121 protein-coding genes, 1 other RNA gene, 1 pseudogene and 1 riboswitch (1 of these 124 running past the window's edge) are annotated in these 115,343 nt (G+C 36.3%); of the genes and pseudogenes, 105 read left to right on the top strand and 18 right to left on the bottom strand.

The features are described 5' to 3' along the window. Positions 1-418: 418 nt before the first annotated feature. The 6 genes from BLR36_RS05850 to BLR36_RS05875 all read left to right on the top strand — a co-directional run bounded on the left by BLR36_RS05850 (position 419) and on the right by BLR36_RS05875 (position 5,399). Complete coding sequence (locus tag BLR36_RS05850) at positions 419-775, top strand: STAS domain-containing protein (RefSeq protein WP_093060804.1); 357 nt, start codon at positions 419-421, stop codon at positions 773-775. Continuing rightward, positions 765-1,211: an anti-sigma F factor gene (spoIIAB, locus tag BLR36_RS05855; RefSeq protein ID WP_093060805.1), complete on the top strand. Its 447-nt coding sequence runs from the start codon at positions 765-767 to the stop codon at positions 1,209-1,211. The genes BLR36_RS05850 and spoIIAB overlap by 11 nt, the downstream gene beginning before the upstream one ends. Then, positions 1,211-1,993, top strand: coding sequence for a SigF/SigG family RNA polymerase sporulation sigma factor (locus tag BLR36_RS05860; protein ID WP_093060806.1), 783 nt, complete (start codon positions 1,211-1,213; stop codon positions 1,991-1,993). Before spoIIAB ends, BLR36_RS05860 begins: the two co-directional genes overlap by 1 nt. Positions 1,994-2,019: 26 nt before the next feature. Beyond that, positions 2,020-3,438 carry a spore germination protein gene (locus tag BLR36_RS05865; RefSeq protein WP_093060807.1) on the top strand — a complete coding sequence of 473 codons (1,419 nt, stop codon included), beginning with the start codon at positions 2,020-2,022 and terminating at the stop codon, positions 3,436-3,438. 68 nt (positions 3,439-3,506) lie between these two features. Continuing rightward, complete coding sequence (gene lysA, locus BLR36_RS05870) at positions 3,507-4,823, top strand: diaminopimelate decarboxylase (RefSeq protein ID WP_093060808.1); 1,317 nt, start codon at positions 3,507-3,509, stop codon at positions 4,821-4,823. A gap of 216 nt (positions 4,824-5,039) precedes the next feature. Continuing rightward, positions 5,040-5,399, top strand: a complete 360-nt coding sequence (locus BLR36_RS05875; RefSeq protein WP_093060809.1) for a GNAT family N-acetyltransferase — start codon at positions 5,040-5,042, stop codon at positions 5,397-5,399. 2 nt (positions 5,400-5,401) lie between these two features. Here BLR36_RS05875 and BLR36_RS05880 read toward each other — a convergent pair whose 3' ends face one another. Further along, complete coding sequence (locus tag BLR36_RS05880) at positions 5,402-5,911, bottom strand: DUF309 domain-containing protein (protein WP_093061241.1); 510 nt, start codon at positions 5,909-5,911, stop codon at positions 5,402-5,404. 54 nt (positions 5,912-5,965) lie between these two features. On the opposite strand from BLR36_RS05880, the gene BLR36_RS05885 reads away from it, so the two are divergent. From BLR36_RS05885 to BLR36_RS05935, 11 genes are all read left to right on the top strand, one after another. Then, positions 5,966-6,745: a segregation/condensation protein A gene (locus BLR36_RS05885; protein WP_093060810.1), complete on the top strand. Its 780-nt coding sequence runs from the start codon at positions 5,966-5,968 to the stop codon at positions 6,743-6,745. Then, positions 6,738-7,304, top strand: a complete 567-nt coding sequence (gene scpB, locus BLR36_RS05890) for an SMC-Scp complex subunit ScpB (RefSeq protein ID WP_093060811.1) — start codon at positions 6,738-6,740, stop codon at positions 7,302-7,304. The genes BLR36_RS05885 and scpB overlap by 8 nt, the downstream gene beginning before the upstream one ends. A 65-nt stretch (positions 7,305-7,369) precedes the next feature. Continuing rightward, entirely contained in the window at positions 7,370-8,317 is a 948-nt protein-coding gene (locus BLR36_RS05895) for a D-alanyl-D-alanine carboxypeptidase family protein (protein ID WP_175453985.1), read from the top strand. 107 nt (positions 8,318-8,424) lie between these two features. Then, positions 8,425-9,159: a pseudouridine synthase gene (locus BLR36_RS05900; protein WP_093061242.1), complete on the top strand. Its 735-nt coding sequence runs from the start codon at positions 8,425-8,427 to the stop codon at positions 9,157-9,159. Between the two features lie 83 nt (positions 9,160-9,242). After that, positions 9,243-9,794, top strand: a complete 552-nt coding sequence (resA, locus tag BLR36_RS05905) for a thiol-disulfide oxidoreductase ResA (protein ID WP_175454009.1) — start codon at positions 9,243-9,245, stop codon at positions 9,792-9,794. Between the two features lie 13 nt (positions 9,795-9,807). Beyond that, positions 9,808-11,466, top strand: a complete 1,659-nt coding sequence (locus BLR36_RS05910; RefSeq protein WP_093060814.1) for a cytochrome c biogenesis protein ResB — start codon at positions 9,808-9,810, stop codon at positions 11,464-11,466. 4 nt (positions 11,467-11,470) lie between these two features. Further along, complete coding sequence (ccsB, locus tag BLR36_RS05915; RefSeq protein WP_093060815.1) at positions 11,471-12,655, top strand: c-type cytochrome biogenesis protein CcsB; 1,185 nt, start codon at positions 11,471-11,473, stop codon at positions 12,653-12,655. Between the two features lie 130 nt (positions 12,656-12,785). Further along, positions 12,786-13,502 carry a response regulator transcription factor gene (locus BLR36_RS05920; protein WP_093060816.1) on the top strand — a complete coding sequence of 239 codons (717 nt, stop codon included), beginning with the start codon at positions 12,786-12,788 and terminating at the stop codon, positions 13,500-13,502. Next, entirely contained in the window at positions 13,495-15,279 is a 1,785-nt protein-coding gene (locus BLR36_RS05925; protein WP_093060817.1) for an ATP-binding protein, read from the top strand. Before BLR36_RS05920 ends, BLR36_RS05925 begins: the two co-directional genes overlap by 8 nt. 45 nt (positions 15,280-15,324) lie before the next feature. Further along, on the top strand, positions 15,325-15,861 hold the full coding sequence (gene sigX, locus BLR36_RS05930; protein WP_093060818.1) for an RNA polymerase sigma factor SigX: 537 nt from the start codon (positions 15,325-15,327) through the stop codon (positions 15,859-15,861). Next, positions 15,854-17,098 (top strand): hypothetical protein, encoded by a 1,245-nt coding sequence (locus BLR36_RS05935; protein ID WP_093060819.1) that lies wholly within the window; start codon positions 15,854-15,856, stop codon positions 17,096-17,098. The genes sigX and BLR36_RS05935 overlap by 8 nt, the downstream gene beginning before the upstream one ends. Before the next feature lie 44 nt (positions 17,099-17,142). Here the strand turns inward: BLR36_RS05935 and BLR36_RS18750 are convergent, their stop codons facing one another. Further along, positions 17,143-17,307 carry a hypothetical protein gene (locus BLR36_RS18750; RefSeq protein ID WP_175453986.1) on the bottom strand — a complete coding sequence of 55 codons (165 nt, stop codon included), beginning with the start codon at positions 17,305-17,307 and terminating at the stop codon, positions 17,143-17,145. A gap of 94 nt (positions 17,308-17,401) precedes the next feature. Further along, a riboswitch (FMN riboswitch) is annotated at positions 17,402-17,534 on the top strand. A 154-nt stretch (positions 17,535-17,688) separates the two neighbouring features. On the opposite strand from BLR36_RS18750, the gene BLR36_RS05940 reads away from it, so the two are divergent. Continuing rightward, positions 17,689-18,282 carry an ECF transporter S component gene (locus tag BLR36_RS05940; RefSeq protein WP_093060820.1) on the top strand — a complete coding sequence of 198 codons (594 nt, stop codon included), beginning with the start codon at positions 17,689-17,691 and terminating at the stop codon, positions 18,280-18,282. Between the two features lie 713 nt (positions 18,283-18,995). On the opposite strand, the gene BLR36_RS05945 is transcribed toward BLR36_RS05940, so the two are convergent. Beyond that, positions 18,996-19,244, bottom strand: a complete 249-nt coding sequence (locus BLR36_RS05945; RefSeq protein WP_093060821.1) for a ferredoxin — start codon at positions 19,242-19,244, stop codon at positions 18,996-18,998. A gap of 110 nt (positions 19,245-19,354) precedes the next feature. Between BLR36_RS05945 and BLR36_RS05950 the strand changes: the two genes are divergently transcribed. The 6 genes from BLR36_RS05950 (at position 19,355) to BLR36_RS05975 (ending at position 25,036) form a co-directional block, all read left to right on the top strand. After that, positions 19,355-20,389: a YpbB family protein gene (locus tag BLR36_RS05950; protein ID WP_175453987.1), complete on the top strand. Its 1,035-nt coding sequence runs from the start codon at positions 19,355-19,357 to the stop codon at positions 20,387-20,389. After that, entirely contained in the window at positions 20,382-21,797 is a 1,416-nt protein-coding gene (locus tag BLR36_RS05955) for a RecQ family ATP-dependent DNA helicase (RefSeq protein WP_093060823.1), read from the top strand. The genes BLR36_RS05950 and BLR36_RS05955 overlap by 8 nt, the downstream gene beginning before the upstream one ends. Before the next feature lie 80 nt (positions 21,798-21,877). Continuing rightward, on the top strand, positions 21,878-22,489 hold the full coding sequence (locus BLR36_RS05960; protein WP_093060824.1) for a LysM peptidoglycan-binding domain-containing protein: 612 nt from the start codon (positions 21,878-21,880) through the stop codon (positions 22,487-22,489). A gap of 69 nt (positions 22,490-22,558) precedes the next feature. Continuing rightward, entirely contained in the window at positions 22,559-23,191 is a 633-nt protein-coding gene (locus BLR36_RS05965; protein ID WP_093060825.1) for a CBS domain-containing protein, read from the top strand. 76 nt (positions 23,192-23,267) lie between these two features. Next, positions 23,268-24,035, top strand: coding sequence for a metallophosphoesterase (locus BLR36_RS05970; RefSeq protein WP_093060826.1), 768 nt, complete (start codon positions 23,268-23,270; stop codon positions 24,033-24,035). Positions 24,036-24,058: 23 nt separating this feature from the next. Then, positions 24,059-25,036, top strand: a complete 978-nt coding sequence (locus BLR36_RS05975; RefSeq protein ID WP_093060827.1) for a YpdA family putative bacillithiol disulfide reductase — start codon at positions 24,059-24,061, stop codon at positions 25,034-25,036. Between the two features lie 186 nt (positions 25,037-25,222). On the opposite strand, the gene BLR36_RS05980 is transcribed toward BLR36_RS05975, so the two are convergent. Continuing rightward, positions 25,223-26,188 (bottom strand): asparaginase, encoded by a 966-nt coding sequence (locus BLR36_RS05980; RefSeq protein WP_093060828.1) that lies wholly within the window; start codon positions 26,186-26,188, stop codon positions 25,223-25,225. Positions 26,189-26,256: 68 nt separating this feature from the next. On the opposite strand from BLR36_RS05980, the gene prsW reads away from it, so the two are divergent. The 34 genes from prsW (at position 26,257) to BLR36_RS06150 (ending at position 56,137) form a co-directional block, all read left to right on the top strand. Beyond that, positions 26,257-26,949: a glutamic-type intramembrane protease PrsW gene (gene prsW, locus BLR36_RS05985; RefSeq protein ID WP_093060829.1), complete on the top strand. Its 693-nt coding sequence runs from the start codon at positions 26,257-26,259 to the stop codon at positions 26,947-26,949. A 44-nt stretch (positions 26,950-26,993) separates the two neighbouring features. Then, positions 26,994-27,809 carry a spore cortex-lytic enzyme gene (sleB, locus tag BLR36_RS05990; protein ID WP_093060830.1) on the top strand — a complete coding sequence of 272 codons (816 nt, stop codon included), beginning with the start codon at positions 26,994-26,996 and terminating at the stop codon, positions 27,807-27,809. 9 nt (positions 27,810-27,818) lie between these two features. Continuing rightward, on the top strand, positions 27,819-29,102 hold the full coding sequence (locus BLR36_RS05995) for a PepSY1/2 domain-containing protein (protein ID WP_093060831.1): 1,284 nt from the start codon (positions 27,819-27,821) through the stop codon (positions 29,100-29,102). A gap of 75 nt (positions 29,103-29,177) precedes the next feature. Continuing rightward, positions 29,178-29,825 (top strand): flagellar brake protein, encoded by a 648-nt coding sequence (locus BLR36_RS06000; RefSeq protein WP_093060832.1) that lies wholly within the window; start codon positions 29,178-29,180, stop codon positions 29,823-29,825. Positions 29,826-30,136: 311 nt separating this feature from the next. Next, on the top strand, positions 30,137-30,811 hold the full coding sequence (cmk, locus tag BLR36_RS06005; RefSeq protein WP_093060833.1) for a (d)CMP kinase: 675 nt from the start codon (positions 30,137-30,139) through the stop codon (positions 30,809-30,811). Position 30,812: 1 nt separating this feature from the next. Continuing rightward, the gene (locus BLR36_RS06010) at positions 30,813-31,400 is read left to right on the top strand and encodes a lysophospholipid acyltransferase family protein (RefSeq protein WP_093060834.1); all 588 of its coding nucleotides are present in this window, start codon (positions 30,813-30,815) and stop codon (positions 31,398-31,400) included. Positions 31,401-31,493: 93 nt separating this feature from the next. Next, a complete protein-coding gene (rpsA, locus tag BLR36_RS06015) occupies positions 31,494-32,642 on the top strand; it encodes a 30S ribosomal protein S1 (protein ID WP_093060835.1) in 1,149 nt (382 codons plus the stop codon). 102 nt (positions 32,643-32,744) lie between these two features. After that, positions 32,745-34,055 (top strand): ribosome biogenesis GTPase Der, encoded by a 1,311-nt coding sequence (gene der, locus BLR36_RS06020; protein ID WP_093060836.1) that lies wholly within the window; start codon positions 32,745-32,747, stop codon positions 34,053-34,055. A gap of 30 nt (positions 34,056-34,085) precedes the next feature. Then, positions 34,086-35,105, top strand: a complete 1,020-nt coding sequence (locus BLR36_RS06025) for an NAD(P)H-dependent glycerol-3-phosphate dehydrogenase (RefSeq protein WP_093060837.1) — start codon at positions 34,086-34,088, stop codon at positions 35,103-35,105. Between the two features lie 259 nt (positions 35,106-35,364). Beyond that, entirely contained in the window at positions 35,365-35,571 is a 207-nt protein-coding gene (locus BLR36_RS06030) for a DUF2768 domain-containing protein (RefSeq protein WP_254771340.1), read from the top strand. Between the two features lie 13 nt (positions 35,572-35,584). Beyond that, a complete protein-coding gene (locus BLR36_RS06035) occupies positions 35,585-36,295 on the top strand; it encodes an LptM family lipoprotein (RefSeq protein WP_093060838.1) in 711 nt (236 codons plus the stop codon). Positions 36,296-36,370: 75 nt separating this feature from the next. Next, positions 36,371-37,849, top strand: coding sequence for a stage IV sporulation protein A (spoIVA, locus tag BLR36_RS06040; protein ID WP_093060839.1), 1,479 nt, complete (start codon positions 36,371-36,373; stop codon positions 37,847-37,849). Positions 37,850-38,021: 172 nt separating this feature from the next. Continuing rightward, positions 38,022-38,294, top strand: coding sequence for an HU family DNA-binding protein (locus BLR36_RS06045; protein ID WP_093060840.1), 273 nt, complete (start codon positions 38,022-38,024; stop codon positions 38,292-38,294). A 164-nt stretch (positions 38,295-38,458) separates the two neighbouring features. Beyond that, positions 38,459-39,028, top strand: a complete 570-nt coding sequence (gene folE / locus BLR36_RS06050; protein WP_093060841.1) for a GTP cyclohydrolase I FolE — start codon at positions 38,459-38,461, stop codon at positions 39,026-39,028. Positions 39,029-39,095: 67 nt separating this feature from the next. Then, complete coding sequence (mtrB, locus tag BLR36_RS06055; RefSeq protein WP_093060842.1) at positions 39,096-39,317, top strand: trp RNA-binding attenuation protein MtrB; 222 nt, start codon at positions 39,096-39,098, stop codon at positions 39,315-39,317. Between the two features lie 55 nt (positions 39,318-39,372). After that, entirely contained in the window at positions 39,373-40,134 is a 762-nt protein-coding gene (locus BLR36_RS06060; RefSeq protein WP_093060843.1) for a heptaprenyl diphosphate synthase component 1, read from the top strand. Positions 40,135-40,137: 3 nt separating this feature from the next. Beyond that, the gene (locus BLR36_RS06065) at positions 40,138-40,842 is read left to right on the top strand and encodes a demethylmenaquinone methyltransferase (RefSeq protein WP_093060844.1); all 705 of its coding nucleotides are present in this window, start codon (positions 40,138-40,140) and stop codon (positions 40,840-40,842) included. A gap of 18 nt (positions 40,843-40,860) precedes the next feature. Then, a complete protein-coding gene (hepT, locus tag BLR36_RS06070) occupies positions 40,861-41,835 on the top strand; it encodes a heptaprenyl diphosphate synthase component II (protein WP_175453988.1) in 975 nt (324 codons plus the stop codon). Positions 41,836-41,969: 134 nt separating this feature from the next. Then, positions 41,970-42,416, top strand: a complete 447-nt coding sequence (gene ndk, locus BLR36_RS06075) for a nucleoside-diphosphate kinase (protein WP_093060845.1) — start codon at positions 41,970-41,972, stop codon at positions 42,414-42,416. A gap of 306 nt (positions 42,417-42,722) precedes the next feature. Then, the gene (locus tag BLR36_RS06080; RefSeq protein ID WP_093060846.1) at positions 42,723-43,493 is read left to right on the top strand and encodes a CheR family methyltransferase; all 771 of its coding nucleotides are present in this window, start codon (positions 42,723-42,725) and stop codon (positions 43,491-43,493) included. A 105-nt stretch (positions 43,494-43,598) separates the two neighbouring features. Next, positions 43,599-44,780, top strand: a complete 1,182-nt coding sequence (gene aroC / locus BLR36_RS06085; RefSeq protein ID WP_093060847.1) for a chorismate synthase — start codon at positions 43,599-43,601, stop codon at positions 44,778-44,780. Between the two features lie 2 nt (positions 44,781-44,782). Beyond that, positions 44,783-45,871, top strand: a complete 1,089-nt coding sequence (gene aroB, locus BLR36_RS06090) for a 3-dehydroquinate synthase (RefSeq protein ID WP_093060848.1) — start codon at positions 44,783-44,785, stop codon at positions 45,869-45,871. Then, the gene (gene aroH, locus BLR36_RS06095) at positions 45,872-46,234 is read left to right on the top strand and encodes a chorismate mutase (RefSeq protein ID WP_093060849.1); all 363 of its coding nucleotides are present in this window, start codon (positions 45,872-45,874) and stop codon (positions 46,232-46,234) included. A gap of 22 nt (positions 46,235-46,256) precedes the next feature. Continuing rightward, positions 46,257-47,357 carry a histidinol-phosphate transaminase gene (hisC, locus tag BLR36_RS06100; RefSeq protein WP_093060850.1) on the top strand — a complete coding sequence of 367 codons (1,101 nt, stop codon included), beginning with the start codon at positions 46,257-46,259 and terminating at the stop codon, positions 47,355-47,357. After that, entirely contained in the window at positions 47,357-48,457 is a 1,101-nt protein-coding gene (locus BLR36_RS06105; protein WP_093060851.1) for a prephenate dehydrogenase, read from the top strand. The genes hisC and BLR36_RS06105 overlap by 1 nt, the downstream gene beginning before the upstream one ends. 12 nt (positions 48,458-48,469) lie before the next feature. Beyond that, positions 48,470-49,762, top strand: coding sequence for a 3-phosphoshikimate 1-carboxyvinyltransferase (gene aroA / locus BLR36_RS06110; RefSeq protein ID WP_254771341.1), 1,293 nt, complete (start codon positions 48,470-48,472; stop codon positions 49,760-49,762). Positions 49,763-50,282: 520 nt separating this feature from the next. After that, positions 50,283-51,527, top strand: a complete 1,245-nt coding sequence (locus tag BLR36_RS06115) for a tetratricopeptide repeat protein (RefSeq protein WP_093060853.1) — start codon at positions 50,283-50,285, stop codon at positions 51,525-51,527. Positions 51,528-51,547: 20 nt separating this feature from the next. Further along, on the top strand, positions 51,548-52,099 hold the full coding sequence (locus tag BLR36_RS06120) for a ReoY family proteolytic degradation factor (RefSeq protein WP_093060854.1): 552 nt from the start codon (positions 51,548-51,550) through the stop codon (positions 52,097-52,099). A gap of 12 nt (positions 52,100-52,111) precedes the next feature. Further along, complete coding sequence (locus BLR36_RS06125) at positions 52,112-52,558, top strand: YpiF family protein (RefSeq protein WP_093060855.1); 447 nt, start codon at positions 52,112-52,114, stop codon at positions 52,556-52,558. A 157-nt stretch (positions 52,559-52,715) separates the two neighbouring features. Next, on the top strand, positions 52,716-53,219 hold the full coding sequence (locus BLR36_RS06130; protein WP_093060856.1) for a QcrA and Rieske domain-containing protein: 504 nt from the start codon (positions 52,716-52,718) through the stop codon (positions 53,217-53,219). A gap of 20 nt (positions 53,220-53,239) precedes the next feature. Next, positions 53,240-53,914, top strand: coding sequence for a menaquinol-cytochrome c reductase cytochrome b subunit (gene qcrB, locus BLR36_RS06135; protein ID WP_093060857.1), 675 nt, complete (start codon positions 53,240-53,242; stop codon positions 53,912-53,914). 41 nt (positions 53,915-53,955) lie between these two features. Beyond that, on the top strand, positions 53,956-54,738 hold the full coding sequence (locus tag BLR36_RS06140) for a menaquinol-cytochrome c reductase cytochrome b/c subunit (protein WP_093060858.1): 783 nt from the start codon (positions 53,956-53,958) through the stop codon (positions 54,736-54,738). Positions 54,739-54,802: 64 nt separating this feature from the next. Further along, positions 54,803-55,399, top strand: a complete 597-nt coding sequence (locus BLR36_RS06145; protein ID WP_371326702.1) for a lipoprotein heptaprenylglyceryl N-acetyltransferase LhaT — start codon at positions 54,803-54,805, stop codon at positions 55,397-55,399. 57 nt (positions 55,400-55,456) lie between these two features. Beyond that, complete coding sequence (locus BLR36_RS06150) at positions 55,457-56,137, top strand: zinc metallopeptidase (RefSeq protein WP_093060859.1); 681 nt, start codon at positions 55,457-55,459, stop codon at positions 56,135-56,137. A 296-nt stretch (positions 56,138-56,433) separates the two neighbouring features. Here BLR36_RS06150 and BLR36_RS06155 read toward each other — a convergent pair whose 3' ends face one another. Continuing rightward, positions 56,434-57,303 (bottom strand): YitT family protein, encoded by an 870-nt coding sequence (locus tag BLR36_RS06155; protein WP_093060860.1) that lies wholly within the window; start codon positions 57,301-57,303, stop codon positions 56,434-56,436. A 103-nt stretch (positions 57,304-57,406) separates the two neighbouring features. On the opposite strand from BLR36_RS06155, the gene BLR36_RS06160 reads away from it, so the two are divergent. The 9 genes from BLR36_RS06160 to panD all read left to right on the top strand — a co-directional run bounded on the left by BLR36_RS06160 (position 57,407) and on the right by panD (position 64,526). Beyond that, the gene (locus tag BLR36_RS06160) at positions 57,407-57,742 is read left to right on the top strand and encodes a nucleotide pyrophosphohydrolase (RefSeq protein ID WP_093060861.1); all 336 of its coding nucleotides are present in this window, start codon (positions 57,407-57,409) and stop codon (positions 57,740-57,742) included. Between the two features lie 2 nt (positions 57,743-57,744). Continuing rightward, complete coding sequence (gene dapB, locus BLR36_RS06165; RefSeq protein WP_093060862.1) at positions 57,745-58,521, top strand: 4-hydroxy-tetrahydrodipicolinate reductase; 777 nt, start codon at positions 57,745-57,747, stop codon at positions 58,519-58,521. 10 nt (positions 58,522-58,531) lie between these two features. Next, a complete protein-coding gene (gene mgsA / locus BLR36_RS06170; RefSeq protein ID WP_093060863.1) occupies positions 58,532-58,939 on the top strand; it encodes a methylglyoxal synthase in 408 nt (135 codons plus the stop codon). Positions 58,940-58,950: 11 nt separating this feature from the next. Continuing rightward, positions 58,951-60,081: an N-acetyl-alpha-D-glucosaminyl L-malate synthase BshA gene (bshA, locus tag BLR36_RS06175; RefSeq protein ID WP_093060864.1), complete on the top strand. Its 1,131-nt coding sequence runs from the start codon at positions 58,951-58,953 to the stop codon at positions 60,079-60,081. Then, complete coding sequence (locus BLR36_RS06180; protein WP_175453990.1) at positions 60,059-61,267, top strand: CCA tRNA nucleotidyltransferase; 1,209 nt, start codon at positions 60,059-60,061, stop codon at positions 61,265-61,267. Before bshA ends, BLR36_RS06180 begins: the two co-directional genes overlap by 23 nt. Continuing rightward, a complete protein-coding gene (locus BLR36_RS06185) occupies positions 61,251-62,240 on the top strand; it encodes a biotin--[acetyl-CoA-carboxylase] ligase (RefSeq protein WP_093060866.1) in 990 nt (329 codons plus the stop codon). The genes BLR36_RS06180 and BLR36_RS06185 overlap by 17 nt, the downstream gene beginning before the upstream one ends. A 221-nt stretch (positions 62,241-62,461) precedes the next feature. Then, positions 62,462-63,319 (top strand): 3-methyl-2-oxobutanoate hydroxymethyltransferase, encoded by an 858-nt coding sequence (gene panB, locus BLR36_RS06190; RefSeq protein WP_093060867.1) that lies wholly within the window; start codon positions 62,462-62,464, stop codon positions 63,317-63,319. After that, positions 63,294-64,139: a pantoate--beta-alanine ligase gene (panC, locus tag BLR36_RS06195; protein ID WP_093060868.1), complete on the top strand. Its 846-nt coding sequence runs from the start codon at positions 63,294-63,296 to the stop codon at positions 64,137-64,139. Before panB ends, panC begins: the two co-directional genes overlap by 26 nt. Positions 64,140-64,142: 3 nt before the next feature. Beyond that, positions 64,143-64,526 carry an aspartate 1-decarboxylase gene (panD, locus tag BLR36_RS06200; protein WP_093060869.1) on the top strand — a complete coding sequence of 128 codons (384 nt, stop codon included), beginning with the start codon at positions 64,143-64,145 and terminating at the stop codon, positions 64,524-64,526. Between the two features lie 126 nt (positions 64,527-64,652). Here the strand turns inward: panD and BLR36_RS06205 are convergent, their stop codons facing one another. Then, a complete protein-coding gene (locus BLR36_RS06205; protein WP_093060870.1) occupies positions 64,653-65,657 on the bottom strand; it encodes a nucleoid-associated protein in 1,005 nt (334 codons plus the stop codon). A 264-nt stretch (positions 65,658-65,921) separates the two neighbouring features. On the opposite strand from BLR36_RS06205, the gene BLR36_RS06210 reads away from it, so the two are divergent. Continuing rightward, positions 65,922-66,110, top strand: coding sequence for a hypothetical protein (locus BLR36_RS06210; protein ID WP_093060871.1), 189 nt, complete (start codon positions 65,922-65,924; stop codon positions 66,108-66,110). 239 nt (positions 66,111-66,349) lie between these two features. Here the strand turns inward: BLR36_RS06210 and BLR36_RS06215 are convergent, their stop codons facing one another. The 3 genes from BLR36_RS06215 to BLR36_RS06225 all read right to left on the bottom strand — a co-directional run bounded on the left by BLR36_RS06215 (position 66,350) and on the right by BLR36_RS06225 (position 69,593). Then, positions 66,350-67,564, bottom strand: coding sequence for an MFS transporter (locus tag BLR36_RS06215; protein ID WP_093060872.1), 1,215 nt, complete (start codon positions 67,562-67,564; stop codon positions 66,350-66,352). Between the two features lie 533 nt (positions 67,565-68,097). Further along, positions 68,098-68,559, bottom strand: a complete 462-nt coding sequence (locus tag BLR36_RS06220; RefSeq protein WP_093060873.1) for a hypothetical protein — start codon at positions 68,557-68,559, stop codon at positions 68,098-68,100. A 104-nt stretch (positions 68,560-68,663) separates the two neighbouring features. Continuing rightward, on the bottom strand, positions 68,664-69,593 hold the full coding sequence (locus BLR36_RS06225) for an urea transporter (RefSeq protein WP_175453991.1): 930 nt from the start codon (positions 69,591-69,593) through the stop codon (positions 68,664-68,666). 517 nt (positions 69,594-70,110) lie between these two features. Here BLR36_RS06225 and BLR36_RS06230 point away from each other — a divergent pair. The 17 genes and pseudogenes from BLR36_RS06230 to BLR36_RS06310 all read left to right on the top strand — a co-directional run bounded on the left by BLR36_RS06230 (position 70,111) and on the right by BLR36_RS06310 (position 82,271). Next, positions 70,111-70,413: an urease subunit gamma gene (locus BLR36_RS06230; protein ID WP_093060875.1), complete on the top strand. Its 303-nt coding sequence runs from the start codon at positions 70,111-70,113 to the stop codon at positions 70,411-70,413. A gap of 14 nt (positions 70,414-70,427) precedes the next feature. Continuing rightward, on the top strand, positions 70,428-70,745 hold the full coding sequence (locus BLR36_RS06235) for an urease subunit beta (RefSeq protein ID WP_093060876.1): 318 nt from the start codon (positions 70,428-70,430) through the stop codon (positions 70,743-70,745). Positions 70,746-70,748: 3 nt separating this feature from the next. Continuing rightward, a complete protein-coding gene (gene ureC / locus BLR36_RS06240) occupies positions 70,749-72,461 on the top strand; it encodes an urease subunit alpha (RefSeq protein ID WP_093060877.1) in 1,713 nt (570 codons plus the stop codon). Positions 72,462-72,470: 9 nt separating this feature from the next. Beyond that, entirely contained in the window at positions 72,471-72,926 is a 456-nt protein-coding gene (gene ureE / locus BLR36_RS06245) for an urease accessory protein UreE (RefSeq protein ID WP_093060878.1), read from the top strand. Then, positions 72,919-73,605, top strand: coding sequence for an urease accessory protein UreF (locus tag BLR36_RS06250; RefSeq protein WP_093060879.1), 687 nt, complete (start codon positions 72,919-72,921; stop codon positions 73,603-73,605). The genes ureE and BLR36_RS06250 overlap by 8 nt, the downstream gene beginning before the upstream one ends. A 21-nt stretch (positions 73,606-73,626) precedes the next feature. Next, entirely contained in the window at positions 73,627-74,238 is a 612-nt protein-coding gene (gene ureG / locus BLR36_RS06255; RefSeq protein ID WP_093060880.1) for an urease accessory protein UreG, read from the top strand. Between the two features lies 1 nt (position 74,239). Next, positions 74,240-75,064 (top strand): urease accessory protein UreD, encoded by an 825-nt coding sequence (locus BLR36_RS06260; RefSeq protein WP_093060881.1) that lies wholly within the window; start codon positions 74,240-74,242, stop codon positions 75,062-75,064. A 737-nt stretch (positions 75,065-75,801) separates the two neighbouring features. Further along, positions 75,802-76,158 carry a cupin domain-containing protein gene (locus tag BLR36_RS06265; protein WP_093060882.1) on the top strand — a complete coding sequence of 119 codons (357 nt, stop codon included), beginning with the start codon at positions 75,802-75,804 and terminating at the stop codon, positions 76,156-76,158. A 129-nt stretch (positions 76,159-76,287) separates the two neighbouring features. Continuing rightward, positions 76,288-76,767: pseudogene (locus tag BLR36_RS06270) on the top strand (GyrI-like domain-containing protein); the annotation flags it as partial. A 219-nt stretch (positions 76,768-76,986) separates the two neighbouring features. Then, positions 76,987-77,802, top strand: coding sequence for a class I SAM-dependent methyltransferase (locus BLR36_RS06275; RefSeq protein WP_093060884.1), 816 nt, complete (start codon positions 76,987-76,989; stop codon positions 77,800-77,802). A gap of 439 nt (positions 77,803-78,241) precedes the next feature. Continuing rightward, positions 78,242-78,592, top strand: coding sequence for a DUF1428 family protein (locus tag BLR36_RS06280; RefSeq protein ID WP_093060885.1), 351 nt, complete (start codon positions 78,242-78,244; stop codon positions 78,590-78,592). Between the two features lie 313 nt (positions 78,593-78,905). Further along, the gene (locus BLR36_RS19225) at positions 78,906-79,373 is read left to right on the top strand and encodes a CPBP family intramembrane glutamic endopeptidase (RefSeq protein WP_371326705.1); all 468 of its coding nucleotides are present in this window, start codon (positions 78,906-78,908) and stop codon (positions 79,371-79,373) included. Between the two features lie 144 nt (positions 79,374-79,517). Continuing rightward, complete coding sequence (locus BLR36_RS06290) at positions 79,518-79,853, top strand: hypothetical protein (protein ID WP_254771342.1); 336 nt, start codon at positions 79,518-79,520, stop codon at positions 79,851-79,853. A gap of 147 nt (positions 79,854-80,000) precedes the next feature. Next, positions 80,001-80,273, top strand: coding sequence for a hypothetical protein (locus BLR36_RS06295; RefSeq protein WP_093060887.1), 273 nt, complete (start codon positions 80,001-80,003; stop codon positions 80,271-80,273). A gap of 138 nt (positions 80,274-80,411) precedes the next feature. After that, complete coding sequence (locus BLR36_RS06300) at positions 80,412-80,963, top strand: GNAT family N-acetyltransferase (protein WP_371326706.1); 552 nt, start codon at positions 80,412-80,414, stop codon at positions 80,961-80,963. Positions 80,964-81,151: 188 nt separating this feature from the next. Next, on the top strand, positions 81,152-81,616 hold the full coding sequence (locus BLR36_RS06305; RefSeq protein ID WP_093060889.1) for a VOC family protein: 465 nt from the start codon (positions 81,152-81,154) through the stop codon (positions 81,614-81,616). A gap of 211 nt (positions 81,617-81,827) precedes the next feature. Beyond that, the gene (locus BLR36_RS06310; protein ID WP_093060890.1) at positions 81,828-82,271 is read left to right on the top strand and encodes a GNAT family N-acetyltransferase; all 444 of its coding nucleotides are present in this window, start codon (positions 81,828-81,830) and stop codon (positions 82,269-82,271) included. Between the two features lie 476 nt (positions 82,272-82,747). Here the strand turns inward: BLR36_RS06310 and BLR36_RS06315 are convergent, their stop codons facing one another. Continuing rightward, complete coding sequence (locus BLR36_RS06315) at positions 82,748-82,936, bottom strand: hypothetical protein (protein ID WP_093060891.1); 189 nt, start codon at positions 82,934-82,936, stop codon at positions 82,748-82,750. A gap of 277 nt (positions 82,937-83,213) precedes the next feature. After that, positions 83,214-83,555: an ATPase gene (locus tag BLR36_RS06320; RefSeq protein WP_093060892.1), complete on the bottom strand. Its 342-nt coding sequence runs from the start codon at positions 83,553-83,555 to the stop codon at positions 83,214-83,216. A gap of 470 nt (positions 83,556-84,025) precedes the next feature. On the opposite strand from BLR36_RS06320, the gene dinG reads away from it, so the two are divergent. From dinG to BLR36_RS06355, 7 genes are read left to right on the top strand one after another with little or no spacing between them, the layout of a single operon-like run. Continuing rightward, positions 84,026-86,782: an ATP-dependent DNA helicase DinG gene (gene dinG, locus BLR36_RS06325; protein WP_371326703.1), complete on the top strand. Its 2,757-nt coding sequence runs from the start codon at positions 84,026-84,028 to the stop codon at positions 86,780-86,782. Between the two features lie 24 nt (positions 86,783-86,806). Next, complete coding sequence (locus BLR36_RS06330; RefSeq protein WP_093060894.1) at positions 86,807-86,977, top strand: YpmA family protein; 171 nt, start codon at positions 86,807-86,809, stop codon at positions 86,975-86,977. 3 nt (positions 86,978-86,980) lie between these two features. After that, positions 86,981-87,469: a cell wall elongation regulator TseB-like domain-containing protein gene (locus tag BLR36_RS06335; protein WP_093060895.1), complete on the top strand. Its 489-nt coding sequence runs from the start codon at positions 86,981-86,983 to the stop codon at positions 87,467-87,469. A gap of 21 nt (positions 87,470-87,490) precedes the next feature. Further along, positions 87,491-88,786, top strand: coding sequence for an asparagine--tRNA ligase (asnS, locus tag BLR36_RS06340; RefSeq protein WP_093060896.1), 1,296 nt, complete (start codon positions 87,491-87,493; stop codon positions 88,784-88,786). Between the two features lie 40 nt (positions 88,787-88,826). Continuing rightward, on the top strand, positions 88,827-89,537 hold the full coding sequence (locus BLR36_RS06345) for a DnaD domain-containing protein (protein WP_093060897.1): 711 nt from the start codon (positions 88,827-88,829) through the stop codon (positions 89,535-89,537). Positions 89,538-89,545: 8 nt separating this feature from the next. Beyond that, positions 89,546-90,202, top strand: a complete 657-nt coding sequence (gene nth / locus BLR36_RS06350) for an endonuclease III (RefSeq protein ID WP_093060898.1) — start codon at positions 89,546-89,548, stop codon at positions 90,200-90,202. Beyond that, on the top strand, positions 90,189-90,482 hold the full coding sequence (locus BLR36_RS06355) for a YpoC family protein (RefSeq protein ID WP_093060899.1): 294 nt from the start codon (positions 90,189-90,191) through the stop codon (positions 90,480-90,482). The genes nth and BLR36_RS06355 overlap by 14 nt, the downstream gene beginning before the upstream one ends. A 197-nt stretch (positions 90,483-90,679) precedes the next feature. Here BLR36_RS06355 and BLR36_RS06360 read toward each other — a convergent pair whose 3' ends face one another. Both BLR36_RS06360 and recU read right to left on the bottom strand, forming a co-directional pair. Then, positions 90,680-93,409 carry a PBP1A family penicillin-binding protein gene (locus BLR36_RS06360; protein WP_093060900.1) on the bottom strand — a complete coding sequence of 910 codons (2,730 nt, stop codon included), beginning with the start codon at positions 93,407-93,409 and terminating at the stop codon, positions 90,680-90,682. Between the two features lie 21 nt (positions 93,410-93,430). Next, positions 93,431-94,030, bottom strand: a complete 600-nt coding sequence (gene recU / locus BLR36_RS06365) for a Holliday junction resolvase RecU (protein WP_093060901.1) — start codon at positions 94,028-94,030, stop codon at positions 93,431-93,433. Between the two features lie 183 nt (positions 94,031-94,213). Here recU and BLR36_RS18755 point away from each other — a divergent pair, with 183 nt between their 5' ends. From BLR36_RS18755 to BLR36_RS06410, 10 genes are all read left to right on the top strand, one after another. After that, entirely contained in the window at positions 94,214-94,369 is a 156-nt protein-coding gene (locus BLR36_RS18755) for a hypothetical protein (protein WP_175453992.1), read from the top strand. A 75-nt stretch (positions 94,370-94,444) separates the two neighbouring features. Beyond that, the gene (locus tag BLR36_RS06370) at positions 94,445-94,813 is read left to right on the top strand and encodes a YppE family protein (protein ID WP_093060902.1); all 369 of its coding nucleotides are present in this window, start codon (positions 94,445-94,447) and stop codon (positions 94,811-94,813) included. After that, entirely contained in the window at positions 94,806-97,085 is a 2,280-nt protein-coding gene (locus BLR36_RS06375; protein ID WP_093061247.1) for a DEAD/DEAH box helicase, read from the top strand. The genes BLR36_RS06370 and BLR36_RS06375 overlap by 8 nt, the downstream gene beginning before the upstream one ends. Beyond that, positions 97,075-98,349, top strand: a complete 1,275-nt coding sequence (locus tag BLR36_RS06380) for a ribonuclease H-like domain-containing protein (RefSeq protein ID WP_093060903.1) — start codon at positions 97,075-97,077, stop codon at positions 98,347-98,349. The genes BLR36_RS06375 and BLR36_RS06380 overlap by 11 nt, the downstream gene beginning before the upstream one ends. Positions 98,350-98,428: 79 nt before the next feature. After that, positions 98,429-98,725, top strand: a complete 297-nt coding sequence (gene gpsB, locus BLR36_RS06385; RefSeq protein WP_093060904.1) for a cell division regulator GpsB — start codon at positions 98,429-98,431, stop codon at positions 98,723-98,725. 63 nt (positions 98,726-98,788) lie between these two features. After that, an RNA gene (gene rnpB, locus BLR36_RS06390) (RNase P RNA component class B) lies at positions 98,789-99,172 on the top strand. A 103-nt stretch (positions 99,173-99,275) separates the two neighbouring features. Next, positions 99,276-100,997 carry a putative bifunctional diguanylate cyclase/phosphodiesterase gene (locus BLR36_RS06395; protein ID WP_254771343.1) on the top strand — a complete coding sequence of 574 codons (1,722 nt, stop codon included), beginning with the start codon at positions 99,276-99,278 and terminating at the stop codon, positions 100,995-100,997. Beyond that, entirely contained in the window at positions 100,997-102,124 is a 1,128-nt protein-coding gene (locus BLR36_RS06400) for a THUMP domain-containing class I SAM-dependent RNA methyltransferase (protein WP_093060905.1), read from the top strand. The genes BLR36_RS06395 and BLR36_RS06400 overlap by 1 nt, the downstream gene beginning before the upstream one ends. Positions 102,125-102,182: 58 nt before the next feature. Continuing rightward, positions 102,183-104,084, top strand: coding sequence for an ATP-dependent DNA helicase (locus BLR36_RS06405; protein ID WP_093060906.1), 1,902 nt, complete (start codon positions 102,183-102,185; stop codon positions 104,082-104,084). 17 nt (positions 104,085-104,101) lie between these two features. Next, positions 104,102-105,601 (top strand): carboxypeptidase M32, encoded by a 1,500-nt coding sequence (locus tag BLR36_RS06410; protein WP_093060907.1) that lies wholly within the window; start codon positions 104,102-104,104, stop codon positions 105,599-105,601. 55 nt (positions 105,602-105,656) lie between these two features. Here the strand turns inward: BLR36_RS06410 and BLR36_RS06415 are convergent, their stop codons facing one another. From BLR36_RS06415 to BLR36_RS06430, 4 genes are all read right to left on the bottom strand, one after another. Continuing rightward, entirely contained in the window at positions 105,657-107,324 is a 1,668-nt protein-coding gene (locus tag BLR36_RS06415) for a b(o/a)3-type cytochrome-c oxidase subunit 1 (RefSeq protein ID WP_093060908.1), read from the bottom strand. Further along, entirely contained in the window at positions 107,325-107,801 is a 477-nt protein-coding gene (locus BLR36_RS06420; RefSeq protein WP_093060909.1) for a cupredoxin domain-containing protein, read from the bottom strand. A gap of 22 nt (positions 107,802-107,823) precedes the next feature. After that, positions 107,824-107,946, bottom strand: a complete 123-nt coding sequence (locus BLR36_RS06425; protein WP_093060910.1) for a cytochrome c oxidase subunit 2A — start codon at positions 107,944-107,946, stop codon at positions 107,824-107,826. Positions 107,947-108,146: 200 nt separating this feature from the next. Then, positions 108,147-108,599, bottom strand: coding sequence for a chemotaxis protein CheX (locus tag BLR36_RS06430; RefSeq protein WP_093060911.1), 453 nt, complete (start codon positions 108,597-108,599; stop codon positions 108,147-108,149). 790 nt (positions 108,600-109,389) lie between these two features. Between BLR36_RS06430 and BLR36_RS06440 the strand changes: the two genes are divergently transcribed. From BLR36_RS06440 to rlmN, 3 genes are all read left to right on the top strand, one after another. Then, complete coding sequence (locus tag BLR36_RS06440; RefSeq protein WP_093060913.1) at positions 109,390-112,980, top strand: dynamin family protein; 3,591 nt, start codon at positions 109,390-109,392, stop codon at positions 112,978-112,980. Positions 112,981-112,993: 13 nt separating this feature from the next. After that, positions 112,994-113,818: a sulfurtransferase gene (locus BLR36_RS06445; protein WP_093060914.1), complete on the top strand. Its 825-nt coding sequence runs from the start codon at positions 112,994-112,996 to the stop codon at positions 113,816-113,818. Positions 113,819-113,916: 98 nt separating this feature from the next. Then, the gene (gene rlmN / locus BLR36_RS06450) at positions 113,917-114,990 is read left to right on the top strand and encodes a dual-specificity RNA methyltransferase RlmN (protein ID WP_093060915.1); all 1,074 of its coding nucleotides are present in this window, start codon (positions 113,917-113,919) and stop codon (positions 114,988-114,990) included. Between the two features lie 89 nt (positions 114,991-115,079). On the opposite strand, the gene arr is transcribed toward rlmN, so the two are convergent. After that, a protein-coding gene (gene arr / locus BLR36_RS06455; protein ID WP_093060916.1) for an NAD(+)--rifampin ADP-ribosyltransferase crosses the window boundary here: on the bottom strand, positions 115,080-115,343 show its 3' portion. Its footprint extends 153 nt past the window's final position; 264 of the gene's 417 nt are visible here — the last part of the coding sequence; its start codon lies off the right edge, out of view; the stop codon is at positions 115,080-115,082.

Below are 115,343 nucleotides of genomic sequence, written 5' to 3' on the forward strand. Positions count from 1 at the left end.
CTTATCAAGATTATCCTATCACGCCCACCTCTCCATATAAAGTGGACAGAGAACAAGTTCTCTTTAGTTCGCAGTAATTAAATTCCACTCAATAAATCTAGGTACTTTGTTTACACATAATTCTTGACACTACCAACTTACTCGCGTTTATCCCACATTAACTCTCGTTTAAGATTCATTTACTCTCGAAACGGATTATTCTTCCAAATATTTAGCTATTAAATAGAGCTCACACAAAAGTTTAAAAAACTTTTGTGTGAGGTCTATTTTTTGATTAAAAAAAAGAATATGTTCCCATACTTAAAGAGACCACCCTCTGTCGAAAATCGACTAATAAACGATGATTTCTTCTACTTTTGTCAAGCGCAAGGAATTTTTAAAGAACATGTGGAATAGCGCTATCTAAGGAGGCGATTTTATGATTCATGAAGTTGAAAAAGTTGGAGACGAAATTATTATTATTCGATTAAAAGGTGAATTAGATCATCACAGCACAAATGATATTAGAAATGAGATAGTTCCAATGATAAAAAACGGGTCTATTAAAGTACTAGTTTGGAATTTGAAAGATTTGCATTTTATGGATAGCTCGGGGATCGGGTTAATACTAGGAAGAATGAGAGAGCTTGCTCCAATAGATGGACAAACAATAATTGTAAATCCATCGCCAACAATGCGAAAAATTTTTCAGTTTGCAGGTTTAAGCCCTTATATTTATAGCGAATCCGAAATTGAAATAATTTCTAAGTTAGGGGGAATAGTTTATGGACAATGAGATCACATTATCTTTTATCGCTAAAAGTGAGAATGAGGCATTAGCCAGAATGGTTATGTCTAGTTTTATCGCAACAATCGACCCGACTATAGAAGAGCTGTCTGAATTTAAGACCGTCATTTCTGAGGCGGTAACAAATGCAATCGTCCATGGATATGAAGAAGACGGAGTAGGGAAAATTGAATTGCATGCACAACGAGTAGATAGAGAAATTGTCGTTTCTATTGTAGATTATGGTCGTGGAATACGCGATGTCAATCAAGCACGTGAGCCACTCTTTACGACAAAACCTGAGCAAGAACGTTCGGGAATGGGCTTTACAATTATGGAAAGCTTTAGTGATGGTGTTGAGATTTACTCCATTCCTGACAGGGGGACGACAGTAACAATAACGAAGCAATTTGTACCAATTCAAGAATCTTGTAGGATCGTCTAATGATAAATAAAAAACCGTCTACTTTACTAACTCAAGAGAAAATGAGAGAGCTCATAGCACTATCACAGACTGGTGATAAACTAGCAAGGCAGCAAATGATTGAGGGTAATACGAGGCTTGTATGGTCTATTGTTCAGCGATTTGCTTCTAGGGGAGCAGATTTAGAGGATTTGTTTCAAATCGGCTGTATTGGCTTGATGAAATCGGTGGATAAATTTGATTTGTCCTACGAAGTTAAGTTTTCGACGTATGCGGTTCCTATGATTATAGGGGAGATTCAGCGGTTTTTAAGAGATGACGGAATGGTAAAAATTAGTCGTTCGATCCGAGAATTAAATTTTAAAATTAGGCATGCTACCGATGACTTTTTGAAAACGTTCGAGCGCCAACCTACTATTTTGGAGCTTGCACATATTTTAGAGGTGTCCAGAGAAGAAATAGTAATGGCTACCGATGCTCTTCGTGATCCGGCATCATTGCAAGAGCAGCTTTATGAAAATGATAGTGGGGACGCTCTAACGTTAATGGATCAAATGAAGGATGAGCGGTCTGAGAAGCCGTTTGAGCATATTCCACTACGAGAGCTGGTAGAAAAGCTAGATAAACGGGAACAGATGATTATTTATTTACGATATTATCTTGATTGTACGCAGAGTGATATTGCGGAACGATTAGGAATTTCTCAAGTGCAAGTATCGAGACTTGAGAAGAAAATATTATCCCAACTAAAAACTTGGCTAGTACCAGTGGGCCATACGAATTCAAATGCAAAAGATAGGTGATTGAAACGAAACCGTTGTTTAAAAGTATGGATGAAGCAGAAATGTATTTAAAAGAAAAGTTCGGAGTAAATGAGTCCTATGATGTGGGAATATTACATACCCATTTATATGAATTTCCAGTATTACTCGTCTATATTAATGGATTAATTGATGGAATGTTAATTACTCAATTACTGACGAACACCCAATTGAAAATTGCAGATAAAACAATAAGTGAAAATGAAATTATAGAACATTATTTTCCTTACTATTCTATAACGCAATATGATTCCAAGGAAAAATGGATAGCTGCACTTCTGAGTGGACAAGTAACGTTCATATTATCGAATGGTTTCGTGTACACCATTGATGTACGCTCGTATCCTGGAAGATCCCCTGAAGAACCAGATAATGAGAAGGTTGTAAGAGGTTCTAGGGATGGATTTACAGAAAATATTGTTCAAAACACAGCGCTAATTAGAAGAAGGATTCGAGATACCGATCTACGTTTTGAACTACATCAAATTACCGAGTTAGGTCAAACTGATATTGCCATATCTTATATTAAGAATATTGCCAATGAAGATAATCTAACGCTAATTCGTGATCGCATAAAAAAGATAAAGCATGATGGAATTACGATGACAGACAAAGCTTTGGAAGAATGGCTTTTTAAACAAGGATTCCATCCTTTACCTTTTGTTCGATTTACAGAGAGACCAGATATAGCTGCAGCACATTTACTTGAAGGGCATATTTTGATAGTTGTGGATACATCTCCATCGGTTGTAATAGTTCCCACGACCCTTTTTCACCATTTACAACATGCGGAGGAATTTAGGCAGGCACCTGCAATCGGAACTATTGTCAGGTGGATTCGTTTTTCAGGTGTTCTGCTTAGTCTATTTCTATTGCCATTTTGGTACTTATTATCTGTTCATCCTGAATTTTTACCAAAAGCACTCAAATTTGTCGGTCCAAAGGAAACAACAGATATCCCACTTTTGTTACAAATTTTGTTTGCAGATATAGGGATAGAATTTCTTAGACTCGCTGCTATACATACACCTACGCCGCTATCAACAGCAATGGGTATTATAGCTGCATTAGTCATTGGGCAAATGGCTGTTGATGTAGGACTTTTTGTTCCAGAGGTTATTTTATTCACAGCAATAACAGCGATTTTCACTTTTTCTATCCCTTCCTATGAACTAAGTATCACCACTAAAATATTCAGGACTATTATCCTGTTAAGTACAGCGATGTTTGGACCAAGTGGATTTTTTGTAGCTGCGTTAGCTCTACTTTGGTATGTGGGCTCTGTAAAGCCTTTAAATGTACCTTATTTATGGCCGCTCCAGCCTTTTTTTCCAAAGGCGTTTTTGAGAACGATCATTCGTTATCCCATGCCCATTGATGCTAAAAGACCATTTATAACAAGAGCACTTAATCGAAAACGATCTTAAAGTGCATTGCCATTTCCTTATCTAATGTGATAAAGTTCTAATAGATATAGGGAAAAGAGGCGAACTTAATGGTGCTAGTTTCAAAGCATGCTGTAAACGAAAAAGGTCACTTAATGATTGGTGGAATAGATAGCTTAGAGCTTGCAAAAACATATGGAACACCATTGTTTGTGTACGATTTATCTTTAATAAGAGAACGAGCGCAAGCATTCATCCAAACATTCCAAGATCAACAAATTCCGGCTCAAGTTGCTTATGCAAGCAAGGCCTTTTCTAGTGTTGCAATGTACCAAGTGATGAAACAAGAAAACCTATCTTTAGATGTGGTATCTGCTGGGGAGTTATATACGGCGATTAAAGCCGGATATCCAGTTGATCGAATTCACTTTCATGGTAACAATAAAAGTAAAGAAGAATTATTATTAGCTCTTGAGCATAAGATTGGTTGTATAGTTGTTGATAATTTTTATGAAATAGAATTATTAAAGACATTAACTGCTAAAACCAAACAAAAAGTAAATATATTATTAAGGGTTACGCCTGGAGTCGAAGCCCATACGCATGATTATATAACGACTGGTCAGCAGGATTCAAAATTTGGATTTGATTTGCTAAATGGACAAGCAGACCAAGCATTTCTGGATGTTTATGAAGATAAATATATTCAGTTGCTTGGTTTGCATTGTCATATTGGATCTCAAATATTCGAAACAACTGGCTTTAAAGTGGCGGCGGAAAAGCTTATCACTAAAATGATAGGCTGGCATACAGACTATAACTTCCAATGCAGCGTTTTAAATCTAGGTGGAGGCTTCGGTATAAAATATACAGATGAAGATGCACCCCTGGAACCAGCTGTATACGTAAAAGAAATGATACAAATAGTAAAAGAGCTCGTGCATAATTCTTCTTTTAAAATGCCAGAGATTTGGATTGAACCGGGTAGATCATTAGTTGGGGATGCAGGTACTACGTTATATACAGTAGGATCTGAAAAAGTTGTACCTGATATTCGGAACTATTTAGCGGTAGACGGTGGGATGTCTGACAATATTAGACCTGCCTTATACGGCGCAGAATATGAGGCAGTTATTGCCAACAAAATGGGGAATCAGTTAACGAATAACTATACCATCGCCGGTAAATGTTGTGAGTCTGGAGACAAATTAATCGAAGATATTCAATTACCTGCAGCTGAACCTGGAGATATCCTTGCTATGTTCTGCACAGGTGCCTATGGATACTCGATGGCAAGTAATTATAATCGCTTAACGAAACCAGCCGTAGTGTTTGTAGAAAATGGAAAACACCAATTAGCTGTAAGAAGAGAAACGTTGGAAGACCTCATACATCTTGACCTTCCTTTAACAATGGAAAAGGAGTGAGCAAGATGAAAAAGGGAAATGTAATACTCTTTCTAATGATTTTTATCGTAGGAATTGTTTGGGGTGTCTTATACTGGTTATTTATAGCACCAAATGCCAATTTGTAAAATCGGTAAATTTCATGTACGATAATACAGATATTTTTAAGAAATTGGACTTCGTTTATTAGTTTTTAGAAAAATAACAAAGCCAAGAAATTAAAAGAGGGTTTAAATCATGCTACTTCGCTATAAAAAGTCATTTGAAAAGATTTCAATGGGGCTGCTTTCTTTTATGCCTCATGAAAAAGATGTGAAAAAGTTATTAGAAACAATTCATGAGTATGAAACTAATCCAGATTGGCATTTATTTCTTTGGAAAAAAGAAGACGATTTTGTTGGATTGATAGGAGTTCGTATGGAAGGTACCGAAGCAGTAATTCAACATCTTTCCGTCAATCCGTCACACCGTGGCGAAGGACTTGGACAGGAAATGCTACAAAAACTTCCATCAGTTCTACCAACAACCTCACTTAAGCCATCCAAGGATGTTGAATCATTTTATGCGAAATGCCAAACAAAAAAAGAAGAGGAATGACTTTAGTTTAACAAGTCATCTCTCTTTTTTTTCTCTCTATTTCGTTCCTCTAGTATTTCTGAACGATCTCTTAGCATATGTTTATGAATAAGAAAATGTAAGCTCTCATTGGTTTCTAGCTGAAGCTCTTTAACTCGTGATTGTAAAGCAGGATTCGTTATTTCAATTGAAAATGCTTGAAACTTTTGACTACTAGTTATTAATTGGAGTGCGACATTCATATTTTCTATTAAACGCTGGTAATTTAAGTCATTGAAGAAAGGAGAATCCTTTGTTAGCTCCATTCTTTTTATACTTGTTTTCATCGTTTTAGTAGCTCCAGTTAAATTCCCACGTCTCCAGTGATACATAGAAGTTGCTAATAGGATGAAAGCAGTTAATGCATGGTTTTTATGCCTTGGGGAAAATTCTTTCCAATAGTCTTCCAATACCTCGTGACACTCAAAATAATCGAAGGTTTCATTGAAATGTTTTAAAAATGCCACAAAACTAGTATGAAATGTAGGGTGCAATACAATCACCTTTCCTCTATAATTATGTTAAAAACCGATAATAGGTGGAGTTTTATGAGTTATGAAGTAAAAACAGAAGCGTTTGAAGGCCCACTAGATTTATTATTACATTTAATAAATCGTTTGGAAATAGATATATACGATATCAAAATGGCAGAAATCACAGAACAATACATGGAGCATGTACACGCAATGCGTGTTTTAGAACTCAATGAAGCTAGTGAATACTTAGTGATGGCCGCAACTTTACTTTCAATTAAAAGTAAAATGTTATTGCCGATTCATCAAGACGACGATATAGACGATGATTTCGATATGGATTTACAAGATCCAAGGGATGAACTTGTACTTAGATTAATAGAATATAAGAAGTATAAAGAAGCTGCAGAAAACTTGCATGAGATGGAAGAGACTCGTTCACTCTATTATTCTAGACCGCCAACAGATTTAAGTGAATATCAATCTAGTAAACAATTAGAATTACTTGAATTGGATGCGAATGTATATGATATGCTTGGTGCGTTCCAAAAAATGTTGCGAAGAAAACAGTTAAATGCGCCTCTTCATACGCGAGTAAGTAAACAAGAGATATCGATCAAGGCTCAGATGAAAAATGTTATAGAGGTGTTAAAAAAAGGTGGAGGAAAATTATCGTTTTACGAACTTTTCCCAATGAGAGATAAGAATACTATCGTTACTACTTTTTTATCACTGCTAGAATTGATGAAACGTCAAATTATACAAGTAGAGCAAAAAAGTAATTTTGAAGATTTGTTTGTGCATTTGCGAAAGGAAGATATAGAAAGTGAATTCGAAGATGAGATTGATGAGTAACATAGAAAGCCTTTTATTTGTAAGTGGGGAGGATGGCTTAACAAAAAAACAATTAGCCTTTCTAACTAGCGGGGCAGAAGAGGAAATAGAAGTGATTCTTCAGGAAATGATAGAGGTGTATCAGACGAATCAATCAAGAGGAATAGAAATAAAACAATTAGCAGGAACCTATCAATTAGTAACAAAACAGGAAAATATAGAGTGCATTCAAAAATTAGTAGAGAACCCAACAAATCAGTCCTTATCACAAGCATCTCTTGAAGTACTAGCAATTGTTGCCTATAAGCAACCAATTACGAGAGTAGAGATAGAAGAAATTCGTGGAGTTAAATCCGAACGTCCAATTCATACACTTTCCGCGAAAGGACTTGTGCAAGAAGTTGGCCGTGCGGAAGGGACAGGTCGAGCTATTTTATACGGCACGACAAATGAGTTTCTCCAGTACTTTGGATTAAAGGATATACATGCCCTTCCACCACTCCCAGAAGATCAGTCTGGGGATGATATGGAAGACACAGATTTATTTATGACGAAATTTCAAGAAACGTTTGAAGGATAGAAATAATTGAATGAGGAGCATGATTCATTTTAAAAAAAACGGCCATATTTCTGTTGCTTTTTCTTTTGTGGAATATAACTGAGGCGGATGCTTCATCGTCTTATGTTGTAATTGATGCAAATACAGGAAGATTACTAGAAGGTAGCGACCCAAATGCTGCACTACCAATTGCAAGCTTAACAAAAGTGTGGACTGCAATTACGGTTTTGGATAACGTTTCGCTAGATGAAGAAATAACCATTTCTAATGCTGCTGCATCGCAGGAAGGATCATCGCTGTACTTAAAAGCGGGTGAGGTTTGGACGGTCGAATCATTATTGTATGGTTTACTGTTACATTCAGGCAATGATGCAGCCTATGCACTTGCTGAGTATACTGGTGGCTCAATAGAGGGCTTTACTAAATTGATGAATGAGAAAATAGAGCTCGCTGGGTTAAAAAACTCCCACTTTACTAATCCCTCTGGGCTTCATCATGAGGATCATTTTGCTTCTGCAATAGATTTAGCCAATATGTTCCGTTTGGCGATGCAGAACGAAGCATTTGCGAAAATCGCCTCAGCGAAATCTTATTCTCCAAAAGAAAGATCTGTCACATGGAAAAATAAACACAAATTATTACACTATAATGAATCTGCTATTGCTGGAAAAACAGGATATACGAAGGCTGCAGGAAGAACTTTAGTAACTTTTTTTGAAGAAGATGGTAAAAAAGTTATTGTAGTAACATTAAATCAATCCAATGACTGGAACACACACTCCTCTCTAGCTGCAAATATATTTAAAACATACGACAATGTGAAGGTTGTAGAAAAAGGAAAATATCGACTGTTGGATAAACAGGTTATCGAAGTGAAAAAAGATTATTTCCTTTTACTAAATAAAGAAGAACGAGACGCAACGAAAAATATATTGATCATCCCTCGTAAATCATCGGCGAAAAAACCGTATTTTTGGAATGTGACAATAAACAATGAGGTTGCTTTAAAATTTAATGTAAAGAAAATTGACTAAAAATATCGAGAAGACAGTTATTATAAAAGACTGTCTTCTTTTAATTTGGCCAAAAGTATGACATAATTCACTCATGTGAGTTGGATAGAATGGACGAGGTGAATGTGTTGGAAAGATTACAAAAAGTGCTTGCACATGCAGGTGTGGCATCGAGAAGAAAAGCAGAAGAAATGATTGCGGAAGGTAAAGTGAAAGTAAATGGCAAAGTAGTAACGGAACAAGGGATTAAAGTGTCCGACAATGATGTAGTAGAAGTGGAAGGGGTAAAATTAGAAAAAGAGCAAAAAGTATACTATTTATTATATAAACCACGTGGTGTGATCTCCGCTGTAACGGATGATAAAGGCAGAAAAACAGTAACGGATTTACTTCCCCATGTGAAAGAACGTTTATATCCTGTTGGAAGACTAGATTATGAAACCTCAGGTTTGTTATTACTTACAAATGATGGTGATTTTTCTTATGCACTAACACATCCAAAATATAAAGTAGATAAAACGTATGTTGCACGTGTAAAAGGAATTCCATTAAAGGAGCAGTTGCGCCCACTCGAGCGAGGAATTGTTTTAGAGGATGGCAAAACAGCACCTGCGAGAGTAAAGCTATTATCTTCTGAGCGGAAAGCAGATAAATCGATTATTGAGATTACCATTCATGAGGGGAAAAATCGACAAGTGCGTAGAATGTTTGATGCAATTGGATTCCCAGTTCAAAAGCTAAAAAGAGAACAATTCGGATTCTTAACGCTTCACGGCTTAAATGCTGGAGAATGGAGAGAGCTAACTACACACGAAGTAAAACAAATGAGAGTGTTAGCAGAGACTGGTAAAATAGGTAAATAAACCTGTGAGTTCACAAAGCCTTCATAAGTAAGGCTCTTTTAAATTGTAAATTTTGTTATAATAATTGATGATTATAAGTGGAAATGGAGGGGGCCAAGTTGGCACTATCTAAAAAAAGTCGATTTTATATGAGAACTGCTATATTAGGAGTGCTTGTAGTGGCAATTATTTTTACAGTTTATTCAAACTTAAACAAAGAGAAAAATGCTGTATTACAAGTAGGAGATAAGGCTCCGGACTTTGTATTAGTGGATATGGATGGTACAGAAAGACGTTTATCTGATTATAAAGGGCAAGGGGTATTTCTAAACTTCTGGGGTACATGGTGTAAACCTTGTGCAAAAGAAATGCCAGCTATGGACAGACAATTCAGTGAGTTCACTGATAAAGGTGTACAAACACTTGCTATTAATATTGCAGAATCAGATCTTAAAGTAAATAGTTTTGCAAATCGATATGGTTTAACTTTCCCAATCGCAATCGATCGCAACAAAAGTGTGATGGAATCATATAATATTGATCCGCTGCCAACAACTTTCTTGATCAATCCAGAAGGTAAGATTGAGAAAATTATTAAAGGTGAAATGACAGAAGAAGATATTGCGAATTTTATGGATCAAATTAAACCTTCGTGAAGGAGTCTTAAAAATGGACAAGATAGTTTGTGCATGTGGAAATGTCAATCCAGCTGGAACAGCATTGTGTGAAAGCTGTGGTCGTCCATTAAATGAAGAGACAAAAGAGAAAAAAATTGTAGATATGCGCTATGAAGGATCTGCAAGACGGTCTCAAACGTATAATAAGACGATTATTGATAAAGTATGGAATTTCTTTTCCAGTGTAAAAGTAGGCATGTGGATAATTGTTTCAATTTTAGTTGCAGCTGCAATCGGTACTATACTTCCACAGGTATTTTATGTACCAGCAACAAATGAATCGGATATTGCAGCATATTATGAAAGAATTTATGGTTGGTTTGGTACGCTCTATTATGAGCTTGGTTTATCAGACTTATATAGTTCTTGGTGGTTTCAGGGATTAGTTGGGATGTTAGGTATTTCTTTAGTGATTGCAAGTTTAGACAGAGTCATACCACTTTATAAATCTTTGAAAAAACAGAAGACGAAAAGACATATTAGTTTCTTAAAGCGTCAACGAGTTTATGGTATTGGTAAAGCAGAGGTTACAGAGGATTCTTTACTAAAAGCTGAAGAAAAGCTTAAGTCGCTTAAATATAATGTAAAACGTGAAGGGAATGCTATTTTAGCTGAACGAGGACGTTTTTCCCGCTGGGGTCCATACGTTAATCATTTAGGTCTCATAATATTTCTTTTTGGTGTAATGCTCCGCGCTCTTCCAGGTTTTTACGTCGATGAAACGATGTGGTTACGAGAAGGGGAGACTCTTTATGTACCTGGAACAAATGGTTATTTCTTGGAAAGTAAAGGTTTCATCTATGAGACTTACTCAAAAGAAGAGTCAAATGAAGTTTTTGGCGATGCAATTGATCGAGTAGGTACAATTGCAAAGAACTATCAAACAGATGTTGCCTTATATAAAGGTCCAGAAAATTCTGTAGCTGGACATGCTGAAGATTTAACATTTGAAAAAAATGCATCTATTCAAGTAAATAAACCGATAAAATTTGATAACTTTTCTGTGTTCCAAATGGACTTCCGATTGGATGAATTAGCAAAGATGAAATTCCAATTACAAGATAAACAAACACAGCAATCATTTGGAGAATTTACAATAGACTTAGCAAATCCTCAGCCTCTTTATGAATTGAATGAAGGGTATAAAGTAGAGGTATTGGATTATTATGCAGATTTTACTGGATTTGAAGAAGGGGTTCCACAATCTCAATCACCACTTCCTAACAATCCTGCATTTTTAATTAAAATGTATAGTCCAGAATTTCCTAAAGGGGAAACTAGTTTTGTTATGATCAAAGAAACGGTTGAACCACTAGGGGAAAACAAACATAAGATTGCTTTCCAAAGTGTAGAAACAAGAGATGTATCTGGACTAACAGTTCGTAAGGATTTAACTCTTCCTCTTCTTGCTCTTGGCGGTCTAATCTTTATGATTGGTGTAGCGCAAGGGTCCTACTGGAATCACCGTCGAATCTGGATTCAATTATTAGAAGATGGACAAACCGTTGTTGCAGCGCATACAAACAAAAACTGGTTAAGTGTGAAGAGAGATTTGGATGAAGTTTCAAAAATAGCTCATCTTCCTGAATATTTAGATCAAGATGATCTAGATTCTTTAGATGAAAAAGTGGATAAAGAGGAAGGGGTTTAACAGAATGGATATGGCATCTCTAAGTAGTAACTTATTATTTATAGCGTTTGTAGCATATCTAGTTGCTACGTTTTTGTTTGGAGGAGCAGTCAAATCCTCCAATGCTCAATCTACCAAGTCCTTTGATAGGTGGGGGAAGTTAGCGATTACCGTTACGATTATCGGGTTTATAGCTAATCTTGGATACTTTATCACTAGATGGGTCGCTGCAGGACATGCTCCTGTAAGTAATCTATTTGAATTTACTACAGCTTTTGGGATGATGATTGTAGGAGCTTTTATACTTATTTACTATATCTATAAAGCACCTGCACTTGGACTGTTTGCTTTGCCGATAGCGGTATTAATCATTGCTTATGCAAGTATGTTTCCAAAAGAAATTTCACCGTTAATACCAGCTTTAAAAAGCTACTGGCTTACTATCCATGTAATTACTGCTGCCATGGGTGAAGCTATTTTAGCGATTAGCGCTGTAGCTGGACTTATTTATTTGTTGAAAAATATTGACTTGACGAAAAAAACCAAAGAACGTTTTTGGATTGAAGCTGTCATGTACGTATTATTTATAGTTGTTGGATTTGTCGTGTCAACGGTGTCGTTTTCTGTTGCTAACTACAGTGCTGAGTACACATATATAAGCAAAGACGAAACTCAACATACAATCGAATATACAATGCCAGCGCTATTTGGTATGAATGAATCTGTGGCAATTACAGATAATGCATTTGAACCACTTGTAGAAATGCCACCATTAGTTAATGCAAAAAAATTAACTTCAGTAGTTTGGTCTATTCTATTCGGTACAGTAATCTATCTATTACTTCGATTAATATTACGAAAACGTATTTCTTCTATACTACAGCCGCTTACGAAAAAGTCTAATTCACAATTGATGGATGAGATAGGGTATCGCGCTGTATTAATTGGTTTCCCGGTATTTACGCTTGGAGCCTTAATATTCGCGATGATTTGGGCACATGAAGCGTGGTCTCGTTTTTGGGGCTGGGACCCGAAAGAGGTATGGGCACTTATCACTTGGTTATTCTATGCTGTATTCCTACACCTTCGCTTGACTAAGGGCTGGCATGGTAAAAAATCTGCATGGTTGGCAGTAATCGGTTTCATCATTATTATGTTTAACTTGATCGCAGTAAATCTAATTATCGCTGGGTTACACTCCTATGCATAATAAAAATTAGAATTAGTGTACTTGGAAAGCTCTTTACTCTTTATACTACAGGGGGAAGAGCTTTTCTTTCATTTTAGTAGCAGTAATTGTACAATATAAGTAGATGTTGATAGAAAGGTTTGATAAAACTATGTCGGACACAATTAAACTTTTAGTAGTTGAGGATGAGGAACGCATTCGTCGTCTACTGAAAATGTATTTAGAAAGAGAAGGCTATGAAGTGGAAGAAGCGGAAAATGGAGAAGTTGCTTTACAGCTCGCTTTGGAATTTGATTATAATTGCATCCTTTTAGATATAATGATGCCAGAAAAAGATGGCATAGAAGTGATGACAGAACTGCGCGTACACAAAGAAACTCCAATCATATTATTGACGGCTAAAGGGGAAGAAGCTAACCGCGTAGAAGGTTTTGAACTGGGAGCAGACGATTATATTGTAAAACCGTTTAGTCCACGAGAAGTAGTGTTACGTGTGAAGGCACTTTTGAAACGTACCTCAGTTGGTGCACCTATACAGGGTACGTCTATTTCTAAAGAAATCGTAGTTTTCCCACATTTAACAATAGATCACGATGCGCATAGAGTTACTGCAGATGGCGTTGAAGTAGGTTTAACTCCAAAAGAATATGAATTACTATACTTTTTAGCGAAATCACCAGACAAAGTATTCGATCGTGAGCAGTTATTAAAAGAAGTATGGCATTATGATTTTTTTGGTGATTTAAGAACAGTTGACACTCACGTCAAACGGTTGCGTGAAAAGCTAAATAGAGTTTCCGAAAAGTCTGCTAAAATGATTGTAACTGTATGGGGTGTCGGGTATAAATTTGAGGTTATCAATGAATAGAATTTGGAATAGTGTTGTCGGGAAGCTTTGGGGAACCATATTGCTTCTCGTTTTATTTGTGTTATTTATTGTAACCGTTTTACTGCTTGAATTTTTAGGAGATTTCCACACAGAGCAGGCGGAGGAATCTCTTCGTAAAGAGGCAGAAACTATTGGTAAAATTGTCGAGCAGCATGACAAGGTGGAAGATTCTATCGAAATTATACAAGATATTTTAGGTACAGAAACAAACACGTTAATTGTACGAAATTCAGGATCTGTATTTTTATCTATTCATGAAGGACTTAACAAAAAAGTAGTACAGGAAAAGATATTAGGTGATAAGCAGTTATCTAAAATATATACATCGGATGAACCAATCGTGAAGAAAATGCTAATGCCGGCTATGCACAGTGAGGATCGGATGGAAGATTATATTATTCTAGCCACCCCTTTAGAATCCAATAAAAATATCCATGGTGCTGTATTTATTTATCAAAGCTTGGAAGTTGTTAGTAAAACGACAAATAGTACAACAAAAATTGTATTCTTATCTGGATTTATCGCATTGCTTCTAACTACGATGTTCACTTTTTTCTTAACCTCGCGGATTACTTTACCGCTAAGATCTATGCGAGAAGCAGCGATTCAATTAGCTAAAGGTAATTTTGAAACGAAAGTTCCGTATCTCCAAAAGGATGAAATTGGAGAGCTAGGAATCGCTTTTAACCAAATGGGGAAACAATTGAAGCACCATGTGGAAGTCATTAACCAAGAAAAAGAGCAATTGGCGAGTATTCTCACTTCAATGACGGATGCGGTTATTACATTTGATACTAAATTTAATGTTCAAGTTAGTAACCCCCAGGCAGATCTGTTATTTAAAAAATGGTATGAGAATACTGGAGCAACAAATGAATCAAAGCTACCAGCTGAAATACACCATCTTTTAGAATACGTATATGATGTAAATGAAGAGTTTGACGAAGAGTTAGAGATCCAGGGATCCTATTTTGCAGCATCTATTAGTCTTTTGTACACAAGTGGTAATACAGTACGTGGCGCAGTAATCGTGCTTCGTGATATGACCGAGCAGCATCGTTTAGATAAAATGAGATCAGATTTTATCGCAAACGTGTCGCACGAGCTTAGAACTCCTATTTCGATGCTTCAAGGCTATTCTGAAGCAATAATAGATGATGTCGTTACAACCGAAGACGATAAAAATGAAATGATTCGTATTATATATGATGAGTCTAAGCGAATGGGAAGACTAGTAACCGAACTATTAGACTTGGCACGTCTAGAATCAGGTCATCTTAGTATATATAAAGAAAAGGTTAATGTAGTCCCAACAATTGAACGTATTACACAAAAGTTTGACCAGGTGGCCAAAGAAAAAAATATTAAATTATCATTGGAACATAGTTTAACAGAAAGTTTATCGATGGAACTTGATGAAGACCGTATGGAACAAGTGTTAACCAATTTAATAGATAATGCGTTAAGGCATACAAAAGAGAATGGCTCTGTTACTGTCCAATTAAGTAAGACAGCTACTCAATTAGTTTTAAAAGTAATGGACACCGGATATGGTATACCAAAAGAAGATCTTCCTTATGTTTTCGAACGTTTCTACAAAGCTGATAAGGCGAGAACTAGAGGGAAAAGTGGAACTGGCTTAGGATTAGCAATCGCAAAAAATATTGTAGAAAGACATGATGGTGTCTTAACTGCAGAGAGCGAGCTAGGGGTAGGTACCAACTTTATTATTCATTTACCGCTTAAAGATGTGTAACAAAAATGTACTTGAAACGACTAATTGAAAGAACGGGGGGAGCCTATGAATGACTCCGTTTTCCACCGCTTGTATGATTCGTATCATCAAGATGTTTTTCAGTTTCTCATCTATTTAGTGAAAAATAGACAAACTGCGGAAGACTTGGTCCAGGAAGTATATGTACGGGTACTCAGAGCTTATAGCAGCTTTGAAGGAAAAAGTTCAGAAAAGACTTGGTTATTTTCGATTGCCAAAAACATAGCTATTGACCATTTTAGAAAACAAGCCGTCCGAAAGAAGAGGCTGTTTGAATCTTTTGATTGGGAAACAATGCAGCTTGCATCTTCCGATATGCTGCCAGAGGATTTAGTGCAGTTGAGTGATGAGATGAAAACATTATTAACAGCTTTAGATGATTGTACCGGAGACCAGAAAATGGTCATTATCATGCGCTATTTCCAGGAACTTTCGATTGCAGAAACGGCAGAAATTTTAAATTGGTCTGAAGGGAAAGTGAAGACAACGCAACATCGTGCGATCAAAGCACTTCGCATGCGGTTATCTGATAAACAAAAGGAGGCAGATGTTCATCATGAGTGAGAAAAAAACAGAAGATCATGTACTAGATGAGCTTTTAAATAGTATGCCTCAGTTTACAGATAAACGCTCGAAGGATGAAATATACCAAAAAGTAAAGTCGGAAATCGAAACTCAGGAGAAATTGGAAAAGAGAAACCGTGTTGGAGCAGCTGTAAACAAGTGGTTGCCATTTATCATCTCTGTAGCTTCCGTATTAATATTAACAGTACTAGTTTCTTCTTATATTAGTGATAATTCAAATTCAACTGCGGATAAGGCAATCGAGTCTTCAATGGCTGAAGATAGAATGACATCTACGGAAGAAACGGAAGAAGCCTCTATGAAAGTAGTAGAAGAGGAAAAGTCTAACGATATGACGATTTTTTCTTCACCAGAAAATGCTACTTTTGAATTGGTTCCATTCGATAGCTCTTTTACATCCGTTTACGACAGTGATATAAACGGCGGGACAGTATTTCATTTCTCTATGATAGAAAATGCTCTTTCTGTACCAATCACAATTGTAATTCCTAAAGAACAAATTGACTTGGATTTTCCTGACGGTGCACCAAATAGCTTGGAGCTGTATGAAAGGTATGCATTTAAAATTGATGAAACTGCTCTTGGATTCCAAGAATACCATCCATACAAAGGCTACTTTTTAGCAGAAGGTAACATGTTAAAGCATTACCTACCAGCAGATCATGGTTACGATACGGCTCCTGGTACAGCAGCACCTTATATTTCTTCTATCAATGAAACCTTTACTGATTTTGATTCTTTAGCAAGAGTAAATGAAGATGGGTCACCGATTGAATGGGATCAGGTAGGAACATTGACAGAACCTTTAGCACTTCAAGGTATAGAAAATAACGCAAATTATTTTGCATATAAGGCTTTTAATGAAGAAACCTATTTAACTCCTAATTTCAATAAAACATTCGATACACTTGAAGCAGCTTTGTTGGATATGAAAAATCCTGAAAACGATATTTATACTTCTGTTATCCCCAATGGTATGAACTTTACTGTACGGGACGATAAAGGTTTTATAGTACACTTCGATGAACCATTAAACTTGGAATCATTAGGAGCGAGTGAGGCATCTCGATTGATAGAAGGCTTTTCATTAACAGCTGCTAGCTTCAATCAATCCATCAAATTAGAGAACGTCGTACAGGAAAAGTGGCAGGGGATCGATTTGACGAAATCACTCCCTATACCAATCGGACCGAATGGTTTTAATATGATGAAATAACGAAAAAACCAAGCTTACGGAGTTAAGCTTGGTTTTTTCGTGCTCTAGTAACGGGATAGCCCATAAAATGGTGGAAATAGCGCATAAACGCCATATGCAGCTTTAAAATCTGTAGGATAGCCCATAAAGGATTCAAAACAGCCCATAACCACAACAAAACAGCCCATAACCACAACAAAACAGCCCATAAATATTTGTTTATAGCCCATAACCTATTTGCAAACAGTTCTATTGCATATATTGTTATTGTTTGATAAGATATTATTAATTCAAGATAATATCTTGAAGGACAATAAAATATTGATTCATCTTCGGGGCAGGGTGTAATTCCCGACCGGCGGTATTAGAAATTTATTTCTTCAGCCCGCGAACCTTAACAGGTTGATTTGGTTAAATTCCAAAGCCGACAGTATAGTCTGGATGGGAGAAGGTGAAGGTGCAGTCGTTTTTCGTATACCTATACGGATACGCTTATTTAAGTGTACCTTGTTTCTCCCTTGAACTTTTGTTAGTTCAGGGGATTTTTTAAGTATACAAACGGTCTGAACCTTTCTTCTTGTGGAGTGAATCGCAAAAGGAGAGAGGATTTTATGTTAAAAGGCAAAACGCGAATGCTTATTGCAGTCGCAATGCTTAGTAGTATTTCTTTTGTTTTGATGCTACTTGCATTTCCATTACCGGCATTGCCGGCTTATTTGAAGGTGGACTTTAGTGATATACCAGCTCTAATTGCTGCAATCACGATGGGACCAATGGCAGGAATTCTAGTTGCATTTTTAAAAAATGTGTTAGATTGGTTATTTGCAGGAAGCCCGACCGGTGTACCAGTAGGTCATATGGCTAACTTTGTAACTAGCATCTTGTTTTTAACACCTGTGTATTTGATTTATCGTAAAGTTACTACATCAAAAGGAATAATGGTTGGACTGGGAGCAGGAACGGTTTCGATGGCGATTGGTATGAGTCTATTAAATTACTATGTATTTTTACCAATGTACTCTTACTTCTTAAACTTCCCAATGGAAACAGGTTCAGCATTGTTTAATACAATCATTTTTGGTATTTTACCGTTTAACTTGATTAAAGGTATATTAGTAACAATAGTGATGATTGTATTATTTAAACGAATGAAACCATTGCTTGATAAAGTAACTAATTCATATATGAAGCCTAATATCAATTAACAAAAAGTTGTTTCTCCACTTGGAGGAACAACTTTTTTTAAAAGAATGTGTAAAATATTGTCCCGTGAGCACTGGGATTAAGTAATCTTTGAATGAATAATACTACTGATTTTCGTTACAGGTGGGGAACAAAGGCTAAAAGCGCCACCTCGAGTGGCAACGCCTTTGTGACCAACATCCTGCTGGCCTCCGCGGGCGTTGACTCTGCCTCCTCGCTACGCTACGGGGTCTTCGCCTAATGCTTTTCCCGCTGGAGTCGCCACCTTTCACTACAATCAATATAAAGTATAGTACTCAACTATATAATTAAGCACAGCTTATCGCTAAGATAGAAGGATGGGACAAGTTTTTAGTAATTAACTCAAATTACTTGAATCTTTTTCTTAGAAATGCTATCCAAAGAAAGATGAATAAAGCAGAATTTTAATTTATATTATTAGGTTAGAAAAAGACAGACTGCTTATTTATGCTATATTTAATCAACTTTCTTATAAAGCGGTTTTTGTTGATTGTAGCGTAGGTCGGCGACTCCAGTGGGACAGCACGAGGGAGAGACTACAGGCTCGAGCCGTGCTCACGTAAAGCGTCCGACAAGAGCGGAAATCAATTGCATATCTAGTTATTTGTTCTTATAGGACCTGACATGTCTTTAGCTTGGTTTTTCATAAATAAAAAACGGTGATTATGACTAAGTCACAACCACCATTGTAAAACTATTCAAATTTCAGTGCGTCGCCTTCGAAAGACTCCTCTGCTACTTTAATAGAATCAGTAGGGCAGCCTTCGAATGCATCTTCCATGTCTTCCATTAGTTCTTCTGGAACTTCTGTTGTACCCATGTTATCATCTAAAATAACGAAGGCAATACCTTCATCATCATAATCATAAATATCTGGGGCAGCGGCTCCACAAGCTCCGCATGCTATACATGTATCTTTATCTACAATTGTATATTTTGCCATTATTATATTCTCTCCTTTATCACTACTAAAACGAATATGCTATCGTATTCATTCTAAAGATGTTTTCCATACATTTCAACCAAAATACTTCAGAAAAGAGAGGTATTCCTATGCATTTTCATCAAATATTACTATTTATTATACATAAAATAAGCGGACAGCGATCTGAGAATGCGCCATTCTATTTATTAAAAGGCAAAAAATCAGGTCAAACCATTCAAGATGTGACATATTTTCAACTTCATGCTTTTTTCTCTATTCTTCCCCAATTATCGAAGGAGGATTATGATACAGCGATCACTGAATTGTATAAAGAACAATTTATCGAGTTAAAAGAATCGACTGTACATATTACCGATAAAGGTATTAGCGCAATAACGCAACAGAAGAACGTCCTACTCAACGGGTGGCAATATAGGGGAAAGGAACATGTTTTTTGGAAAAGGTTAGATTTAGCTGTTCAAACATTATCACAGTTCCATGCAAATGATAAGAAATTTGTTCCAAACCAAAAGGATATTGACACGCAGCAGTTCGTTAAAGACTATTTAATCCAGCATAATTTTCGCCAATTCAATTTGAGTAAAGAGATGAAGCATGAATTACACCTACTGCTTGAAAATCCTTCGTTAGATGATTTACATAGAACATTTTTTGTTTATCGACTAAGCGGCTTTAATACAATAGGTTTAACGTGGGAGCAGCTAGCGCGCTATCATAAGTTGTCTGAACTAGACGCAAAAATAATCTTTTTAGAGTGTTTACACACTATGTTAGACAATATTTCAAGGGAGGCTAGTCCTCTTTTATATTCTTTGGCAAAAAATATACGTATCGAAACTCCTCTAACAGACTCTGCTTTCAAAACGAATAGCCTATTGGAAAAAGGATATTCTTTGGAACAAATTGCGGATTTAAGAAAGTTGAAGATTAATACAATTGAGGATCATGTTATTGAAATAGTCTCAGCCAATAAAAGTTTTCCTATTTCTACTTTTATCTCGAAAGAGCAGGTCTATGAAATACTCCATTTATCAAGCGAGCTGCAAACTAAAAAGCTCACAGAAATAAAAAATAGGTTACCGGAAGTTAGTTACTTTCAAGTTCGTTTAGCCTTAACGAGGAGTGAACAACTGCATGAGTAAATTAAATGAAATTCTCCAGAAGAAGTTTGGTCACATAAGCTTCCGGGAGGGTCAAAAAGAAATAATTGAACAAATAATAAACGGAAAAGATGTGATTGCGATTCTTCCAACAGGTATGGGGAAATCGCTTCTCTATCAGCTGCCTGCTTATATGAAAGAAGGAACGGTGATTATCGTTTCGCCACTATTATCACTTATGCAGGATCAAGTGGAGCAACTGAAAATATTAGGGGAAAAAAGAGTTGTGGCGATTAATTCATTTTTACCATTCCAGGAAAGAGAATTGGCTTTTCGCCACCTAGCTGACTTTAAATTCATTTTTACTTCACCAGAAATGCTGCAAAATGAACAATTTAACCGTGCACTAAAAAAACTTTCTATTGCTTATGTTGTGGCGGATGAAGCGCATTGTATTTCCCAATGGGGATTTGATTTTCGACCTGATTATTTAAGGATATCCAATTGGTTGCAGTCACTCAACAAAGTGAATGTCGTTGCTTTAACTGCAACTGCTACAAAGGATGTTGTAGAGGATATAAAAAAAACGTTACGGATGAATAATCCGTTTGAATTCATACATTCACTGGATCGCCCTGCCATTGCATATGAAGTGGTGGAGGTAGATAACCAACAAGAAAAATTGAGTTGGATTTTAGGCAGAGTCACTTCGACAGAAGGACCTGGGATAATTTATACCCAGTCACGCAAAAAGACCGAAGTTTATGCTGCATTTCTACGGGAAAAAGGGATTTCTGTTGCATATTATCATGCGAAAATGGAGCAAAGTGACCGTATATTGATCCAACAGCAATTTCAACAAGGACATTTAGAGTGGATTTGTGCAACTAATGCTTTTGGAATGGGTATTCACAAAGATAATATCCGACAAATTATTCATGATCATATCCCTACATCTGTCGCAGGCTATATGCAGGAGGTGGGGAGGGCCGCACGAGATGGCGACCAAGCTATTGCTTCCCTTTTATATACTTCTACAGATGTTGAACAAACTTTTTACGTATCCATGCAGGACTTCCCAGAAGAACAAGACATTCAAATTGCATTTAAGCCTGAATATGCTGAAGTTGAGCAGGCAGAGACAACAACTCGTATTCTAAAGTATTGGAAAGAGCGGTTAAATGAACAGGATACCATCCAATTATTTAAACAGATAAAGCAAAAAAAATGGCAGGATATACAAAAATTTTATTCTATGATTCAAAATGATATTTGTTTACGTCAACAGCTTCTACATTATTTTGACCAACCATTGTTAGAAAAACCTATACATTGTTGCTCCAAATGTAAATTGGACGTTCCAAGCATTTTGGGAAAGAGAATGAAAAACAGGAATGATCAGGTTGAGATGAATTGGAAAAAAAGACTTCATACTCTACTTCCATTATAAAGCATTTGTTAAGTTTACTTTTTCTACAATATTCGTCATAATAGAAGTAGATAAGAAGGTAGAAATGGAGTAGGAATAAAATGAACCAAGATGATTATCAAAAAAAAATCGACGAACATCGACAATCCATTGGACAAGATGATGATACTAATCAAACAAGAAGAAGACGAAGTGCCAATATGAAACCTAAGAAAAAATCTAGGAACCTATTGATCCCAACCGTCTTTTGTATTTTCATATTAATACCAGTGAGCATATTCATATATGTACAGTTTTTTTATGCAGCTGATCCAAATAAAGCAGAAGTTGTAAAAAATGATACGATACATGTGGAAACACAAACGATCAATAATGGCACAAAAAAAGACGAAAATAAAGAGGAAAAAGTAGAAACTCCAGAAGTAACCACTCCTGAAGAAACAGAGCAGTCAGTTGAAGAGCCAAAAGAAGAAGTTAAAGAAGAACCAAAAGTGGAAGTGACAGAACAACCAAAACAAGAACCTGCTAAAGAAGAGAAAAATGAGGCAACAGAAACTTCAAGCTCTAAATCGCATATAGTGAAGGAAAATGAAACACTGTATCGTATAGCTGTAAATTATTATAATGACCCTTCTGCAGTCGAAAAAATAAAATCTGCAAATGGTCTTACATCAAATGAAATTTCTGTTGGACAAAAACTAGTACTACCATAAACGTAAGAAGGATATTTATATAAAATGTTGAATATATAAAGTATATCCTAAGTTGGAAGAGGTGCTAATATGTTTGTAAAAAGTGTGATGATACCAAAAGAAAAATGCGTAACAGTTCAAGTGGATGCTATGGTTTCTACGGCTTTGCGTGTTTTAGAGGAAAAAGAAATGGATGCTTTACCGGTATTAGATAATGGGAAATATGTTGGTATGTTCAACAAATACCTTTTGTATAAAGCTTTTTTCTATAGCTCTCTTGATAAAGAAGCTTTCATGGAGCAAACAAAAGTGACAGATGTTATGACAAACGAAGATATATTTGTTGGTTATGAAGATGTTTTTGAAAATGCAATGATCAAACTTCATGATTTCCCGATCCTAGCAGTTGTAAAGGATGGAAAATTTCTTGGATTAGTTACACGTTATGATGCAGTTGAACAATTTAAGAGTGCATTTGGTATGAATAGTAAAGGAACGCGCATTACCTTTACATCTGTAGAATCGGAAGGACGTATTCAAAAAATGACGGATGTGCTCCATAAATATCATGCCTCTGTCATTTCAATTGTTACTTTTGATGAGACCGATAAACTATTCAGACGTATCGTATTGAAGATTGAAAATGATTCGAAAATTGATCGAATTCTAGCTGATTTAGAAAAATCAGGGTTCCGAGTTTTACATATTGATAAAGAGGAGTAGAATGATCAATAGTAAACACGAGTGAGAGGGCAGGGGAAATTCCCTGTCCTTTTACGTGTTGTAAGGGGGTATATATTTGATAGGATGGACATTAGGTTGTGTATTGGTTATAATTTTGTTGTTTTTTTTATATATGTTATTTTTAGCTTTTCAAACAAATGTGCGCACTCATTCTCTACTTATTGAGGAATGGACGGAGGAGAAGCAATTTCATGTTTTTTTCATTTCCGACATCCATCGAAGAAAAGTATCTGATAAATTAATTCAACGTCTCCTTGGAAAAGTAGATGTAGTTATTATTGGTGGAGATATAACGGAAAAAGGCGTCCCGTTAAACCGAACAAATGATAATATTAAACAACTTACTAGGTTGGGAAGTACTTGTTATGTGTTCGGTAACAATGATCGCGAAGTGGGGGAACAAAACCTACGAAATATCCTAGACTCAAATGGAGTTCATATATTAGAAAATAGCTCTCTTCATTTTGAAAAAAGTAATTTTTCTGTGCGCATCGTTGGGATTAATGATGGATTTGCTGGGAATGTAAAGATATTTGAGGCTTTTAAAGAGGTTAAAGAAACGGATGTCCTTATATTCACTACTCATGCTCCTACATACTTCAATAATGCCAAAAAGATTAGTAAGCCACATCTTTTGTTAGCTGGTCATCTTCACGGGGGGCAAATACGCCTTGGCCCGTTTGGGATATATGAAAAGGGAAGCTATCGTGAAAAAGAAAATAGCGCAGAGCTCATTAGTAATGGATACGGAACAACCGCAATTCCACTGAGATTAGGAGCAAAATCTGAATGTCATCTAATAACTATTAGAGGAAGACGTTAAGTGAAAGAAAGGAAGTATTTTTTGTGAATCAACAGGTAGATGTATTAATAGTCGGAGGAGGACCATGCGGGCTGGCAGCAGCTATTTCTACGCAAAATATAGGATTAAAAACGGTTGTAATTGAGAAAGGGAATGTAGTGGAGGCTATTTACAATTATCCTACACATCAGACTTTTTTTAGCACTAGTGAAAAATTAGCCATAGGCAATGTTCCTTTCATAGTCGAGGAGAGAAAGCCCAAAAGAAATCAAGCTCTAGTTTACTATAGAGAAGTGGTAAAACTAAATAATATTGATGTGCGGAAATATGAACAGGTGCAAAAAGTAGAAAAACAAGCTCATCATTTCAACGTGCATACATCTAAAGCAAGTTATATGGCAAAGTATGTTGTTATTGCAACTGGTTATTACGATCATCCTAACTATATGGATATTCCAGGAGAAGAATTAGCAAAGGTCCATCATTATTTTAAAGAGGGTCATCCGTATTTTGGTTTAGATGTATTGGTCATTGGAGGGAAAAATTCAGCTATTGATGCTGCTCTAGAACTTAACAAAGCTGGAGCATATGTAACGGTAGCTTACCGTGGTAGTGAGTATTCGCCTAGCATTAAACCATGGGTATTACCTGAGTTTGATGGACTAGTAAGAAATAATGAAGTACAAATGCATTTTGATACAGAAGTAATAGAAATAGGTGTATCTAACGTCACTTTAAAAAATACTCAAAATGGAGAATTCCAACTACCTAATGATTATGTATTTGCAATGACAGGCTATCATCCAGATCATGCTTTTTTAAAACAAATGGGTATTGAAATCGATAGTGCGACAGGGAGACCTGCTTTTAATACAGAAACGATGGAAACAAATGTAGAAGGAATTTTCATCGCTGGTGTAATTGCTGCAGGAAATAATGCAAACGAAATTTTCATCGAGAATGGACGATTCCATGGTGATCAAATTGCCAACGAAATAAAAAGAAAACTCGTCATTGAATAATGAATATCTTTTTTAAAAATCATCCCTAAATTTTTGGTATTAGGGGTGATTTTTTTGCATATTTTTAAATTTGTAGGAAATGCAAAAATTTACCTTTGCACAAGTAAATCACTTTATGAACACAATCGAAAAAAGAGTGGCATACCGTAAACTCAGTTACGACAGCTACTCTTTTGCAATATATACTTAAAATATATACTCCATCGCTTTTTCTGGTTCGGGATGATTCAATGCAATCAGTAAAGCTAGACGTGCTTTTTGACCATTTAAGCCTTGTGCAAATATAACACCTGCATCTTTAAGTCCTTTTCCTCCACCTTTGTAGCCATACACGTCTTGTGCAATTCCATTAAAACATCTAGATACTAAAACGATAGGAATACCTTTGTTTAATATTTCTTCAATGACAGAAACAAGGCTAGGGGGCACATTTCCCTGACCTAAGCCCTCCAATACTATTCCATCGTACCCTAAATCGATTGACGCTTTGAGCAAGTCTGGCTCCATGCCTGCATATACTTTAAACATTGCGACTTTTTTCTCGATATGCTCAATTGGAAAAACGATGCGTTGATTGGGTGAGTGATGAAAATGTACGATTGACTTGGATATAAAGCCAATAGGTCCATATTGAGGACTCTGAAATGTACTCACATTGCTTGCGTGAGTCTTTGTTACGTTTTCCGCAGTATGTATTTCATCGTTTAATACAACAAGCACACCTTTCATTTTTGCATCATCGGAGGCAGCGACTTGGATAGCTGACATTAGATTATATAGCCCGTCTGACCCTATTTCATTGGAAGAGCGCATTGCTCCAGTGAGAACTATCGGAATTTCTGAATCAACGGTGAGATCCAAAAAGTATGCAGTTTCTTCTAATGTGTCTGTGCCATGAGTAATAACAACTCCGTCTATATCATCAGTTAAGATATAGTGATCGATAAGCTTTTTTAGCTCCATCATTTCGACAGGTGTAATATGAGGTGAAGGGAGATTAAAAGCCTCTATTTCTACTATTTTGGCTAATGACCTAAGTTTTTCCGCCTCGACTAAAAGTGGATTTTGATCAGTTGGAACAACAGCCCCTGTTTCAGCATGCACCTGCATGGAAATAGTTCCACCTGTGTGAATTAGTAAAATAGTTTTCATTGTAAGTACCTCCCATAATTTGCGAATATAAGGTATAATAGTATTAATGAAATGGAAGGAGTAAGTTTATGTTCATACTACTTTCCGTTGCAATAGCCCCTGCTTTAGCACTATTAAGTTATTTTTACTTGCGTAAAGAAATCTCTGCAGAACCCTCCAGATTATTGTTACATACATTTATATATGGCGCTATATTAACATTTCCAATTTTATTTATCCAACATGTTTTTCAAGAGGAACAGATTTTTTCTTCTTTATTTTTACATCAAGCTATTGTAACGAGTGCACTAGAAGAGTTTTTCAAATGGCTAGTTCTTATTGTTGCTATCTACAAACATGTGGAATTCGATGACCCATATGACGGCATTTTATACGGAGCAAGTGTCGCGTTAGGTTTTGCGACCGTTGAAAATATTTTGTACTTAGTGAATTTTGGTATGGAGGCAGCTTTTTTACGGGCCATTCTACCAGTATCCAGTCATGCCCTTTTTGGTGTTTTGATGGGGTATTATATCGGAAGAGCAAAGTTTGCAACCTTATCGAAATCTCGCTATGAAATATTTTATGCATTAATCGCACCACTAGCGTTGCATACTATTTATAATAGTATTCTAGGCATTTCAGGCTTGGAGCTTTTGTTAATGGTACCGTTTATGCTGTTTTTGTGGCTATTAAGTTTATCCAAAGTGAAGAAAGCACATGTTTTGTCTCGCAGAAAACGATACGCGGATCATGAATATTTTGTAGAAGAAAAAGTCTAGCCAATTGCTAGATTTTTTTTGTATATTTTAACACATCTTACTCCATGCTAGATAAAAAGGAGAGATGTCGTTTGAAACAAATAAAATACATCCTGATTAGTTTGCTATTTTGTACAGTTAGTTATTCTTTAATCTATGAGCAACCAACTACCCAGGCTTTCTCTGCTCAAGTATTAGAACGAGGCGCTTTTGGAGACGACGTTATCGAACTCCAAGCTAGACTACAGTATATTGGATTTTATAAGAGTGAGATAGATGGCAAATTTGGCTATAGCACCTACTGGGCACTGAGGAATTTCCAGGAAAAGTATGGTCTGCCAATAGACGGTTTGCTAGGTGAAAACACGAAGAAGAAATTAGTGAGTGTCTCTGAATTTGATAAAAAATTTGTTCACGAGCAGATTAATAAAGGAAATAGCTTTACGTATTATGGTGGAGTCGATTTAGAGAAACAAGTTAAAAACAAAAAAGAAGAGAGCACAAATATGCAGCTACCACCACAATATTCGGAAAAAGATTTGAAATTGATTGCGAATGCCGTATATGGTGAAGCACGTGGTGAGCCTTATGAAGGGCAAGTTGCTGTAGCAGCGGTAATTTTAAACCGTATTGAACATGCAGATTTTCCAAATACCGTTTCTGAAGTAATTTTTCAGCCTTTAGCTTTTACAGCAGTCGCAGATGGACAAATTTGGCTAGAACCAAATGAACGTGCAAAGGAAGCAGTGTTAGACGCCCTGAATGGTTGGGATCCAACAGAAAATGCCATTTATTACTTCAATCCAGATACTGCGACAAGCAAATGGATTTGGTCAAGACCACAAATTAAAAAAATCGGACAGCATATTTTCTGTGCATAAGGAGATAAAATGAAAAAAATTATATGGGTAATCGTATCTTCCGTTGCAGTTATTTTCCTTATGTATCATTTCTCTGTTCAGTCCCAAAACAAAAGGTTAGAAAATGCTTTAGCTGTGCAATACTCCAATCAATTGACTTCGGCTTCAGAAAAGCTAACAAAGTTATCAGAGTCCGTTGATCAGACCATGCTATTTACCGATAAGAAAGCGTTAGAACAGCCATTAGATGATGTATGGAGAATTTCTTCGGATATTAGAAATTCTATCAGTTCACTACCAATTAGTAATGAAACTTCCGCAGTATGGATGAATTACTTAAACAGACTAGGCAATGGTGCTGTACAAGTGAAAAATGGCAAGGTTCCAATTGAGGAATGGCAAAAGAACATGGCAGGTGCAAGAGAAAATTTACTAGCACTATCAGACCAGTGGGCATTTACGAACAGAGATGGTGGAAGTAAAGATTACATCGTCAAAACCTTTGTTCAAAATAAGTTAGATCAAAGCGGTGAAAAAAATTGGAAATCACTAGGTAACTCTGCAAAGGCATATACGGAGAGCGACTTTCCGATGACTGCTAGTGAAACCGATCAGCAAAAGAAGAAAGACCTTCAGCATATTAAAGATGCTGAGATAACGGTAAATGAAGCTAAACAACGATTTGTTGAAATGTTTCCCGAATTTAAAGATGCTAAGATTCACATAACCGAAAGCTCACAAGATGCACCTTATCCTTTTTATCATATTGAATTCCATAAAGGTATTCGAATAGGGTACGCAGATTTAACTAAAAAAGGTGGACATATCCTCTCTTTTCTAATGGAGAGACCATTTGAAAAGACGACTATAAATGTCCAGCAAATGAAAGACAAATCCGCTGAGTATATAAAAACATTAGGTTTTACAGATACGGAAATGGTAGAATTTCGAGAAAACTCAATCGCTTGGCATTTAGCTTTTGCTAGAAAAGACAAAAATAACGATGCATTGATCTATGCGGACGGAATCCAATTAAAAATTGCAAAAGATAATGGGGAACTGCTCGGTTTAAATGCAATGGAATACATTCAGAAAGAAAAAATTGATAAGCAAGAACTAGTGCCAATAAATAAAGAGGAGCTTTTTTCAAGCAATTTCTCTATTGAGGAAGAGCGTTTAGCATACGTAGAAAATAAACAGCTGCAACAACGTTTGGCCTATCAAATTTTAGCGAGAAATGATTCGATTGGCACATATAAAATTTATATCGATACCGAAAACCACGAAATTTTACATGCAGAAAAGCTTCCATAAAACTTTTTTCTGTAGAAAAATAATCCATTCAGTGTCATAATAATATCTATATTATGACATTGAAGAGGGTTGCATATGAAAATCAAACTTGGTACTCAATTAACGTTAGAGCCAACGTTTACGGATAAAACAGAAAAGTATCGATGTAAAGTGGTGGATTTAGACAATCAATTTATTTATATCGATTATCCCATGGATACACTCTCTAACCGAACCGTATTTTTAATGGACGGTATGCAGCTAAGAGCTACGTTTGTGGAAGAATCAAAGGCTGTTTATGCCTTTCAGACAGAGGTATTAGGAAAAATATCAAAACAAATACCGGTTGTTAAACTTGCACTTCCAGCGGCATCTGAATTTTTGCGTATTCAGCGGAGAGATTTTGTTCGGGTTAGTACTTCTGTAGATATTTCGGTTCAATTTGAGGAAGAAAGATATCAATTTGTGACGGATGATATTAGTGCCGGTGGAACAGCAGTTATTTTAAATAAGGAAGTTAACTTTAAAGCTGGAGACGAAGTAACATTATTAATCCCATTATTATTTAATAATGGGGATATTAAATATGTAACGACGCTTGCACAAGTAATTAGAATTTTTGAAAAAGGATCTCTGACTATTGCTTCTTTACAATTTACCGATACCGATGACTTAGATAAGCAGCAAATAGTTCGATTTTGTTTTGAACGTCAGCTATTAATTCGTAAAAAAACATTGAGTTAATTTAATTTTATCATTACTTTCACAAATTTTTTGTTCGTTTATAAAACACGAGCGAGAGACTACTGCTTCGAGTCGTGCCCGCAGAAAGCGTCCGCCTAGAGTGCAAGTCAGCGTTATCAGGAATTCAATATGTACTTGTTATATGAAATGGATTGAGTTAATTAAAATGAGGCTGCTCAAAGTATAACTTTGGGTAGCCTCTTCAAATTGAAAGCAACTTTTCGAAAAGTTATCATTTTGAAAACTGACTTTTTTCCTCATAGTAAAGGTTCTATGATAAAATATTTAGGAATAGAGTGGAGGCAAATAAATTGAAAAAACAAATACAAATAGCTATTGATGGCCCAGCAGCAGCAGGGAAAAGTACGATTGCCAAAAAGACCGCAGAGTTATTAGGGTTTACATATGTTGATACAGGTGCGATGTATCGAGCAATTACGTATAAAGCACTGCAACAAAACATAGATTTGCAAGATGAACATAAATTAACGAACTTATTAAAGGAAACCTCTATTGAGTTAAAACCATCTCCAGATGGTCAGTTAGTATTTCTCGATAATGTGGCTGTAACTGAAGAAATTCGTTCAAAAGAAGTGACCGCATCAGTTTCAGCGGTATCTGCACATGCCACCTTACGAGAAGAGATGGTTAACAGACAAATGGAAATGGGTAAAAACGGAAGTGTCGTTATGGATGGTAGAGATATTGGTACGCATGTATTAAAAAATGCTGAATTGAAAATTTTTATGAGTGCAAGTGTGGAAGAAAGAGCAAATAGAAGATATTTAGATAACCAAAAAAGAGGAATCGAAACGAATCTAGAGGAATTAAAGCAAGAGATTGCTCTTAGAGACAAACTAGATAGTGAACGAGAAGCTTCTCCATTAATACAAGCAGAAGATGCAATTTATATTGATACGACATACTTAACGGTTGAAGAAGTATCCGAAAAAATTATGCAGCTTGCTAAAGAAAGGATGTCTTAAGTTGAATTTATATTCCTTTGCAAAAACCGTTGTATTCTCAGCGTTAAAACCAATTTATCGGTTTGAAGTGATTGGAACTGAAAATTTCCCGAAAGATGGCGGAATTTTATTATGCGCTAATCATATTAATGCGTTAGATCCACCTGTTGTTGGAATTCTTGCGCCAAGACCTGTACATTTTATGGCAAAAGCAGAATTATTTAATATACCTCTATTAAAAGGTATTTTACCTGGTGTGAATGCCTTTCCAGTGAAAAGAGGGCTAAGTGATCGTGATGCTCTTCGAACTGCTATTAAGCTTCTAAAAGATGGCGAGGTAGTCGGGTTATTTCCTGAAGGGACAAGAAGTAAGGATGGCAAGCTCGGGAAAGGATTTAGTGGTGCAGGATTTTTTGCGTTACGTGGAGAAGCAAATGTGGTCCCATGCGCTATTATTGGTCCATACAAACCTTTTAAAAAGTTAAAAGTAGTTTATGGCCAACCAATTGATATTAGTCCATATCGTGAGCGAAAGGCTTCAGCAGACGAAGTTACAGACGTAATCATGGAGAAAATTGGGCAATTATTGGAGCAGCACAAATCGCAATAGTTAGAATCTTTTCATTTTCAAAGGGCTTCCTTTTGTAATTCTGTGCCAATTCGCATAAAATAGAATAGAGACGCTGTGAAGGAGGAATATCATATGTCAGAAGAAATGAACTTAAACGACACGAATGAGTTTAAAGAGGGTGAACTAGTAAAAGCAACGGTTGCACAAGTAGATGAAAAATCTATAATCGTATCAATTGATGGAGCACCTTTTGATGGAATAGTTCCTATAAGTGAACTATCTAGCTTGCATATTGAAAAAGCATCCGACTCCGTTTCCATCGGTGACGAATTAGAATTAATGATTACAAAAGTAGAAGAAGAAAACTATGTCCTCTCTAAAAGAAGAGTAGATGCAGAAAAGGCTTGGGAGAAGCTTGAAAAGCAATTCCAATCTGGTGAAATAATTGAAACAGAAGTGAAAGAAGTGGTAAAAGGTGGCCTAGTAGTAGATCTAGGTGTCCGTGGTTTCATTCCTGCTTCGTTAATAGAGGATCATTTTGTGGAATCCTTTGAAGATTATAAAGGGAGAGTTATGACCTTTAAAATTGTAGAGTTCGAAAAAGATAAAAATAGACTAATTCTATCTCATAAAGCTGTAGTAGAAGATGAAAAGTCTGTTACTAAGCAACAAACATTTGACTCTATTAAAAGTGGGGACATCCTTACAGGAACAGTGCAACGTCTGGCTTCTTTCGGCGCGTTCGTGGATATTGGTGGAGTTGATGGGCTTGTTCATATTTCACAAATTTCGTACGAGCATTTAGACAATGTTGCAGATGTTTTATCTGAAGGGCAAGAAGTAACAGTAAAAGTTTTATCTATTGATCGTGATGCAGAAAGAATTTCTTTATCTATTAAAGATACGCTTCCTGGACCTTGGGCTGAGATTGAAGAAAAGGCTTCAAAAGGAGCGGTGCTTACTGGGAAGGTTAAACGCCTTGTTTCTTACGGTGCGTTTGTTGAAGTATTCCCTGGGGTAGAAGGACTTGTGCATATTTCTCAAATTGCACATAAGCATATTAGTAATCCACAAGAGGTGTTAAAAGAAGGCGAAGAAGTACAAGTTAAAGTAATTGAAGTTAACAGTGCGGAAAAACGTCTTTCTTTAAGTATTAAAGAATTAGTGGAAAATGAAGATCAATACAATATGGAAGATTATCAAATGCCTGAAGAATCACGAGGATTCTCTATTAGCGATGTCCTTGGAGACAAGCTGAAGGGCTTCACTAACAATAACTAAAACTATACCCTACTAAAAACAGGCGACTTCAATAAAGTCGCCTGTTTTTGTCTTTTTGTTGTATAATACAACTTAGACGAAAGTTGGAAGGATGAAAAAGTAATGACTAAACCAGTAGTAGCAATCGTTGGTAGGCCAAATGTTGGCAAATCGACTATATTTAATCGAATCGTTGGAGAACGTGTTTCTATCGTGGAGGATATTCCAGGTATTACACGTGATCGTATATATAGTTCTGCCGATTGGTTAACACATGAATTCAATATTATTGATACAGGAGGTATCGAACTAAGCGACGAACCATTTTTAGAACAAATTAAGCAACAAGCAGAAATCGCGATGGACGAAGCAGATGTAATTATTTTCTTGACGAATGGTCGTGAAGGAATAACAGCTGCAGATGAGTATGTTGCTAAAATTTTGTATAAAACAAAAAAACCAATTGTATTGGCTGTTAACAAAATAGATAATCCTGATATGCGTGATATGCTTTATGACTTCTACGCATTAGGATTAGGCGAGCCTTTCCCTATCTCCGGATCACATGGGCTTGGATTAGGGGATTTACTAGATGAAGTTGCGAAGAATTTCCCAGACGTAGAAGATTTAGAATATGGCGAAGAGGTTATTAAATTTTCTCTAATCGGACGTCCAAATGTAGGGAAATCTTCTTTGATCAACGCATTTTTGGGACATGAACGTGTAATCGTTAGTGATATCGCTGGAACAACAAGAGATGCGATTGATACGGAATACTCGTTCGATGGTCAAGATTACGTAATGATTGATACAGCAGGTATGCGTAAAAAAGGGAAAGTATATGAAACTACGGAGAAATACAGCGTTTTACGTGCATTGAAAGCGATTGAACGTTCGGACGTTGTTTTAGTCGTTCTGAATGCAGAAGAAGGTATTCAAGAACAAGATAAAAAAATTGCTGGCTACGCGCATGAGGCTGGTAAAGCAGTAATTATTGTTATGAACAAATGGGACGCAATTGAAAAAGACGATAAAACGATGAATGTGATGACAAGGAAAATTAGAGATCACTTCCAATTTTTAGATTATGCACCAATCGTTTTCGTATCTGCTAAAACTAAACAGCGTGTTCATGCACTTTTACCAATCATTAACCAAGTAAGTGAAAATCATGCAATGCGTGTTCAGTCTTCCGTATTGAATGAGGTAATCGAAGACTCAGTAGCAAGAAACCCAGCTCCAACTGATAAAGGGAAAAGACTGCGTATTTACTATGCGACTCAAGTGGCTATTAAACCACCGACTTTTGTTGTATTTGTTAATGAGCCAGAGATGATGCATTTCTCTTATGAAAGATTTTTAGAAAATCGTATTAGAGAGTCCTTTGACTTCGAAGGAACTCCAATCCGTATTATCACGCGCGCAAGAACTTAATCCTATTAGTTTTAAAGGAGCGAAATAGCGATGGAAAAAGTAACTGTACTAGGTGCAGGAAGCTGGGGAACAGCCTTAGCAATGGTCCTTGCAACCAATGATCGTGACTGTCTACTTTGGTCACATAGAGATGAACAAGCTACAGAAATAAATACAAAGCATACCAACAGAAAGTATTTACCAGATACAATCTTACCAGCTAATTTAAGTGCTACTAGTGACTTTCAAACAGCTATCAAACATGCCGATGTTATAGTGATTGCTGTTCCAACTAAAGCGATTAGAGAAGTTTGTGAAAACATGCTACCTTTCTTAGATGAAAAGAAGCTATTTGTACATGTTTCCAAAGGAATTGAACCTGATTCGCTAAAAAGAATTTCTGAAATGATTGAGGATGAACTAACGAAGGATGTCATGGAAGCAATAGTCGTCTTATCTGGTCCTAGTCATGCAGAAGAGGTTGTCTTAAAGCATCCAACAACAATTACAGTTGCAAGTGAGAATATGATTGCTGCTGAAAAGGTTCAAGATTTGTTTATGAACAATTATTTTAGGGTCTATACAAACGATGACGTTATTGGTGTAGAAATTGGAGCAGCGCTCAAAAATGTAATAGCTTTAGCTGCTGGAATTGTTGATGGCTTAGGATATGGTGACAATGCAAAAGCTGCACTGATCACTAGAGGATTAGCAGAAATCTCTCGTCTAGGGATTAGCCTAGGTGCCCAAGCGCACACATTCTCTGGCTTAACGGGAATGGGAGACTTGATCGTAACATGTACAAGTGTGCATTCTCGCAATTGGCGTGCCGGTAATATGTTAGGTAAGGGAGCTACACTTGAAAAGGTATTAGATGAGATGGGCATGGTTGTGGAAGGTGTTCGGACGACAAAAGCAGCATATCAACTTGCTACTAAACAACAAGTTGATATGCCGATTACAGCAGCATTGTATTCTGTTTTATTTGAACAGGTTAATCCAAAAGAAGCTGTAGACATTCTTATGCATCGTACTAAAAAACACGAATTAGAAGATTATAAAACGTTCTAAATTTGTCACAAATGGAAAGAGTTGTTGTAAAAAACAACTCTTTTTTGACGAATAATATTTAGTTATACAGAGAATAGAAATGCTGGTTGTGAAGTCATTCACGACCAGTATTTCATTAAATTAACCAATAATATTATTTCAATAAGTATGTCCAATGCCCTTCAAAAATGATAGAAACAGGTTTTGACCTTAAAGGGGGTACAGTGCTTTTATTTTGTGGTATACTTTTTTATTGTAGAAAGGTGTGGAAGTTGTTGTGGTGTTACTAGTATCATCAATGGATAAAATGTGGATATCATTTGGGTCTATGGGCTGTATGTTTTTAGCGATGGCTCTTATGTTTTTAGTAAAAAACAAATTGAATAACAAACTCATAAAGTTTATTTTAGGTCTAATTGCATACATATTATTGTTTATAGGTTTCATCACGATGATCTATATAATTGCTAACCCAACTAGGGCTTAATAAGGAGATTCCTATGAAAAACGTTAAACTTATTGCTGTTGTCATTATGCTAACAGCTTTTTTAGCAGGCTGTGGTTATAAGAGTGGTTATGAGCCTGAAAATTTATTGCCATATGAAGATCAATTAAATTCAGTTCAAAATGCTGTGGATAGTTTTCGCGAGGATTCAGGTGGACTATTACCGATTAAAACTCGCGATCAAGAAACGGATCAATACATAAAATACCCGATTGACTTTAGTAAAATCGTTCCATCTAAACTTGGAGAGGCTCCCGCTAATTCGTTTGAAGCTGGAGGTATTTATCAATATGTATTGATGGATGTAGAAAACAATCCGACTGTAAAATTAGTGGATTTACGCATTGCTGATACACTACGAGATATTAACTATCGAAAAGGTATAAATGGATACGGACCTGTAGCAGAAACGATTGCAGAAGGTGTTTTTAAACTTGACTTTAAAAAAATGGGATATAACAAAGAATTATCTGTACAGAGCCCTTATTCTGATATCCAATTACCGATAATAGCTACTGGTGACGGGAAGATCTATGTAGATTACTCTATAGAATTGAATAGAATGCTTCAGGAAACCGAAGAAGAGATAAACCCTGGAGATGATATTCGCTTTTTGTTAACTGATAATTTTGCCATAGTACCAGCTTATTCTCTTCCATATACAGTAAATGAAAAGAATGAACCAGTGTTTATGTTAAACAAATAAAAAGGACGTTTCGTGCTATATGCATGAAACGTTTTTTTTGTGCATATATTAAATTGCTAAGAAAGGAGAGTATCCATGTCGAGTAAACTGTATGAACAGATAGCAGAAAGAACGAATGGTGATGTGTATATTGGTGTAGTTGGCCCTGTGCGAGTCGGTAAATCTACTTTTGTCAAACGTGTAATGGAGTTAGTTGTCATTCCGAACATTCAAGAAGAGGCTGAACGTTTACGTGCACAAGATGAATTGCCACAAAGTTCTCCTGGTAATGTAATTATGACGGCTGAGCCTAAATTTGTGCCTGCACACGGGACAAATATTCATTTAGGGGAAGACCAGCTTCGATTACAGATTAGATTAGTAGATTGTGTGGGGTACATGATTGATGGCATTAAAACGCATTCTGGTGAGGAAGGTCAAAAGCTTGTGCATACCCCGTGGCATAGCGAAGCAATACCTTTCGAAGAAGCAGCTAGAATCGGCACAGACAAAGTAATTAGAGATCATTCTACAATCGGAATTGTGGTCACAACAGATGGAACAGTAAATAATATCCCGCGCCTAGCAGCTGAAGCTGCAGAGCAACAAATTATCACTCAACTGAAAGAGATTGGAAAGCCGTTTGTTATCGTTTTAAATAGTAAAAATCCCGGTCATTTAGAAACGATCCAATTAAGTGAAGAGTTACAAAGACAACATGAAGTTCCAGTAATTGCAACTGCCGTTGACCGTATGACTGCTGAGGAAATTCAATACATACTCCAACAAGCACTCTATGAATTTCCGATCACGGATATTGAATTAGTTAAGCCAGATTGGACGGATGTATTAGAACCGGATCATTTTGTTAACAACGCCATTACTTCCTCTTTACAAGAATGGTTGCAAATCGTTTCTAAAATGAAAGACGTGAAGGAATTAGCTTCTAGATTTAAGCAGGTTCCTTTTATACAGTCTGCAGAAGTAGTCGAGGCAAACCCAGGCAGAGGATCTGCATGCATACAAATCGGCTTGAAGCCTGAAGTATTTCAAGAAGTTTGTGATGAATGGCTAGAGGAGCCGATCGAATCGAAAAAGGATTGGCTGCTATTTGTTAAAGAGGCTTCAACAGCTAAAAAGGCATACAATAAATTTTCCGAAGCATTAGAAGCAGCTAAAAAACATGGCTACGGCGTATCATTACCGACTATTCAAGATTTTCAACCGACAGCACCAGAAATTATTAAACAAAATAATTTCTACGGTGTCAGCTTAAAAGCTAAAGCCGCTTCACTTCATATCATTCGAGTAGATATGGAGGCTGAATTCGCCCCATTAATCGGTTCTGAATTTCATAGTCAGCAACTATTAAAGGATTTAAAACATGGATATTTACACGACCGAGACGCATTATGGCAAACACAGGTTTTCGGAACTTCACTAGTGGAGGTACTAAAAGAAAGTTTGCGATATAAAACAGAAAGTGTATCCGATGTTGCGAAGAAAAGAATGCGCGAAACGATTGAAAGAATGGTTAACGAAGGTGATCGAGGGATGGTCACATTTATATTGTAAATCCAATACAGGACTTTTTGCGACTATGCAAAAAGTCCTGTTATTGCGTTAAAATGCCCTTTTTTTGAGGAAACTTAGTGAAATACGTGTAAATTGTGTTGCGAAGGTTTTTTTGTTGTGATACTCTTTTTACAGGATTGAAGCTATCTTCCTTTGAGAGGAGGTGAATGGTATGAATAAAACAGAACTAGTTAACTCTGTTGCTGAAGCTACAGAACTTTCTAAAAAAGATGCTACTAAAGCTGTTGAGGCTGTATTTGAATCAATTCAAACTGCTCTTGCAGATGGTGAAAAAGTTCAATTGATCGGTTTTGGAAACTTTGAAGTTCGTGAACGTGCTGCTCGTAAGGGACGTAACCCACAAACAGGTAAAGAAATCGACATCGCTGCTAGCAAAGTACCTGCGTTTAAACCAGGTAAAGCACTTAAAGACGCAGTTAAATAACTGATGTTGTAGTACATAGAACGGTTATTGTGGAGCTTGCTTCACGGTAGCCGTTCTTTTCAATTAGAAACTAAAAATGCTGCTATATGATAAATTTATTTTAAATAAGTATTTCATATGCTAAGATGCAATTTATATAATACATAGTTTTAGGGGGTCCACAGATGACAAATGTCGATCTGAACAAGATAGAAGAAGCTGTTAAAATGATTTTAGAGGCAGTCGGAGAAGATCCAACTAGAGAAGGACTTTTAGAAACTCCTAAAAGAGTATCTAAAATGTACGCAGAAATGTTCGAAGGCTTGCATCAGGATCCTAAGGAATATTTTAAAACCGTCTTTAACGAAGAGCATGAAGAGTTAGTATTAGTAAAGGACATCCCTTTTTACTCTATGTGTGAGCATCATTTAGTACCTTTTTATGGTAAAGCACATGTTGCATATATTCCACGTAATGGCGTGGTTACTGGTTTAAGCAAACTTGCTAGAGCGGTAGAGACAACTGCTAGAAGACCTCAGCTGCAAGAAAGAATCACTTCAAGTGTTGCAGATGATATTATGCAAATGCTTAATCCGCACGGTGTTTACGTAGTTGTGGAAGCTGAGCATATGTGTATGACGATGCGAGGTATTAAAAAACCTGGTGCAAAAACGATCACTGCTGTAGCACGCGGAATTTTAGAAACGGACGATGTAAAGCGTTCGGAAATACTTTCCTTCATAAAGATGAAGTAACACCTTTGGATGTCGGCTTTAGAATATGGTATGATGGAAAAAGACTGTGAACAAAGGAGACTATATTATGTCTGGTTCAGATTATATTTTGATAAAAGCAGAAGAAGATGGAGTTCATGTAATTGGCCTTACTAGAGGAACAGATACAAAATTTCATCATTCTGAAAAACTAGATATGGGTGAAGTAATGATTGCCCAGTTTACCGAGCATACGTCAGCCATGAAAATCAGAGGAAAAGCATCTATCCATTCTGCAAATGGTATTATTCAATCCGATGCGAAAAAATAATTTTTATATAGCCTGATAAACAGATTAAGCGCGGTTGGGAAATGGAGTAAAGTGTATGAACGAAGCATTGATCAAACAACATATAAAACAGTATAAAGATGGTATTCTCAAACAAGTTCAGCAAAAAACGTTGTTGAAATATACCGGGGCTCCTGTCATTGATGAAGAGCGTTTGTTTTTTACACTTTTGCCACTTTTGAATGGGGAAGAATGGGAAGATTCTCAAAGTAAGTCCGCCATTGCAGTGACGCTTATTTTTTCTGCATTAGCTGCCCACGACTTAGTAAAAGAGTCGAGTGCAACAACGAAAGCACAGCAGCTACAAGTATTAGCTGGGGATTATTATAGTGGGAAATATTATCAGTTACTTGCAAGCGACAAACAATTAGATTTAATCCAGCAATTGTCTGAAGGTATCGCTGCTATATCTGAGAACAAAACTAGATTTTATGATCGACAATTATATAGCTTTGATGAACTAATTCAATCGATCCAACTAATAGAATCTAAATCTATCGAACAATTTTTGGAATATTATTCTTATCACGACTATGTATTTTTTATGAAGGAATCTCTGCTACTTATCACATTAAAAAAAGAGCTAGCTGCCTATGAACAAGGGGAGCAACCTTTTTATATTAGTAAATCTAGTCAATTACAAGCTAATCTCAATTTGCTACAAACTGAGATAAAAAAAGTGGAATCGTTACTCATAAATGAGATTAAAAACTCCGAGCTATTACAAGACCAGCTAAAAAGTATTATTTTAAGCAAATTAAAAATATGCACCTTAGAAAAGCAGTTGAGAGAAGGTTAATCCATGGGAAAAACAAAAGAACAACATGTGCATGAAGTTTTTGAAAAGATATCCGATAATTATGATTCGATGAACTCGGTTATTAGTTTTCAACAGCATAAAGCATGGCGTAAAGATACGATGAATGCCATGCAAGTAAAACCCGGAAGCAAAGCACTGGACGTATGCTGTGGAACAGCAGATTGGACAATTGCACTTGCTGAGGCAACTGGACCAACTGGTGAGGTTCGTGGATTAGATTTTAGTCAAAATATGTTGAATGTTGGCTTAGAAAAAGTAAAACATATATCACAGATAGAGTTAATACAAGGAAATGCAATGGAATTACCTTTTGAAGATAATTCTTTTGATTATGTTACGATTGGTTTCGGCTTACGCAATGTACCAGATTATACACAAGTACTAAGTGAGATGAATCGTGTGGCTAAACCAGGCGGAATGGTTGTTTGTTTAGAAACTTCTCAACCAGATTCAAAATTATTCAATGGTTTATTCCGATTTTATTTCCGCTACATCATGCCGATATTTGGGAAGCTTTTCGCGAAAAGTTATAAAGAATATTCGTGGTTACAGGAATCTGCTAAAGAGTTTCCAAATAGAGCACAGTTATCTAAGTTGTTTGAAAAAGTGGGCTTAGTAAATGTAACGAGTAAACCTTACAGTGGTGGAGCGGCTGCTAGACATATAGGGTACAAAAAAGATATTTAAGTGAGTGAGGTTGTAACCGTGGATAAGATGAAGTTAAAGTTACTCTATTCCGATTTAAAATCGGATCTTGATATCATCGAAAAAGAATTAGCTATAGCGGTGAATTCATCATCTCACTTACTGAATGAGGCGTCTCTCCACTTACTTCTAGCTGGTGGTAAACGAATTAGACCTGTTTTCGTGCTACTTGCAGCGAAATTTGGAAATTATTCAATAGACTCTATTAAAAATGTAGCTGTTACTGTTGAACTCATTCATATGGCTTCTCTTGTCCATGATGATGTAATTGACGACGCAGAAACAAGACGTGGTAGAGAAACGGTGAAGGCACAATGGAATAATCGGGTAGCGATGTATACAGGGGATTTTCTTTTTGCAAACGCAATTGAATACATAACAGATTTACAAAATACATATGCACATGAAGTATTATCACAAACAATGGTGGAACTTTGTATCGGGGAAATTATCCAAATCGAGGATAAGCACTATCTCGAACAAACAGTTCGTGACTATTTACGTCGGATTAAACGCAAAACAGCCATTTTAATATCTGCAAGTTGTGAATTGGGAGCTATTGCTTCCGGAGCAGATGAGAAAACAGTTAGGCATTTGAAGCTATTTGGCTATTATGTCGGTATGTCTTTCCAAATTATTGATGATATCTTAGACCTTACTTCAACCGACGAACAATTAGGAAAACCAGCTGGATCTGATCTTGTCCAGGGAAATATAACTTTGCCTGTTCTTTATGTTAAAAACGACCCTATTATCCAACCGTTGTTGAGAGAAGTATTAGAAGGGTCGATTAGTCACGAAAATAGACAACTACTATTGGCGAAAATTCGCGAATCCAACGGTATTGATCGTGCCAAACGTATAAGTAATAATTATTTGGAAAAAGCGCTAAATGAAGTGAAGCAGTTGCCTGCAAATTCTGCTAAGAAATCGTTACAAAATATTGCGTTGTTTATGAGTAAAAGAAAATTTTAATTAGGCATTATTTAAAATAGACACTCGAAGTGTTGAACCTTCTGATAATTTAATTTGAAAAGAATGGCGTATAATGATAATATTTGTAACGGTGGAGTATAAAGTCCATTATATATATTCGAGGAGTGTTAACTATGGAAAAAACATTTTTAATGGTAAAACCTGATGGCGTACAACGTAACTTAATCGGTGAAATCGTAGGTCGTTTTGAAGCAAAAGGATTCCAACTAGTTGGAGCAAAATTAATGCAAATCCCAACTGAACTTGCTGAGCAACATTACGGTGAGCACAAAGAACGCCCATTCTTCGGTGAATTAGTAGATTTCATCACTTCTGGACCAGTTTTCGCAATGGTTTGGGAAGGTGAAAATGTTATCTCAACTGCTCGTTTATTAGTAGGTGCTACAAACCCTAAAGAATCAGCTCCTGGAACTATCCGCGGAGATTTCGCAGTAACTGTAGGGAAAAACATTATCCATGGTTCTGACGCTCCAGAAAGCGCTGAACGCGAAATCGGATTATTCTTCAAACAAGAAGAGTTAGTATCTTACAAAAAAGATGCTAACAACTGGATTAACTAATAACAAATTGGTTGTTTATGGCTTCGGTCATAAACAACCTTTTTTTGTGGGATTTTTTTACTATTCCAACTTGGAAGCCGATTTTTCCAACTAAATCATTCAAATTTCCAACTAAACTACTCCAAATTCCAACTAACGAACTTACCTCTATGAAAAAGGACAACACCCAGCTAGAATTCCTCTCTTTTTATAAGATTACTACCATTTTTACGGTTCTTTGAGCAATTTGTCTGTGTTTTTTGTATGTTCGAAAAGCTATGTTTAAGATATACTAAATATAGGGTTTTAGAAAGGGGCGAAATCATTTTGCCGGACTATATTAAATTTGTGGATTCCATAAAGATAAAAACAGGCATTGACCTCGCAGCGTATAAAGAGGCTCAGATGCGACGTAGACTTACTTCTTTGTATGAAAAAAAGGGGTATAAAAATTTTGTCGAATTTTATCAAGCACTTGACTCGAATCGGGATCTATTAAATGAGTTTCTCGATCGTATGACTATCAATGTATCAGAGTTTTATCGGAATGCAAAACGCTGGGATATACTTGAAAATAAAATCTTTCCAAAACTATTAGCATCAAATAAACGCTTGAAAATTTGGAGTGCCGCATGCTCCACCGGAGAAGAACCTTATACAATTGCAATGGTCCTGTCCAATCATGTCCCTTTATCCCAAGTTGCTATTCATGCAACGGACTTAGATGAAAATGCAATACAGCGTGCGAAAGTTGGCATTTATCCTGAACGTTCATTAGCCGAAGTACCAACAGAGATGAAAGCTAAGTACTTTGAGAACCAAAGTCCTTTTTATAAAATAAATGATTCGGTTAAAAAGACGGTAACATTTAAAAAACATAATCTATTGAAAGATACATATGATAAAAATTATGATTTAATCGTTTGTCGAAATGTTATGATTTATTTTACAGAAGAAGCAAAGAATCAAATATATCAAAACTTTAGTGATTCGCTTCGAACTGGAGGAATACTCTTTGTTGGAAGTACCGAACAGATATTCAATCCAGGCAAGTATGGATTTGAAACCGAGGACACTTTTTTTTATCGGAAATTATAAATGGAACTGTCCGAGGTTTTTCGGGCAGTTTTCTTCTATACTTTGTTTGGAAATTTTGTTATAGTAATAAACAAATACTTTAGCGAGTTGAAGGAGGAAAGTGTTATGAGATATTTAACTGCAGGTGAGTCACATGGACCACAACTAACAGCAATTATTGAAGGGTTACCAGCACAATTAGAAATTACAGCTGAAATGATAAATAAAGAATTAAAACGACGTCAAGGTGGTCATGGTCGTGGGAGACGTATGCAAATTGAAAAAGATACAGTTGCAATTACGTCAGGTGTACGTCACGGAAAAACGTTGGGATCTCCAGTTTGTCTAGTTGTGAACAATGATGATTGGAAGCACTGGACAAATATAATGGGTATTGAGCCTCTGGGTGAGGAAATCGATCCCGAGGATATTAAAAGACAAATTACGAGACCACGCCCTGGACATGCAGATTTAGTTGGTGGCATGAAATATGGTCATCGAGATTTACGTAATGTTCTTGAGCGCTCTTCTGCACGAGAAACTACGGTAAGAGTTGCGGTAGGTGCAGTTGCAAAAGAATTGCTTCGCAAACTCGGCATCTCCATTGTGGCTCACGTAACAAAAATTGGTGGGATAGAAGCTAACTTGGATTTAACTAATGGAAAGACTATAGAGGAAATTCGTGACATTGTGGAGGCAGACCCGGTTTATTGTGTTGATCCGGAAGCATCTGAGAAAATGGTAGAAGCGATCGACAATGCAAAAAAGGCTGGAGATACGATTGGTGGAGTAGTAGAGGTTATCGTTTCTGGCATGCCAGCAGGAGTTGGCAGTTATGTTCATTATGATCGTAAGTTAGACGGTAAACTAGCAATGGCTATGATGAGTATTAATGCCTTTAAAGGTGTAGAAGTAGGATTAGGTTTTGAAATGGCGAATCTTTTTGGAAGCCAAGTTCATGATCAGATCTCTTGGAGCGAAACAGGAGGTTATACACGTGATACAAACCGTCTAGGTGGTCTAGAGGGTGGTATGTCTACTGGCATGCCTATAGTAGTTCGTGGAGTGATGAAGCCGATTCCTACTCTTTACAAGCCACTTCAAAGTGTAGATATCGATACGAAGGAGCCGTTCAAGGCAAGTATTGAAAGATCAGATAGCTGTGCCGTGCCTGCAGCTTCTGTAGTTGCTGAAGCAGTTATTGCATGGGAGATTGCACAAGCTGTATTAGAAACCTTCCATGGCGATAAAATAGACACATTACTTGCAGATATAGAAAGTCATCGAGCATATACAAAGGGGTTTTAATAATGTCGATCCAAGTTAAAACGAAAGACTCCATATATGAAGTTTATTTGGGAGAGAATATTTTAGAATCCTTTTGCAAAAGACATACAGATACTCTTGGTAGATATGATCATTTAGTGTTGATTACGGATGAACATGTGTGGAGTTTACATGAGGACTATGTTCGCTCTAATTTTAAGATACCATTCAAAGTTTATATCGTACCGAACGGTGAGGCATGCAAAACGTTTGAATCGTATTATGAGGTCCAAACGTATTTACTAGAAGAAAACTGCTCTAGAAATTCTGCTTTACTTGCACTAGGTGGAGGAGCGGTAGGAGACTTAACCGGATTTGTTGCTGCAACATTTATGCGAGGAATTCCTTTTTACCAAATTCCAACGACTATATTAGCGCATGATAGTGCTGTTGGAGGTAAAACGGCGATCAATCACCCAAAAGGAAAGAATATGATTGGGGCTTTCTATCAACCGATGGAAGTAATATATGACTTTCATTTTTTAAAAACGTTACCAGAAGAAGAAGTTCGCTCAGGCTTAGCTGAAGTGGTTAAGCATGCGATTATTAGTGATGCTAACTGGATGGATGAATTTCTTGCTCTCCCAAACTTAAAGGCTATTGAAACTCAAGAATTAGTCCAATGGATTGAAAAAGGAATTCGAGTAAAAGCACATATTGTTGAATTAGACGAAAAAGAACAGTCCTATCGCAAATTTTTAAATTTTGGTCATACATATGGACATGCGATTGAGGCATCTGTAGGCTATGGGAAAATTACGCATGGTGAAGCAGTGATGATCGGTATGATTCCAGCTTTAATGCTCAGTGAGCTTCATGGCAACGTAGCAGCTGGATATGCTCACAGCGTGTATCAATTAGCGAATAGACTAGGCTATAATTTTGAACATATTTTACATTGTCCATTTGAACAACTATCAAAATTTATGCTAAAAGATAAAAAAACAACAAACGGAGTGCTTCATTTTGCTTTACTAAGGGATATTGGAGATCCATTTGTCCAAATAATTTCAATGGAAGACGTTAAAAAATGCGACAACCAGCTGCGACAATGGGTTAAGGAGGGTAACTGAATGATTAGAGGTGTTAGAGGAGCAACAACAGTAACAGAGGATTCTAATGACTTAGTACTACAGGAAACTAAACGTCTAGTTGAAGAAATGGCAAAATCAAACAGTATTTTGCCTGAAGATATTGCTTCTGTTATCATATCGACTACAACAGATATTACATCTGCATTTCCAGCAAGGGCCGTTAGAGGCTTAGAAGGATGGGCATATGTTCCGGTCATGTGCACCCATGAAATGGACGTACCAAATGCGTTAGAGAAGTGTATTCGATTACTCATGCATGTAAATACTGAAAAAACACAAGAAGAAGTGCAGCATATCTATTTAAATAACGCAGTTCACTTAAGACCAGATTTACTTAAATAATTCATAGAATAGAGGGTTTAATATGAAATTCAAACAACAGATAAATGGTTTACATGCATATCAGCCTGGCAAAACAACGGATGAAGTGAAGAAAATGTTTAACTTAGAATCAGTGACAAAACTTGCATCCAATGAAAATCCATACGGTGCGTCGCCAAAAGTAAATGAATACTTTAAAAATGCGAATTTAGATTTTGCCATTTACCCAGATGGATATGCGTCGAATTTAAGAACAGCTGTAGCGAATCATTTAAACGTCTCTGAAAAACAATTATTATTTGGTAATGGATCTGACGAGAATATTTTAATCGTATCAAGAGCTATCTTACGACCTGGATTGAACACGATTATGGCCGATTTAACATTTGGTCAATATAAGCATAATGCAATTGTTGAAGGAGCAGAAGTACGTGAAATCCCTTTAACTACTAATGGAGAGCATGATTTAGATAATATGCTTGCAGCTGTCGATGAAAACACTGCCATCATTTGGGTATGTAATCCAAACAACCCAACAGGTACATTAACACCTAGTGATAAACTGAAAGACTTTATAGAGAATGTACCACAAGATGTCTTAATCGTTTTAGATGAAGCGTACACAGAATACATAACTGACAATGACTACAAAGATTCTATCAAATTATTAGAGAATCATCCAAATGTATTGATCATGCGCACATTCTCTAAAGCCTATGGTCTTGCAAGCTTCCGTGTTGGATATGCGATCGGATCAGAGGAAGTTATAGCTCAGCTTGAACCTACACGTGAGCCGTTTAATAATACCGTACTAAGTCAGCAAGTAGCGCTAATCGGTTTAAAGGACCAAGCATTCATCGAACAATGTAAAGCAAAAAATAACGCAGGAAAAGCTCAATTCGTGGCATATTGCGAAGAAAGAAAACTAGATTACTTCCCATCTCAAACGAATTTCATCTTAATGGAAGTGAAAGCAGATAGTGATGTAGTATTCCAAGGTTTGATGAAACGAGGATTCATAGTTCGAAGCGGGAATGCACTAGGGAAACCAGGATACCTTCGTATAACAATTGGAACTGAACAGCAAAATAGCGAGTTATTAGAAAAGTTGGATGAGGTTCTAAAAGAGGAAGGCGTTTTATAATGCAACAAACCATTTTTATTATAGGTCTTGGACTAATAGGTGGTTCCCTGGCACTTGGTTTAAAACGCAATAAAGACGTAAAAATAATTGGATATGATGCGAATGGTCATACGCTTCGGACAGCGAAACGAATAAGTGTCATTGATGAGATGGCTATCAATATTGAAGAAAGCACTGCGTCTGCTGACGTAATTGTTTTTGCTACTCCTGTAAGTGAAACAATTCGCTTGATGCAAGAAATGCCGAAATGGCAACTAAAAAAACAAGTAATTGTAACGGATACTGGAAGCACAAAAAAAGAGATTATGAAAGCTGCCATATCTTTAAAAGAACAAGGGATAACGTTTATAGGTGGACATCCAATGGCAGGTTCTCACAAGAGTGGTGTAGAGGCTGCTAGAGCCATCTTGTTTGAAAACGCCTATTATTTACTTACACCTTTCGAAGATGAACCAAAAGAGCGTATTCAAGCGCTAATAAATCTATTACAGGTTACGAAAGCAAAACTTGTTCAAGTGGAAGCGGAAGAGCATGATCATATGACCGCTGTGGTTAGTCATTTCCCGCATTTAGTTGCCGCTTCTCTTGTTCATCAACTATCTTTTGAAAACGAACAATACCCCTTTACGAAGCAACTTGCGGCCGGCGGATTTCGAGACTTAACTAGAATTGCTTCTGCCAATCCTGTTGTTTGGAGAGATATAACACTTCAAAATCGTAAAGAACTAAGCGCCCAATTACAAACGTGGACCGATGAAATGACAAAATTACAGAACCTACTTTCCTACGCCGATTCTAGTGAGATAGAGGATTATTTCTCGACCGCTAAAAGAATTCGAGACGATCTTCCTATAAACACACAAGGAGCAATGTTTAGCGTATTTGACCTTTATGTCGATGTACCAGATTATCCAGGTGTAATTTCTGAGATCACCGGTTATTTAGCTCAAGATAATATAAGTATTACAAACATACGAATTGTTGAAACTCGTGAAGATGTATTCGGAATACTTGTCATTAGCTTTCAATCGACAGATGATCGTGCAAAAGCTGTAGCGTGTATTGCGAATAACACCACATTTGAAACGTATATTTCATAAGGAGGGATGACCTTGCAAGCTATCAAAAAATTAGATTATGCACAGCCTTCGTTAGAGGGGGCTATTCGAATACCTGGAGATAAATCTGTCTCTCATCGGTCGATTATGTTTGGTGCGATTGCAGAAGGGACTACAACAGTCGAAGGGTTTTTACAAAGCGATGATTGCCTCAGTACAATTGACTGCTTTCAAAAGCTTGGAGTGGAGATTGCCATTGATGGCGATAAAGTGAAGATCTCTAGCAATGGAATATCGAATTGGAAAGAACCCAATGAAGTTCTTTATACGGGGAATTCTGGGACAACTACCCGCTTAATGCTCGGTATTTTAGCTGGTTCATCCGGTTCATCGGTTTTAATAGGGGACGAATCTATTCAAAATCGTCCAATGAGAAGAGTTACGGAACCTTTAAAGCAAATGGGTGCTAAGCTAATTGGGAGAGAGAATGGTCAATTTACTCCTATTGCAGTTGAGGGTACTAATTTACAAGCTATTCACTATAAGATGCCTGTAGCAAGTGCGCAAGTGAAGTCTGCCATTTTACTAGCAGCTTTAAATGCTAACGGAGAAACTGTTGTTGAGGAAATCGAGACCTCTAGAGATCATACGGAGAAAATGCTCCAACACTTCGGTGCGTCCATTGCTGTAAATGATAAAACGATTCGTTTACAAGGTGGCCAAAAGCTAAAGGCTACTCATGTTGTTATACCTGGTGATATTTCCTCTGCAGCGTTCTTTTTAGTTGCTGGAGCAATTGTACCGAATAGCAACCTAACTTTAACCAATGTAGGTTTGAATCCAACTAGAACTGGGATTATGGACGTGCTACAAGCAATGGGTGCATCTTTTACAGTAAATGATTCAGAAAACAGTAGCCATGAAGAAATGGGTACGATTGAAATCCAGTCCTCTGCCTTAATTGGAACGGAAATCGGTGGGGAGCTTATCCCAAGACTAATTGATGAAATACCTATTATTGCCTTACTAGCAACACAAGCTAAAGGGAAAACAATTATTAAAAATGCAGAAGAGCTAAAAGTGAAAGAAACGAACCGAATTGATGCAGTAGTGAATGAATTAAAAAAACTAGGAGCTAATATTACTGCCACGGATGACGGGATGATCATCGAAGGACCGACGACACTTCATGGCGGAGATTTACTCACATATGGAGATCATCGTATTGGTATGATGGCAGCTATGGCATCACTTATAACTACAGAAGCTGTCACAATTGACAATCCAGGATGCATCGCAGTGTCCTATCCGACATTTTTTGAAGATATTTCTAGTGTTATAAAGTAAGCGTAGTCTTTGCAGCTTTGGTTTAGGTGTAAAGAACATATTATCTTTATCGTTGGATTTTCCGGGTGAACATATTAAGACACCTTGGGAGACAGTCTTACAATTGCTAAACTGCAAGAAAAGCGGTTGATCCAGTTTTACGTTGAAGTAACCGTTAAACCTTTGTCAGAGGGCGGTTACTTTTTTTCGTTAAAAAAAGATGATGGTCAAAAGAATATACTTTTTTGTACCTTTTTAAAAAGTTGTTTCCGTTAATTGGAGCGACAGGCGACGACTTCAGCGGGAACAGCACGAGCGATAGAATATAGGCTCAAAAAGTACCTGCGAATAGTGTCCGCCTAAAGCGGAAAAATCGGTGTTGTTCGGAAAATTTCACTGCTAATTTGAAATTAATTCATTCGAGTGTCTAAAGTTGAATTGAAAGACATTATAAGACCCTCCACCAAATCGGAGGTTTTTTTTCTTGTTCAAAAACAATTGTTCTTGTACGATAAAGGTATAATGAAAGAATGGTGATAACATGGACAACTTGACACCTTTTATCCAGGCAATGGAAGAAGGAAACATAGAGAAACTTGGAACGATGATCGACCAGTTTTTATTGAATGGCGATCCAGATGAGCAATATCAGCTTGCAGATTTGCTGACCCAGTTCGGCTTTTTACAGGAAGCCATCACAGTGCTTGCGCATCTTGAATTTTTATTTCCTGAAGAAAATCAGCTGAAAATAGACCAAGCTCAACTTTATTTGGAAATGGATAAAGAGGATGAAGCACTAGAAATGCTTACGACAATCGAAAAAACGAGTGATGCTTATCCTCAAGCACTGCTCACGTTAGCTGACTATTATCAAATGATTGGGTTATATGAGGTCGCAGAGCAAAAAATAAACGAAGCAATTACGTTATTACCAAAAGAACCTTTACTGATGTATGCAAAAGGTGAATTATTGTTTGAAACCGGCAGATACCTAGAAGCAGCACGTATAATGGAGGATTTACTACCGCATCAGGACGCTATTCAAGCGGTAGATTTATCACTTAAATTAGCGGAAATCTATAGTGCGGGAGCAGCTTATGAAGAAGCAATCCCATATTACACCGAAGCCTTGAAAAAAGAAGTTGCACCAGACGTGTTATTTCATGCAGCTTATGCTTCCTTCCAAGTCCAACATTTTGAAACAGCTGCGAGCCAGTTAGAGAGTCTCCTTCAAATCGATCCAGACTACTTCTCAGGCTATATGCTACTTGCTGAGACCTATGCGATGCTAGAAAAAAATGAAGATGCTTTAAAAGCAATTACGGACGGTATTGCTCGTGATGAATATGAAAAAGAATATTATTTATTTGCAGGTAAAATTTCCTTGAAATTGGGTAAAGTGAAAGAAGCAGAAACTTTTTTAAGAGAAGCAATTGCACTTGACCCAGAATATATGGATGCTATTTTCATTTTGTCTTCTTTATTTTCTACGGAAGAGAAGGATGAGGAGCTTGTGGAACTCTTTGAAACGCTGAAACAGGAGCATTTTGAGTGGTCTGCTATGTACCCATTTTTAGCAGTAGCATATGAAAGATTAGAATCCTATGAAAAAGCATACGAATTTTATCAGCTTGCATATACTGAACATAAAGAGGATGTTCCTTTTTTAGAGAAATTTGTTTATTTCCTTTTAGAAGATGGGAAAAGGGCAGAGGCAAAAGAAGTTGTGCTGATTTTGCAGAAACTTCAACCGGAAAATAGTGAATGGTTTGAAATGTTCGAATAAATGAAGGAAGGAGAGGTTACGTGACTGCTTCTGTTTCAGTTGGTGAGAAAAAAGAATTTGTTCGGTGGTTTTTAAAAAAGTATCAGATGAAAAGAAGAGAGTGCGTGTGGATCTTGAATTACTTGATAAGCCACGAGACATTGTTGAATAACGTACATTTTGTGGAGGAGGCACATTACTGTCCTCGAGCGATGATTATGTCAGTTACGACGTCCTCAGGTATCCCTTTTCGCTTTTACAAAGGGAGCATAATGACTGCCGATGCTGAAAAGTCCTTCCATGATTTAAGGTTGCATCCGGAAGAGGATATGTACATCCAGTTGAATTTTCAGATGATGCCACCTAGTCCAGAATATTTGGCTGTTTTAGAAGAAAATCCTTATATGCCAAAATACTTGCAGATTAGTGAAAAGGATAAATTGATAGCCGAGGATATAGTTAGTGAAAGCTTGTATTCATTTCAAGTAGAACAATTAAAAAAGCAGATTGACCAGGCAATCGATGAAAAAAACAAAGAAAAGTTTATGGAGCTTTCTGAGTTGTGGAAACAAATACAACAAAAAGAGGTTTAGGAGAGGTTATACATGCATTGGAACGGAAAAGATAGTAAAGTATTTCAAGCACAAAAAGAATTTATAGATACAGCAGTTATTCCACTAATACAAATAGATGGTTCTGATGAAGGCTTCCAATTTGCAGCATCTGCGGCTGACTTTACATTGTCCCTTGCTAATGTAATTGAAAATCAGTTTAAAGGAAGGATTGTTTTATTTCCTTCCTTCTCTTATACAAGAAGTCAGGACAAGCAGTCTGTATTTGAAGCGTGGCAAGAGGAGCTTAATAATGCATCTTTCAAGCACGTCTTTTACGTTACTTCTGATAGAGAGTGGAGTACAATAGGGGAGGAACAAAATATTATTTGGACTCCGTCTGTTCCACTGGATTCCATGGACCAAAAAATGAGAAATTCAGTACTAGAAGATCAATTACGACAACTAATTCCGATTTTTGCGAAAAAATGGGCGAATTAGTGACAATTTTTTTCAATAATTGTCGATAAAGTTAAAGATTCGATGTAATCGAATATTGACCTTCCTTTTTTATTGATATATCATGGATATGTCCTAGTATTATTATTCAAGCAAGTATGTCCATTGGACTGACCTTTAAGTAAGAGGGGGGAAAAGGATGAGTAACAATAAAGTATCAAGACGTCAATTTTTAAGTTATACCTTAACAGGTGTTGGCGGATTTATGGCAGCAGGAATGCTTATGCCAATGGTACGTTTTGCAGTTGATCCTGTATTGCAGAAAAAAGAAGGCGGAGATTTCGTACTGACGGAGAAGAAAATTGCCGACATAACGGATGTTCCAGAACGTGTTGATTTCACTTTTGAACAAGTGGACGCATGGTACAAGTCTGATATTACCAATGCAGCTTGGGTATACAAAGAAGGCGATAAAATTATCGCACTATCTCCTGTATGTAAGCATTTGGGATGTACTGTAAACTGGGAAGGTGACCCAGCGCACAAAAATCAATTCTTCTGCCCATGTCACGCAGGTCGTTATGAGAAAAACGGTAGTAATGTTCCAAAAACGCCACCTCTAGGTCCGTTGGATCAATATGAAGTTCGTGAAAATGACGGTTTCTTAGAAATTGGGAAAGCTATTCCTAACACATTAGTTTAAAGTAAGGGGGTACGACATCAGTGCTTAATAAAATCTATGATTGGGTGGATGAACGTCTAGATATTACTCCGATATGGCGTGATATCGCTGACCATGAAGTACCAGAACACGTAAACCCTGCACATCATTTCTCAGCATTTGTATATTGTTTCGGAGGACTAACATTCTTCATCACAGTAATTCAAATTCTTTCAGGTATGTTCTTAACTATGTATTATGTACCGGATATTGAAAATGCATGGGAATCTGTTTACTATCTTCAAAATGAAGTAGCATTCGGTGAAATCGTGCGTGGGATGCATCACTGGGGAGCATCACTTGTTATTGTTATGATGTTCTTACATACATTACGTGTATTCTTTACTGGTTCTTATAAAAAACCTCGTGAACTAAACTGGATGGTCGGAGTACTAATCTTCGCTGTTATGTTAGGTTTAGGATTCACAGGTTACTTACTTCCTTGGGACATGAAAGCATTGTTCGCAACGAAAGTAGGTATTGAAATTGCAGCATCCGTGCCATTTATCGGTGGGATGATCAAAACACTTTTAGCAGGTGATGAAACAATCATCGGTGCTCAAACATTAACAAGATTCTTTGCGATTCATGTATTCTTCTTGCCAGCTGCTCTTTTTGGATTACTTGCAGCTCACTTTATCATGATTCGTCGTCAAGGTATTTCTGGACCACTTTAATCGGTAAAGGGAACAGATAATTGTAACAAGGAGGGGACAATATGCATCGCGGAAAAGGCATGAAATTCGTTGGAGACTCACGTGTACCAGATCTATCAGCCCGTAAGAAAAACACTCCAAAAGACTATTCTGAGTATCCAGGTAAAACAGAAGCTTTCTGGCCTGACTTCTTACTGAAAGAATGGTTAGTCGGTGCGGTTTTCTTAGTTGGTTATTTAGTATTAACTGTTGCACATCCATCGCCACTTGAACGTCCAGCTGATCCAGCTGACACAGGTTATATTCCAGTACCAGACTGGTATTTCTTGTTTTTATATCAATTACTAAAATATGAATTTGCTTCTGGACCATATAATGTTATTGGAGCAATCATTATGCCAGGATTGGCATTTGGAGCGCTATTATTAGTACCGTTTTTAGATACAAGTAAAGAAAGAAATCCATGGAAACGTCCATTACCGACTGGCTTCATGCTTCTAGCTATTGCTGCAATGATTTTCTTAACATGGGAATCTGTTGTAAACCATGACTGGGAAAAAGCAAAAGCATATGGTGAAATTAGAGAAGAAGTTGCAATCGAAATTGACGAATCTTCTGAAGGCTATCAATTATATCAAGGTTCATCTTGTATAACCTGTCATGGTAATGCTTTTGAAGGTGGTCTCGGACCAACTTTAATCGGTTTAGATTACACTGCAGATGAGATTGTTAAAATTGCTCATGAAGGATTACCAGGTGGAATGCCTGCCGGTAGTTATCAAGGAACAGATGAAGAGCTTCAAAAACTTGCAGAGTATATAACGACTCTTCAACCAGAAGAATAATTTAAATGCAAAAGAGTCAGGAAACTGGCTCTTTTTTTTCTACCTATAAGTAAGGGGTGTTCATGTGAAAGAACTTGCGACATTATTAAAACTAACCTTGTATAACAAAACGTTTATGTGGCTGTTGTTCATAGTAAATCTTCTTGGCACCATCTACGGATACTATTGGTATAAGGGACAGTTATCACAAACAGACACAAAGTTCCTTCTTTTCGTACCTGACAGCCCTACAGCAAGTTTGTTTTTTACAATTGCATTATTTGCTTGGTTGTTAAAGAAAAATTGGAAGTTAATCGAAGCCCTAGCGTTAATCACCCTTGTAAAATACGGATTATGGGCAGTTGTAATGAATATATGGACATACGTGGAAAATGATTATCTAGGTTGGATGGGGTGGATGTTGGTAGCATCGCATTTTGCAATGGCTGTCCAGGCCATATTATACATACCTTATTACCGATTTACTTGGATTCATATCCTTATTGCTGCCATATGGACACTACATAATGATGTGATAGATTATGTATTTGATCAAATGCCAACGTATAGAAGTTTATACAAATATGCAGATCAAATTGGTTACTTTACATTTTGGCTATCCATTGCTTGTATTTTACTTGCTATCTTTATTTATCAAAAAAGGTCAAAGCTTATCAGTTGAATGTATCCACTATTCCCATTAAAATAAATAGTATAGATTAGAGAGGGGGAAAAGAATTTGGCTTCTTATCTCGTGTACTTCGCGATAATTTTGTTATTGCCTTTGTATGCTCAAATGAAAGTGAAAAGAACATATAAAAAGTATTCAAAAGTTCGTTCGACTTCTGGTATGACAGGTGCTCAAGTAGCAAGAACTATTTTAGATGCAAATGGATTAACTGATGTCCAGGTTGTGGAAAGTAGAGGGTTTTTAAGTGATCACTACAATCCGATGACTAAAATAGTTGCTTTGTCCTCACACAATTTTCATGAAGCTTCCGTTGCAGGATCTGCGATTGCAGCACATGAAGTAGGACACGCTATTCAACACAAAGAATCGTATTCATTTTTAACATTACGACATAAACTAGTGCCAGTGGCTAATATTTCATCTAATGCTTCTTGGATTTTCATCATGATCGGATTGCTAGCTAGCTTTTCTAATCTGTTGTTAATAGGAATAGTTTTGTTGGCTGCTGGAGTTGTATTCCAAATTGTTACACTACCTGTTGAATTTAACGCTTCAAATCGAGCGATGAACCAAATGGTATCGCTTGGTGTAATTCGCAATGAGGAAGAACGTCACGCGAAAAAAGTATTAAGTGCAGCCGCTTTAACTTATGTTGCTGCAGCAGCAGTAGCGGTATTAGAGCTATTACGTTTGGTATTAATCTACACTGGAATGACTCGCAACGATTAAATAAATTAATAAATGGAGAGCGACGACCACAAGTCATTGCTCTCCATTTTTGTTTGAGATTATTGGATAAATTTTCTGTTTAGTAAGTAAAACACTGAATTGTGAGAGTTAGTGAATTGTGAGAGTTAGAGTAACACTCAGTAACCCGCAAGAAAACGCTAATATGAACCAAATGAACGCTAGTAAATGATTTGGGATTGAATTCTCCTTTGCTATTAATGTCTAATCTCTTAATGATTGGAGTGACAAAATTAAAAAGGATTGTACAAGTAGCGTCCTTGTACAATCCCATCTAACTATTCTATCGGGTTTTTCTCATCATCTAAAGTAAAACCTTCGCCCATTACATCCTTTACCTCTGTAATAGATACAAATGCATGCGGATCAACGGAGCTAATAACCGTTTTTAAAGCGCTGAGCTGATTTTTTGCTACTACACAATAGATTACTTCCCGACTATTTTTTGTAAAATGTCCATGTCCATTTAAAATAGTCACACCGCGCGATAGTTTATTGGTAATTATATCTGCGATTTCATTTTGTTTTTCGGAAATGATAAATGCGCCTCTGGCAGAATAAGCACCTTCTTGTACAAAATCGATTACCCTTGCGCCCACATATACCGCTACGAGCGTATACATCATAGAACGTTCGTTTAGGAAGGTTGTCCATGATAATAATATGACGAATGCATCAAAGATAAACATTGTTTTCCCCATGCTCCAGCCCTTGTATTTAAATACAAGACGGGCAATGATATCTACGCCGCCAGTAGTGCCGCCATACTTGAAAATAATTCCTAAGCCTAAACCTACGAAAACACCTGCAAATAGGGATACTAGAAACAGGTCGTCTTCTAACCCTAACTGAAATTCGTAAATATCAAACACCTTTAGAAATACAGATACAGCTACCGTACCGATCAGTGTATAGGCAAACATTTTTCGACCAAGTAGTTTCCACCCAATGATGAACATTGGTATATTTAACAAAAGATTCATCAAGGCTACATCCCAATTAAATACAAAATATAAAACGAGGGTTATACCAGAAAATCCACCTTCTCCAAGTTCATTTTGCATATTAAAATGAACAAAGCCAAAACTATAAATGGCTGCACCGAATATTATCATGATAATATTTTTAAATTTAAGTCCAAGTCCCATTGTTCCACCCCACTTATTAGTTCATACTTAAGTTATTATCAATTATTTTAATGGCTTTGACAACTAGAGGATAAATTTATTACGATGGAAAAGGAGAGATTATATGTTGACAGATAAAAAAAGTTTATTTGAACTACAACAAAAAGTAGATTTATACATAAATCAATATAGAGAAGGTTACTTTCCTCCACTAGAGCTATTAGCAAGACTAACAGAAGAATTGGGAGAGCTTTCTAGAGAGATTCAACATAAGTATGGTACAAAGAAGAAAAAAGATACAGAAGTAGAAAAAGAGATAGCTGATGAAGTTGGAGATTTCTTTTTCGTTTTAATCTGCTTAGCAAATGCGGAGGGTATTGATCTGCAAAAGTCACTGGAACAAGTTTTGGATAAATACAATACACGAGACAAAGATAGATGGACAAAGAAGGAGGAATAATAATGGTTATAAAAGTAGCGGTTGCTGGCCCAAGAGGTAAAATGGGAAGAGAAGCAGTAGCGACGGTCATTAACAACAAAGATTTTTTATTGGTAGCAGTTTTGGATTCAAAGAAAGAAATGGAGTGTCTAGGTGATAAAATTCCGATCTTCACTTCTTTAAACTTATTAATAGAGCAAACCGAACCTGATGTATTAGTTGATCTAACAGTACCTTCAGCAGTATTCGAGCATGCAATGACTGCATTGGAATTTGGGGTAAGACCTGTGATTGGAACTACAGGCTTTACTGATTTACAATTAGATACATTACGTAACAAAGTAGAAGAAAAACAAGTAGGCTGTATTATCGCGCCCAATTTTTCCATTGGTGCGGTCCTTATGATGAAGTTTGCACAAACAGCTGCAAAATATTTACCAAATGTGGAGATTATAGAAATGCATCATGATCAAAAGGTAGATGCACCTTCAGGTACAGCTATTAAGACGGCTCAAATGATTCAACAAACACGTGATTCGATGAAACAAGGTCATCCGAGTGAGGAAGAAACTATTCAAGGAGCAAGAGGAGCAAATATGGATGGCATGCATATTCATAGTGTCCGTTTACCTGGGTTAGTTGCTCATCAGCAGGTAATGCTAGGTGGAGAAGGACAATTGCTTACGCTTCGTCATGACTCCTTTGATCGATCTTCCTTTATGTCTGGAATTGTACTGTCTATTGAGGAAGTTATGAAACGTAATGTACTGACTTACGGTTTAGAGGATATTATATTATAGGAGGTAAAAAATGAGAATTGCATTAGTTGCACATGATCAGAAAAAAGAAGATTTAATACAGTTCGTAACTGCCTTTAAATCAATATTAGAGGACCACGAATTATTTGCTACAGGAACAACAGGAACTAGAATTATCGATGAAGTCGGCTTAGATGTATTTAGATATAAGTCCGGGCCACTAGGTGGAGACCAACAAATAGGTTCTGCAATTGCCAATAATGAAATGGATATGGTTATATTTTTCCGTGATCCACTTACTGCACAGCCACATGAGCCGGATGTAACTGCGCTCATTCGACTTTGTGATGTATATCAAATTCCGCTTGCAACTAATATGGGAACAGCTGAAATTTTGTTAAAAGGTATTGAAGAAGGATTTTTAGATTGGCGTTTATTGGAAGAGAGACGTTCACGTTAGGAAGTGCTTAAATGCGTAAATTGAAAATAGGTATTACTTGCTATCCAACAGTTGGAGGATCAGGAGTAATTGCTACAGAACTTGGGAAGATGCTTGCAGCTAAAGGGCATGAAATACATTTCATCACGTCAGGAATCCCTTTTAGGTTAAATAAAATAGATCCAACGATAACATTTCACCAAGTGGAAGTGAATAGTTACTCTGTTTTTCAATATGCTCCATATGACATCGCACTTGCCAATAAAATGGCTGAGGTAATTATAGACCAACAATTAGATGTATTGCATGTCCATTATGCAATACCCCATGCTGTGTGTGCCATTTTAGCTAAAGATATGGCTAATTCAGATATTGGTATTGTGACAACCTTACATGGAACAGATATTACAGTATTAGGCTATGACTCTTCCCTAAAAGGTGCTATCAAATACGGAATAGAGAAATCAGATATCGTTACTGCGGTATCTAACTCTCTTGCCCAAGAAACGATGGATTTAATAGCCCCGGATAAAGATATTGAGACGATATATAATTTTATAGATGAACGAGAATACACCAAAAAGGACTCAGGAAATCTAAAAGAATTATTAGGGATAAAACCACATGAAAAAGTAGTTATTCATGTTTCAAACTTTAGAAAAGTGAAGCATGTACCGGATATAGTAAACAGCTTTAAACTAATTCATGATGAAGTTCCCTCCAAGCTGCTGTTGGTCGGGGATGGCCCTGAAAAACATCCTGTGATGGAATCTATTAAAGGCACCTCCATCGAAAATGATGTGTTGTTTTTAGGGAAACAGGAAAGTTTATCGGAGCTTTATGCAATAGCAGATCTTATGTTGTTACTTTCTGAAAAAGAGTCTTTTGGACTTGTGTTATTGGAAGCAATGGCTTGCGGAGTACCATGCATCGGGACGAATGTTGGAGGAATTCCCGAAGTTATTACCAATGGTGAAAACGGCTATATCGTTGAATTAGGCGATTTTGAGAAAGTAGCGGAATATGGTTTGAAAATTTTACAAAACCCGACATTACATAAACAAATAGTAGATAGATCGATTGAGATTATACATGATCGATTTAATTCAAAAAGCATTGTGGAGCAATATGAAGCGATGTATGAAAGAGTGGCGAGAAAATAGCGTTATGAAAAATCGGTGGCCGGCAGCTTATAAAATAATAGATGAACTGGAACGTGCAGGTTTCGAGGCATTTGTAGTCGGAGGGGCTGTCCGAGACTTTGTACGTAACGCACCTGTAAACGATGTGGATATCACCACGAATGCTACGCCAAAAGAAGTCAAAGCGATATTTCCTCATACGATTGATGTAGGGATAGAACATGGTACTGTATTAGTTGTCTTGGACGAGTCTATCGAAGTAACTACGTATCGTTCGGAATCGACCTACTCAGATTTTAGAAGACCCGATGAGGTTACATTCGTGCGTACTTTAAAAGAAGACTTACAAAGACGAGACTTTACGATAAATGCAATGGCATTAACAAAAGAGGATGTGCTGGTAGATTATTTCGGAGGAAGACTAGCTATCAAAGAAGGGATTATTCAAGCTGTAGGAAATCCTCAGCTAAGATTCTCAGAAGATGCACTACGAATGTTGCGAGCAATTCGTTTTTCGGCGCAGTTGAATTTCTCCCTTGAGTCTAATACATTGAATGCAATTCGTTCGTTGCATCCACATATTGCACATGTATCCATTGAAAGAGTGAAAGTTGAATTGGAGAAAATATGGTTAAGTGATTTCCCATTCAAAGGAATACAACTTTTTGTAGACAGTGGGTTATCGAACATATTCCCTGGAAACTGGGAAAGAAGTCTACAAAATTGGAATGACTTCTCTAGTTTTGATGTTAAAGCAAATGGATGGGCATTCTTTGCACTAATGCAGTCAAAAGAGGATGTTAATGATTTATTAAATTATTATAAATGCTCAAATGAAGAGAAAAGACATGTGAAAAACGTTTTAGAAGCAGTGCATGGTTTAGCAAAAGGCGCATGGACAACTGATGAATTATTTCAATTTAGTGAAGATGTATTATCGGTTGCATACTATTTTGGGAATTCGGTTCTTTCTAAGGAAATAACTGAACCACTTGAGCTATTCTTAAGAAGAAAACGTTCCATTCCAATTGCCACCAAAAAAGATATTGTAGTTAATGGAAATGACCTCCTGGAATGGGCAAACGATAAACGAGGCCCGTGGATAAAAGAAGTGTTAGATAGATTAACGAGCATGATTGTAAATGGTCATATTAAAAATGACAGAAATGAAATAAAGGGATGGTTTTCGCATGAATATCTCCATTAAAGAAAAAATTCTTTCTACTCTAATAAATGCAAACGGGGAACCTGTTTCGGGACAGAAGCTTGCAGATGAATTGCAAATTTCACGAACAATGATCTGGAAGCATTTGAAAAGTATCGAAGAGGATGGTTATGTAATTGAAGCCATCAAAAAGAAAGGCTATATTTTACGGTCTATACCTGATTTAGTTACTCCTGCGCAAGTTATTCCTAAGCTAAGCACAAAGTATTTAGGAAGAAATATGGATTATTATACAACTTGCGAAACTACACAAGTTATAGCTGCTGATAAAGCACGGGAAGACGCTCCTCATGGAACAGTAATTATTGCTGAGGAACAAACTGCCGGAAAAGGAAGATTAGAAAGGAGCTGGGATTCGAGTGCAAACAAAGGCATATGGATGAGTGTCATTATTCGTCCAAAAATTAGTCCTGAGTTTGCTGCACCATTCACACTTGTTTCTGCTGTCGCTATCACTCAAGCAATTCAAGATGTGACGAATCTTGCTCCTCAGATAAAATGGCCAAACGATATACTTATTAATGGAAAAAAAGTTACAGGTATTTTGACAGAGTTACAGGCTGAGATGGATATCGTTCACTCCATTATTATAGGTATCGGTGTCAATGTAAATCAGGAATTAAGTACATTTGACGAATCCATTCAATCCATTGCGACTTCACTGAAAATAGAAACGGGGGAAGAGATAGATCGGTCCTTGTTAGTAGCTAAAATCCTATATTATTTAGAGAAGTATGGAGATTTGTATGTAGAAAAAGGCTTTCAACCTATTAAAATTCTTTGGGAAAGTCATAACTGTACGATTGGCAAACGCATACGTGCCACTATGTTGCGAGAAACCGTTGAAGGTGTTGCCTTAGGTATTACGAATGATGGAGTTTTAGAGCTAAAACTAGACAGTGGTGAAATTCGAGGTGTATATTCCGCCGATATTCATTTACTAGGAAGAAATTAATTTGGACGGATATCATTTTTTTTGTTATTCTGTATGTGTTGGGCAGTATCTTATTTGAACTGCACCTTTTGAAAAAAGTTTGTTTAACTAAATAGTCTGCCTTGATCTATATGACAGGGACGGAGAAAACCTACGAAAATAATTTTTCTGCCCTCCTGTCCAAATTGGAATAGGAGGGTTTTTATATGGTTTTCTCTTCACTACAAATGGAGGGATAATGTATGAAAACGACGAGTAACTTTATTAGTATGAAAAAAAACAATGAGAAAATTACGATGATGACCGCTTATGATTTTCCAACGGCAAAATTTGCAGAAGATGCAGGTATGGATATGATTCTTGTCGGAGATTCACTAGGAATGGTAGTGCTCGGCTATGATTCTACTGTGCTGGTAACAATGGATGATATGATCCATCATGGTAAAGCTGTTAGACGTGGGGCCAAGGAAACTTTTCTAGTAGTTGATATGCCTTTTGGAACATTTCATGGTTCTTTAGATCAAGCACTTACAAATGCAGTCCAATTACTACAGCAAACAGGTGCACAGGCAGTGAAACTCGAGGGTGCGGATGCAGTTTTGCCTGTCATAGAAAAATTGACTTTTGCAGGAATTCCAGTTGTCGCCCATCTTGGTTTATTACCTCAATCTGCTGGCGTATTAGGTGGATACAAAGTTCAAGGTAAAACTGCCGCAGCAGCAGAAAAGTTAATAGAGGATGCAAGATTATGTGAGAAGGCTGGGGCATGTGCGGTCGTATTAGAATGTATTCCACACCAACTGACAGAAACAATTTCTAAAACTCTTACTGTCCCTACAATAGGAATTGGTGCCGGTGCTGCAGCAGACGGTCAAGTGCTGGTGTTCCATGATATGGTGAAGTATGGTACTCATCATATTCCTAAATTTGTTAAAGAATTTGCAAATGTAGGGGAACCAATACTGGCAGGTATCAGGCAATATGTAGATGAAGTAAAAAATGGTACATTCCCAACATTGGATCATTCCTTTACGATGAAGGAAGAACAACTTTCCCAATTATATGGAGGCAATCATGCAAACAGTAGAAACGATCAATGAGCTAAAACAAATAATCGCTTTAAATAAAGATAAAACAATTGGTTTTGTTCCCACGATGGGTTATTTGCACGAAGGTCATCTGGCTCTATTAAACAAGGCAAGAAGCGAAAATGAATTAGTAGTGGCGAGTATTTTCGTCAATCCTGCCCAATTTGGACCAAATGAAGACTTAGATCGGTACCCAAGAGATATCAAAAGAGACACACAGCTAGCGACGAATGCAGGGGTAGATATAATATTCATACCAACGCCAGAACAGATGTATCCATTTGACAGTGGCATTTCAATTACTGTAGGAGACCTTTCGACAAAACTGTGTGGTGAGAGCAGACCTGGTCATTTTGATGGAGTACTTAAAGTGATCACTAAATTATTTCATCTCGTTCAGCCTACGAAAGCGTATTTTGGACAAAAGGATGCACAGCAGTTAGCGATTATTGAGACATTTGTGAATGCGTATAACTTTCCTGTTGAAATAGTTCGAGTACAGACAGTGAGAGAATCAGACGGTCTTGCAAAAAGTTCTCGTAATGTATTTTTAAATGAAAAGGAACGGTCAGAGGCTATTCATTTGTATAAAGCTTTGCAGTTAGCGACTATTAGGTGGGAAGAAACAAAGGATTTAACAGCAGCCATTACAATAGGGAAAGATCATATTGAAAGTAACACCTCTGGTAAAATCGATTATTTTGAAGCGTTATCGTATCCTTCGTTGCAGCAAGTAACGGATGACACAAAAGAAGTTTTGTTTGCCACAGCTGTATTTTTTGAAAAAGCTCGGTTAATAGACAATATTCTAATAGTGAAAAAGGATGTGTAACACATGTTACGAATGATGTTAAATGGTAAAATTCACCGCGCAGTGGTGACGGAAGCGGATTTAAATTATGTAGGAAGTATTACAATCGATCAAAATATACTAGATGCCGTTGGTATGTTGCCAAACGAAAAAGTGCATATCGTTAACAACAATAATGGTGCTCGTTTCGAAACATATATTATCTCCGGTGAACGTGGAAGTGGAGTGATTTGCGTAAACGGAGCAGCAGCACGCTTAGTACAACGGGGGGATGTAGTGATTATTCTTTCGTATGCCTATGTGATGAATGAAGAAGCACAATCACATAAACCAACAGTTGCAATTATGAACCAAGATAATTCTATCGATCACATTATTCATTACGAACCAGAAGCTACAATTATGTAATCGAGAAAAAATTAAGCCTGCCTTTGAAGTCAGAGAAGAGGTACTTCAAAGGCAGGCTTTTATATATTTTCATTCACGTACAAAATTATCTTTGAAGCCGGGTAGTGGGACTCTATCAGTCTATGATTAAATTTCTTCTTGGAAATAGATTTTATAAAACTTTCTATGTGTTAATTCATCATAGCCAACTTCGATAAGCTGATCCACTTGTTCAATATCCCGTACATTCACTTGAATCTCAATATTGGAATCTAGCTTTATTTTACGTTTATACGTTTTTTCTACCTTTGCTATAGCGCTCTCCGAAATGACCGTTTCATATGGTTTTACAGATTGGACGATAATGTCTTTTTGGACTGAATCCGTTTTGTCAAAGACTGTATCAATATAGTTATCTACTTGAAATTCTTCTTCATTCCTAAAGTAATCGAGTGTTTTGTTTAAAAAACCTAATTTTTCGGTATTCGTGTAACTTTCTTCTTTAATAATATATTTTTTACACTCTGTTAACGCTAAGTTCGTTTTATGATAATGTTCATCAGCTACTTTAATCTTTAGAAAACGCTCTTGCCAATAAACAACATCCTCTTTTTTCTTTGTTTTCATAAAGACAGCAGGAGCTACGTCTGGTCCCATATCCACGAAGACTGCCATATTATTAATTTTTTTTACATTAATACCGTCCACGCCATTCACAATCATTTTGTTTTGCTCGTTTTTCACATCTAGAAACATTTCTTTTTCATCTAACTTCACAATGGCTAATGCCTTTTTTACTTCTGAATTCCATAAGCAATTATCGAATAATCCTATAAACAATTCACCATTTTTAATATTAGGATGTTGGGATACACTTTTTAAATGGGTTGCAATATGTTTAGATTGTTCAAGAAAACTGCTGTTCTGATCAAAAATTGAATTTACATATGTATACATTTCATTTAATCCAATATCTGTTTCATGAAAAAATTCAAATTGCTGCTCCAAATCAATTTTATTGAATGCTAACTGTGTAAAGGCCGCTTCTAGCATAACCTCTGGTCGGGAGAATGCCTCATCACCAAACACAAGTGTATCACCTACATAATGTACGACATACTGAGCTAATTTACTTTCACTTATTTCTAGCATGGTCTTCACCTTCTAATCTTTATTAATAGCTAATTTACCATATCATACTCCGCATATTATTATCATACATTTATGCTTAATATAAAAATTGTTGAGTTAATGAAGTGGATATCTAGAGAGTAAGTATAAATAATAATACAGTTTTCCTTGCCAATTAAATGGAGAAACGTACAGGGTGTTTATTTTAACCTTAATTGTTAATAATAAAACATGTTTATGTTAACCTATAATTAGGTGATTTATTACTTTTAAGGAGTGTAAATAATGAAAAATAAAACACGAACAATAATTACGCTGGTAGGTAGTTTCATTCTTTTTGCTTTAGGTACATTTAGAATACTTACTGAATCACTTTCTTCAACACCTTTGTTTGTAGCATATATTTTTACAATTACTGGATTAATTGGAGTTATAGCTAATAGTTTGATTCTAAAAAAGGTAAAAACAAACTAAATAAAATGAGAAAAGCGATCCATATTAGAAATCGCTTTTTTCTGATAAAAATTAAATTGGATACATTAATTTTAGGAGTGTTCGGTTTCTCAGGTATTCAAACTTATGTTAGGAATGGCCAAGCGGATTTTCGTTATACTCTCTGGAAGCTTATTTAGCCAACGGAGTTTAATCAAGCAGAACGACGTTTTTTAAAAAGCTACTCCTTTAAGTATTGCTAATAATAATTTTTCTAATTTTCAATTTCTTCTTGTGGTTTCACTTTTTTCATGTCCCACGTCAAATGCTTTCGTTTTATTGCTCCCAAATAAATACAATAACAAAATGACAATCATAAAAGCTGCAGAAAAGCTAAAAGTCATGCCGTAACCAACACTTTTTGCTAAGATTCCAAGTCCCAATGATCCTATTGCCAATCCAAAATCTATAAATATAAGCAGCATAGAATTGGCAGTTGCCTTTTTCTCAGGTGGTACAAGGGTTAATGCCCATGCTTGAATTATTGGATGGATGATAGCATAAGCGATTCCGAATAGTGCCCCTGAAATCCAAACCATCCCCATACCAGTAGAAAAGCCTAACAAGATCAAACCAACAGTTCCTGAAATAGCACCTGGAATAATAAGAATTCTATGGCCGAATTTATCGAAAATTTTACCTGAGAAAACCCGAACGATTATCATTGCAATCGCTTGTGCGATAAAAAATTGTGAAATCCTTCCACCAACATCAATCTCTTTACCAAACGCCCCTATGAAGTTAACTGTTCCTGCAATTGCCATGTAATTTAAAGCTACCAGAATACATGGAAGAAGGACACGCTTATCAAACATGTACTTATAGAATGGCTCTTTATTTGTTGGTTGTGGACTTTCCTTTTCATTTTTAACAGTGTTTTTTACGAAAAAACTGCACACAAATGCAAAAGACATAAGCCCTAAAGTTAACATCATCATTGATCGGAATGAATAATTTGCAAGATAAGCAATAGCGATTAGCGGTCCCATTGTCGTTCCAACGCTTGTAGACATTGCAAAAAAAACAATGCCCTCGCCTAAACGGGATTTAGGAACGATATTACTTGATATTGTAAAGACCAAAATTGTCAGCATACTAAAGCCGATACCTTGTAGTGCTCTAATGAATATTAAAAAACCGATAGAGTCGTTTATAAAAGTAAGAGCGATTGTTCCCAAAAAGTAAACAAGTGAAATGATGAGAAGCAATTTCATATTCACTTTTTGGATAATTACACTGGCAAAAAAGCGCGTAATTAGTGATGCTGTCATTAAGGTCGTGGTCATGATTCCTGCGATTGCAGGATTGTCACTAATGGTTGATACAAAAATTGGGAAACCTGCAGTAATCATATAAAAAGAAGCGAACATTACTGAAGACAATATAATAATAATTAAATATTGGTTTGTCCATAATTTAACTTTTTCTTTACTCATGGTAATATAAGACCAACTTTCAATAATAGAGATGATTTTTTTATTCTTCCCATATTTTCAAAAAAATATTTAGAGGTGTTAAAAGTAATTAATCCTTCGTAGGAGATACTTCAAAATATTATTTCGTGGTTGTTTGGCATGTATGGGGAAATAGAATACTGTAGTGTTTAAAAATATACATCTATTAAAAGCAATTGCCATGGTAAATGAGGAACATATACTAACTAAGAGATAACTATGAAAATAATGCCACAAAGAAGTTGAGTTTAGAAAAAGGTAAATGCTAGGTATATAAATACTATAAAACTATGAGAATAGCTTGTTGAAGAAAAAGTTATGGAAGAATGGAAAGAAGTTAAATTTACTTAGAGAAGCTTTACTTCTAAAAAGGAGTAAAGCCTTTTTCTTATTATGCATACAAAGGTAGAATACTTTTTAAAACTTAATATAGCAAAAGCCACCTCGTAGCATGCGATGAAAAGATATTTCTTTCATCGACTCTCTTATGCTAACTGAATTGGATGCGGCTACTTTTATATTTTTTTAATTTTTTCTGTATCGGCTACCTTATCATGAATTTCTTCTTCCATTGCTTGGACGTGTTCATCTTCATGCTCTTGGTGAGGTTGAGGATGGAACCATTGTATTTCCCCTTCGTGGACAAAGCCTTTATATTCTTTACCTTGAACTTGAATTGAAAATTGTTGACGTTCGTGCAATCTTCCCTCAAAAGCTAGAGTAAGTTCGAGGTCTTTTTCTTCACTATTCGTTCCATGATCTTTCATCAGCTTGTAGATACTTTTTTCTAATGTATCTGTTTTATCGTCACCGATCATTTGCCTCGGGTGTGGTTGAAGCCATTGAATTTCCTCATTGTGGTAATGACCCTTATATTCCTTTCCTCGAACGTTAACTGTGAATTCGTATCGTTCATAAAGTCGTTCTTCAAATACAGGCTCTACTCCAAACTTTTCTAGTTCGTTATCGATAGACATTGTTTCACTCCTTTATCAATATTTCTCTTGAGTACTTCCCAGGATAACTAATAAATATTCAAAAAAATAAACGTGATTAAATTCGATTGCGTGTCATTCAATGTTTAAAGGTTTGGCATTAGTTTTCGGGCAAATAAAAACAGCCATGTGCTAAGGACGAAAGGCATAGTTAATGGCGGCAGACCATAGGGCAGTAAAAAGCTATCCAGACTAGCGGTGATCAGCACGGATATTACCGCTGCAAGCAGACCAGTAAAAGGGATCAATTTCTTTCTGTTATGAAAAACGTCTGAAACGGCAAAAATAGTTAATATAGCATTATATCCGTATAATCCGGAACTCAATAATGGGCGTTCGCTACCTAGATAATAAGCAGCCAACAAGGAAATAATGGTTGCGTATATAGCTAGCATCCCGAGACGTCTACTAGCAAAGAAAATGCCGGCTAGAATGATAAGCCCGCTCCAAATATTATCAAGGAAATAAATTTGTCCAATACTTTTCGTAAACCCACTTATAAAATCAATGGGACCAGAGATATCCAAATGCCAATAAGCCAGACCCTGCGGAACGAGAGAGTTGATCGCTTCGAAAAACTGTAAACGATGTGAAGCTGTTAGTAAAAACCATGTCAAAATGATGTAAGGGAAGGTAAGGGAAGGGACATCAAATGGTTTTGTTAAATGCATCATCCCTGCAGTGAAAATAGCGGCGATCACGGCACTGAACAAAGCGATTATCCAGCGCTGATTTCCTTCTAAAAACAGCACCGTTGCTAACCCGGAAAGAGTTGAGTTGAAGCTGAATAAACCTTGAGAAATCAGTTTTTCGTCTGCCCCTCCTATTTTCGCGGTTACTGTACCGATAAGGGAAGAGATGAAAGTTATGATGCTTAATGGAACAGAATAGATAGAAATAGCTACGAGTACAATAAGACCAGTGACGGAATTTTCAATTAATAGAACTTGTGAGATACCTTTTAGTGAAGCGGAGAACATAGTAAGTGTATTGTTTGAAACTTGATGTTTTTGCATAAAAAACTCCTTTAATAAATTTTCGTGGTGAAGAGGCATGTTTGCCTTAGGCTAGGGGAGAGTTTTTTTATTTTATTATCGCAACGTTACATCTCACTCGAACTTGCATGATTTTACGATGATTTCTTTACGTGCTTTTCCATCTATCTGTTAGTAACATCTCCATTTTTCTTATACAACCGCTCATTTAATTTCAATTGAATATGCAATTTTGCTCACTCAAAAACACCTTCTATTTAATACTTTTTTAAAGTATGCCCTTATCGAAGGTGTTTTATATCATCTATTCTTTGAGGTTTGTCTTATAGTCTATTTAAACTTAATCATACACGGTCTAACTGTGAATTTTCGTTTTAAGCTATGCATTTATTTATACCACTAGTACTTTAATAAATTTAAATAAGAATAAAAATTTATGTATAAAAGTTCGAGAATATAGAAATTGATATATGAGCTTATCATATTTTTTTAGCTGGAAAGAAATCCAAGAAATTTATTGTTAAATGGAGGAATGTATATGCGTTTGTTGCCTAGAGAACAAGAAAAATTATTAATTGTTGTGGCAGCTGATTTGGCAAGGCGTCGAAAAGAACGAGGATTGAAGCTGAATCACCCGGAATCGGTTGCATTGATCACGCATGAAATTTTAGAAGGTGCTCGTGATGGTAAAACTGTTGCCGAGTTAATGGAATACGGTGCAACCATTTTGACGGTCGACAATGTCATGGAAGGCGTTTCCGAAATGATACACGATGTGCAAGTAGAAGCAACATTTCCAGATGGGGTAAAACTCGTAACAGTCCACGTACCTATAAGATAAGGAGGAATTTTGGCATGATACCCGGAGAATATATTTTAAAGTCTGAAGATATTATTTGCAATGAAGGGCAGGAAACGAAAAAGATTTCCGTTTTAAATAAAGGAGACCGTCCCGTACAGGTAGGATCCCATTTTCATTTTTATGAAATCAATACAAGCCTTGAATTTGATAGAGAAGCAGCCTTTGGATTTCGCTTAGATATTCCAGCTGGTTCAGCGGTTCGTTTTGAGCCAGGTGATAAAAAAGAAGTACAATTGGTCGCATTCACTGGGGAAAGACGTGTATACGGATTAAACAACAAAACAGAAGGATCGTTAGAACGGGGGGAATAATAGATGAGCTTTCGTATGACAAGAAAACAATATTCTGATATGTATGGTCCAACAACTGGTGATGCTATTCGTTTGGCTGATACAGAATTGTTTATTGAAATTGAAAAAGACTTTACACGTTACGGAGATGAAGTAGTTTTCGGTGGTGGGAAAGTAATCCGTGATGGAATGGGAAGTCACCCACTCGCTGTCCGTGCCGATAATGTTCCGGATCTTGTGATTACGAATGTTATTGTATTGGATTATACAGGTATTTATAAAGCAGATGTAGCTGTCCGTGACGGGAAGATTTTTTCCATTGGTAAAGCAGGCAACCCTCTTTTAATGGATGGTGTGACTATTACAATTGCTGCATCTACGGAAATTATCGCCGGTGAAGGGAAGATTTTGACTGCTGGCGGAATCGATACGCATATTCATTTCATTAATCCTGCTCAAATAGAAACAGCCCTAACTGCTGGATTGACAACACTCATAGGTGGTGGGACAGGTCCTGCAGAAGGATCGAAAGCGACAACTGTTACACCTGGGGAATGGAATATCCACCGTATGCTTGAAGCTGCCGAAGATATGCCGATAAACGTGGGATTCCTAGGAAAAGGCCACGCTGCTGCAGTGGAGCCGCTTGCGGAGCAAATTCTAGCTGGTGCTATTGGACTGAAGGTCCATGAAGACTGGGGCGCAACACGGTCCGCGATTGATATGTCTTTAAAAGTAGCAGATGAATATGACGTCCAAGTCGCACTCCATTCCGATACATTGAATGAAGGTGGCTTTGCGGAAGACACAGCTGATGCCTTTAAAGGTCGCGTCATTCATACGTATCATACGGAAGGAGCAGGAGGCGGCCATGCACCGGACATTATTAAATTAGCGAGCTATCCGAATGTTCTTCCTTCTTCGACTAATCCAACTCTTCCTTATACAGTAAATACAATTGATGAGCATCTTGATATGCTAATGGTGTGCCATCATTTAAGTCCGGATATTCCGGAAGATGTGGCTTTCGCTGATTCACGTATTCGAGGAGAAACAATTGCAGCAGAAGATATTCTACAGGATATGGGTGTGTTTAGTATGACAAGCTCCGACTCTCAGGCGATGGGCCGAATTGGAGAAGTCATATTACGGACATGGCAAACAGCCGATAAAATGAAAAAACAACGGGGTAAACTGGAAGGGGACGAAGGGGTAGGCGATAACAATCGTATCAAGCGTTACGTCGCAAAATATACTATCAATCCGGCAATTACACACGGAATATCTGATTACGTTGGTTCAATTGAAATCGGTAAATTTGCCGATCTTGTGTTATGGTCACCGCAATTTTTCGGAATGAAACCGAGCATGATTTTAAAGTGTGGACAAGTTGTTCAAAGTTTGATGGGAGATGCTAATGCATCCATACCGACCCCTGAGCCAGTTTTATACCGTCCTATGTATGGAACGATGGGGAAAGCAAAATATCTAAGCTCTATTACTTTCGTTTCAAAAGCAGCATACGATGATGGTGTTCATAAAAAATTAGGACTCCAAAAGACGGTCCTGCCAGTAAAAGGCATTCGGTCATTGACGAAAAAAGACATGAAATTAAACGATGCCACACCCGAAATCACGGTCGATCCCGAAACTTATGAAGTATTTGTGGATGGTGAGCATCTTACTTGTGATCCTGTAGAGGTGGTTCCGATGGGGCAGCGTTATTTCTTATTTTGAGGTGAAAAGATGATTATTGAAAAAATTGTTGGACATATTGATGAGTTAAATTCAGATCTTGTTGCTCATATTCATAAAGAAAAAGTGTTCCTTGAAAGCAGTGATTTAGTCAAACGAATTCAACGCGTCAAAACAGATCATGGCCGTGAAATCGGACTACGTTTAAGCGAATCCCGCGATTTGAATGCAGGCGATGTACTTTACATGGATGAAAAAAATATCATTTTAATTGAGGTGTATCCTGATGATGTGATTGTTATTAAGCCGAGGAACTTGAATGAGATGGGAACAATTGCACATCAGCTCGGAAATAGGCATTTGCCAGCTCAATTTGAAGAGGATAAGATGCTTGTTCAATATGATTATCTTGTGGAGGAACTACTGGGGGAGCTTGGTCTCCCGTATGTACGTGAAAAACGGAAAGTGAAGAAGGCATTCCGGCATATAGGACATAGTCATGGATAACTATTTGCTGTCTTTATTTCAGTTGTGTGATTCCAACTTGCCAACAGGTGCGTTTAGTCATTCATTTGGATTGGAAACATATATACAGGAAAATAAAGTACATGATAAAGACAGTTTTTCAGAATGGCTGCAAATGTATGTATTAGGGCAGCTCGTCTATACAGACGGGCTAGCCTGTCGTCTTGCTTTTGAAGGGCTTGAACAAAGTGATGCCCAATCGATCTGGAGCCTTGACCGCAAAATAACGGTGCAAGCTCTTCCAAGAGAAACGCGAGAAGGAACACATAAAATTGGAGAACGCATGTTGACTATTGGAAATGATTTGTATCCATCTCCCCTACTAACTTTGTATAAAGAAAAAACACGAAATGGAGAAGCATTTGGTCACCCTGCGATTGTGTTTACAATTATTGCTCACCAGTTAAAAATCCCTTTGAATGTCATTTTATCTACGTATCTTTATTCGTCTATATCGAGCCTTACCCAAAATGCAGTGCGTGGTATACCACTCGGTCAGACAGCCGGGCAGTTTATTTTACGTGATATACAACAGTGGATTACAAAAGCGGTTGAACAAATTAGGACGATGGACATCGCCGATTTTGGCGCAGTGGCCCCAGGACTAGAAATTTCTCAAATGAAACATGAACGGGTACTAATCCGTATTTTCATGTCATAGAAAGAAAGGAAGTACTTATTAATGGAACCGATTAAAATTGGTGTAGGTGGCCCAGTTGGTGCCGGTAAGACAATGCTTGTCGAAAAATTGACACGTCATATGAAGGATGATATTAGCATGGCGGCTATTACGAACGATATTTACACGAAGGAAGATGCTAAGTACTTAATAAATAATGGTGTTTTGGCTAATGACCGAATTATTGGTGTTGAAACTGGCGGCTGTCCTCATACAGCAATTCGTGAGGATACGTCAATGAATAGTGCGGCGATTGAAGAGTTGAAAAAACGCCACTCTGACTTGGACTTAATCTTTGTGGAGAGTGGTGGTGATAATTTGGCAGCTACATTCAGCCCTGAACTTGTTGACTTTTCCATCTATATTATCGATGTAGCCCAGGGAGAGAAAATTCCGCGTAAAGGCGGACAAGGTATGATTAAATCAGATCTTTTCATCATTAATAAAATCGATCTTGCGCCATATGTGCATGCGAATTTAGATGTCATGGCTGCTGATACGAGAGTGTTTCGAGGGGAAAAGCCTTTTGTTTTTACGAACTTGCAGGACAATACTGGTCTTGATAAAGTCATCGGCTGGATTAAACAAAATGCTTTGCTCTCCGGGTTAAGTTAAGATGGACAAATGGACAGGCGTGTTGCGTCTAAACATGGAGAAAAAAAGGGATAAGACGGTAACGAAACAAGTGTATTTCCAAGGTGCATTTAAAATACTGCGTCCCCATTATCTTGATAATAGCGGACAAGCATGTTATTTTCTCATAAACCCGGGGGGCGGTTATTTAGATGGCGACCGTTACCGAATGGAAATTACACTGGAGGAACATGCTGAACTGATATTGACGACACAGTCTGCTACGAAAGTGTATAGAACACCGTATACACCAGTCCTACAAGAAAGTGAAATCGTCTTGAAAAAAGGCAGTATACTAGAATACATTCCTGATCCGCTTATCGCCTATCGTAATGCCAAGTTTAAGCAAAATACGATTATTCGGATGGAAAGTGGAGCTACTCTTTTTTACAGTGACATTTTAACACCTGGCTGGTCTCCGGACGGAGAATGGTTCCGATATGATTTACTTCAATTGAAAAATGAAATTTATTTAGATGAAGAATTGGTTTTATTTGATCATTTAAAACTCCAACCCATTGAAGCTGGTGTGAATGGGATCGGTTATATGGAAGGATATACTCATCTTGGTTCGATGATTGTGATAAGTGATAAAGTAAATGAGGATGTTCTTCAACGATTGTATAATGTAATTGAAAAAGACTTAGACGAGTGCAAAGCAGGAATGTCTCTCTTGACTGAGGGTGGTTTTACAGTGCGTATACTCGCACATTCTACACAAAAAATTGAAGAACTTATAGCTAAATGCAGCACGTTCCTTCGCAAAGAATGGTATGACCGACAACCAGTAACCTTACGAAAATATTAATCAGTTAAAATTTTGATGGACCAAAATGTTAAAGAGATGAAAGATCGGGGTAAGATGGGATAGGTATAATAGAAGGATGCTCTTTTTTTAAACTGTTTACGGTATCCCATTCGTGTTTAGTTCTACTAAAAAAAGAAGTGAATTCACTGCTTACGTTGGTTCTCTGGCATAATTACTTTTTTGTTAGCTTGCACTATATGTACAATTTAGCAAAGAATGAGGGCTTCTTTCGCCTTACTTCAATAGGTGGTATATAGGGTCATTAATTCCAATCTCTTTTTATGTAAAAATTTTATATATAGCCTTTAAGACATTTAAAACATTAACCCCATATGATAAGGAAAAACGCTCTACACCGTTGAAAAATATCGCTGCTATATTAGTTGACGATGAGCAGTAATTAATTCAAACATTTACAATTTAATTATTGGGAGCGTTAATCCTAATTGGATCAACGCTCTTTTTGATGATTTTTTTTAAAACGGGTGCTGTTGTGAAATATAGATCTGATCAAACAGCTCTTTTTTCTTGTTATTGAGGAAATCATAATATTCTACAACTGCGATTAATGATTAGAGCGTCTTTATTGCAATTCTCCCAACGCGTTTCAGTATAATATAGACACTTGCGCATTTGTTCTTAACTTAAAGCAACGTTTTAGCTTATTAACAATTAAAGGAATATCATTTAACAAAGTTGAATAAGTGTTATACACACAAATTGTCTGGAGGTATAATATGAAGTTTTTTACATTTAGTAAAGAGAATGGGAAAATGATTACGAAATTTGATTCCAATTTTATTATTTCCCGTGTTATTCAAACAGATAAAGCTACTACTATAGGATGTATATACTTGGAAGAAAATGGAGTTGTTGGATACCACCAAGCAGTAGTACCTCAATTATTGGTAGTAATGAAAGGAGAAGGGTATGTTCGTAATGATAAAGAAGAATATTTTAAAGTTCAGCCCGGAGATGCTGTATTTTGGGAAAAAGATGAATGGCATGAAACAAAATCAGATAGAGGATTAACAGCTATTGTAATTGAAAGTGTTGAGTTAAATCCTTTTTTGTTTTTGCCTTTAAAGGAATAGAAGCTGTTCAACTTACGGGTATTTTAATCAAAGAGGTTAGCATAAGAAGGAAATTTTGCAAAAGAAAGAGAATTAAGACAGTGGCAAGTAAATAATCCGACATATTTGTGCCTGAAAAGTTGGACTAATAAAGGGGATACCGAAATGGAGTATCGGATTGAGAATCTTGATTTTGATATAAAAGTTATAGGTAAAGGAAAGGTAGTCAAAACAAGTAGAGCCTTTAAAACAATTCCTACGCTTTGGAGTAGTGCTAAAAAAGATGGATTTATGCAACAATTAATAGATATGTCCTGGGAAAAACCAAAATGCACACTTGAAAGTCTTTTGGGTGTTTGTGGAAAAGAGGCAGCTATTTTGGATGAAGAATTTATATACTTTATGGGTGTCCAATATGATGGTGAGGTTCCAAGTGATATGAAAACGCTCTATATAAAACACAGTACCTGGGCAGTTTTTCCGGGTATAGCGAATGCTTGGAAGCACCTATACACAGAGTGGGTTCCCATGTCTGAATATGAACTTGCTGATAAACCGTGTATCGAATGTTATTATCCATTAAAGCATAAACCTAGAAACGAACTTTGGGTGCCTGTAATCCCTAAATAAATACATATTAATATTTAGGGAATCAATCTCACAAGATGTGAACTTTTAGCAAATACGAAAGTTCTTTTTTATTCTATTTATTTACTTATTTCTTACTTTTTTATTTTGTTTTTAGCAGCTGTTTTTTCTTATCGAACAAAAGAATCAGGTTAGTTGAAGAAGGAGTTATATTCCTAAATGTAGAACTAATAATAAAATTTATCTAAAGTAGGTGATTTTGTGAGTAATATTATTAATTACTACAATAAGTTTGATGAGTGGGGTCGACTTGAAAGAGAACCTATTGAATTCCAAGTAAATTGGCACTATATAAAAAAATATATTCCTCTAACTGGAACTGTTCTAGATAATGGTGCTGGACCGGGAAAATATTCTATAAAACTCGCTAATGAGGGCTATATTGTAACACTGACAGATTTAACACCCAAACTTGTTGAAATTGCTAAAAATAAAGCACATGAGCACTCCTTAGAGGAGTACTTTAATGGTTTTTTTGTTGCTGATTCTAGAGAACTTAATATGATTAAAGATGAACATTACGACGCTTCTTTAATGCTTGGTCCTATGTATCATTTACAAGAAGAAACCGACCGTATTAAAGCTATACAAGAATTATATAGAGTTACGAAGAAGAATGGAATCGTATTTGTTGCATTCATGCCTAGAATCAGACATATATTAACTTCCCTATTACATCCTGAAAATTGGAAACCAAATAATGATATAGAAAACATCGAGCGATTTTCAGATACAGGTTGTTTTAATCATCAGGATGAAGGACGTTTTACAGGTGCCTATTACTTTAATATTGATGAAATAAAACCATTTATGGAAGAGCAAGGATTTGAAAGTTTAGAATTAATAGGTTCAAATGTAGGGGCTATTTTAAATGATGAAAATTGGAACTATTGGAGGGACAAAGGAGAAAAGGAAGTTGAAAAAATCATAAAAATGCTTATTGAAAAAGCAGATGATCCCTATATCTTAGGCATTTCCTCTCACTTACTTTATATTGGAATAAAAAAGGGGAAATGATAGGTTTCTTCTTTAACTCCCATGAAAATTAAAAAATCCTCGAAATCTATAAAATTGCATAACAAAAGGGACTCTGCCTTTTTTTAAAAGCTGAGTCTTTAGATTGTGTATATTGAACTGAAAGATAAATCAAGAACCAACCCCATTCACTTTAGAATAAAGGCTAGACTGGTGCAATAAACAGGATTAATCTCCCTAGAGTGCTACTCATATAGTGTCCTACAGTCTGTTAGGCACTGTTGTCGTTGAAGTCATACTATTGCTGGGGCTCTAAGGCATCATAGTTCATCGATCTTCTTCGCCAGCATTACTTTTCTAAACCCGTTCTGATACAATTTTCTTCCTCGGAAACTTACTCGTGCTAACACGGCATTATAGTTTAATTAGAAAGCGTTAATTGATTAAGCAGTAAGTGAACTAAAAAGCAAAGGAGAATATTATGTACAGTGTATTATACATATATCCAGTCTTGATAAAGAAAAAGGAAAGGTTTATAGAAATTAATAAAAAAGCCTCTCTTATTTACAAGGAATATGGTGCTATTGAAGATGATACTTACCAAAGCACTCTTATTAATGCCATGTATGGGTGTCAAGGTATGGACTCTTCTGTTGAACTGCATGAAAATGAAACTTTGATGTGCTCAGTTTCTACATTTAATAATAAACATCATCATGATCTAGTTATGGGGAAAGTTGACTCTGATAAGCGAATCGAAGAATTATATAATGAAATGATTAATGTTATTGATATTGGCCGAGTCATTCGTGGTGAATTTGAAAAGGTTTAATTAGAAAATAGATACTTATCTTATTTCTTTAATGGGTGCTTTAGAAGAACAAGGCTGTCAGTAGACAGCCTTGTTCTTATTCAACTAAAGGTGCAGGATTTTTAAAAGAAGAAAGGGGGAGTTTCTAATAGAATTAAAAGTATATAAAAATTATATTTGGGTATATTTCATAATATTTTACGCTCTTTGGTGTATTAGAGAATTATGGTTGGTTCAATATTTAGATTTGATGGACCCCGTTCCAAGAGCTATAATATCAGCCACTATTAAGATAGTTATTTGGGTCATTCCCGTTATTTTATTAGTTAAAATTATGGAAAAAAGTCAACCATTTTCCTATTTACAGTTACATCATAACTTTAGGAAAGCACTAACATGGATAGGTTGGGTATCACTAGTCTTGCTATTTTATTTAGTAATAAATCTTATCGTTTTAAATAATAATATTGATATTCAAATAGGATTTAACGGATGGCTTAATACTATTCTATTGGTTGGTATAACTGAGGAAATTGTCTTTAGAGGTTTTTTATTAAGAAAACTTATGGATTCTTTTAGATTCTGGATAGCAAATACAATTACATCTTTACTCTTTGTATCCATTCATTTTCCTATTTGGTTTTATAAAGGTCTGTTTGAATTCGCAAATATTCTAAGTTCCATATTAACACTTTTTATATTGGGTATTATATTTGGGTTTATATATAAGAAAAGTAATTCTCTTTGGTCAGTAATTCTTATTCATTCTTTGTATAATTTGTTAGTGTTACTCTTCTCCTGACCGGTGCTTTAGTAATGATCATAGGGGGGCATAGTCAACTCTTTTGCCAAGTTGAACTAAAGTGGCAATTTAGTTCAATGAGAACAATCGAAAATTAGAACTTTTAGTAATTTAAATCGTACTGAAAAACTAGGGAGGGATTTTATGGTTTTCATTATATTGTTGTACGGAATTATAGCGGGTGTTTTTATTTCAAAGAGAAAAATGAAAATGTCTCAAGCAGTAATACCAATGATAGCATTCGCAATTCTTTCAAGTGTTGCTTTAGGTCAAAATTACACAATAAGCTTAATTCCTGAAGTGAATGATGGTATAGGAATTTCCAACTTTTTAGCTGCATTTTTATTGCCAGAAGACGGTTGGACAAAAGAAATGTTTTTATCAAAATTCGAATTATTTCTAGGTATTTCTATCGCATTAATTCTATTATATTTTTTAGTCATAATTGTTGAAAATTTAAAATCAAATGTTAAAGGATAAGAGGTCATATAGTCCTAACTGGTGCATTAGTTAAACAAGTGGCTACCTGTAACACCTGTTAAATCAGTTAAAATTACAAAAGAATCCTCAAAAGGAGAAGTAGATAGGAGTAAAATAAGCTAAGTTTATGGAGAGGGGAAAGATAATTTGAAGGGAAAATATGGATTGTTATCTATTATTTTAGCGATAGCAGGGATTTTGCTATTTTACTTGAGTTCTCGAGGAAGTAATGGAGTTTTCAACCCTTATTTCTTCACAGGGCTTGCTTCTTGGATAACAGGTTTTATGTTAGGCATTAAAGGAGTCAAGACCAAAGAAAGTGGTTATTTAAAATATGTTGGAATGGGAATGATTTTGCTTTTTGCTATAGGCTATGGATTGTTAATAGTCATAATTGGTATTCGCGGGTTTGGAGCATAAAATGCATTCTTGCACTGAGGATCAGTCATAAAGGATGAAGTTTATATACCATTACGCTAAGCACTACTTTGGTGGTTCTTTTTTTATTAATTTAGTAATCATTGAACTAACGCAGCGAGCAGTTTAAGAAAGGAGGAGATTATTATAAAAGTACATCCAATCGAATTTCAGATTCGTAATTTACGTTATATTATAAGGTCAGCACAAGAGGAGGATGCCCTAAACTTGTCTGAAGTACGATTACAAATAGACGGTGAAACAGAGAATATGGATAGAGAAAAAGGTGAAGCATATATTGATGAAATAGGTTTTAAACAACTAATCAGAGAAGATACAGAAAGTGCCCATAATATTTTTTTAGTTTCCGAAGCAAATGGAAGGATTGTTGGCTTCTCTAGGTGTGAAGGCAATCAATTAAAAAGAATGTCCCATAAAGTAGAGTTTGGTGTTTGTGTACTAAAGGATTACTGGGGATATAGCATTGGTACTAACTTGTTAAACGAAACAATTAGATGGGCTGATACAAACGAAATTAAGAAAATTACTTTGAATGTACTTGAAACCAACGAAAAAGCCATAAAACTATATAAATACTATGGTTTTGAAGAAGAGGGGGTATTAAAGAAGGATAAGCTACTATCAGATGGAAATTATTATAATACTGTAATAATGGGAAGGTTTAATGAATAATTACAGCTTCTAATTAGTTCTCATTATTCATCTAACGAATGCTTTCCTTCTATAAGGAATAAAGCATTTTTTCTTTTTGTTGAAGGACTCGAATAAAGAAAACGATTAATAACATTAGACTTTCGAATGAGGTGGAATCTTTGAAAAATTGCTACTATTAATTTAAACATTTAAAAAGAGGTGTTATTTTGATAAAAGGTTTATATGAAGCACATTTGCCAGTAAGTAATTTAGAAAAATCAGTCGAATTTTATAAGAAATTAGATTTGACAATGGCTTGGCGTGATGAAGACACTGCTTTCTTTTGGATTGAAGAAGGCAAAAGTTGGTTGGGTTTGTGGGAGGGAAATGAGTTTCATACTCCATACCACCCTTCTTTACGACATATTGCTTTTCATGTTTCATATGAAGATTTAAAAGGGTCGATAGAATGGTTAGATTCTATTAAAATAGAAGGAGTGCCTTTTGGTGATAGAAAATCTATTGAGCCATTCATTCGACCAAATCAAGGCAATGCTTCAGTTTATTTTAATGACCCAGATGGAAACAGTTTAGAATTAATGTGTTATGTTGAAGTTCCAAATAATTTAAAACATATTACAGAAAAGTTGTCCTTTGAAGATTGGGAGAAATTAGTTAACAATAAATTATAATGAAAGTACGTATATTGTTTTTCTTACTTCTTCATTTAACGTAGCTAAACTTGATGAGCATTGAGCTACATTAGATGCTCATTATTAAACAAGAGACGCTTTTAGTAGAACGAAATATAAAAAAATCTTTTAAAATGATTATTCAATTTTATGTGTATTGTTATAGTCGTGATTATTTATATGGTTATCATTATAAAGGGGAGAAAGAGTAATGGAAATATTTCAAGCTACCTTTGAAGATTTAGAAGGCGTGTCAAGTTTGTTTAATCTTTATCGAATGTTTTATGAGCAAGAGTCAGATATAGAAGGTGCAAAAACTTATATAAATAAACGTTTAGAAAAAGAAGATTCGATAATATTTGTGGTTAAAGATAAACAGAGTTATGTTGGATTTACTCAACTTTATCCTACATTTTCATCCATATCTATGAAAAAAGCTTGGATATTAAATGACTTATATGTAGATGCAGCTGCAAGAAAAAAAGGAGTAGGAGAAATGCTCATTCAAAAAGCAAAAGATTTTGCTTTTGAAACAGGAGCTAAAAGTATCAGCCTAAGTACAGCTATAGACAATTATGTTGCTCAAAGACTATATGAAAAAAATGGGTACATTAAGGACTCCCAATTTTATCAGTACGAATTAAGTCTAACCTAACAAATTGCTTGTTCCATTATTATGCTTTTCTTAAAAGGTGCCGAAAATATGAATTTAAAATTTTTAGATTCAACTTTTTCCTATGTGAAATTTTCACCTAATGTAACAATACCATTATGGGCATTAAACTCCGATGTATCTCTATTACCAGAACAGATGAGGAACTATCTATCGTGTCCTTCCAAACAAACCTAGGTTGTATCAAGTAGCTACAGATCCCCTTAGAAAAAGAACTAGCCATTCACTCGTAGCGAGTCTTGGAGGGATAATGGTTACACTATCTTTTTAGCGTAGACAGTTAGGTGGCGCCCGAAAATCAAATGGTTTTCTAGTTTAATAAAAGCAGCAGATAAGTTCAATTAGCATTTCCAATTTTTATGATGATTTACATGTTTGCAACTTCTTATGAGTTAATAAATTATTTATTGGAAGTAAATCAAATAGACTCAGAAGAAAATCTGAGCCTTTATTTCTTTTTATTTTTTCCCCAATAGGGCCATTGAAGCTTTAAATATTAAGACAAGAGAGAAAAATACAATAGCTATAATACCTATTAAGTTGGTTATAGGCTCTAAACCCGCTAAGAAAGTACCTGCTAAGGGAACCTTTAATAATGCAAATCCAGCTATAATACTAGCCAACATCAAAAATAAAAACCGATCCATTCAGTTAAGCCTCCTCTCATTTCATTATATGAACAGTAAGAGGAAAGTTGAACCAATTGTAGCGCTCTGAAGGAGACATTGGTTTTTACTTTAAGTAAGTTGGATCAAATTTTTAAAGCAATACCAATTATCAAAATTACTATATCTATTAAAAGAATGCATTAAACTATACCAATTTGAAATATCCATGGGTTAATTTGAGAAGTGAAGAATTTTTTTATTGATTGAATAGGGCGCCCTTTAAAATCAATATTAATCTTTAAATTTTGTTTTTATACTAAAGAATCTGTACTAATTCTGAGTGTAAAACCCGTTGTGCAGTAATGAGAACATTAGAAGCTGTTCGACCGTAAACACTATATAATCCACCGTTTTGATTTGGAACAATTTCGACTTCATACTGAGGGGATCCGCCAATATTAAGTGTTACAAAAGTGGAAGCATTAGCACTTGCGGTAAAGTTAGCTGAGCTAATTAATTGTCTTGTCCCATTAAGCCTGAATACTCTAACCACTCCTGTAAGTGGACCTCCAGTACGATTGAGGATTTTCACTCGAACGTTTGTTGCATTAGCTGGTTGATTTCCAAAGTTTTCAATGGGTCCAGTTGTTAAGGGCATATAATATACACCTCCTCACATTAAAGACTTATAATCTGCAGATTATTTAATCATTATATTCACTAATCTATTAATCATCTGAACACGATTAATTAATCCATTAATAATTATATATAGATGATCAATTAAGAAACTTATTGTGTAGTGTCATATTGTATTAGAAAAGTTATACCTAAGATTGGTCACGGAATATCTTTAGTGAGTTCTATTTTTGGATACATAAAGGCGTTTTGCAACCATAACAATAAAGTACAATATGTTTATATAATCTAACTGACCGATACTTAAATGAGTAACCATAAATGTAAAGAAACTTTACATTTTATGGTTTTTTTAGTTTATTGTATATATTTTATTAGAACTGCTCGAAAATACGACTCAGCATGTCTATTTAATAGTAAAAGTTTCGTCACTGGAAAGTGAATGTGGTACAATTTTTTTAGAACAACAGGACTGTGAGTTGAGGAATGATGGAAAATCATAAATATGCAGTTGTCGATATTGAAACAACAGGCCACTCATCAACGAATGGTGACCGTATTATTCAGCTTGCAATTGTATTTATTGAAAATAACAAAATAGTAAACACATATACCACTTTTATCAACCCAGAAAAGCCTATACCATTATTTATACAGGATTTGACTAATATAGCAGATAGAGATGTTCAACATGCACCGATATTTGAAGACATTGGTCCGGAAGTGTTGGATAAACTACAGGATTATATTTTTGTTGCACATAATATTCACTTCGACCTACCATTTCTTCAAAAGGAATTGAAGCGAGTAGGACTTCCAAAATTAGTATGTAAAACAATGGACACGGTAGAATTTACAAAGTTAATGTTTCCAAACCTATATAGCTACAAGCTTCAGGATATTGCAGGTGAGTTAGAAATCGGTTTAGAATCTGCCCATCGAGCGGATGATGATGCCCTTGCTACTGCTCATTTATTGTTAAAATGTATGGACCAATTAACAAAGCTACCACTTAAAACAATTGAGTTATTACATAAGCGATCCTTTCATTTAAAATCTAATTTATCGATTCTATTTTTCGAAGTACTCGTTCGCAAAAGAAAAGAGTTATCTCCAGCTAAATTTCTAACTTTCCGCGGTATTCCGATAAAGGAAACTGCGAAAGAGATACAGTCGGAAACCGAATTAGTTTCATTTCCCCAAACTAAGGAGATGAAAATAGAATTATTTAGCAAGAACATTCCTAACTTTGAAGAACGTGAAGGACAATTCGAGTTAATGGATCAAATTCAAGCGGCTCTAGCTAACGAATCTGAAATAGTTTGTGAAGCCGAAACTGGAATAGGTAAAACACTAGGATACCTATTACCAGCTGTGCTCTATTCATTCAAAATGGAAAAACCGGTTATTATTAGTACATATACCACTCATTTGATAGATCAATTGGTGGGTGGGGAAATTCCTAAGATAAACGCTATCTTAGATACAAATGTAAAGGTTGCAACATTAAAAGGAATGCATCATTATATTGATCTATTTAGCTTTTGGCAGCAGGTACAACTTGAGGATGAGTCATACGATGAAACGTTTACGATTATGCAAATTTTAGTATGGCTGACTTTGACAGAGGATGGAGATCTCACCGAGCTCAATGTCTCTGGAGGTGGTCAACTATTTGTCGATAAAATTAGACGGGGAAGTTTGTCCAATATTAAAGAAGTTGGAGAAAATGATTTCTATGAAAGAGCTCTCCATAAAAGTAATAATTGCCATATTTTAGTTACGAATCACGCAATGGTAATGAACGATCAAGAAAGAAACCAACCCTTACTGACATCTGGTTGTGCAATGATTATCGATGAAGCTCATCAAATGATTCATGCTAGTATGTCTCGTGGTGAACGTATTTTTTCTTATACGAATTGGAAATATGTTTTAGGTCAGTTTGGGACACTTGATACCGAGCAGTTATTGCAAAAGTTGGAGCTTCTACAAGTACCTTTGTCGATGCAAATTCAATTAGAAAAGCAATATGTCGAAACAATTGAGAAGTTTGATCGAGCTATATCGTATGTAATTGATGCTTTCCTTCAAAAAAGTAATAGAAATGGGAAGAGCACAAAAAAGATGATGGCATTGGAGGACCTAGACTTAGAACAAACCATCTTCCGTTCCGTTGCTAATTCTATTCAAGTTTTTATATTCTCGACTAAGTCTATGATTGACTCGTACAGTAAACATGTGGAAGAAGAAAAACTGCAATCATTTATCAATGAATGGCAATATTGGATAAGAGAATTAGCTATTAAAGTAAGTGAATGGGATGAGATCTTCTTACAAAATAGAGGGACTGAGGCGAGATGGCTTGAAGTGGATACAAGAAGTATCCCTGGCAGTCTCACGGTTATAAAACGCCCATTAAATTATCAAGAGGATATAAAGAATGCATTAATGACTCATCGAGAATTGGGAGCGGTTATTTGGACATCTGGCACAATAACTGTACCTTCTAATAGGAATTTCATTACTAAACAGTTGGGCTTAAATTCAGATATTCCTATTTATCAGTATAAAGCTGCTAGTGATTATTATAATGGTGCAGAGCTGCTAATAGTGGAAAATATGCCGGATATTAAACAGGTATCACAGAGCGATTATATCGAAGCAGTTGCAGAAGCTGTTGTACAAACTGTGCTAGTATCGGAAGGGAGATGTTTCGTTTTATTCACCTCCCAAGATATGCTTCGAAAAACGGTGGAATTAATTCAGGATACGAATTTATTGGATGATTACATGCTTTTCGCACAAGGAATGACTTCAGGTAGTAGAATGCGACTATTAAAATCTTTTCAGCGGTTTTCCAAATCAGTTCTATTTGGTACAAATAGTTTTTGGGAGGGGGTAGACGTACCAGGTGATGCACTTTCGGTGATTATTATGGTCCGTTTGCCATTCTCTTCTCCAGATGATCCGCTTTTCAAGAAAAGAGCAGATTTGATAACGAAAAATGGTCAAAATCCATTTTCTGCGTATTCCTTACCTGAAGCGGTTCTGCGTTTTAGACAAGGATTTGGCCGTCTAATCCGATCTTCCGCAGATAAGGGAGTTTTCATCGTTCTCGATAGAAGAATTGAGACAAAGTCATATGGAAGAGACTTTTTACAGGCAATTCCCAATATTCCAGTTAAGAAAGTATCGTTAGAAAATATGGTCTTAGAGCTAGAAAATTGGTATACTAATGAATGATGATTTTAGAAAGCGGGTAGTATTATGGAAAATAAAATTGAAACACTATCGACCGTTGTAGTCGACTACCAATCAGACTTATATAAAATAGTTGATGTATTAAATCGGACTTTAAAAGGTCAGGATTTAATGTTTGGACTTGCTTTAGATAAGCAGGATGAAAATAAAGCGGTTTTCACCATTTATAGGACGTAAAAGATGGTACTAAAAAGATGGTTATTATTTATTGTTATTTTCGCATTTAGTTTAACTTTAGTTTTAAGCTTATTAATTTATTTTCAAGCAAAAAGTCCATTTTCGGATGCAACGGATCAAGCACAAACTTATGCGTTGGAAAAAAAGCTGCTTGCTCACGTTGAAAAGACCTATATTTACAACAATAATTCTACTTTTCTAACAGTAGTTGGAACGACTGCAAAAGGCGAAAAAAAAGCGTATTTTTTACCAGAAAAGCAGTCCGATGAAAAGATTATGGAAGTAAGCTTAGATGAAGGAATATCAGAGCAGCAAGCTGTAGACTTAGCGATGAAGGATATTAAAGACGGTAAGTTATTACATGCTAAACTAGGTGTAGAAGAAATAGGACCAGTGTGGGAAATAACATATGTGAATTCACAAGACAACCTCAATTATGTATATCTGTTATTTGATAATGGGGAATGGTGGAAGCGAATTTCGAATTTATAGTCAAAAATTTTGGAGGGTATTATGAAAAAAATCATGATTAAAGATATGGCCAACCATGTTGGAGAAACAATAAAAATGGGTGCTTGGCTTGCCAATAAACGTTCTAGTGGAAAAATTGCATTTTTACAATTACGTGATGGCTCTGGTTTCGTACAAGGTGTAGTAGTAAAGGAAGAGGTTGGAGAAGAAATTTTCCAAACTGCAAAAGGCTTAACTCAAGAAACTTCTATGTATGTCATTGGTGAAGTGATCAAAGACGAACGTTCTTCTTTTGGATATGAGCTTCAAGTAAAAGAAATTGAGGTAATTCATGCTGCAGTTGATTTTCCTATAACTCCTAAGGAGCATGGTACAGAATTTCTAATGGACAACCGTCATTTATGGTTACGTTCTAGAAAACAGCATGCGATTATGAAAATTCGTAACGAAATTATTCGTGCTACATATGAATTCTTTAATGAAAATGGTTTTGTAAAAATGGATCCACCTATTTTAACGGGTTCATCACCAGAAGGAACTTCCGAATTGTTCCATACTAAATACTTTGACGAGGATGCATATCTTTCTCAATCAGGTCAATTATATATGGAAGCAGCAGCTATGGCACTCGGCAAGGTATTTTCTTTCGGACCAACATTCCGTGCAGAGAAATCTAAAACACGCCGCCACTTAATCGAATTCTGGATGATTGAACCGGAAATGGCTTTTGTTGAATTTGAAGAAAGCTTAGAAGTTCAAGAACAGTATGTTTCATTTATTGCTCAAGCGGTATTGAAAAACTGTACATTAGAATTAGAACGCCTTGGTCGTGATAAGTCTAAATTAGAAAATATTCAAGCACCATTCCCTCGTATTTCATATGATGATGCGATTAAGTTTTTACATGAAAAAGGCTTTGATGATATACAATGGGGAGACGATTTCGGTTCACCACATGAAACAGCCATTGCAGAAAGCTATGACAAACCAGTGTTTATAACACATTATCCAGTGGGCATTAAGCCATTTTATATGCAACCACATCCAGAGCGTGATGACGTAGTTTTATGTGCTGATTTAATCGCTCCAGAAGGTTACGGAGAAGTAATTGGCGGTTCGGAGCGTATTCATGATTATGAATTAATGAAGCAACGTATTGCAGAACATAACTTAGATGAATCTGCGTATGCTTGGTACTTAGAGTTAAGCAAACAAGGTGCTGTACCTCATTCTGGTTTTGGACTAGGATTAGAGCGTACTGTAGCATGGTTTAGTGGAGCAGAGCACGTCCGTGAATCTATTCCGTTCCCACGTTTGTTGAATCGTTTATATCCATAATAAATAAATAGGAATTTTATAGAGAGAAAGGAGTACGAGTATGCAAAAGCGAGATCGTCTCCGTATTTGGACTGAGCAGGGAAATGTAACTATTTCCCAGCTTTTTTTTAGTCACTATAAAGCGATTAACATAAGAGATGAAGAAGCAATTCTTTTATTGCATTTAATCGCCTATGGAGAAGCAGGAAACCATTTCCCAACCCCACAAAACTTAGTAGAACGTACTCATTTTAGTGAGAACAAAGTTGTAACTATTTTGCAACGTCTTATGCAAAAGGGGTTAATACAAATAGAGCAGCATTTAGATCAAAATGGAATACATTATGAATACTATTCCTTCCATCTATTATGGGAGCTATTATTAGATTATATGGAACAGCAACAAAATAATGTAAAAGATCTTCTTAGTAAAGAAGAGGAAGGGGATATATATAAATTATTCGAGCAAGAATTTGGTCGATTATTATCCCCAATGGAATGTGAAACTATTGGTATGTGGTTTGACCAGGACGAACATTCTGCAGCACTTATACGCTTGGCTTTAAAGGAAGCAGTACTTTCACAAAAGCTTAGCCTTCGATATATAGATCGAATTTTATTTGATTGGAAAAAGAAAAATATTAAAACGGTGGAAGCGGCTGAAAATCAATCCGCACAATTTAGACAGCATATTCCTGTCCCAAAAACAGCTGAACAGCAAACTTCCAGTGTAAAGGTGCCGTTTTATAACTGGTTAGAAGAAAGAGAGTAGGTGTAAATTTGCTTACAAAAGCACAGTGGTACTACTGTTTGGATGAAATGGAGAAAATGTTCCCAGATGCCCATTGTGAGTTGGTGCACGACAATCCATTCGAATTATTGGTGGCAACGTTATTATCTGCACAATGTACAGACGTTTTAGTGAATAAAGTGACAAAAGACTTATTTCAAAAATATAAAAAACCTGAGGATTACTTAGCTGTATCCATAGAGGAATTACAGACGGATATTCGTTCCATTGGTCTATTCCGTAATAAGGCTAAAAATATCCAAGCTTTAAGTAAACAGCTAATTGAATTATATAATGGTGAAGTACCACCTGATCGGGATTTACTAACTACTTTTCCGGGAGTTGGGCGTAAAACCGCAAATGTAGTTGTTTCGGTTGCATTCGATATTCCAGCGATTGCAGTAGATACGCATGTGGAAAGAGTCTCTAAACGTTTAGGACTTTGCAGATGGAAAGATTCGGTAATACAGGTTGAAGAGACATTAATGAAAAAAACACCAATGGAGTTATGGTCCAAAACACATCATCAATTAATCTTTTTCGGTAGATATCACTGTAAAGCGCAAAATCCTAATTGTCCGGAATGCCCTCTACTCTCGGTTTGTAGAGAAGGAAAGAAGAGGATGAATAAAATTGTTCCACAGTAATGAGCATTATTTCTACGAATGGGAAACAATTCGTGAAGAGCTTATGGGATTAAGTAGGACAAAAGACATAAAGAAGGTAGAGTTAATGCGAAAGGGTATTGAACTAATAGTTTCTATTCTTGATGAACTAGTGGAAGCAACACCACTTAACTATAAAGAACGCATTAGTTTTATAGAATCTAATATGGAAAGACATGTCTCGCTTGTCCAACTTGATGAGCTTTTTAAAGAAACTAAGAAAAAAATAGCGCGCTTACGAGCACAAAACAGAAACGGTTGAATCTAATGATTCAGCCGTTTTTGTGTAGAATAAGAAAAATACCTTGTGAACACAAGGTCATTTAAATATAAAACTTCTGATTTCCGTTGCAGTTGGGGTCCAAAGGTTAGCTGAGCAATCTCGTATAATCATTATATTACGCAAAAAAAGTAGCAGTTCTTGACTCAAGTCAAGAACTGCTACTTTACTATTGTTTGTTATGGATTCGTACCGGATTCTCCTCCGGTAGTACCACCAGTACCGCCAGTACCGCCAGTACCGCCAGTACCGCCAGTACCGCCAGTACCTCCAGTACCTCCAGTACCTCCAGTGCCACCAGTACCTCCAGTACCTCCAGTGCCACCAGTACCTCCAGTACCACCGGTTCCATCTGTTTCTCCGGTTCCATCTGCTGGAGTATCTGTGGAACCATCGTCAGGATTTTCCGTTCCATCCCCTGAATCTGTTCCGTCTCCATTGTTGCCATTACCATTGCCGTTATTGCCATTATTATTTCCGTTACCATTGTTCGAACCATCCGGATTTTCTGTGTCTGTTTCATCCGGATTTTCTAAATCTTCTTCGACTACAGCATCTAGCGTTAATGATATGGAAACACTGTCACTGCGAATATCGTCTGAAACCGCTGTTACACTGAAGACATATGTGCTTCCCGGTATTAGACTTTGGACGATCAATCCTTGTTGGTTTGTTGTTTGAATTACTTCAGTTGGTCCGTTATCTATCTGTACAGCAACTTCGAATTGAACCTCTGATTCCAGATCTTTCTGTTCAAAGTCCCATGCTAATGTTGCTGTTGAAGTTATTTCATCATAATCTACAGTTAGATTGGATGGAGCATTCAATTCTAGTTGTTCATATTCCTCTGAAACTGTGGTAGGTTCCGTGCCTCTCACAAATAATTCCGTTAACCTTAGTTCATCTGGTGTATAGTCACTAGCTAATTTTAGTGGGTTTGAGCCTTTTTCAATCGTCGCTTCTACAACAGAATTTGGTTTCTTGAACTTTTCATTTGCTCCATCAGCAGAAATGTTAGCCATGACTTCTCGGAAAATATTTTGAGGGAGGTTTCGCTCCTCATTTGTAGTCATAGGCGTTTTCATGTCTGGATATCCCGACCAGACGGAAACAGAATAATCTGTCGTATAGCCAGCAAACCAAACATCAGGGAAGGCGCTGCTCGGAAGATCCCATTTTTCCATATCATCACTGCTATAGTTGGATGTTCCGGATTTACCTGCAATATCTAAACCACTGACTGCAGCACGCTTTCCTGTACCTTTTGTCAGTACATCACGTAATACATCCGTAATCATATAAGCTGTAGAATCCTTCATTACTTCTTTTGCTTTTGGTTTATAATTTTTTTCTGTTTTTCCATCACGATAAACAATCTTGTTTATGGAGTATGGTTCTGTATGGATCCCACTATTTCCAAAGGCAGCATAAGCTCCAGCCAGTTGAATAGGGGACATAGATTTCTTTGTACCACCGATAGCACTACTTTCATATATTTCACCAAGATCAATTCCAAATCGGCTAATAAATTCCTCAGCTTTATCTGGCCCTACTTCTTGGAGGGTTTTAACTGCTGGAACATTTCGAGAATTATATAACGCTTCTCTAAATGTCATAGCACCTCTATATTTTCTATCAAAGTTACGAACTACTTGTTTAGTGCCGGTATACGTAATTTCTTCATCGACAATTGTTTGTCCAGTCGACCATCCTAAATATTCTACTGCTGGAGCATAGTCGATTAACGGCTTGATCGTAGAACCAAGCGATCGTGTTTTCATATCTTGAGCAAAGTTCCATCCTCGATCTGCACCATAATTTCTACCACCGCCGACAGCTGCGATTGCTCCTGTTTTTGTATCTATCACAGCGACTGCGGACTGAATTTTCTCTGTTGGGAACAAATCAGAATTTAACGTTTGTTCTACTTGTTTTTGTGCGTTTGGCTGTAATGTAGTGTGGATAGTAATCCCTTCAGAAATAGCATCCCCATCACCATTTGCTTCTAATTCATTTAATACGATATCGATGAAAGCATCATATTTGGATTCTTGCTTGGCAACTCGTTGGTCCTCTGGCAGTAAACCTTCAGCTATAGGAACAGCTTGAGCTGCTTTCATTTCTTCCTCTGTAATCTTGCCGTGTAAATTCATCAAATGTAGAACGACATTTCTACGTTTTTCTGTAAGATCTGGATTTTTAAACGGATTAAATGCATTTGGACGCTGCGACATACCTGCTAGTACCGCATATTGATCCAGTGTAAGGTCTTTTAAATCTTTTCCATAGAAATGTTGGGCTGCTGTACCGTAGCCGTATATTCTACCAGACATAAGTACCTTATTAAAATACATTTCAAAGATTTCTTCTTTGTCATAGTGTCTTTCTAATTGAATGGAAAGATAGGCTTCCTGTGCTTTACGTTTTAACGTTTTTTCGTTTGTTAGGAAGGAATTCTTTACGACCTGTTGTGTAATTGTACTTGCGCCTTGATCTCCAAAACCATTTGTGATGTTAGCGAGTACTGCTTTTCCTAGACGTAATACATCTACTCCAAAGTGGTCGTAGAAACGAGCATCTTCGGTTGCGATTATAGCATCTTCCATTTGTTTTGGAATTTCCTCATAAGGTACATATTCCCGGCTTTCGGCTCCAACTGTTGCGAAAAGCTCACCATTAGCATCTAACAGTTTTGGACTAATAGGATCTTTTAGCGAAGTTTCATCAAGTTCTGGTGCAGTGCTTGCATAGTATGCGAATAAGGAACCTCCAGCTATAAGTCCAACGACACCAATTATTACAATCGCCATTAATATTCGTTTAATCCATAGTTTTGCTGGTTTTTTAGGCTGTTTCTTTTTTTCTAGTTGTTTTCTTCGTTGTTCACGAGTCATTTTTTGCTCACTCATAAACGTCTCCTCACTTTCAATTTATACGTTCAAGTCATTGATTACTTTTAAATAGTCAATTCTTGGTGCATATTTTGGAATAATCTCTATTGCATGGGATTCCATTTCGGATAATGTAATAGACTTTCTTCCTCCTGTTAGCATTCTATCCCAAAATAACGATAATTGTTCAAAGGGCAAATAAAAATAACGATTTAAAGATGAAAAACGGACAAGGAGAAATGTAATTCCTAGTTGGTTGGAAACCTTTCTCATATGTTCCACTTGATGAAGATGAACATTTTTTAAAGGAAATGCTGTTCTATTTTCCGTTTCTTTCGCTTCAAAGTCAATATATTTACCTTGATATACACCATTAAAGTCAGTTGTGGAAGGTGTCCGATAATATGCTTCTTTAATAACGGCACTACTTCTAGAAGGGTAGTCTACTTTGACGACTTGGATAGGTATAGGCTTTTTATGAATCACAGCTATATCCCGAGCAATATAAAACTCATTTGCATCATTTATTTCATCCTCTAACGTCTTACCCCTATTACTGTAAGAGTAATCCTTTTTTAATGATGTTTTTGTTTTTTTTACTGGAACATATGCTTTACCATTTGGATAATGAATAGCCAAAATAATCACCTCTTTATGCTATTAGTTTATCACAAGTACATTAGACGAGCAGATAATATAGAAGGTTTCATCTCACTAAATGTCGAGTTCGCACTAGTTTTGTCTATTATAAAGATGCTTTGTCAAACAGGAAGGGGAGAAACTAAAATAAGCGAATATACCTCTAAAAAGGAGGAATAATTTATGAACAAAATTGAAAGACTTATAGATCAGCTAGAACTTCTCGAGTTTTTATTGGAAAATCGGTTAAATGATGAGCAGGAAAAATTTGAGGAGGATTTTAGCAAAAACTCCTTTCGACTACTTGGAAGGCTAGAGAAAATTGAAAATAAGCTTTAAAGAATGTACGTTCGCTTAGTGCTGGTAATATAAGTGAGAATTTGCTAATATAGAACTAGAATGCGAGGGATTACTTTGTCATTATTAGAGCTAAGCAACCAATTAATGAAAGAATGCGATGAATGTATTTCGCGATTTCAATTATATAGAGAACTAGATAAAGAACCTGATTTTTTTACTGATGTAAAGCCCCATGCTTACAAAATAGATGAGATTTTAGCCGAATGGGAACAGCTTGTTCGTAAATGGATTCAAGTAAAACGTCCAAAATATGTCCATCCGAGCCAAATTGACTCTTTACTTGAATCTATGAAACAGTTTATCGTGCAATCCTATTATAAGGGAACTAGCAAAAAAAGGTTTCTTTCGTCTGTCCATTCATCCAAGTATACGCTTGAAACCATAGTCCAAGCTATAAAGGAAGTAGGCGATGAGTATGCGTGAAAAAAAGAGTATTCCACAATTATTGGATGCATGGAAAGTGGATGGTAATCGCTTTCCCCAAATTGAACATATTCACACAACAGCAGAAAAAGAAGCAATTTATGCTCCCTTTCCCGATAAAATGCATCAATCTATTCAAAAAGCGCTGAAAAGTCGTGGTGTAAATCAGTTATACATACACCAACGACTTGCTTTTGATGCCGCTTCAGCTGGCAAATCGTATACAACAATAACTCCTACTGCCTCTGGTAAATCACTCTGCTATCATCTTCCTGTTCTTCAGTCGATAATAGAAGATCCAACCTCACGTGCCATTTATTTATTTCCCACTAAAGCATTAGCGCAGGATCAAAAAAGTGATTTAAATAAGTTAATAGAAGCTACTGGGGAAGAAATATTAAGTTATACATATGATGGTGATACCGCACCAGGCATTAGACAAAAAATTCGCAAGTCTGGTCATATAGTGTTAACTAATCCTGACATGTTACATTCTGGGATTTTACCCCATCATACAAAATGGGTGACTCTTTTTGAGAACTTAAAATATATTGTAATTGATGAAATTCATACATATAAGGGAGTATTTGGAAGTCATGTAGCACATGTTATTAGACGCTTGAAGCGGATCTGTGCATATTATGGTAGTAACCCTCAGTTTATCTGTACTTCTGCAACGATTAAAAACCCTAAGGAGCTAGCTGAGAATTTAACCAATAGTGCACATGAATTGATTAGTCAGAATGGTGCACCAGCAGGGAGAAAACATTTTGTTTTTTATAATCCTCCAATTGTTCATCCCGTTTTTAATGTAAGAAGAAGTGCTATTTTAGAAGTAAGAGATTTAGCTCAGGAATTATATATAAATGGTATACAAACAATTGTTTTTGCGAAGAGTCGTGTTCGTGTAGAGATGCTTGTTACCTACTTACAGTCTTTAGTTAGTAAAAAGATTAATGACCAAACGATCCGTGGATACCGAGGCGGTTATTTGCCTTCGGAAAGAAGGACGATCGAAAAAGGATTACGGGATGGGGTTATTCGAACAGTTGTAAGCACGAATGCGTTAGAGTTAGGTGTCGACATTGGGCAGCTACAGGCGTGTATTATGACAGGTTATCCAGGTAACATTGCAAGTGCTTGGCAGCAGGCAGGTAGAGCGGGCAGAAGACAGGATGAAGCACTTATTATTTACGTGGCTCAGTCGACAGCTTTAGATCAATATGTAGTGAAGCATCCGGAATACTTTCTTGGACAATCCCCAGAAGAAGTTAGAATTCATCCAGATAATATGATTATTTTAATGGACCATTTAAAATGTGCCTCATTTGAACTGCCATTTTCTTTGACCGATTCGTATGCCGAATTTTCAATACAGGAATTATTAGCATTTCTTGAGAGTGAAGGGGTTCTTTTAAGAACATCGGAAAAGTGGCATTGGATGTCAGATAGTTTTCCAGCTAGCAATATTAGCTTACGTTCTGCATCTCAGGAGAATGTGATAATCATAGATCAGTCTACTCCAACTAAAACGAGAGTTATTGGTGAAATGGACCAATATAGTGCAATGACATTGCTTCACGAAGAGGCTATTTACTTGCACCAAGGAACTCAATTCCAAGTGGAAATATTAGATTGGGAAGAGAAGAAAGCATTTGTACGTGAAGTCGATGTAGATTATTTTACAGATGCCAACATAGCGATCGAGTTAAAAGTGTTGAGCGAGGATAAAGTAAAAGAAGCTGAAATTGGCATGCTCAGGTTCGGCGACATAATTGTGCTAGCACAGCCAACAATATTTAAAAAGATAAAGTTTGATACGCATGATAATATCGGCTCTGGTCCTATTCACTTGCCTCCAATAGAATTGCACACATCATCTACCTGGTTTAGTTTTGATAAACCGGCAGGCTGGAAGGACACATTACTGTCAGATGCGATGACTGGGGTTTCATACGCTTTACATGCATTTATCCCATTGTTCATTCATTGTGATTCTAAGGATATTCATGTTGTGCCACAAGTCAAATCAATCCATGGAGAAAAGCCTACTTTTTATATGTACGACAGCTACCCAGGTGGAATTGGTCTATCTGAAAGAATGTTTGACCTTTGGAATGACTTAATACCGAGAGTGACCGAACAAGTTGAGGGCTGTACGTGTAAGAGTGGATGTCCGGCGTGCATTGGGGCACAGGATGCAGAGTTGGATTTAAAAGGAGAAGTAATTAAGTTACTTCATTTATTGCAGGTGGATCGCCATGTCGTATGAAAAAAAGCTAATGCAAATGAAGGGTTTAGTAAAAAAGAAACCATTTGCTGACAACATTAAAAAGGAAGAGCTAGAAATGGCGCTTCCCTTTTATGTGGAGCAATGGGAAAATGCAGGTCTAAAATTAATCAAAGAGGAAAAAGGGTTTTACTTCGTAAAGGAAACATTTTATCATTCCAAGCATATACATGGAAATATTGGGCTTAATAAGCTACAACAGGCAAAACAATTTATGCAGGAAGTCTATCCTACTCATCCATTAACTATTGCTAAAAATAGTCCATTTTGTTTTTATGATATCGAAACGACAGGGTTAAAAGGTGCTGGTGTATTAATTTTTTTAAATGGCGTATTGAAAGAAGTGGAGAATGGATTTTTGCTGACACAATATGTACTAGCAGATCCAGGGCAAGAGGTAAGTTTTTTACGAGCAACTGATTTTTGGGAAAACGAACAGACAATCATTACATATAACGGAAAGAGTTTTGATATCCCTCAATTAGTTGCAAGGTGGACGATGAATCGAAATAATCTGCCACGACTAAAACAGCATCACCAAATTGATTTAATGCATTCATCTAAAAGAATTTGGAAGGGTGAATTAGAGCGCTTCAAGCTTAAACAGATGGAGGAAATGAAACTAGGTTTTAGAAGAGAAAACGATATCCCTGGCCATCTTGCTCCAATTATTTATTTTGATGCGGTGAAGAGCGGTAATCCAACGAACTTGATGAAAGTGTTGAAGCATAATGAATGGGATATTTTATCGCTTGTTACGTTATATATCCTTTCGGTAGAATTGCTTCAAGACAAAGAAATAATAGAAACTGCAGCAACATACACGAATATTGGTAGATGGTTTCGTGATTTAAAAACGATGAATGCAAGTCAGGATTGGTTTACTTTTGTTGTAAATAATTTTTCAGATGAAGAGGCAAGTATTGCTTATTATTTCGTTGGTCTCCATTTAAAAAGAGCTGGATTGTTTCAAGACAGTTTGGAAGCTTTTCTTCAAGCTTCAAAAGAGATTTCTGGGAAATATCGTGTAGAGGTATATATCGAGCTTGCCAAGCTATACGAGCATCAATTAAAAAATTTCCCAAAAGCGCTAGAAATAACTCAGCGATGTGTAGAATATGAAGCAAAGCTTAACAAAGACCAGCATTCTCGCTTGAAAAAAGAGCTTATAAAGCGGGAAATAAGACTAATCCGAAAATTAAATATTTCCCGGGAAAGCGCAAAACATAACAAAAAGCGCATATAAATGGCTGAAAATACTCCATTATTCGACAGTGATATGCTATAATACGAGTAGCGAATTGTAGATGGAAGGAAGATACCATATGGAATTTAAACTAAAGGCTTCTGATATATTAGAAAAAGAGTTTAAAACAGGTTTAAGAGGTTATAACCAAGAAGAGGTAGATGTATTTTTAGACGATATTATTCAAGATTACGAGGCATATGAGAAGAGAATAGCTCAACTTCAGTTGGAAAACAAAAAACTGCTAGAACAGTTGGAGGAATTACCAAGGAGAACTCAGGCTGTTGCACCGCAAACAGGGGCAACTAATTTTGATATTTTAAAGCGTCTTTCCCATCTTGAAAAACATGTATTCGGAAGTAAATTGTACGAATAATTATATTAGTTCTGTTATGTTGAATCTCACCGAAATTTCGTATATACTAATGATACCACTTATATATTCGGGCAATCGCTGCAATGCTTGACATTGTAGAGGAAAGTCCATGCTCACACAATTCTGAGATGAATGTAGTGTTCGTGCTTAGTGAAAAAATAAACTAAGGCAGCTAGTTTTAGCTGACGGCGGGATGAAGGCCTAAGTCTTAGGATATGGCTGAAAGTCTCTGAAAGTGCCACAGTGACGGAGCTGTATAGGAAACTATACAGGTGGAACGAGGTAAACCCCACGAGTGAGAAACCCAAATTATGGTAGGGGCATCTTCTTGAAGGAATTGAACGGATAGAAGAACAGATTTATTCTGTAGATAGATGATTGCCATCCACATACGTACGAGGTAATGCACCGTTTGAGTACCGTGGAAACAAAACATGGCTTATTGAGTGTATGAGTGGCTATATTTAATAACTAAGAAGCTCTCCAGAAACGGAGAGCTTTTCTATTACATAAATGATTAATAAAGTACGTTATATGGGAGGGAAGGATTGTGGAAAAACAACAACCACCCGCAAAATTACAGGCATTTCCCGTTGAATTGATGGAACAGATTTTTCAATCGACTGTAGAAGGTATAATGATTACAAATGAGAATATGCAAATAACACATGTAAATAATGCTTTCGAAACAGTAACCGGCTATAAGTCTTCCGAAGTGCTTGGAAAATTTCCAAGTATTTTGCAGTCAGGTAAACAGGATGCGGACTTTTATAAGGTAATGTGGTCCGAAATTCGTACGAAGGGATTTTGGAAGGGCGAAATCTGGAATAGAAGAAAAGATGGAGAGGTATATCCAGAAAATCTCGCAATTTATAGTGTTATTGATGCCACGGGTACACTAACAAATTATTATGGTATCTTTTCAGATATTTCCTTTGAAAAAGAGACTGAAAAAGAACTAGAAGAACTTAGTCAAAATGACTTTTTAACAAATATAGCAAATCGACATGCCTTCCATGAATTACTATTTGACAAGGTAAATTATTCAACTGAAAGTCATGCTATTTTATTTATTGACTTAGATCGTTTTAAACAGATAAACGATACGTTGGGAAATGAAATAGGTGACCTTATTTTAAAAGAGGTTGCAACTCGTATTAACTCGCTTGTTGGTCCAGCTGATATTTTTGGTCGTTATGGCTCTGATGAATTTATATTTTCCAGATCGAATATTGCTTATCAAAAAGACGCTGCAGTTCTCGCTAAGGAAATAACAAAACTCTTCAATAAACCATTTTTTGTATGTGGTTCGGAGGTTTATATTAGCGTAAGTATAGGAATTAGCTTGTTTCCACAAGATGGTAAACAGATTGGGAAGTTAATATACAAAGCGGACAAGGCAATGTATTTTGCTAAACAAAATGGTAGAAACCAATATGCTTTTTATTTTGAGGAATTGAAAAAGGATTCCAAGATAGAAATAATCATGGAAGCAGAGCTAAGAAAAGCTATACAAAAGAAAGACTTTTTCATCCAATACCAGCCTAAGATTGACCTAACAAAACATGAAATTATAGGTGTAGAAGCTTTAGTAAGATGGAAAAATGATCAGTTAGGATTTGTTTCACCAGCTGAGTTTATACCTATTGCTGAGGATACTGGTCTTATAATTCCATTAAGCGAAGTTATTTTAGAAAAAGTTTGTCTGGATATACTAGAAGCAAGATCCCGGGGCAAAATACATATTTTGCCTGTATCTATTAATATTGCTTCGCTCCATTTTCAACAGGATGATTTTATCGAGCGTATAAATTCTATTCTAATGCAGTATAATTGTAGTCCTCAGCTTTTGGAGCTAGAGCTTACAGAACGCACAGTTATGAAGGATTCCGTCGATATAGTAAGTAAACTGGTAAAACTAAAAGGGATGGGATTCAAGATTTCTATAGATGATTTTGGAACTGGATATTCATCCCTAAGTTATTTAAATAGATTTCCGCTCAATTATTTGAAAATTGATAGAAGCTTTGTCCAACAAATTACTAATTTACAAGACAAGCAAGCTATAGTAGAAGCGATCATTTTAATGGCTCATCGTCTGCGTATAAAAGTAATTGCAGAAGGCGTAGAAACTGAGGATCAAGCGAAGCTTTTAAAAGAGATGGGCTGCGATATCATTCAAGGGTTTTATTATAGTAAACCTCTTGCAATTAATGAGCTTTTGGATTTTATAGAGTTATGGGAAATTTATAAACAAGAAAGGAATATATAATGACAACTTTTAAATTAGTAGCAACTTCAGCTATGGGCCTAGAATCCATCGTTGCAGATGAAGTAAAAGCACTAGGATATGAAACTACAACAGAAAACGGCAAGATTTATTTTGAAGGGGACGAGCGTGCAATAGCACGAGCAAATATTTGGTTACGTGTTGCAGACCGAGTGAAGATTGTAGCTGCTCAGTTCCCAGCCAAAACATTTGATGAGCTATTTGAACGTACAAAAGCAATTCAATGGGAAAAATTCTTGCCAGTGGATGCAGCTTTTCCTGTTCAAGGAAAATCAGTCAAATCAACCTTATTCAGTGTTCCAGACTGTCAGGCAATTGTAAAAAAAGCAGTAGTGGAACGCTTAAAATTAGCTCATAAAAGAATCGGTTTTTTAGACGAATCTGGTGCAACATTTAAACTGGAAATTAGTATATTAAAAGATATTGCTACTATAACAATTGATACAAGTGGTGCAGGCCTTCATAAACGTGGATATCGTCACGGCCAAGGGGAAGCTCCATTGAAGGAAACACTTGCAGCAGCTTTAGTGAAAATTTCAAAATGGAGTCCCAACCGACCATTTGTAGACCCTTTTTGCGGTTCTGGTACTATTCCGATTGAAGCAGCAATGATTGGACAAAACATTGCACCAGGCTTTAATCGTGACTTCCATAGTGAAGCATGGCCCTGGATGCCAAAAACAATTTGGGAAGAAGTGCGTAACGAAGCGGAATCATTAGCTAATTATGACCAAGAACTTCAAATTATTGGATCAGATATTGATCATAAAATGGTCCAAATTGCTGAGCAAAATGCATTTGAATCTGGATTTGCCGATTTAATCACATTTAAACAAATGCATGCAAAGGATTTTACTACTACTTTGACGGATGGAGTAATGGTCAGTAACCCACCTTACGGAGAACGTATTGGTGAAGTGGAAGTAATTGAGCAGGTAATTAGTGAACTAGGTCATTTGATGGACAAATATCCATCGTGGTCCGTATATATGTTGTCATCTATGGAAAACTTTGAGAATGTATACGGTAAAAGAGCAACCAAAAAGCGCAAATTATTTAATGGATTTATTCGAACGGATTACTATCAGTTCTGGGGTAAACGTTCATAACAGGAAGGGAGACTCGTTTCTCCCTTGCTGTTATATTATTATTTAAGGGAGTTTTTAGATGAAACAAGCTTTACCATTCCAACTATCAAAAGACCGTTCTTTCTTCGAATCATTAGGAGATTGGATGGGTGATGTCTTGTATGATGAATTACCTGAAAAAGGTTTTGAATGTCGTGATGAACAAATTTTCATGGCCTATCAGATTGAAAAGACGTTAAAAGAGAAAAATGTACTATTTGCAGAAGCAGGAGTAGGTACGGGTAAAACAATTGCTTATTTACTTCCTGCTATTTCGTATGCTCGTTATACGGGAAAACCAGCATTGATCGCATGCGCAGATGAAACGTTAATTGAACAGCTAGTTAAAGAAGCCGGAGATATTTTTAAGCTTCAAAACTATTTGGATATTAAAATCGATGTACGATTAGCAAAATCTCGTGATCAATATTTATGTTTGAAACGACTAGAAGAAGCACAAAAAGATGATGAGAATGAATACTTTTTAGAAGAAATTGAAGACCAAGTGCCTGATTTTGTTTATGCACATTCATCTATGCAAAAAATTTATCCATATGGGGAACGCAGTCAATTTGCTGGTGTAAGCGATGAGGATTGGCAAAAAGTCAACTATCATCCTACCCAACAATGTATGGTATGTGATTTGCGAAATCGATGTGGCCAAACAATTCACCGTCAGCATTATCGTGAGTCTACAGACTTAATCATTTGTTCGCATGAATTTTTAATGGAGCATATTTGGACAAAAGAATCGCGTGTTAGAGAAGGTCAAATGCCCTTATTGCCTGAAGTTTCAATGGCTGTTTTAGATGAAGGCCATTTACTTGAATTTGCTGCTCAAAAAGCATTAACATATGAAATTCAAAGTGAAACACTTATTCGATTATTAGAAAAAGTAATGGTCGATGGTGTAAGAGAAAAAACGTTAAATTTGATGGAAGTATTGCAAGAATTACATGATAATATTTTCGGATTATTACGCATTGGCAGTGATATGGAAGAAACTGACCGTATGAAGGTGGATAAATCTCCTGAGTTAATGCAATTATGTAAACAGGCTATTAAAGTAACAGATAGCTTACTTGAGGAATTTGTATTTGAGTCGGAGTTATTTACAATTCCTGAGTATGAGTTACGGATGGTGGAAGAATTTTTAGAGCAATATACATTCTCTCTTCGTTTATTTACCGAAAAAGGCGATGGCATTGAATGGTTAGAAATTATTGATGGTTATGAAACGTTAATCATTATGCCTAGATTGGTAACTGATATCTTGCATGAGAAATTATTTACTTCTAAAATTCCGATTGTCTTTTCATCTGCTACTTTATCAATCGAAAAAGACTTTACGTATATTGCGGATTCATTAGGAATTGAAAAATTCCAATCGTTCTCCGTTGCATCACCATTTGATTATGATGAAGTAATGAAGATATATGCCATGAAAATGGAACAGCAGGAGAAACCTTATCATGTGGAAAACTTGTTAAAAGACTCGATGCAAACACTTATTTTGTTTAAATCCAAAGCAGCAATGGCATCGTTTAGAGCAACTATAGGAGATAGAAATGATATTGTCTTTGAAGGTGATCGTGAACTATCTACCATTGTTAAAGAATTCCAAAACGGTGAGTACTCGACTTTATGTTCTTATCACCTTTGGGAAGGTTTGGACTTACCATTAGAAGCTTTAACAAGAGTAATTATTTACGATATGCCACTTCCTCCGGTAGATCCATTATTTGATGCAAAACGATCTTTCTCTAACAATCCATTTGAGGAAGTAGAATTGCCATTTATGCTACTAAGATTGCAACAGGGTATTGGACGATTAATCCGTACATCTAGTGATTATGGGGAAATTCATTTATTGTTAAATGAAGAGGAAGCACAGCTAGAAAACAGATTTACAGGGGTATTACCTACATCTATTTCTAAATGATACTAGGGGGAAAAGAAATGTCAGTAGAACAAAATTTTTTAGATTATGTTAAAAAGATTGGTGCTTATCAAGAAGCATTAGGGGTGCTTTATTGGGATATGCGTACCGGGGCGCCGAAAAAGGGAATCGATCAGCGGTCAGAAGTTGTTGGGGTACTTGCAACGGATGTATTTAATTTATCGACTTCAGAAGAACTAAAAGGATTACTTGACGAAATGGAATTGGAGTTAGATTCGGTTAACGAAGTAACTAAACGTGTTTTTGAAGAAGTTAAAAAGGAATATAATTTAAGTAAAAAAATTCCTTCAGATGAGTATAAAAAGTTTGTCGTGCTTCAGTCTAAATCAGAATCTGTGTGGGAAGAAGCGAAAGCTAAAAATGATTGGTCCATGTTTCAACCCTATTTACATGAAATGGTAACAACTTTGAAGAAGTTTGTGGAGTATTGGGGAGTAACAGATAACAATCCATACAATGTGCTGTTAGATCAATACGAGCCAGGGATGACAACAGAAATTCTAGATGGTGTTTTTAGTGAATTAAGAGAAAAAATTGTCTCTTTACTAAAGCGTATTTCTGAATCACCAAATCAGCCAAATACAGATTTCCTGTTCAAATCTTTTGATAAACAGAAACAAGAGTCCTTTAGTTTAGATATACTTAAACAGCTAGGCTATGATTTCGATGCGGGAAGACTGGATGAAACAGTACATCCATTTGCAACGGGCTTAAATAGAGGTGACGTACGAATCACGACTAAATATGATGAGTTCGATTTCCGTTCTGCTGTGTTCGGTACTATACATGAATGTGGTCATGCAATATACGAGCAAAATGTTGCAGAGGAGTTAACAGGAACACCTTTAGCAGGTGGAGCTTCCATGGGTATTCATGAATCCCAATCATTATTTTATGAAAATTTTGTTGGGCGTAATCTAAAGTTCTGGGAACAAAACTATGAAAAGCTACAAAGTTACTCTCCTGAACAATTTGGAGAAGTTCCGATGGAAGATTTTCTCCGTGCGATCAACGAAGTCAAACCATCTTTAATCCGTATCGAAGCAGATGAGCTAACATATGCGCTTCATATTATGATTCGTTATGAAATCGAAAAAGGATTGTTTAACGGAGATTTAAAGGTAGAAGACTTGCCAGACATTTGGAATTCCAAATATGAAGAATATTTAGGTGTTAGACCATCTACAAATGCAGAAGGCATTCTGCAGGATGTGCACTGGGCAGGTGCAAGTTTTGGTTATTTCCCATCCTATGCACTAGGCTATATTTATGCATCTCAGTTTAAGGCAGCGATGCTAAAAGATATACCACAGTTTGATAGTTTGCTGGAACAAGGTGATTTGAGACCTATTAAGGAATGGCTTACAGAAAATGTACATCAGTACGGAGCGCTTAAAAAGCCTTTGGATATTCTTAAAGCGGCAACAGGTGAAGGACTTAACGGTAAATACCTAGCAGATTATTTAGAAGAGAAGTATACAAAAGTTTATAAGCTTTAAACAATAAAAATGGTTAGTCTTGACATAAGTCTCGACTAACCATTTTTCAATTTTACTACCAGAATTTATATCCTTTTGAGCCTGGAGGGGCATTTTGGATCATTTCAATCACGGGAACTGTATAAGCAAACAAGATTAAAGCTATACAAATTGTTAACCAAATTTTCCAATTTTCCAACCACATTGGCGACTTTTCTGCATGCTCTGAAACCTCACCAATAGGGAACTCTGTTTCCCCTTTAGGAGCAAAGAATAGTAGATTCACAACAATATAAAGTATTAAAATAATACCTACGAAAAGAATTGTTCCACCAACTGCTTGTGCAATTTGGTACGGAATCCAATCAGTTGCTTGTGCTGCCCCACCATAAGTAGAGAAGTCAGAGCGGCGAGGTGCTCCCATCAGACCTACAATATGCATTGCAGCTGACATAATAGTCATACCGACTGCCCAAACAATCCCTTGAATAATAGCTAATTTGTTCATTTGTTTTGTCAGCACTCTACCAGTTAAATGAGGTAGTAACCAGTAAGATGCCCCAAAGAAAGTTAGGACTACAGTTGTTGCTACTGTTAAATGGAAATGACCAGTTACCCAGATCGTATTATGAATTAACTGATTCATCTGGTGAGATGCGTTAATAATACCACCAGCACCAGCAGGTACAAACGCGGCCATCCCGATGAATGGAACTGTAAATCTAGCATCATTCCACGGAAGTTTTTTAAACCAGCCAAATAATCCTTTAGCACCAAGCTGTCTTCCACGTAATTCGAATGATGCAAACATTGAAAATGCTGTTAATAGGGAAGGAATAACAACCATCATTGTTAATACTACTTGTAAGAACTTCCAGAAGGACTGAATCCCTGGTTCTGTTAACTGATGATGGAACCCAACCGGAATAGAGAATAGCAAGAATAGCATGAAAGAAAGTCTAGCTAAAGCATCAGAGAAAATTTTTCCTCCAATAATTTTTGGAATGACTACGTACCAAACCATATATGCTGGTAATAACCAGAAGTATACTAATGGATGACCGAAATACCAGAATAATGTACGAGAAAGCAATACATCGACTTTATCTACCCATCCTAAAGACCACGGTATAAGCTGGAATACTACTTCTACAGCTACCCCTAAAGTACATATTTGCCACATAGCCATGTTGACAACAACCATAAACGATAAAAGGGGACTAGGTTGACCGGGATTCGCTTTACGCCATTCAATGTACTTCATAAATAATGCAATACCAACAATCCAAGATCCTACAACTACTAATGCCATTCCCACATAAAAAATCCAATGTGCTTGAAGAGGGGCGTAGAATGTATACAATACAGAAGCTTCATTTAATAAAACCATTGTTGCAGCCGCAACCGTACCGATAGTCATTACCCAGAAACCAATCCAACCGAGTAAGCGTTGTTTGTCTGTAAACGTACCAGAAGTTCTGCTCATTGCAGCGATTTGGAAACCAAGTATAAAATATGTTGTTAAAATAAGACCTAATAAAACACCATGAACAGTTAAAACTTGATAGTATCCAATGCCCCAAGGGAGTGTAAATTTACCAGAGCGTACTAACACTTGTAGTAATCCACAAAGACCTCCGATGAATAATGCGATAAATGCAACATACATATTAGCAAGAGCTAATTTACCATCGCGACGATCAACTATAGTGAAACCTAATGCTTTTTCTTTAATTGTTGTCATTTACTCCACCACCTTTAGCATAGACGTCATAGAAGAATGTCCTACGCCACAATATTCATTACATAAGATTAAAAACTCTCCAGCTTTGTCTACTGTTGTTACGTACTCCGAAACATAACCTGGTTCAAGAATCATATTAATATTTGTTCCTGCAACTTGAAATCCATGAACAACGTCTTTAGTTGTTGATATGAACTTTACAGTGGAACCTAATGGTACTTCAATCTCAGGTGGATTATAGAAAAAGGCAGAAGCTACTAGAACTACTTCATAATCCCATTCTTTTCCTTCTACTTTATGAACCCCAGGATTATTAAAAGGTGCTATTTCATCAACTCGCTCTGGATCAATGTAGACCTTACCTGTTGGGGGATGTGAACCATAGTGGAATGCACTAAAACCAACTATAACTAAAAATAATACCAGCGAGCTAATCCCAAAAGTTAGCCACCACTTTTCATACTTATGAATATGCATAAGTCCTTAACCTCCAATTAAATTAAAATCTGTCTATGAATAAGTAAAATGCCATGAACCAAGTAACTAATATAAATATGCCAACTAAACCAACTGAATAAAGAGTACCTTTTAAATCAGAATCTTTTTCTTTCTTTTTCGACATTTACTTACACCTCCTCTTATTCAACTTGTATAATTCCATAATAAATATATTAGTAGTGAGAAGATGTGATAAAAATCACAGTCACGCATGTAAACTGTGAATTATATGTGAAATGTGGTCGTTATCTAGGGTAATTTCAAAATTAGAATCATTTTTAAAAATAAAAAAAGAACCTTCCTTCTAATAGGAGGTTCTATTTCTTATTCATCTATAGTTAAAATAATTGTCATTGCACCTATATTTTCAATCACTACAGGTAATTTAAATGCATGTTGAAAGCCAAATAAACGCGTAGAACCCACAATAACAGTAGGGGGAGTTATATCAACTTGAACTCCATTACTTGCAACCGATGTACATATATTTCCAGCGATCATATTCCCGAGCTCGCCAGTAAAGGACTCGAGCATTTCACCTTCTAATGGCATACCAAACATAGTTGCACCAATAGCAGAGAAGCTTTCAGCTGTAGAGTCAATAATTATTCTTCCTTTAATATCACCGATAATTCCAATAAGTACACCCATTTCTTTTTGCTCAAATGGTTGCACCATCAAGGAAGGGGGTTTTATATCCATTGAGATTGGTATAACTGATTTAAGAGATTGGATTGTCCCATTTAAAACTGTTTGAATATGTTTAGAAGTACTCATTTTTCCCCTCCATCTAGTATAGATGTAACAATTTTATCATGTAAGATAGGAAAAAAGAATAGATTTTGTAGAATTATGAAATTTATTGTGTTATCATATGAATGAGAATGAATATCAAATTCAGTTGAGAGGATGATTTATATGTTAGCTATTATTATTGGTTCATCCATTGTATTGTATGGTGGAGTAACAGCATATATTTTAAAATCTACCGCACCTAAGGCTAAAATAATATAAAAAACCAAGCTGACTCCATTTGTGAAAACAAATAGGGTCATTTTTTTTTGCAGAAAAGAAAGTATATGAGAACTGGGATCAAGTTACCTTTTAGAATAAAAAACACTACGGATTTCCGTTTGAGAGTTAATCAAAAATGCACTAACCTTTTGCATAGAGTTGAATGAGGGCGATGGAAAGATAAACTCCAAAAGATTAACGCAATAAGGAATGCATGTCGTGAGGTTAGGCACGACAAGAAAGTATATAAAGATATAGCGTTCCATGTTCAATACAATAGTTTTACATTGACCACAGATTTTGGTTTTTTTTACTATTCCAACCAACATGTTCATTTTTCCAACTAATTCTAAAAAAATTCCAACTGTAGCCTTCAAAATTCCAACTAAACTGCCTAAAATTCCAACTAAGGCTTCAATCCCTTCCAAAAAAGAATTATAATTTCTCTTTTAGTTAGTAAATCCATACTGAATCGAAGTTTATTGTTCTAGACGTTAAATTTTTGCTATGATAGGTATAAATTGTCGAATTATGAAGGAGATAAAATTTTTATATGCAGAACTCAAAGGATCTTCAAACGATAAAAGAACAAAATGCATTACTTGCAGCTCTTTTCCAAAAAAACAATGACGACGAACGTTATCGTAAATCTAAATTATTTGCTGATAAACTGGAAAAAGGTACATTCACTATTGCCTTCGCAGGTCACTTTTCCGCGGGTAAATCGAGTATGATCAATGCATTAGTGGACGAACAATTACTACCAACTAGTCCGATTCCAACGTCTGCTAACATCGTAACTGTCCAAAATACATCAAATAACTATGCACTCGTTCACTTCGTGGATCAGCCACCCGTTAGATTCTCTGGAGAGTATGATATTCAACTAGTTAAAAAATATTCAAAGGATGGCAGCAAGGTTTCTCAAATTGAGATAGGACATGCTACTTCAAAGCTCCCAAAAGGAATCACTATAATGGATACTCCTGGAGTAGACTCAACAGATGATGCACATCGCATTTCTACTGAATCTGCCCTGCACTTAGCTGATATTGTTTTTTACGTAATGGATTACAATCATGTTCAATCTGAGCTAAACTTTCAATTTACGAAGCAATTACTTCATTATAATAAAAATGTATATTTAATCGTCAACCAAGTGGATAAGCATCGAGAAGAGGAATTGCCATTCGAAGCCTATAAGCAATCAGTAGCAGACGCTTTCAAATCTTGGTCTGTTGAGCCGAAAGCGATTTTTTATACTAGCTTAAAAAGTAAAGACTTTATACATAACGACTTTCCACAGGTTCAACAAATCGTGACTAGCTCTATTGAAAACAAAGAGGATTATTATTTAACACTTGCTCAAGCTACGTTAGAAAAATTGAAGGATGAACATGTAAATTTTCTAGAGGATGAAAAAGCAGCATGTTTTGAAACCTTTGACAACCAGCTTAGTGAAGAGGATTGGAACAATAAAGAAGATATTAAAGAACAATTGGAACTTGCTCAAAAACAAGTAAAACTTCAAGATGTTACTCTTTGGAAAAAGTCTTTCGAGGAACTTCGTAAAAACATATTAGAAAATGCTTCTATTATGACGTTTGAGGTTCGTGAAGCATTGAAATCGTATGCGGAGAGTAAGCAATCTACTTTTAAAGTTGGGTTTTTAGGAAGCAAAAAGAAAACAGAGGAAGAGAGACAAAGAAGACTAAACGATGTTCTAAGTCAGTTAGATAAAATTGTTTCCAATAATATAACAAGCCATATGAAGTTATTGATGAAGCGGATGTTAAAAGACGTTTCCTTATTAACTGAGGAAAAAACAATCCAAATCGATGAAATCCAATTTAGTATACCAAGCAGTCTAATCGACAATTCTTTACATGAAGGGGCCAGTACGACCGGTAATGCAATATTGAATTTTGCTAATCGAGTTACCGAAGCTGTTAATAGGTATTACATCAATGAAACTGATAAATGGAAAGATGAAAGTATACTTTATATAGAAGAAAATCCTATTGAAGATGAAGATCAAATAGCATCAAAAACAAACGAATTAAACGAAAAAAAATTAGCGATACATGCATTAGAAGAAATAGATTTGCGCATCCAAACATTCGAAAAAACAGTTTCTACTCCTTCCTTGTCACTGCGGAAAGATCGAGACGAATTATTAAAAGAATGGGAACAGGAACGACTTCATTTTGAAAATTCTATTACTGCCTATGAGGAACAAGCTCAAACTTCGGAGCAGGCAGTTGAAAATGTCCCTCGTACAGAAGAGATAAAGCATGAAGAAGTTCTTCTTTTTGCAGAGGCTGTAGTTAGTCGTGCAAAAAGAATTGGAGAAGTATTAGCTGAATTGCCAGCTTTTGAAGAGGCGGCTGCAACGATTAAAAGGAAGGCTTTAAGAGTTGAAAACCAACAATTTACTATTGCTTTATTTGGTGCATTTAGTGCTGGGAAATCTAGCTTTTCAAATGCTTTAATGGGAGCAAATGTATTGCCGGTTTCTCCTAATCCTACAACTGCGGCTATCAATAAGATTCATCCTATATCTGAAAAACATCTGCATAATACGGCTGATGTTGTGTTGAAATCAGAGGGACAAATATTAGCAGATGTGGCACATGCTTATGAGCAACTTGGTATAACTGTCCATACATTAGAAGAGGCGTATGAGAAGGCAAGTTCTGTTATGAAAGAGAAAGTAGTGGAAGAGGTTCATAAGTCGTTTGTTACGGCCTTTTATAAAGGGTATCCAACCTTTAAAGCACAGCTAGGCAATGTTCTACACGTTTCTGGAGAAGAATTCGGCCAATTTGTCGCAGATGAATCTAAAAGCTGTTTTGTAGATTTTATCGATTTTTATTATGATTGTGAACTTACAAGATTGGGTGTGACGCTAGTAGACACACCTGGAGCGGATTCGATCAATGCTAGGCATACCGGAGTTGCTTTTGATTATATTCGTAACGCAGATGCTGTATTGTTTGTTACTTATTTTAATCATGCATTTTCTAAAGCGGATCGTGAGTTCCTTATACAGCTCGGTCGAGTAAAAGATGCATTCGAACTAGACAAGATGTTCTTCGTCGTAAATGCAATCGATTTAGCAGACTCTGAAGAGGAAGCTACTTTAGTAAAGCAATATGTTCAGGATGAACTTCAACGATTTGGCATTCGTTTCCCAAGAGTTTATGGTGTTTCAAGCTTACAAGGATTGAAAGAAAAACTAAGTGGTTTGTCGGTCCATAAAGGAATGCAACAATTTGAAGAATCATTCCATCATTTCCTTGAAAAAGATTTAAAGCAAATTTCTATAACTGCTCTAGATGAGGAAGCAACACGTCAACAATCGAAATTATTAAGCTTAATCGATCAAACAGAAGCAAATCTTGCAAGGAAAGACCAACGATTAATAGAGCTTCGAAATCAGGAACAAAATATTCGTAAAAGGTATACAAATGGGAAGTCGGCACAGATTGCAAAAGATGCAAAACAGGAGCTAGATACACTGCTTTATTACGTTTTACAACGTGTATATTATCGATTCAATGAATTCTTTAAAGAAGCTTATAATCCATCTTTATTTGCCAATAACTCTGCATCTGTTGCATTGGACATTGCCTTAAAGGATATTCTCAAAATGATTCGTTTTGATATTGAACAAGAAATGCGTGTATCTAATTTCCGTATTCTACAGTTTATTCAGCAGCAAATTCTTCAATTAGAAAAAGAAGAAATACGTGTGCTTAAAGATTGGAACACAAGCTTTACGTTTAGTCCACATGAAGTTACAGAAAGAGACCTGCTAGATTTTATAGGACCATTTGATAACATTGTGAAATATGAACATGTTAAATCGTACTTTAAAAATACGAAATCCTTCTTTGAAAACAATGAAAAAGAAAAACTACGTGATACACTATCAGACCTCTCTAAAGTAGAGGCAGATGAGTATTTAGTGAAGGAAAAAGAAAGGTTAGGAAATTGGATCGAGCAATATTCTGATATTGAATCGGAGGCTTTACGTCTGAAGCTACTGCATGAGTCTATTACTCAAATAGATGCAGAACGAAAATTATTAGAGCAGGAAGAAACTCTTCGCATGTGGAAATCAGTATATGCTCGACTATAAAAGGAGTGATTTGATGGCTAAAGTTTTTATTGAATTACCGGAAATTTTAGAGGATAACCCCCGTTTTATCGATACTCGATTTGATTTAACTGATAATACCGCTGGACGTAAAATGTATGATGAGGAGCATTTAGATGGAGCTATCTATTGGGATTTAGAAAATGATTTATCTGATATGTCTAGTCCATATGGTCGTCATCCGATGATTTCGAAGGAAAAGATGACCAGTCTTGTTCAGAAAGCTGGTTTAAATGTAAATGACTTTATCGTAATTTACGACCAGGGAGGAGCTCCGTTTGCCTTACGTGCATATTTTTTATTGGATTGGGCAGGTTTCACCAATGTATATGTATCCCGTGATGGATTTGGGGAGTTAAAGGGAGCATTGCCTGTTTCAAAAAGCGAATCTGACTTTACAAAGACGACAACTATCCCTCATTGGAACAACAGTAAATTACTTTCGATGAATGATGTGAGACAAGTTGTTGCGGGAATAACAGAGGGCCAATTGATTGATGCGAGATCTAATGTTCGTTATAAAGGTGAAAGTGAACCAATTGATCCGGTTGCTGGTCATATTCCGACTGCTATTAACTTTGATTGGGAGCAGCTTAAAAAAGAGGGGAAATTTTTAGCACAAGAAGAGTTGAAGGAAAAGTTGACTGACTTAGCTCCGCAAGACAAACCGGTTATAGCTTATTGTGGAAGTGGTGTCACAGCCGCGCCGTTATATAGCTGTTTAAAAGAAGCTGGTTACGAAAATGTTCAACTTTACTTAGGTAGCTATAGTGATTGGATAAGAGAGAATGAAGTAGAAACTGATAATAATAGAGCATAAACATTTCATTTGAACCTCATTTCCAGTATAATAAGTTGTCTTGGGTAAATAACTATAGTATAATAGGCAAATTGTATACGCTGAAATGAGGGCTAATAATGAAAAAATCTATATATGGTCTAACTAGAGACCAATTAATCGAATGGCTAATGGAACACGGTCAAAAAAAATTCCGTGCTGAGCAGGTATGGGACTGGTTGTATATCAAACGCGTACAAAGCTTTGCCGAAATGACAAATGTAAACAAAGAATGTCTTCAAATTTTAGAAGATAACTTTGTCATTCAAACATTGAAAGAAAGTGTTAAGCAAGAGTCAGCAGATGGGACGATCAAATTCCTTTTTGAGATGCAAGATGGGAACTTAATCGAAACAGTACTAATGCGTTTTAAATATGGACTTTCTGTGTGTGTTACTACACAGGTTGGATGTAATATTGGATGTAGCTTCTGCGCGAGTGGATTACTTAAAAAGAGCCGTGACCTTGACGCTGGAGAAATAGTAGAACAAATTATGAAGGTTCAGTTCCATTTAGACCAAATGCAAAAAGAGGAACGTGTTAGTCATATCGTTGTTATGGGTATCGGGGAGCCGTTTGATAATTACAAAAACCTCATGAATTTCTTACGTACTGTGAATGACCAAAAAGGGCTTGCAATCGGTGCTCGTCATATTACTGTTTCAACAAGTGGTCTTGCGAAAAAAATCATGGATTTTGCAGAAGAGGATATCCAGGTGAATCTTGCTGTTTCCTTGCATGCACCAAACGATGAACTGCGTTCAAAAATCATGGTTATTAATAAAGCATTCCCAATTGAAAAAGTTATGGCTGCGGTAGATTATTATTTAGAGAAGAAAAACCGTCGTATTACATTCGAATATATTCTTCTTAAAGACGTAAATGATCATGTAGAGGAAGCACAGCAATTAGCAAAACTTCTTGAGAACAAACGTCATCTGTCTTATGTAAATTTAATCCCATACAATCCAGTGGATGAGCATGGACAATATCAACGTAGTAGTGAAAAGTCCATTAGCGCTTTCTTCCAAACATTGAAAAACAAAGGGATCAATTGCGGTGTCCGTATGGAACAAGGTACCGATATCGATGCTGCATGTGGTCAATTGAGAAGTAAGCAAATTAAAAAAGGTAAAGAAAAAGTTTCCAACTAACAATCGGATATGAAATAAAAAACGCATTTGCCATTTTTGGCTAGTGCGTTTTTTATTTAGTTTCTGTTAAAGGAAATGCTTAGTAATCGTCAATCGTATATTACATTTTTTCCTTGTTCACTTAACTTTTTTAAAGATGTAAGCATATGATTTACTTCTTCGTCGGAATGTCTTTCCCATGAACTTAATTCAGCTATTATTTTCAAAGGAGATTTAGATCTATAAGAACGTGTTGGATTTCCAGGAAATCTTTTGTCAGTTAAGTTCGGATCATTTTCAAAAGAGCCTACTGGTTCTATAATATAAATTCTTTCTTTTGAATTAGATCTTGCTAATTCAGCACCCCATTTAGC

Origin of the sequence: Psychrobacillus sp. OK028 (genome assembly GCF_900103605.1) — a bacterium.
Classification (GTDB): domain Bacteria; phylum Bacillota; class Bacilli; order Bacillales_A; family Planococcaceae; genus Psychrobacillus.

Coding starts and splice junctions, on each gene's coding strand:
- BLR36_RS05850 (WP_093060804.1), top strand. CDS start 419: ATGATTCATGAAGTTGAAAAAGTTGGAGACGAAATTATTATTATTCGA.
- spoIIAB (WP_093060805.1), top strand. CDS start 765: ATGGACAATGAGATCACATTATCTTTTATCGCTAAAAGTGAGAATGAG.
- BLR36_RS05860 (WP_093060806.1), top strand. CDS start 1,211: ATGATAAATAAAAAACCGTCTACTTTACTAACTCAAGAGAAAATGAGA.
- BLR36_RS05865 (WP_093060807.1), top strand. CDS start 2,020: ATGGATGAAGCAGAAATGTATTTAAAAGAAAAGTTCGGAGTAAATGAG.
- lysA (WP_093060808.1), top strand. CDS start 3,507: ATGGTGCTAGTTTCAAAGCATGCTGTAAACGAAAAAGGTCACTTAATG.
- BLR36_RS05875 (WP_093060809.1), top strand. CDS start 5,040: ATGCTACTTCGCTATAAAAAGTCATTTGAAAAGATTTCAATGGGGCTG.
- BLR36_RS05885 (WP_093060810.1), top strand. CDS start 5,966: ATGAGTTATGAAGTAAAAACAGAAGCGTTTGAAGGCCCACTAGATTTA.
- scpB (WP_093060811.1), top strand. CDS start 6,738: ATGAGTAACATAGAAAGCCTTTTATTTGTAAGTGGGGAGGATGGCTTA.
- resA (WP_175454009.1), top strand. CDS start 9,243: ATGGAGGGGGCCAAGTTGGCACTATCTAAAAAAAGTCGATTTTATATG.
- BLR36_RS05910 (WP_093060814.1), top strand. CDS start 9,808: ATGGACAAGATAGTTTGTGCATGTGGAAATGTCAATCCAGCTGGAACA.
- ccsB (WP_093060815.1), top strand. CDS start 11,471: ATGGATATGGCATCTCTAAGTAGTAACTTATTATTTATAGCGTTTGTA.
- BLR36_RS05920 (WP_093060816.1), top strand. CDS start 12,786: ATGTCGGACACAATTAAACTTTTAGTAGTTGAGGATGAGGAACGCATT.
- BLR36_RS05925 (WP_093060817.1), top strand. CDS start 13,495: ATGAATAGAATTTGGAATAGTGTTGTCGGGAAGCTTTGGGGAACCATA.
- sigX (WP_093060818.1), top strand. CDS start 15,325: ATGAATGACTCCGTTTTCCACCGCTTGTATGATTCGTATCATCAAGAT.
- BLR36_RS05935 (WP_093060819.1), top strand. CDS start 15,854: ATGAGTGAGAAAAAAACAGAAGATCATGTACTAGATGAGCTTTTAAAT.
- BLR36_RS18750 (WP_175453986.1), bottom strand. CDS start 17,307: ATGGGCTATAAACAAATATTTATGGGCTGTTTTGTTGTGGTTATGGGC.
- BLR36_RS05940 (WP_093060820.1), top strand. CDS start 17,689: ATGTTAAAAGGCAAAACGCGAATGCTTATTGCAGTCGCAATGCTTAGT.
- BLR36_RS05945 (WP_093060821.1), bottom strand. CDS start 19,244: ATGGCAAAATATACAATTGTAGATAAAGATACATGTATAGCATGCGGA.
- BLR36_RS05950 (WP_175453987.1), top strand. CDS start 19,355: ATGCATTTTCATCAAATATTACTATTTATTATACATAAAATAAGCGGA.
- BLR36_RS05955 (WP_093060823.1), top strand. CDS start 20,382: ATGAGTAAATTAAATGAAATTCTCCAGAAGAAGTTTGGTCACATAAGC.
- BLR36_RS05960 (WP_093060824.1), top strand. CDS start 21,878: ATGAACCAAGATGATTATCAAAAAAAAATCGACGAACATCGACAATCC.
- BLR36_RS05965 (WP_093060825.1), top strand. CDS start 22,559: ATGTTTGTAAAAAGTGTGATGATACCAAAAGAAAAATGCGTAACAGTT.
- BLR36_RS05980 (WP_093060828.1), bottom strand. CDS start 26,188: ATGAAAACTATTTTACTAATTCACACAGGTGGAACTATTTCCATGCAG.
- prsW (WP_093060829.1), top strand. CDS start 26,257: ATGTTCATACTACTTTCCGTTGCAATAGCCCCTGCTTTAGCACTATTA.
- sleB (WP_093060830.1), top strand. CDS start 26,994: ATGCTAGATAAAAAGGAGAGATGTCGTTTGAAACAAATAAAATACATC.
- BLR36_RS05995 (WP_093060831.1), top strand. CDS start 27,819: ATGAAAAAAATTATATGGGTAATCGTATCTTCCGTTGCAGTTATTTTC.
- BLR36_RS06000 (WP_093060832.1), top strand. CDS start 29,178: ATGAAAATCAAACTTGGTACTCAATTAACGTTAGAGCCAACGTTTACG.
- rpsA (WP_093060835.1), top strand. CDS start 31,494: ATGTCAGAAGAAATGAACTTAAACGACACGAATGAGTTTAAAGAGGGT.
- der (WP_093060836.1), top strand. CDS start 32,745: ATGACTAAACCAGTAGTAGCAATCGTTGGTAGGCCAAATGTTGGCAAA.
- BLR36_RS06025 (WP_093060837.1), top strand. CDS start 34,086: ATGGAAAAAGTAACTGTACTAGGTGCAGGAAGCTGGGGAACAGCCTTA.
- BLR36_RS06035 (WP_093060838.1), top strand. CDS start 35,585: ATGAAAAACGTTAAACTTATTGCTGTTGTCATTATGCTAACAGCTTTT.
- spoIVA (WP_093060839.1), top strand. CDS start 36,371: ATGTCGAGTAAACTGTATGAACAGATAGCAGAAAGAACGAATGGTGAT.
- BLR36_RS06045 (WP_093060840.1), top strand. CDS start 38,022: ATGAATAAAACAGAACTAGTTAACTCTGTTGCTGAAGCTACAGAACTT.
- folE (WP_093060841.1), top strand. CDS start 38,459: ATGACAAATGTCGATCTGAACAAGATAGAAGAAGCTGTTAAAATGATT.
- mtrB (WP_093060842.1), top strand. CDS start 39,096: ATGTCTGGTTCAGATTATATTTTGATAAAAGCAGAAGAAGATGGAGTT.
- BLR36_RS06060 (WP_093060843.1), top strand. CDS start 39,373: ATGAACGAAGCATTGATCAAACAACATATAAAACAGTATAAAGATGGT.
- BLR36_RS06065 (WP_093060844.1), top strand. CDS start 40,138: ATGGGAAAAACAAAAGAACAACATGTGCATGAAGTTTTTGAAAAGATA.
- ndk (WP_093060845.1), top strand. CDS start 41,970: ATGGAAAAAACATTTTTAATGGTAAAACCTGATGGCGTACAACGTAAC.
- aroC (WP_093060847.1), top strand. CDS start 43,599: ATGAGATATTTAACTGCAGGTGAGTCACATGGACCACAACTAACAGCA.
- aroB (WP_093060848.1), top strand. CDS start 44,783: ATGTCGATCCAAGTTAAAACGAAAGACTCCATATATGAAGTTTATTTG.
- aroH (WP_093060849.1), top strand. CDS start 45,872: ATGATTAGAGGTGTTAGAGGAGCAACAACAGTAACAGAGGATTCTAAT.
- hisC (WP_093060850.1), top strand. CDS start 46,257: ATGAAATTCAAACAACAGATAAATGGTTTACATGCATATCAGCCTGGC.
- BLR36_RS06105 (WP_093060851.1), top strand. CDS start 47,357: ATGCAACAAACCATTTTTATTATAGGTCTTGGACTAATAGGTGGTTCC.
- BLR36_RS06115 (WP_093060853.1), top strand. CDS start 50,283: ATGGACAACTTGACACCTTTTATCCAGGCAATGGAAGAAGGAAACATA.
- BLR36_RS06125 (WP_093060855.1), top strand. CDS start 52,112: ATGCATTGGAACGGAAAAGATAGTAAAGTATTTCAAGCACAAAAAGAA.
- BLR36_RS06130 (WP_093060856.1), top strand. CDS start 52,716: ATGAGTAACAATAAAGTATCAAGACGTCAATTTTTAAGTTATACCTTA.
- BLR36_RS06140 (WP_093060858.1), top strand. CDS start 53,956: ATGCATCGCGGAAAAGGCATGAAATTCGTTGGAGACTCACGTGTACCA.
- BLR36_RS06155 (WP_093060860.1), bottom strand. CDS start 57,303: ATGGGACTTGGACTTAAATTTAAAAATATTATCATGATAATATTCGGT.
- BLR36_RS06160 (WP_093060861.1), top strand. CDS start 57,407: ATGTTGACAGATAAAAAAAGTTTATTTGAACTACAACAAAAAGTAGAT.
- dapB (WP_093060862.1), top strand. CDS start 57,745: ATGGTTATAAAAGTAGCGGTTGCTGGCCCAAGAGGTAAAATGGGAAGA.
- mgsA (WP_093060863.1), top strand. CDS start 58,532: ATGAGAATTGCATTAGTTGCACATGATCAGAAAAAAGAAGATTTAATA.
- bshA (WP_093060864.1), top strand. CDS start 58,951: ATGCGTAAATTGAAAATAGGTATTACTTGCTATCCAACAGTTGGAGGA.
- BLR36_RS06180 (WP_175453990.1), top strand. CDS start 60,059: ATGAAAGAGTGGCGAGAAAATAGCGTTATGAAAAATCGGTGGCCGGCA.
- BLR36_RS06185 (WP_093060866.1), top strand. CDS start 61,251: ATGAATATCTCCATTAAAGAAAAAATTCTTTCTACTCTAATAAATGCA.
- panB (WP_093060867.1), top strand. CDS start 62,462: ATGAAAACGACGAGTAACTTTATTAGTATGAAAAAAAACAATGAGAAA.
- panC (WP_093060868.1), top strand. CDS start 63,294: ATGCAAACAGTAGAAACGATCAATGAGCTAAAACAAATAATCGCTTTA.
- panD (WP_093060869.1), top strand. CDS start 64,143: ATGTTACGAATGATGTTAAATGGTAAAATTCACCGCGCAGTGGTGACG.
- BLR36_RS06205 (WP_093060870.1), bottom strand. CDS start 65,657: ATGCTAGAAATAAGTGAAAGTAAATTAGCTCAGTATGTCGTACATTAT.
- BLR36_RS06210 (WP_093060871.1), top strand. CDS start 65,922: ATGAAAAATAAAACACGAACAATAATTACGCTGGTAGGTAGTTTCATT.
- BLR36_RS06215 (WP_093060872.1), bottom strand. CDS start 67,564: ATGAGTAAAGAAAAAGTTAAATTATGGACAAACCAATATTTAATTATT.
- BLR36_RS06220 (WP_093060873.1), bottom strand. CDS start 68,559: ATGTCTATCGATAACGAACTAGAAAAGTTTGGAGTAGAGCCTGTATTT.
- BLR36_RS06225 (WP_175453991.1), bottom strand. CDS start 69,593: ATGCAAAAACATCAAGTTTCAAACAATACACTTACTATGTTCTCCGCT.
- BLR36_RS06230 (WP_093060875.1), top strand. CDS start 70,111: ATGCGTTTGTTGCCTAGAGAACAAGAAAAATTATTAATTGTTGTGGCA.
- BLR36_RS06235 (WP_093060876.1), top strand. CDS start 70,428: ATGATACCCGGAGAATATATTTTAAAGTCTGAAGATATTATTTGCAAT.
- ureC (WP_093060877.1), top strand. CDS start 70,749: ATGAGCTTTCGTATGACAAGAAAACAATATTCTGATATGTATGGTCCA.
- ureE (WP_093060878.1), top strand. CDS start 72,471: ATGATTATTGAAAAAATTGTTGGACATATTGATGAGTTAAATTCAGAT.
- BLR36_RS06250 (WP_093060879.1), top strand. CDS start 72,919: ATGGATAACTATTTGCTGTCTTTATTTCAGTTGTGTGATTCCAACTTG.
- ureG (WP_093060880.1), top strand. CDS start 73,627: ATGGAACCGATTAAAATTGGTGTAGGTGGCCCAGTTGGTGCCGGTAAG.
- BLR36_RS06260 (WP_093060881.1), top strand. CDS start 74,240: ATGGACAAATGGACAGGCGTGTTGCGTCTAAACATGGAGAAAAAAAGG.
- BLR36_RS06265 (WP_093060882.1), top strand. CDS start 75,802: ATGAAGTTTTTTACATTTAGTAAAGAGAATGGGAAAATGATTACGAAA.
- BLR36_RS06280 (WP_093060885.1), top strand. CDS start 78,242: ATGTACAGTGTATTATACATATATCCAGTCTTGATAAAGAAAAAGGAA.
- BLR36_RS19225 (WP_371326705.1), top strand. CDS start 78,906: ATGGAAAAAAGTCAACCATTTTCCTATTTACAGTTACATCATAACTTT.
- BLR36_RS06290 (WP_254771342.1), top strand. CDS start 79,518: ATGGTTTTCATTATATTGTTGTACGGAATTATAGCGGGTGTTTTTATT.
- BLR36_RS06310 (WP_093060890.1), top strand. CDS start 81,828: ATGGAAATATTTCAAGCTACCTTTGAAGATTTAGAAGGCGTGTCAAGT.
- BLR36_RS06315 (WP_093060891.1), bottom strand. CDS start 82,936: ATGGATCGGTTTTTATTTTTGATGTTGGCTAGTATTATAGCTGGATTT.
- BLR36_RS06320 (WP_093060892.1), bottom strand. CDS start 83,555: ATGCCCTTAACAACTGGACCCATTGAAAACTTTGGAAATCAACCAGCT.
- dinG (WP_371326703.1), top strand. CDS start 84,026: ATGGAAAATCATAAATATGCAGTTGTCGATATTGAAACAACAGGCCAC.
- BLR36_RS06330 (WP_093060894.1), top strand. CDS start 86,807: ATGGAAAATAAAATTGAAACACTATCGACCGTTGTAGTCGACTACCAA.
- BLR36_RS06335 (WP_093060895.1), top strand. CDS start 86,981: ATGGTACTAAAAAGATGGTTATTATTTATTGTTATTTTCGCATTTAGT.
- asnS (WP_093060896.1), top strand. CDS start 87,491: ATGAAAAAAATCATGATTAAAGATATGGCCAACCATGTTGGAGAAACA.
- BLR36_RS06345 (WP_093060897.1), top strand. CDS start 88,827: ATGCAAAAGCGAGATCGTCTCCGTATTTGGACTGAGCAGGGAAATGTA.
- BLR36_RS06360 (WP_093060900.1), bottom strand. CDS start 93,409: ATGAGTGAGCAAAAAATGACTCGTGAACAACGAAGAAAACAACTAGAA.
- BLR36_RS18755 (WP_175453992.1), top strand. CDS start 94,214: ATGAACAAAATTGAAAGACTTATAGATCAGCTAGAACTTCTCGAGTTT.
- BLR36_RS06375 (WP_093061247.1), top strand. CDS start 94,806: ATGCGTGAAAAAAAGAGTATTCCACAATTATTGGATGCATGGAAAGTG.
- BLR36_RS06380 (WP_093060903.1), top strand. CDS start 97,075: ATGTCGTATGAAAAAAAGCTAATGCAAATGAAGGGTTTAGTAAAAAAG.
- gpsB (WP_093060904.1), top strand. CDS start 98,429: ATGGAATTTAAACTAAAGGCTTCTGATATATTAGAAAAAGAGTTTAAA.
- BLR36_RS06400 (WP_093060905.1), top strand. CDS start 100,997: ATGACAACTTTTAAATTAGTAGCAACTTCAGCTATGGGCCTAGAATCC.
- BLR36_RS06405 (WP_093060906.1), top strand. CDS start 102,183: ATGAAACAAGCTTTACCATTCCAACTATCAAAAGACCGTTCTTTCTTC.
- BLR36_RS06410 (WP_093060907.1), top strand. CDS start 104,102: ATGTCAGTAGAACAAAATTTTTTAGATTATGTTAAAAAGATTGGTGCT.
- BLR36_RS06415 (WP_093060908.1), bottom strand. CDS start 107,324: ATGACAACAATTAAAGAAAAAGCATTAGGTTTCACTATAGTTGATCGT.
- BLR36_RS06420 (WP_093060909.1), bottom strand. CDS start 107,801: ATGCATATTCATAAGTATGAAAAGTGGTGGCTAACTTTTGGGATTAGC.
- BLR36_RS06425 (WP_093060910.1), bottom strand. CDS start 107,946: ATGTCGAAAAAGAAAGAAAAAGATTCTGATTTAAAAGGTACTCTTTAT.
- BLR36_RS06430 (WP_093060911.1), bottom strand. CDS start 108,599: ATGAGTACTTCTAAACATATTCAAACAGTTTTAAATGGGACAATCCAA.
- BLR36_RS06440 (WP_093060913.1), top strand. CDS start 109,390: ATGCAGAACTCAAAGGATCTTCAAACGATAAAAGAACAAAATGCATTA.
- BLR36_RS06445 (WP_093060914.1), top strand. CDS start 112,994: ATGGCTAAAGTTTTTATTGAATTACCGGAAATTTTAGAGGATAACCCC.
- rlmN (WP_093060915.1), top strand. CDS start 113,917: ATGAAAAAATCTATATATGGTCTAACTAGAGACCAATTAATCGAATGG.